The organism is Fuscovulum blasticum DSM 2131, from assembly GCF_003034965.1.
Taxonomy (GTDB): domain Bacteria; phylum Pseudomonadota; class Alphaproteobacteria; order Rhodobacterales; family Rhodobacteraceae; genus Pseudogemmobacter; species Pseudogemmobacter blasticus.
In genome coordinates this window covers 1-110,600 of record NZ_PZKE01000001.1, presented here as the reverse complement: position 1 = coordinate 110,600, position 110,600 = coordinate 1, and the positions used below count along the sequence as shown (strand labels likewise).

Annotated in this window: 113 protein-coding genes, 1 tRNA gene and 1 other RNA gene (1 of these 115 running past the window's edge); 77 read left to right on the top strand and 38 right to left on the bottom strand. The window is 66.2% G+C overall.

All coding sequences use genetic code 11. The features are described from left to right. Both C5F44_RS00570 and C5F44_RS00565 read left to right on the top strand, forming a co-directional pair. Positions 1-978: the 3' portion of an aminotransferase class I/II-fold pyridoxal phosphate-dependent enzyme gene (locus C5F44_RS00570; RefSeq protein WP_107671555.1), read on the top strand. It extends 201 nt beyond the left edge of the window; 978 of the gene's 1,179 nt are visible here — the last part of the coding sequence; its start codon lies beyond the left edge, outside the window; the stop codon is at positions 976-978. A gap of 13 nt (positions 979-991) precedes the next feature. Next, positions 992-4,186, top strand: coding sequence for a DNA translocase FtsK (locus C5F44_RS00565; RefSeq protein ID WP_107671554.1), 3,195 nt, complete (start codon positions 992-994; stop codon positions 4,184-4,186). 39 nt (positions 4,187-4,225) lie between these two features. Here C5F44_RS00565 and C5F44_RS00560 read toward each other — a convergent pair whose 3' ends face one another. The 3 genes from C5F44_RS00560 to C5F44_RS00550 form a co-directional block, all read right to left on the bottom strand. After that, positions 4,226-4,594 carry a hypothetical protein gene (locus C5F44_RS00560; protein WP_107671553.1) on the bottom strand — a complete coding sequence of 123 codons (369 nt, stop codon included), beginning with the start codon at positions 4,592-4,594 and terminating at the stop codon, positions 4,226-4,228. A gap of 121 nt (positions 4,595-4,715) precedes the next feature. Next, positions 4,716-6,104, bottom strand: a complete 1,389-nt coding sequence (locus C5F44_RS00555; protein WP_107671552.1) for a sulfotransferase family 2 domain-containing protein — start codon at positions 6,102-6,104, stop codon at positions 4,716-4,718. A 73-nt stretch (positions 6,105-6,177) separates the two neighbouring features. Further along, on the bottom strand, positions 6,178-7,029 hold the full coding sequence (locus tag C5F44_RS00550) for a sulfotransferase domain-containing protein (RefSeq protein ID WP_181318133.1): 852 nt from the start codon (positions 7,027-7,029) through the stop codon (positions 6,178-6,180). Positions 7,030-7,345: 316 nt separating this feature from the next. On the opposite strand from C5F44_RS00550, the gene ffs reads away from it, so the two are divergent. From ffs to C5F44_RS00510, 8 genes are all read left to right on the top strand, one after another. Next, positions 7,346-7,442, top strand: an RNA gene (ffs, locus tag C5F44_RS00545) — signal recognition particle sRNA small type. 132 nt (positions 7,443-7,574) lie between these two features. After that, positions 7,575-8,597 carry a ribosome small subunit-dependent GTPase A gene (gene rsgA / locus C5F44_RS00540; protein WP_107671550.1) on the top strand — a complete coding sequence of 341 codons (1,023 nt, stop codon included), beginning with the start codon at positions 7,575-7,577 and terminating at the stop codon, positions 8,595-8,597. Between the two features lie 82 nt (positions 8,598-8,679). Further along, positions 8,680-10,446, top strand: a complete 1,767-nt coding sequence (locus tag C5F44_RS00535; RefSeq protein WP_107671549.1) for a DNA polymerase III subunit gamma/tau — start codon at positions 8,680-8,682, stop codon at positions 10,444-10,446. Further along, positions 10,443-10,916: a GNAT family N-acetyltransferase gene (locus tag C5F44_RS00530; RefSeq protein ID WP_107671548.1), complete on the top strand. Its 474-nt coding sequence runs from the start codon at positions 10,443-10,445 to the stop codon at positions 10,914-10,916. Before C5F44_RS00535 ends, C5F44_RS00530 begins: the two co-directional genes overlap by 4 nt. 64 nt (positions 10,917-10,980) lie before the next feature. Beyond that, positions 10,981-11,325: a YbaB/EbfC family nucleoid-associated protein gene (locus C5F44_RS00525; RefSeq protein ID WP_107671547.1), complete on the top strand. Its 345-nt coding sequence runs from the start codon at positions 10,981-10,983 to the stop codon at positions 11,323-11,325. Between the two features lie 7 nt (positions 11,326-11,332). Beyond that, positions 11,333-11,929, top strand: a complete 597-nt coding sequence (recR, locus tag C5F44_RS00520; RefSeq protein ID WP_107671546.1) for a recombination mediator RecR — start codon at positions 11,333-11,335, stop codon at positions 11,927-11,929. An 86-nt stretch (positions 11,930-12,015) separates the two neighbouring features. Beyond that, on the top strand, positions 12,016-12,948 hold the full coding sequence (accD, locus tag C5F44_RS00515) for an acetyl-CoA carboxylase, carboxyltransferase subunit beta (RefSeq protein ID WP_107671545.1): 933 nt from the start codon (positions 12,016-12,018) through the stop codon (positions 12,946-12,948). After that, entirely contained in the window at positions 12,945-14,222 is a 1,278-nt protein-coding gene (locus tag C5F44_RS00510; RefSeq protein ID WP_107671544.1) for a bifunctional folylpolyglutamate synthase/dihydrofolate synthase, read from the top strand. The genes accD and C5F44_RS00510 overlap by 4 nt, the downstream gene beginning before the upstream one ends. Before the next feature lie 577 nt (positions 14,223-14,799). Here C5F44_RS00510 and C5F44_RS00505 read toward each other — a convergent pair. Both C5F44_RS00505 and C5F44_RS00500 read right to left on the bottom strand, forming a co-directional pair. Next, positions 14,800-17,529 (bottom strand): methyltransferase domain-containing protein, encoded by a 2,730-nt coding sequence (locus tag C5F44_RS00505; protein ID WP_107671543.1) that lies wholly within the window; start codon positions 17,527-17,529, stop codon positions 14,800-14,802. A gap of 163 nt (positions 17,530-17,692) precedes the next feature. After that, entirely contained in the window at positions 17,693-19,582 is a 1,890-nt protein-coding gene (locus tag C5F44_RS00500; RefSeq protein ID WP_107671542.1) for a tetratricopeptide repeat protein, read from the bottom strand. Between the two features lie 356 nt (positions 19,583-19,938). Between C5F44_RS00500 and leuC the strand changes: the two genes are divergently transcribed. From leuC to C5F44_RS00445, 11 genes are all read left to right on the top strand, one after another. After that, complete coding sequence (leuC, locus tag C5F44_RS00495; protein ID WP_107671541.1) at positions 19,939-21,357, top strand: 3-isopropylmalate dehydratase large subunit; 1,419 nt, start codon at positions 19,939-19,941, stop codon at positions 21,355-21,357. 17 nt (positions 21,358-21,374) lie between these two features. Continuing rightward, positions 21,375-21,890: an HdeD family acid-resistance protein gene (locus C5F44_RS00490; protein WP_107671540.1), complete on the top strand. Its 516-nt coding sequence runs from the start codon at positions 21,375-21,377 to the stop codon at positions 21,888-21,890. Between the two features lie 13 nt (positions 21,891-21,903). Then, positions 21,904-22,509: a 3-isopropylmalate dehydratase small subunit gene (leuD, locus tag C5F44_RS00485; RefSeq protein WP_107671539.1), complete on the top strand. Its 606-nt coding sequence runs from the start codon at positions 21,904-21,906 to the stop codon at positions 22,507-22,509. Between the two features lie 416 nt (positions 22,510-22,925). After that, positions 22,926-23,744, top strand: coding sequence for a hypothetical protein (locus C5F44_RS00480; protein ID WP_107671538.1), 819 nt, complete (start codon positions 22,926-22,928; stop codon positions 23,742-23,744). Continuing rightward, positions 23,627-24,793, top strand: a complete 1,167-nt coding sequence (locus C5F44_RS00475) for an endonuclease/exonuclease/phosphatase family protein (RefSeq protein ID WP_107671537.1) — start codon at positions 23,627-23,629, stop codon at positions 24,791-24,793. Before C5F44_RS00480 ends, C5F44_RS00475 begins: the two co-directional genes overlap by 118 nt. A gap of 184 nt (positions 24,794-24,977) precedes the next feature. Next, positions 24,978-26,084, top strand: coding sequence for a 3-isopropylmalate dehydrogenase (gene leuB, locus C5F44_RS00470; RefSeq protein ID WP_107671536.1), 1,107 nt, complete (start codon positions 24,978-24,980; stop codon positions 26,082-26,084). Positions 26,085-26,199: 115 nt separating this feature from the next. Next, positions 26,200-27,156 carry a DMT family transporter gene (locus tag C5F44_RS00465; protein WP_107671535.1) on the top strand — a complete coding sequence of 319 codons (957 nt, stop codon included), beginning with the start codon at positions 26,200-26,202 and terminating at the stop codon, positions 27,154-27,156. A gap of 81 nt (positions 27,157-27,237) precedes the next feature. Further along, the gene (locus C5F44_RS00460; protein WP_107671534.1) at positions 27,238-27,870 is read left to right on the top strand and encodes a DUF1956 domain-containing protein; all 633 of its coding nucleotides are present in this window, start codon (positions 27,238-27,240) and stop codon (positions 27,868-27,870) included. Next, a complete protein-coding gene (locus C5F44_RS00455) occupies positions 27,863-28,804 on the top strand; it encodes an HlyD family secretion protein (protein ID WP_107671533.1) in 942 nt (313 codons plus the stop codon). The genes C5F44_RS00460 and C5F44_RS00455 overlap by 8 nt, the downstream gene beginning before the upstream one ends. Beyond that, positions 28,801-29,709, top strand: coding sequence for an ABC transporter ATP-binding protein (locus C5F44_RS00450; protein WP_107671532.1), 909 nt, complete (start codon positions 28,801-28,803; stop codon positions 29,707-29,709). The genes C5F44_RS00455 and C5F44_RS00450 overlap by 4 nt, the downstream gene beginning before the upstream one ends. Further along, on the top strand, positions 29,706-30,824 hold the full coding sequence (locus C5F44_RS00445; protein WP_107671531.1) for an ABC transporter permease: 1,119 nt from the start codon (positions 29,706-29,708) through the stop codon (positions 30,822-30,824). Before C5F44_RS00450 ends, C5F44_RS00445 begins: the two co-directional genes overlap by 4 nt. A gap of 6 nt (positions 30,825-30,830) precedes the next feature. Here C5F44_RS00445 and C5F44_RS00440 read toward each other — a convergent pair whose 3' ends face one another. The 7 genes from C5F44_RS00440 to mbfA form a co-directional block, all read right to left on the bottom strand. Continuing rightward, positions 30,831-31,745: an ornithine cyclodeaminase family protein gene (locus C5F44_RS00440; protein WP_107671530.1), complete on the bottom strand. Its 915-nt coding sequence runs from the start codon at positions 31,743-31,745 to the stop codon at positions 30,831-30,833. After that, positions 31,742-32,359 (bottom strand): HAD family hydrolase, encoded by a 618-nt coding sequence (locus tag C5F44_RS00435; protein WP_107671529.1) that lies wholly within the window; start codon positions 32,357-32,359, stop codon positions 31,742-31,744. The genes C5F44_RS00440 and C5F44_RS00435 overlap by 4 nt, the downstream gene beginning before the upstream one ends. Beyond that, positions 32,356-33,300, bottom strand: coding sequence for a DMT family transporter (locus C5F44_RS00430; RefSeq protein ID WP_107671528.1), 945 nt, complete (start codon positions 33,298-33,300; stop codon positions 32,356-32,358). Before C5F44_RS00430 ends, C5F44_RS00435 begins: the two co-directional genes overlap by 4 nt. A gap of 9 nt (positions 33,301-33,309) precedes the next feature. After that, positions 33,310-33,789 carry a YaiI/YqxD family protein gene (locus tag C5F44_RS00425; protein WP_107671527.1) on the bottom strand — a complete coding sequence of 160 codons (480 nt, stop codon included), beginning with the start codon at positions 33,787-33,789 and terminating at the stop codon, positions 33,310-33,312. 81 nt (positions 33,790-33,870) lie between these two features. Continuing rightward, positions 33,871-34,701, bottom strand: coding sequence for an S-formylglutathione hydrolase (gene fghA / locus C5F44_RS00420; protein ID WP_107671526.1), 831 nt, complete (start codon positions 34,699-34,701; stop codon positions 33,871-33,873). Then, complete coding sequence (locus C5F44_RS00415) at positions 34,698-35,627, bottom strand: AEC family transporter (protein WP_107671525.1); 930 nt, start codon at positions 35,625-35,627, stop codon at positions 34,698-34,700. Before C5F44_RS00415 ends, fghA begins: the two co-directional genes overlap by 4 nt. A gap of 98 nt (positions 35,628-35,725) precedes the next feature. Next, entirely contained in the window at positions 35,726-36,703 is a 978-nt protein-coding gene (gene mbfA, locus C5F44_RS00410; protein WP_107671524.1) for an iron exporter MbfA, read from the bottom strand. 149 nt (positions 36,704-36,852) lie between these two features. Between mbfA and C5F44_RS17885 the strand changes: the two genes are divergently transcribed. The 4 genes from C5F44_RS17885 to rlmH all read left to right on the top strand — a co-directional run bounded on the left by C5F44_RS17885 (position 36,853) and on the right by rlmH (position 38,750). Further along, a complete protein-coding gene (locus tag C5F44_RS17885) occupies positions 36,853-37,029 on the top strand; it encodes a hypothetical protein (RefSeq protein ID WP_181318132.1) in 177 nt (58 codons plus the stop codon). Between the two features lie 56 nt (positions 37,030-37,085). After that, complete coding sequence (locus C5F44_RS00405) at positions 37,086-37,703, top strand: TetR/AcrR family transcriptional regulator (protein WP_107671523.1); 618 nt, start codon at positions 37,086-37,088, stop codon at positions 37,701-37,703. Positions 37,704-37,944: 241 nt separating this feature from the next. After that, complete coding sequence (gene rsfS / locus C5F44_RS00400; RefSeq protein ID WP_107671818.1) at positions 37,945-38,280, top strand: ribosome silencing factor; 336 nt, start codon at positions 37,945-37,947, stop codon at positions 38,278-38,280. Next, positions 38,280-38,750: a 23S rRNA (pseudouridine(1915)-N(3))-methyltransferase RlmH gene (gene rlmH / locus C5F44_RS00395; protein WP_107671522.1), complete on the top strand. Its 471-nt coding sequence runs from the start codon at positions 38,280-38,282 to the stop codon at positions 38,748-38,750. The genes rsfS and rlmH overlap by 1 nt, the downstream gene beginning before the upstream one ends. On the opposite strand, the gene C5F44_RS00390 is transcribed toward rlmH, so the two are convergent. Continuing rightward, positions 38,751-39,422 carry a class II aldolase/adducin family protein gene (locus C5F44_RS00390; RefSeq protein ID WP_107671521.1) on the bottom strand — a complete coding sequence of 224 codons (672 nt, stop codon included), beginning with the start codon at positions 39,420-39,422 and terminating at the stop codon, positions 38,751-38,753. Between the two features lie 170 nt (positions 39,423-39,592). On the opposite strand from C5F44_RS00390, the gene C5F44_RS00385 reads away from it, so the two are divergent. Beyond that, the gene (locus C5F44_RS00385; protein ID WP_107671520.1) at positions 39,593-40,192 is read left to right on the top strand and encodes a LolA family protein; all 600 of its coding nucleotides are present in this window, start codon (positions 39,593-39,595) and stop codon (positions 40,190-40,192) included. A 15-nt stretch (positions 40,193-40,207) separates the two neighbouring features. Here the strand turns inward: C5F44_RS00385 and C5F44_RS00380 are convergent, their stop codons facing one another. After that, a complete protein-coding gene (locus C5F44_RS00380; RefSeq protein ID WP_107671519.1) occupies positions 40,208-40,792 on the bottom strand; it encodes a transglycosylase SLT domain-containing protein in 585 nt (194 codons plus the stop codon). Between the two features lie 240 nt (positions 40,793-41,032). Between C5F44_RS00380 and hspQ the strand changes: the two genes are divergently transcribed. The 6 genes from hspQ (at position 41,033) to C5F44_RS18280 (ending at position 45,228) form a co-directional block, all read left to right on the top strand. Continuing rightward, on the top strand, positions 41,033-41,359 hold the full coding sequence (hspQ, locus tag C5F44_RS00375; RefSeq protein ID WP_107671817.1) for a heat shock protein HspQ: 327 nt from the start codon (positions 41,033-41,035) through the stop codon (positions 41,357-41,359). A gap of 71 nt (positions 41,360-41,430) precedes the next feature. Continuing rightward, entirely contained in the window at positions 41,431-41,766 is a 336-nt protein-coding gene (locus C5F44_RS00370) for an STAS domain-containing protein (protein ID WP_107671518.1), read from the top strand. Positions 41,767-41,785: 19 nt separating this feature from the next. Further along, positions 41,786-42,205 (top strand): ATP-binding protein, encoded by a 420-nt coding sequence (locus C5F44_RS00365; RefSeq protein ID WP_107671517.1) that lies wholly within the window; start codon positions 41,786-41,788, stop codon positions 42,203-42,205. 228 nt (positions 42,206-42,433) lie between these two features. Continuing rightward, positions 42,434-44,005 (top strand): gamma-glutamyltransferase family protein, encoded by a 1,572-nt coding sequence (locus C5F44_RS00360; RefSeq protein ID WP_107671516.1) that lies wholly within the window; start codon positions 42,434-42,436, stop codon positions 44,003-44,005. After that, a complete protein-coding gene (locus C5F44_RS00355; protein ID WP_107671515.1) occupies positions 44,006-44,458 on the top strand; it encodes a GAF domain-containing protein in 453 nt (150 codons plus the stop codon). Further along, complete coding sequence (locus C5F44_RS18280; RefSeq protein ID WP_328588424.1) at positions 44,458-45,228, top strand: GFA family protein; 771 nt, start codon at positions 44,458-44,460, stop codon at positions 45,226-45,228. The genes C5F44_RS00355 and C5F44_RS18280 overlap by 1 nt, the downstream gene beginning before the upstream one ends. On the opposite strand, the gene C5F44_RS00340 is transcribed toward C5F44_RS18280, so the two are convergent. From C5F44_RS00340 to C5F44_RS00330, 3 genes are all read right to left on the bottom strand, one after another. Then, positions 45,225-46,427, bottom strand: coding sequence for a winged helix-turn-helix domain-containing protein (locus C5F44_RS00340; RefSeq protein ID WP_107671514.1), 1,203 nt, complete (start codon positions 46,425-46,427; stop codon positions 45,225-45,227). The two genes, C5F44_RS18280 and C5F44_RS00340, sit on opposite strands and share 4 nt — an antisense overlap. A 106-nt stretch (positions 46,428-46,533) precedes the next feature. Next, positions 46,534-47,718 carry a dual-specificity RNA methyltransferase RlmN gene (gene rlmN, locus C5F44_RS00335; RefSeq protein ID WP_107671815.1) on the bottom strand — a complete coding sequence of 395 codons (1,185 nt, stop codon included), beginning with the start codon at positions 47,716-47,718 and terminating at the stop codon, positions 46,534-46,536. A 125-nt stretch (positions 47,719-47,843) separates the two neighbouring features. Continuing rightward, positions 47,844-48,368, bottom strand: coding sequence for an invasion associated locus B family protein (locus C5F44_RS00330; RefSeq protein ID WP_107671513.1), 525 nt, complete (start codon positions 48,366-48,368; stop codon positions 47,844-47,846). 174 nt (positions 48,369-48,542) lie between these two features. Between C5F44_RS00330 and C5F44_RS00325 the strand changes: the two genes are divergently transcribed. Beyond that, entirely contained in the window at positions 48,543-49,547 is a 1,005-nt protein-coding gene (locus tag C5F44_RS00325; protein WP_107671512.1) for an asparaginase, read from the top strand. A gap of 56 nt (positions 49,548-49,603) precedes the next feature. Then, positions 49,604-49,951, top strand: a complete 348-nt coding sequence (locus tag C5F44_RS00320; protein ID WP_107671511.1) for a DUF2794 domain-containing protein — start codon at positions 49,604-49,606, stop codon at positions 49,949-49,951. Between the two features lie 4 nt (positions 49,952-49,955). Here the strand turns inward: C5F44_RS00320 and C5F44_RS00315 are convergent, their stop codons facing one another. From C5F44_RS00315 to C5F44_RS00305, 3 genes are all read right to left on the bottom strand, one after another. Then, a complete protein-coding gene (locus tag C5F44_RS00315; RefSeq protein WP_107671510.1) occupies positions 49,956-50,771 on the bottom strand; it encodes a C40 family peptidase in 816 nt (271 codons plus the stop codon). A gap of 3 nt (positions 50,772-50,774) precedes the next feature. Beyond that, positions 50,775-52,163 (bottom strand): leucyl aminopeptidase family protein, encoded by a 1,389-nt coding sequence (locus tag C5F44_RS00310; RefSeq protein ID WP_107671509.1) that lies wholly within the window; start codon positions 52,161-52,163, stop codon positions 50,775-50,777. A gap of 62 nt (positions 52,164-52,225) precedes the next feature. Beyond that, the gene (locus C5F44_RS00305; RefSeq protein ID WP_107671508.1) at positions 52,226-52,606 is read right to left on the bottom strand and encodes a hypothetical protein; all 381 of its coding nucleotides are present in this window, start codon (positions 52,604-52,606) and stop codon (positions 52,226-52,228) included. A gap of 175 nt (positions 52,607-52,781) precedes the next feature. On the opposite strand from C5F44_RS00305, the gene C5F44_RS00300 reads away from it, so the two are divergent. Continuing rightward, positions 52,782-53,429, top strand: coding sequence for a carbonic anhydrase (locus C5F44_RS00300; RefSeq protein ID WP_107671507.1), 648 nt, complete (start codon positions 52,782-52,784; stop codon positions 53,427-53,429). A gap of 70 nt (positions 53,430-53,499) precedes the next feature. On the opposite strand, the gene C5F44_RS00295 is transcribed toward C5F44_RS00300, so the two are convergent. The 8 genes from C5F44_RS00295 to C5F44_RS00260 form a co-directional block, all read right to left on the bottom strand. Next, a complete protein-coding gene (locus tag C5F44_RS00295; protein WP_107671814.1) occupies positions 53,500-53,814 on the bottom strand; it encodes a hypothetical protein in 315 nt (104 codons plus the stop codon). A gap of 140 nt (positions 53,815-53,954) precedes the next feature. Next, on the bottom strand, positions 53,955-54,419 hold the full coding sequence (locus tag C5F44_RS00290; protein ID WP_107671506.1) for a PTS sugar transporter subunit IIA: 465 nt from the start codon (positions 54,417-54,419) through the stop codon (positions 53,955-53,957). Between the two features lie 38 nt (positions 54,420-54,457). Beyond that, positions 54,458-55,033, bottom strand: a complete 576-nt coding sequence (gene hpf, locus C5F44_RS00285) for a ribosome hibernation-promoting factor, HPF/YfiA family (RefSeq protein WP_107671505.1) — start codon at positions 55,031-55,033, stop codon at positions 54,458-54,460. 210 nt (positions 55,034-55,243) lie between these two features. Continuing rightward, positions 55,244-56,014, bottom strand: a complete 771-nt coding sequence (lptB, locus tag C5F44_RS00280) for an LPS export ABC transporter ATP-binding protein (RefSeq protein WP_107671504.1) — start codon at positions 56,012-56,014, stop codon at positions 55,244-55,246. Continuing rightward, the gene (locus C5F44_RS00275) at positions 56,014-56,508 is read right to left on the bottom strand and encodes an LptA/OstA family protein (RefSeq protein WP_107671503.1); all 495 of its coding nucleotides are present in this window, start codon (positions 56,506-56,508) and stop codon (positions 56,014-56,016) included. The genes lptB and C5F44_RS00275 overlap by 1 nt, the downstream gene beginning before the upstream one ends. Before the next feature lie 20 nt (positions 56,509-56,528). Continuing rightward, the gene (locus C5F44_RS00270; protein WP_107671502.1) at positions 56,529-57,131 is read right to left on the bottom strand and encodes an LPS export ABC transporter periplasmic protein LptC; all 603 of its coding nucleotides are present in this window, start codon (positions 57,129-57,131) and stop codon (positions 56,529-56,531) included. Between the two features lie 6 nt (positions 57,132-57,137). Then, complete coding sequence (locus C5F44_RS00265; protein WP_107671813.1) at positions 57,138-58,097, bottom strand: KpsF/GutQ family sugar-phosphate isomerase; 960 nt, start codon at positions 58,095-58,097, stop codon at positions 57,138-57,140. Next, complete coding sequence (locus C5F44_RS00260) at positions 58,078-58,692, bottom strand: ribonuclease D (protein WP_107671501.1); 615 nt, start codon at positions 58,690-58,692, stop codon at positions 58,078-58,080. Before C5F44_RS00260 ends, C5F44_RS00265 begins: the two co-directional genes overlap by 20 nt. A gap of 155 nt (positions 58,693-58,847) precedes the next feature. Here C5F44_RS00260 and C5F44_RS00255 point away from each other — a divergent pair, with 155 nt between their 5' ends. The 7 genes from C5F44_RS00255 (at position 58,848) to C5F44_RS00225 (ending at position 67,589) form a co-directional block, all read left to right on the top strand. Continuing rightward, positions 58,848-61,394, top strand: coding sequence for a glycosyltransferase (locus C5F44_RS00255; RefSeq protein WP_181318130.1), 2,547 nt, complete (start codon positions 58,848-58,850; stop codon positions 61,392-61,394). Positions 61,395-61,475: 81 nt separating this feature from the next. Next, positions 61,476-61,958, top strand: coding sequence for a formate dehydrogenase subunit gamma (locus C5F44_RS00250; RefSeq protein WP_107671499.1), 483 nt, complete (start codon positions 61,476-61,478; stop codon positions 61,956-61,958). Further along, positions 61,955-63,475: a formate dehydrogenase beta subunit gene (locus tag C5F44_RS00245; RefSeq protein WP_107671498.1), complete on the top strand. Its 1,521-nt coding sequence runs from the start codon at positions 61,955-61,957 to the stop codon at positions 63,473-63,475. Before C5F44_RS00250 ends, C5F44_RS00245 begins: the two co-directional genes overlap by 4 nt. Then, positions 63,472-63,678: a DUF4287 domain-containing protein gene (locus C5F44_RS00240; protein WP_107671497.1), complete on the top strand. Its 207-nt coding sequence runs from the start codon at positions 63,472-63,474 to the stop codon at positions 63,676-63,678. The genes C5F44_RS00245 and C5F44_RS00240 overlap by 4 nt, the downstream gene beginning before the upstream one ends. Positions 63,679-63,683: 5 nt before the next feature. Beyond that, positions 63,684-66,572 carry a formate dehydrogenase subunit alpha gene (gene fdhF, locus C5F44_RS00235; protein WP_107671496.1) on the top strand — a complete coding sequence of 963 codons (2,889 nt, stop codon included), beginning with the start codon at positions 63,684-63,686 and terminating at the stop codon, positions 66,570-66,572. Continuing rightward, positions 66,572-67,375, top strand: a complete 804-nt coding sequence (gene fdhD, locus C5F44_RS00230) for a formate dehydrogenase accessory sulfurtransferase FdhD (RefSeq protein WP_107671495.1) — start codon at positions 66,572-66,574, stop codon at positions 67,373-67,375. The genes fdhF and fdhD overlap by 1 nt, the downstream gene beginning before the upstream one ends. Then, positions 67,365-67,589: a formate dehydrogenase subunit delta gene (locus tag C5F44_RS00225; protein WP_107671494.1), complete on the top strand. Its 225-nt coding sequence runs from the start codon at positions 67,365-67,367 to the stop codon at positions 67,587-67,589. The genes fdhD and C5F44_RS00225 overlap by 11 nt, the downstream gene beginning before the upstream one ends. A gap of 75 nt (positions 67,590-67,664) precedes the next feature. Here C5F44_RS00225 and C5F44_RS00220 read toward each other — a convergent pair. Continuing rightward, positions 67,665-67,749: transfer RNA gene (locus C5F44_RS00220), tRNA-Leu, on the bottom strand. Positions 67,750-67,902: 153 nt separating this feature from the next. Here C5F44_RS00220 and C5F44_RS00215 point away from each other — a divergent pair. From C5F44_RS00215 to C5F44_RS17880, 12 genes are all read left to right on the top strand, one after another. Beyond that, on the top strand, positions 67,903-68,889 hold the full coding sequence (locus tag C5F44_RS00215) for a complex I NDUFA9 subunit family protein (protein WP_107671812.1): 987 nt from the start codon (positions 67,903-67,905) through the stop codon (positions 68,887-68,889). 15 nt (positions 68,890-68,904) lie between these two features. Continuing rightward, the gene (locus C5F44_RS00210; RefSeq protein WP_235822468.1) at positions 68,905-69,708 is read left to right on the top strand and encodes an undecaprenyl-diphosphate phosphatase; all 804 of its coding nucleotides are present in this window, start codon (positions 68,905-68,907) and stop codon (positions 69,706-69,708) included. Positions 69,709-69,903: 195 nt separating this feature from the next. After that, positions 69,904-71,340 carry an NAD(P)-dependent oxidoreductase gene (locus tag C5F44_RS00205; protein WP_107671493.1) on the top strand — a complete coding sequence of 479 codons (1,437 nt, stop codon included), beginning with the start codon at positions 69,904-69,906 and terminating at the stop codon, positions 71,338-71,340. Between the two features lie 67 nt (positions 71,341-71,407). Further along, positions 71,408-72,106, top strand: a complete 699-nt coding sequence (locus tag C5F44_RS00200; RefSeq protein WP_107671492.1) for a hypothetical protein — start codon at positions 71,408-71,410, stop codon at positions 72,104-72,106. Beyond that, positions 72,103-72,813, top strand: coding sequence for a hypothetical protein (locus C5F44_RS00195; protein WP_107671491.1), 711 nt, complete (start codon positions 72,103-72,105; stop codon positions 72,811-72,813). Before C5F44_RS00200 ends, C5F44_RS00195 begins: the two co-directional genes overlap by 4 nt. Then, entirely contained in the window at positions 72,803-73,243 is a 441-nt protein-coding gene (locus C5F44_RS00190; protein ID WP_107671490.1) for a GFA family protein, read from the top strand. Before C5F44_RS00195 ends, C5F44_RS00190 begins: the two co-directional genes overlap by 11 nt. A gap of 3 nt (positions 73,244-73,246) precedes the next feature. After that, positions 73,247-77,785, top strand: coding sequence for a glutamate synthase large subunit (gene gltB / locus C5F44_RS00185; protein WP_107671489.1), 4,539 nt, complete (start codon positions 73,247-73,249; stop codon positions 77,783-77,785). Positions 77,786-77,936: 151 nt separating this feature from the next. Then, on the top strand, positions 77,937-78,476 hold the full coding sequence (locus C5F44_RS00180) for a DUF1269 domain-containing protein (protein ID WP_107671488.1): 540 nt from the start codon (positions 77,937-77,939) through the stop codon (positions 78,474-78,476). 81 nt (positions 78,477-78,557) lie between these two features. Further along, a complete protein-coding gene (mtgA, locus tag C5F44_RS00175) occupies positions 78,558-79,307 on the top strand; it encodes a monofunctional biosynthetic peptidoglycan transglycosylase (RefSeq protein ID WP_107671487.1) in 750 nt (249 codons plus the stop codon). Between the two features lie 68 nt (positions 79,308-79,375). Beyond that, positions 79,376-80,041 carry an FtsZ-binding protein FzlA gene (gene fzlA, locus C5F44_RS00170; RefSeq protein WP_107671486.1) on the top strand — a complete coding sequence of 222 codons (666 nt, stop codon included), beginning with the start codon at positions 79,376-79,378 and terminating at the stop codon, positions 80,039-80,041. Between the two features lie 48 nt (positions 80,042-80,089). After that, entirely contained in the window at positions 80,090-81,160 is a 1,071-nt protein-coding gene (gene queG / locus C5F44_RS00165) for a tRNA epoxyqueuosine(34) reductase QueG (RefSeq protein ID WP_107671485.1), read from the top strand. Positions 81,161-81,191: 31 nt separating this feature from the next. Next, entirely contained in the window at positions 81,192-81,359 is a 168-nt protein-coding gene (locus tag C5F44_RS17880) for a hypothetical protein (protein WP_164681950.1), read from the top strand. A gap of 21 nt (positions 81,360-81,380) precedes the next feature. On the opposite strand, the gene C5F44_RS00160 is transcribed toward C5F44_RS17880, so the two are convergent. Next, complete coding sequence (locus C5F44_RS00160; RefSeq protein ID WP_107671484.1) at positions 81,381-81,812, bottom strand: MarR family winged helix-turn-helix transcriptional regulator; 432 nt, start codon at positions 81,810-81,812, stop codon at positions 81,381-81,383. 107 nt (positions 81,813-81,919) lie between these two features. On the opposite strand from C5F44_RS00160, the gene C5F44_RS00155 reads away from it, so the two are divergent. Continuing rightward, positions 81,920-82,348 carry an organic hydroperoxide resistance protein gene (locus C5F44_RS00155; RefSeq protein ID WP_107671483.1) on the top strand — a complete coding sequence of 143 codons (429 nt, stop codon included), beginning with the start codon at positions 81,920-81,922 and terminating at the stop codon, positions 82,346-82,348. 84 nt (positions 82,349-82,432) lie between these two features. Here the strand turns inward: C5F44_RS00155 and C5F44_RS00150 are convergent, their stop codons facing one another. Beyond that, positions 82,433-83,299: a branched-chain amino acid aminotransferase gene (locus C5F44_RS00150; RefSeq protein WP_107671482.1), complete on the bottom strand. Its 867-nt coding sequence runs from the start codon at positions 83,297-83,299 to the stop codon at positions 82,433-82,435. Positions 83,300-83,441: 142 nt separating this feature from the next. Here C5F44_RS00150 and C5F44_RS00145 point away from each other — a divergent pair, with 142 nt between their 5' ends. The 7 genes from C5F44_RS00145 to C5F44_RS00115 are packed head-to-tail and all read left to right on the top strand — an operon-like array spanning position 83,442 to position 89,613. Beyond that, positions 83,442-83,936 (top strand): MarR family winged helix-turn-helix transcriptional regulator, encoded by a 495-nt coding sequence (locus tag C5F44_RS00145; protein ID WP_107671481.1) that lies wholly within the window; start codon positions 83,442-83,444, stop codon positions 83,934-83,936. A gap of 13 nt (positions 83,937-83,949) precedes the next feature. Continuing rightward, entirely contained in the window at positions 83,950-84,648 is a 699-nt protein-coding gene (locus C5F44_RS00140; RefSeq protein WP_107671480.1) for a response regulator, read from the top strand. 20 nt (positions 84,649-84,668) lie between these two features. Then, entirely contained in the window at positions 84,669-85,601 is a 933-nt protein-coding gene (locus C5F44_RS00135; RefSeq protein ID WP_235822467.1) for a histone deacetylase family protein, read from the top strand. Further along, a complete protein-coding gene (locus tag C5F44_RS00130) occupies positions 85,598-85,837 on the top strand; it encodes an exodeoxyribonuclease VII small subunit (protein WP_107671478.1) in 240 nt (79 codons plus the stop codon). The genes C5F44_RS00135 and C5F44_RS00130 overlap by 4 nt, the downstream gene beginning before the upstream one ends. Further along, positions 85,834-86,703, top strand: a complete 870-nt coding sequence (locus C5F44_RS00125; RefSeq protein ID WP_107671477.1) for a polyprenyl synthetase family protein — start codon at positions 85,834-85,836, stop codon at positions 86,701-86,703. Before C5F44_RS00130 ends, C5F44_RS00125 begins: the two co-directional genes overlap by 4 nt. Before the next feature lie 32 nt (positions 86,704-86,735). Continuing rightward, on the top strand, positions 86,736-88,649 hold the full coding sequence (gene dxs / locus C5F44_RS00120; protein ID WP_107671476.1) for a 1-deoxy-D-xylulose-5-phosphate synthase: 1,914 nt from the start codon (positions 86,736-86,738) through the stop codon (positions 88,647-88,649). Positions 88,650-88,686: 37 nt separating this feature from the next. Further along, entirely contained in the window at positions 88,687-89,613 is a 927-nt protein-coding gene (locus C5F44_RS00115; RefSeq protein ID WP_181318129.1) for a restriction endonuclease, read from the top strand. A gap of 24 nt (positions 89,614-89,637) precedes the next feature. Here C5F44_RS00115 and lpxK read toward each other — a convergent pair whose 3' ends face one another. From lpxK to C5F44_RS00100, 3 genes are read right to left on the bottom strand one after another with little or no spacing between them, the layout of a single operon-like run. After that, complete coding sequence (lpxK, locus tag C5F44_RS00110) at positions 89,638-90,630, bottom strand: tetraacyldisaccharide 4'-kinase (RefSeq protein WP_107671474.1); 993 nt, start codon at positions 90,628-90,630, stop codon at positions 89,638-89,640. Further along, positions 90,630-91,820, bottom strand: coding sequence for a 3-deoxy-D-manno-octulosonic acid transferase (locus C5F44_RS00105; RefSeq protein ID WP_107671473.1), 1,191 nt, complete (start codon positions 91,818-91,820; stop codon positions 90,630-90,632). The genes lpxK and C5F44_RS00105 overlap by 1 nt, the downstream gene beginning before the upstream one ends. A 5-nt stretch (positions 91,821-91,825) precedes the next feature. Continuing rightward, positions 91,826-92,068, bottom strand: coding sequence for a DUF4170 domain-containing protein (locus C5F44_RS00100; RefSeq protein ID WP_107671472.1), 243 nt, complete (start codon positions 92,066-92,068; stop codon positions 91,826-91,828). A 201-nt stretch (positions 92,069-92,269) separates the two neighbouring features. Here C5F44_RS00100 and C5F44_RS00095 point away from each other — a divergent pair, with 201 nt between their 5' ends. From C5F44_RS00095 to C5F44_RS00065, 7 genes are all read left to right on the top strand, one after another. After that, positions 92,270-93,325, top strand: coding sequence for a PstS family phosphate ABC transporter substrate-binding protein (locus C5F44_RS00095; protein WP_107671471.1), 1,056 nt, complete (start codon positions 92,270-92,272; stop codon positions 93,323-93,325). Between the two features lie 66 nt (positions 93,326-93,391). Continuing rightward, positions 93,392-94,852, top strand: coding sequence for a phosphate ABC transporter permease subunit PstC (gene pstC / locus C5F44_RS00090; protein ID WP_107671470.1), 1,461 nt, complete (start codon positions 93,392-93,394; stop codon positions 94,850-94,852). After that, complete coding sequence (gene pstA, locus C5F44_RS00085) at positions 94,849-96,201, top strand: phosphate ABC transporter permease PstA (RefSeq protein WP_107671469.1); 1,353 nt, start codon at positions 94,849-94,851, stop codon at positions 96,199-96,201. Before pstC ends, pstA begins: the two co-directional genes overlap by 4 nt. A gap of 28 nt (positions 96,202-96,229) precedes the next feature. Further along, entirely contained in the window at positions 96,230-96,937 is a 708-nt protein-coding gene (gene phoU / locus C5F44_RS00080) for a phosphate signaling complex protein PhoU (RefSeq protein WP_107671468.1), read from the top strand. A gap of 74 nt (positions 96,938-97,011) precedes the next feature. Next, on the top strand, positions 97,012-97,893 hold the full coding sequence (locus tag C5F44_RS00075) for an SPFH domain-containing protein (RefSeq protein WP_107671467.1): 882 nt from the start codon (positions 97,012-97,014) through the stop codon (positions 97,891-97,893). Position 97,894: 1 nt separating this feature from the next. Next, on the top strand, positions 97,895-98,182 hold the full coding sequence (locus tag C5F44_RS00070; RefSeq protein ID WP_107671466.1) for an NfeD family protein: 288 nt from the start codon (positions 97,895-97,897) through the stop codon (positions 98,180-98,182). Further along, positions 98,169-98,612: an NUDIX hydrolase gene (locus C5F44_RS00065; protein ID WP_107671465.1), complete on the top strand. Its 444-nt coding sequence runs from the start codon at positions 98,169-98,171 to the stop codon at positions 98,610-98,612. Before C5F44_RS00070 ends, C5F44_RS00065 begins: the two co-directional genes overlap by 14 nt. On the opposite strand, the gene pyrF is transcribed toward C5F44_RS00065, so the two are convergent. Continuing rightward, positions 98,609-99,301, bottom strand: a complete 693-nt coding sequence (pyrF, locus tag C5F44_RS00060) for an orotidine-5'-phosphate decarboxylase (RefSeq protein WP_107671464.1) — start codon at positions 99,299-99,301, stop codon at positions 98,609-98,611. The two genes, C5F44_RS00065 and pyrF, sit on opposite strands and share 4 nt — an antisense overlap. An 81-nt stretch (positions 99,302-99,382) precedes the next feature. Between pyrF and C5F44_RS00055 the strand changes: the two genes are divergently transcribed. Next, positions 99,383-100,264 carry an ROK family protein gene (locus tag C5F44_RS00055; RefSeq protein ID WP_107671810.1) on the top strand — a complete coding sequence of 294 codons (882 nt, stop codon included), beginning with the start codon at positions 99,383-99,385 and terminating at the stop codon, positions 100,262-100,264. Further along, entirely contained in the window at positions 100,252-100,962 is a 711-nt protein-coding gene (locus C5F44_RS00050; RefSeq protein ID WP_107671463.1) for a copper homeostasis protein CutC, read from the top strand. Before C5F44_RS00055 ends, C5F44_RS00050 begins: the two co-directional genes overlap by 13 nt. A 9-nt stretch (positions 100,963-100,971) precedes the next feature. On the opposite strand, the gene C5F44_RS00045 is transcribed toward C5F44_RS00050, so the two are convergent. After that, positions 100,972-101,433, bottom strand: coding sequence for a hypothetical protein (locus C5F44_RS00045; RefSeq protein WP_107671462.1), 462 nt, complete (start codon positions 101,431-101,433; stop codon positions 100,972-100,974). Between the two features lie 283 nt (positions 101,434-101,716). Here C5F44_RS00045 and clpB point away from each other — a divergent pair, with 283 nt between their 5' ends. Beyond that, complete coding sequence (clpB, locus tag C5F44_RS00040; protein WP_107671461.1) at positions 101,717-104,332, top strand: ATP-dependent chaperone ClpB; 2,616 nt, start codon at positions 101,717-101,719, stop codon at positions 104,330-104,332. A 31-nt stretch (positions 104,333-104,363) separates the two neighbouring features. Here the strand turns inward: clpB and C5F44_RS00035 are convergent, their stop codons facing one another. Beyond that, on the bottom strand, positions 104,364-105,023 hold the full coding sequence (locus C5F44_RS00035; RefSeq protein WP_107671460.1) for a hypothetical protein: 660 nt from the start codon (positions 105,021-105,023) through the stop codon (positions 104,364-104,366). A gap of 158 nt (positions 105,024-105,181) precedes the next feature. On the opposite strand from C5F44_RS00035, the gene C5F44_RS00030 reads away from it, so the two are divergent. Genes C5F44_RS00030 through C5F44_RS00020 form a run of 3 tightly spaced genes read left to right on the top strand, consistent with a single transcriptional unit; the run spans position 105,182 to position 107,893 of the window. Beyond that, entirely contained in the window at positions 105,182-107,098 is a 1,917-nt protein-coding gene (locus C5F44_RS00030) for an AI-2E family transporter (RefSeq protein WP_181318128.1), read from the top strand. Then, positions 107,098-107,478 carry a glycine zipper domain-containing protein gene (locus C5F44_RS00025; RefSeq protein ID WP_146161881.1) on the top strand — a complete coding sequence of 127 codons (381 nt, stop codon included), beginning with the start codon at positions 107,098-107,100 and terminating at the stop codon, positions 107,476-107,478. Before C5F44_RS00030 ends, C5F44_RS00025 begins: the two co-directional genes overlap by 1 nt. A gap of 4 nt (positions 107,479-107,482) precedes the next feature. Continuing rightward, a complete protein-coding gene (locus C5F44_RS00020) occupies positions 107,483-107,893 on the top strand; it encodes a phage holin family protein (RefSeq protein WP_107671457.1) in 411 nt (136 codons plus the stop codon). A 125-nt stretch (positions 107,894-108,018) separates the two neighbouring features. Here the strand turns inward: C5F44_RS00020 and C5F44_RS00015 are convergent, their stop codons facing one another. After that, positions 108,019-108,498, bottom strand: coding sequence for a fasciclin domain-containing protein (locus tag C5F44_RS00015; RefSeq protein WP_107671456.1), 480 nt, complete (start codon positions 108,496-108,498; stop codon positions 108,019-108,021). A gap of 263 nt (positions 108,499-108,761) precedes the next feature. Here C5F44_RS00015 and msrP point away from each other — a divergent pair, with 263 nt between their 5' ends. Both msrP and C5F44_RS00005 read left to right on the top strand, forming a co-directional pair. After that, complete coding sequence (msrP, locus tag C5F44_RS00010; protein ID WP_107671455.1) at positions 108,762-109,673, top strand: protein-methionine-sulfoxide reductase catalytic subunit MsrP; 912 nt, start codon at positions 108,762-108,764, stop codon at positions 109,671-109,673. Further along, positions 109,673-110,290, top strand: coding sequence for a protein-methionine-sulfoxide reductase heme-binding subunit MsrQ (locus tag C5F44_RS00005; protein ID WP_107671454.1), 618 nt, complete (start codon positions 109,673-109,675; stop codon positions 110,288-110,290). Before msrP ends, C5F44_RS00005 begins: the two co-directional genes overlap by 1 nt. Positions 110,291-110,600: the final 310 nt, after the last annotated feature.

Sequence of the window (110,600 nt, the reverse complement as noted above, 5' to 3'; positions counted from 1 at the left end):
CCCGATCTGCTGGCCGCCATTTCCGGCTGGATCGCCCGCCGTTATGGCGTGCAGGTTGCGGAAAACCGGCTGATGGTGCTGAACGGCACCCGCGAAGGGCTGTTCAATGCCGCGCTGGCGCTGTGCCCGGAACAAAAGGCCGGTGGGCGCCCCGTGGTGCTGATGCCGAACCCGTTCTATCAGGTCTATGCCGTGGCCGCGCTGGCCGTGGGGGCCGAGCCGGTCTATGTGCCCGCGACCGCCGCAACGGGATTCCTGCCCGATTACGGCAGCCTGCCCGCGTCTGTGCTGGACCGTGTGGCCATCGCCTATATCTGTTCGCCGGCCAACCCGCAGGGTTCGGTGGCAAGTGCCGATTATCTGGCCGACCTGCTGGCGCTGGCCGAGAAGCACGATTTCCGCGTTTTCGCCGACGAGTGTTATTCCGAGATCTGGCGCGATGCGCCGCCGCCCGGCCTGCTGGCCGTGGCGCAGGCGCAGGGCGCGGACCCCGAGCGCGTGGCGGTGTTCCATTCGCTGTCGAAGCGGTCAAACCTGCCGGGGCTGCGGTCGGGCTTTGTGGCGGCGGGCGCCGAAAGCATGGTTCGTCTTCGCCAGTTGCGCGCCTTTGCCGGTGCGCCGCTGCCCCTGCCGCTGCAAAAGGTGGCCGAGGCCTGCTGGCAGGATGAGGCGCATGTCTCCGCCAGCCGCGCGCTGTATCAGGACAAGTTCCGCGATGCCGCCAAGGTTTTCGCCGGCCATCAGGGCATCACGCTGCCCGAGGGCGGCTTCTTCCTGTGGCTTCCGGTGGAAGATGGCGAACAGGCCGCACTGAAATTGTGGCGCGAGACAGGGGTCCGGGTTCTGCCCGGCGCCTATCTTTCGCGCGATGTCGGGGGAAAGAACCCCGGTAGCGAGTATATCCGGGTCGCGCTTGTGGCCCCAAGGGAAGAAACGCAGCGCGGGCTGATCCAGCTTCGCGACTGCTTGTACGATTGAAGGGCAGGGCAGCATGGCATCCTATCAGGTAAGGCAGCGCGATCCGCTTCTGGACCAGAACACCCAGGCGATGCTTGAACGCCGCGGGCGCGAGCTGATTGGCGTCGCGCTGATCCTGGTTGCGGTGCTGTTCGTGGCCATCCTTGGCACCTATTCGCCCGAAGATCCGGGTTGGATGGTGGCTACCGAGGAACCCGCCCGCAACATGCTGGGGCGCTTCGGGGCGGCCATCGCTTCGACCATGGTCATCCTGATCGGGCGCGGGGCCTGGGCCATTCCGCTGATCCTGCTGGCCTGGGGCCTGCGCTTCATCCTGCACCGGGGCGGGGAGCGGGCGCTGGCGCGGATCGTCTTTGCGGTGATCGCCGTCGCGCTGGCATCGACCTATGCGGCCACGCTGGCCGCGCCGTCCACCTGGGCCCATGCCTTCGGCCTGGGCGGGCTGTTCGGGGATACGGTTGCCGGTTCGCTGGTTGGCATCATTCCCGGCTCGGCCGGCTTTTCGCTCAAGGTGCTGTCGGTTCTGTCCTTCTTCGCGCTGATCGCGATGATGCTTTACGTCACCGGCTTTGACCGGGCCGAATTGCAGGGCATTGTCCGCGGGCTGATGCTGGGGTCGATCAATGCCTATTCCATGGCCGTGGTGCTGGCCAATCGCGGTGCCGCCGGGGCCCTGGACAGCGCGCGTGACCTTGCCGAACGGCGCCGCGCCCGTGCTGCCGATGCCGCCTATGCCCGGGCGGAAGCCGCCGCCTATGCCCGCTCCGAGCCTGCCTCTTATGCCCCTGCCGAACCGCTGTCGGCGGGGCTGGCCCGCCCGGCCGTTGTTCGGCGTGCGCCGCCGCCGGTTCTGGCAGAAGACAACGCCTATGCCCCCGAGCCGCTGTCGGCTGCCCCGGCATGGAACGCGCCGTCAACCCTGCGGGCAGAGCCGCGCCGCTTTGAAGCCCCGCCCGAACTGCCCAAGGAAAAGCTGGGGTTCCTGGCCCGTATGCGCCGTGTGGTTGACCCCGAGCCGGAGCTGATTGAACACACCCCGCCCGAACAGGCCTATGAAGCCGGCCTGCCGGCGGAAGACCGTATCAAGGCCCGCATCTCGGACGTGATCCGGTCGCGGGCGCGGCTGGTGCCGGGGTCGACCGCGGCCATGGCCGGCATGACGCCGGTGCAGGCCGCCGTTGCCGCCCGCCGGGCAGAGCCGCCGGTCATGCGCCCGCGCGGCCCGGTGCCGCTGGTGGCGGATACCCGCCCCCACACCCTGCCGCCCGAGCCGCGGCCCGAAGTGCGGACTGAACTGCGGAGCGAGCCCCGGTTTGAACCCCGCGTCGAGTTGCGCCCCGATGTGCGTCCTGACGTGCGTGTCTCTGCGCCGAAGATCGAACCCTATGCCGATCATCTTCCGGCGGAGACGCTGGCAGCGATGGCGCCCATGCAAGCCGCTCCGATGGCCGCCCCGATGGCGGCACCCGCCCCGGTGGCCTATGACCCGACGCCCGAGATTGATGAGGATTGGCACCCCGAGGATGACATCGGGTTTGATCCCGAACCGGCCCCGGTCTCTTTCACCTCGACCCGCGCGCCCGGCTTTGTTGCCGACCGCCGTGCCGTCGTTCAGGCCCCGGCCAAGCCGGTGCAACCCTCGTCCCGTGCTTTGGCCGAGGCGCAGCCCCGGCTGCGGTTCGAGGAACCCCCGCAGGTGGCCTATGAACTGCCGCCGCTGTCGCTGCTGGCCTCGGCCCTGTCTGTTGCCCGCAACCAGTTGTCCGACGAGGCGCTGGAAGAAAACGCCCGCATGTTGGAAAGCGTGCTGGATGACTATGGCGTCAAGGGTGAGATCGTCAGCGTCCGCCCCGGCCCCGTTGTCACCATGTATGAACTTGAACCGGCGCCGGGCCTGAAGGCCAGCCGCGTGATTGGTCTGGCCGATGACATTGCGCGCAGCATGTCTGCGCTGTCGGCGCGCGTGTCCACCGTGCCGGGGCGCAGCGTGATCGGGATCGAACTGCCGAATGCACATCGCGAGAAGGTCTTCCTGAAAGAGCTTCTCTCGGCCCGCGAGTTTGGCGATTCCAACATGCGGTTGCCGCTGGCCCTGGGCAAGGACATCGGCGGCGACCCGATCATCGCCAACCTGGCCAAGATGCCCCACCTTCTGATCGCCGGGACCACGGGTTCGGGCAAGTCGGTGGCGATCAACACGATGATCCTGTCGCTGCTTTACAAGCTGACGCCCGAGGAATGCCGGCTGATCATGATCGACCCGAAGATGCTGGAACTGTCGGTCTATGACGGCATCCCGCACCTTCTGTCGCCCGTTGTGACCGACCCGAAGAAGGCGGTCGTCGCCCTGAAATGGGTGGTGGGCGAGATGGAGGAGCGTTACCGCAAGATGTCCAAGATGGGCGTGCGGAACATCGAGGGCTACAACGGCCGCGTGCGCGAGGCGCTGGCCAAGGGCGAGATGTTCAAGCGCACCATCCAGACCGGGTTCGACGACGAAACCGGCGATCCGGTGTTCGAGACCGAGGAATTCGCCCCGGTGGCGATCCCCTATATCGTGGTGATCGTGGACGAAATGGCCGACCTGATGATGGTCGCCGGCAAGGAAATCGAAGCCTGCATCCAGCGGCTGGCGCAGATGGCGCGGGCCAGCGGCATTCACCTGATCATGGCGACGCAGCGGCCTTCGGTGGACGTGATCACCGGCACGATCAAGGCCAACTTCCCGACGCGGATTTCCTTCCAGGTGACCAGCAAGATCGACAGCCGCACCATCCTGGGTGAACAGGGGGCCGAACAGCTTCTGGGGCAGGGCGACATGCTTTACATGGGCAATGGCGCGCGGATCACCCGTATTCACGGCCCCTTCGTCTCGGACGAAGAGGTTGAGGAAATCGTCAACCACCTCAAGAGCTTCGGCCCGCCGACCTATATGTCGGGCGTGGTCGAGGGCCCCGAGGATGACAAGGCGGATGACATCGACATGGTGTTGGGCCTGTCGTCCGGCGACGGTGGCGATGATGCGCTTTATGATCAGGCGGTGGCCATCGTGGCCAAGGACCGCAAGTGTTCCACGTCCTACATCCAGCGCAAGCTGGGCATCGGCTACAACAAGGCCGCGCGTCTGGTGGAGCAGATGGAGGAAGAGGGCGTCGTGACCTCGGCCAACCACGTTGGCAAGCGCGAGATCCTGATACCGGAATCCTAAGGCGGGAACTGCGTTCGGGCGAACTTCGCCCGGCGCCTGTCAAAGATCGCCGTCCGATGCCTGCGGCGCGTCGTCGGCGAATTCGGGGAAACCGTGGTTGGCGATGGACTCGGTTCCGTCAACAATTGCGACCAGCAGCTCAGCCTGACGCAAGGCGGCTGCAAGCGCCATGTCGAATCGCAACCCTTGCGCGGCGCCGGCCTGCAGCCGGCTGGCCTTGGCATCGTCGGACAGCCGCGACCACCGATCATCGGCTTCAAGCAGGGACAGCAGCAGGGGGGTCAAATCCCGTATGCGGCCTTCCAGCGTTTCCGGCAGCCCAACACCGGCACCAAAATTCAACGTTACCGTGCGATCGCGCACTTCGACTGTCACATCCGACGGACTGTTCACAAACACCTCACGCACCCTCACACGCTGGACACGGGGCCCGCCGGGGTGGCAGCCGGGCCGAAATCCTGCATGGCAACCTTCCAACAAGTCCAAGGTCCACGCATCAAAAATCTGACGCTCTACACGGGCATCCGCATCACGGGGCACGCTGCCCAAGCAGTTTGGCAATCTCCCGGATCATATCTTCGGACGCGGCTGTCGGGGCGGGCTTGTCTTGACGTTCGATCATCCGGCGCCAGACGGTGTTGAACTCCAGCAATTTGGCAACGATCTCGGCCACGAAAGGCGCGGCAATCCCGCCGGTATCCAGCGTTCGTGCACATCGGGCCAGAAGATTGTCGATCATGTCACCATTGCTGACCCAGAAGGTGATCATGCCATCGAAAAGCGGCCCCCCCCGTCCGAACTGGATCTCGGGTTTGCCTGGAAGGTTCGGCTGGAACAGTCGCCGTTCGGACTCTGCAAGTTTGACGGTATTGGCCAGCAGCGACCCGGCCATTGCCGTGGCCCGCACTTCGGCATCGTCTGACACGTCCATGAACGTATCGCAGACCGAGGTCAGCCAGCGAATGTTCAGCTCGCCCGCAAGGGCCGCTCCGTGTTCGGTCACGATCCGGTGAAAGATCTTCCGGGCGGCAGCATCGTCCATGTCGCGCCGCAGAACGACGATCACGCAGGCCAGCAGATGGGCCAGCCGTGGGCGGCCATGAAACTCGGGCTCAAGCTGGTTGAAATGTTCGGTCAGATCACGGGCACGTCCGGCCCAGGTCTTGCCGGGTCCGGCGGTCACCGTCTCGGCCAGGAATCGGGACAGGTCTGCATTCGGATCGGGCAGCCGGTCGCGCGCGGCCACGGTCTTTCCCTTCAGGTGAAACCGCAGGGTTGGCCAAGGGTCTTCGGAGACGGGTTCCGTCGCTTCGGGCACGGTGTCGGTCGGGAAGGCATAGCCCAGTTGTTCGAAATCGCGCTGGTAATTGTGGGCGATCCGTTCCAGATCCCGCGGTGTCAGGTCGCTTTGCCGCAGCTTCCTGTCCTCGCCGCGGCTGGCCCCGACATGTGGAAGCTGGATCGACATCCCAAGCTCATCGCAGAACTTCCTGAACTCCTCGTCCAGATTTTCAAACCGCAACAGCGTGTCGGCGTGCTGAATACAGTTGAACGGGTGGGTCTGCGGAAGGAGATGGTGCTTGAGGTTGGCAAGTTCGTTGCTGACGCGACGGTCAAACGGGATCGCAGGATCCTCAAGCACATCCAGCGCCTGTTCGGCAGTAAGGTCGGGCAGTTGCCCCGTAGCGTAATAGCCTTCAATATCGGTACGCCCGAAGCGGAACATGTTGATGGTCGACAGGAACCGCGACACCGGATTGCGTGTCACCGCAAGGCTTCGAACCTTCGGCCAGTCATGCGGGATATACCCGCCGGCCCAGTCCTGCCGGTTCCTGAGCGCCGCGCGGATCGAGGTGCCCCCGGTCTTGTGGATATGAATGAAGATAAGATCGGGCTGTCGATACAGGAAATTTGTCATGGCAACCTTCGCTTGGGACAAAGGGTGCACAAGCGGTGCCCCTTGTCTTGCTGAATGGATCGAGTAACCGGCATTATCCTTGCCCGCCCCTACTGGCCGGCGCGGACGTGGCGTGAACGAAGTCTGCGCTGAACCGTGTCTTCAGGAAGGCAACCTGATCGGCCAGCATGTCTGCCAACGTGTCACGAATGTGCTGCGGCACCTCAACCGTCGGTCCGCGATAGATCTTTTCCTCGGATCGCGGATAGTCGGCTGCGGGCAGCCCGCAGAAGGATTCGACACGCCGCAGGAACCCGATAGGGTCTGTCGCGATCATGCCATAGGGCAGGAAAAGAAAGTTCTCCTGCGGGAACACGCTTTCCCATCGCGGAATATGGCTGAGGTAATTGCCCCGATCCCGAAGATCGGGGTGGTCAAGGAATTCGGCCCAATCCTCGGGGGCTTCGGGCACTCTCTTGCGGCGGCCCATATACATTCGCATCTGTGACAGCGCGCGGTCCACCGGATCGCGGATGATGTAGATCATCTTCAGATCAGGACCAAGCACGTCGCGGACGAACTCCACACCTTCCGGCGGAAGCGAGGAATACTCTGGGGTGATGTCAATGCCGACCCGGGATTTGGGGCAGGGCTTGAAGACCTGCCGATACCATCTGCGCGTCAGGAGCGGCGGTTCGGAAATCGTTTCCAGATACGCCAGCATGTCGGTGTCTTCGGCCAGTGCGGCGTTTTCCCGGGCAATGCGCAGGCCCCGCTTCACATGGCCACCCGTCCAGCGGCGGTGATCCGGGATGAACTTGTGATCGAAGAAATGCAGTTCCTTGAACGGCGGCAGCCAGGCGCCCGGATTGGACTTCAGGTTTTCGTGCAGCCACGATGTCCCGGCCTTTTGCGCGCCAATACCCAGGACATTCGGTAAAACCATGATACTCGCCAACATACGGAAACAGCCCCGAATGTGAGGCTCCGCCTAATATGCGATGGATCAAAGACGGTGCAAGAGATATTGACCGCCCGCATATTGCCGTGACCGCGCGGAATTCAGGTCGCAGGAATCTGGAAAACCGTCTGGCACAAGTGTCGACATGTTCCGAATTCACCGTGTAACCTGTTGAAATCACGCCCTGCGATCAGTGTCTTGTCCGGCCCATGTTCCAAAGGCCCGGCGGGTGCGCCCCGATCCGGCCAACAGCCCCCGACCGTTCTTGCGAATCCCGCTTGGTCCGCCTATATCAGCGGGCGAGAGGTTGGCGCGGGCGAGCGCCTCGCCAACCCGGTCAGGTCCGGAAGGAAGCAGCCGTAACGAGACCCGCTTGGGTCGCTGTCCAGCCTCTCACCTTGGTTCACTCTGGCTGAAAAGGGGATGTGTATGCCGATTGCCGTCACCCTCGGGGCTGCGCCCCGCGCCTGATCGCGTGTGCCTGCCGCTGGCGGCCCACGCTAACTGCGTGATTGCCAGAGGACAGAACCTTGTCTTTCCATTCTCTTGCCGGCCTTGGATGGTCGGCCCGTTTTGCCCGTCAACTGACGGGGGATGAAACTCCGGCGCGCATCAGCGCCATCCACCGTGACCGGATCGAGGCATTCTCGCCCCAAGGTCCGCTGACCCTGCGCTGCGCCGACACGGGCCTGTTGGCCGTGGGCGATTGGGTCGTACATGACGGCGCCCGCGTCACCCGCTGCCTGGACCGCGCCACCGCGGTACACCGCCGCGCCGCAGGCCAGCCTGCGCGCGACCAGTTGATTGCGGCCAATGTCGATACGCTGGCCATCGTCACCAGTTGCAATGCCGATTTCAACGCCGCACGGCTTGAGCGGTATCTGGCCGTGGCGCTGGCTGCGGGGGCGCTGCCGCTGGTGGTGCTGACCAAGGCCGATCTGGTGCCTGATGCCGAAAGCTGGCGTCGGCAGGCGGAACGCCTGTCGCCGCTGCTGACCGCGCTGGCGGTGGATGCCACCGATCCCGAGGATGTGGCCCGTCTGGCACCCTGGTGCCGTGACGGGCAGACGCTGGCGCTGGTGGGGTCCAGCGGTGTGGGCAAGACCACGCTGCAGAACGCCCTGACCGGCGATGCGGCGGCGACGCAAGGCATCCGTGAAGATGATGCGAAAGGGCGGCACACCACCACCGCCCGCGCGCTGCGGCCCACCCGCTTTGGCGGCTGGCTGATCGACACGCCCGGTATGCGCGAACTGGGGCTGGCGGGTGCGGCCGAAGGCATTGACACGCTGTTCGAGGACGTGGCCGATCTGGCCGCCCGCTGCCGCTTTGCCGATTGCCGACACGAGGCCGAGCCGGGCTGCGCGGTGCAGGCGGCCCTTGCCGAGGGCAGGCTGGACCCGGGCCGGCTGGCCCGCTGGGAAAAGCTGAAGCGCGAGGATCGCCACAACAGCGAATCCCTGCATCAGGCGCATGACCGGCAGCGGCGCACCGACCGGCTGTATGACCAAGGTCGGGCGCGGTCGGCGGCCAAGCGTCGGGGGTGGGACTGACAAGACCGGGCGAAGGTCTGCCTTGGCGGTGGACCTTCGCCCCCCCGCGCCCTAGTCTGGCGCCCGAGTCACGAGAGGCCCCATGACCGAAGCCGCAGACACCGCCCAAGGGCAAGCCTATCAGGTTCTGGCCCGCAAATACCGGCCCGAGACCTTTGCCGATCTGGTTGGCCAGGAGGCGATGGTGCGCACCCTGAAGAATGCCTTCGCGGCCGACCGGATCGCGCAGGCCTTCATCATGACGGGCATCCGGGGCACGGGCAAAACCACAACGGCGCGGATCATTGCCAAGGGGCTGAACTGCATTGGCCCTGATGGCAAGGGTGGCCCCACCACCGAACCCTGCGGCCAGTGCGAACCCTGCCGCGCAATTGCCGAAGGCCGGCACGTCGATGTGATGGAGATGGACGCCGCCAGCCGCACCGGCGTGGGCGACATCCGCGAGATCATTGACAGTGTGCACTACCGGGCCGCCAGCGCCCGCTACAAGATCTATATCATCGACGAAGTTCACATGCTGTCGACCAGCGCCTTCAACGCGCTGCTGAAGACGCTTGAGGAACCCCCCGCACATGTGAAGTTCATCTTCGCCACCACCGAAATCCGCAAGGTGCCGGTGACGGTGCTGTCGCGCTGCCAGCGGTTCGACCTGCGCCGGATCGAGCCCGAGGTGATGATCGCGCTGCTGCGCCGGATTGCCGGGGCCGAAGGCGCACAGATCAGCGACGAGGCGCTGGCGCTGATCACCCGCGCTGCCGAAGGGTCTGCCCGTGATGCGACCAGCCTGCTGGACCAGGCGATCAGCCATGGCGCGGGCGAAACCACGGCCGAACAGGTGCGCGCCATGCTGGGTCTGGCCGACCGGGGCCGCACGCTGGACCTGTTCGATCTGGTGATGAAGGGCGATGCGGCCGCGGCGCTGTCGGAACTGTCGGGGCAATATGCCGCCGGGGCCGACCCGATGGTCGTGCTGCGCGATCTGGCCGAGATCACCCACTGGATCAGCGTGATCAAGATCACCCCGGAAGCGGCAGATGATCCGACGGTGCCGCCCGACGAACGGTCGCGCGGGCTGGACATGGCATCGCGCCTGCCGATGCGGGCCCTGAGCCGGATGTGGCAGATGCTGCTGAAGGCGATCGAAGAGGTGGGACTGGCCCCGAATGCCATGATGGCCGCCGAAATGGCGGTGATCCGGCTGACGCATGTGGCCGACCTACCCGATCCCGAGACGCTGGTGAAGAGACTGACCGACGGCCCGCGCCCGCCTTCGGGCGGGGCGCCCGCGGGCGGCGGAGGAGGGGGTGGCGGCACCGTCCATGCGCCGATGATGCGGGCGCCCATGGCGCCGGCCCGCGGGCCGACCATGACCGCAGCCGCGCCGGCGCTGGCGGTCGGGCAGGGGGTGGTTTGCGCCACGTTCGAGGCCGTGGTCGACCTGATCCGCGAAAAGCGCGACATGACCCTGCTGGTCGAGGTTGAGGATGGCGTGCGGCTGGTGCGTTATTCCCCCGGCCGGATCGAGTTTGAACCGGCCCCGGGCGCCCGCCCCGACCTTGCCGCGCGGCTGAGCCAGCGGTTGCAAGCCTGGACCGGCAGCCGCTGGGGCGTGTCGGTGGTGGCGTCGGGCGGGGCGCCGACGCTGGCCGAACAGCGTGACCGAGACCGGATCGCGGCCCGCGCCGAGGCGATGGAAAATCCGCTGGTGCAGGCGGTTCTGGCCGCATTCCCCGAGGCAAAGATCACCGAGATCCGCACGCCCGAGGCGCTGGCCGCCCGCGCCGCCGAAGAGGCGCTTCCCGAAGCCGAGCCCGACGTGGACGACGACTGGGACCCGTTCGAGGAATGACCGCCGTGGCAATCCGCCGCGCCGGCCCGGACGATGCGGCGGCAGTGGCCGTGCTGAACGCCCATGTGCAGGGCTGGCACGCCGCGCACTACCCTGAAGCGTTCTTTCCGCAACCCGATCCGGCGGCGCTGACGGCGCATTTCGCAGGCCGGCTGGCAGAACCGGGCGTGACCTGCCTGCTGGCCGGTGATCCGGCTGCCGGCTATGCGCTGTGTTCGCTGCAAGAGCGCGGTCTTTCGGTGTTTTCCCCGCCGGTTCGGCGGCTGATGATCGAGCATGTCGCCGTTGCGCCGCAGGCCCGGCGGCGGGGCATCGGCGCGGCGCTGCTAACTGAAGCGCGGGCTTTGGCGCGTGGGCTTGGGGCCGATGAAATCCTGCTTGACACCTGGGAGGGCAACCATGCGGCACATGCCTTCTTTGAAGCGCAAGGCTTTGCCCTTCGCCGGATGCTTTACCGCGCAACGCCCTGAGCCGCGCTTGCGCGCGCGGGCGCGGAACCGTATCTCAGGAGAAACCCCAGGCTGGAGGAAGCACATGTTCAAGGGTCTTGGCGCATTGGGCGATATGGCGGGCATGATGAAAAAGGCCCAGGAAATGCAGACCCGCATGGCCGAGTTGCAGGATGCCATGGCCCGCACCGTGGTGCTGGGCGAAGCGGGTGGCGGTCTGGTCAAGGCACGTGTCACCGCCAAGGGCGAAGTGACCGGGCTGGACATCGACCCGTCGATCCTGCTCGCCTCGGAAAAGGAAGTGGTCGAAGACCTGATCGTTGCGGCGATCAAGGATGGTCAGGCCCGTGGCGCGGCGAAGAACGCCGAGGAAATGCGCAAGATGACCGAAAGCCTGGGTCTGCCGACCGACATGAAACTGCCGTTCTGAGACCGGCATGGCAGACGACGCCGGGATCGAGGGTCTGATCGAACTGATGGCCCGGCTGCCGGGTCTTGGCCCCCGGTCTGCCCGGCGGGCGGTGCTGATGCTGCTGAAGAAACGGGGGCAGTTGATGGCCCCCCTGGCGCAGGCCATGGCGCAGGTGGCGCTGACCGCGAAAGATTGCCACATCTGCGGCAATATCGGCACCGCGGACCTGTGCCCGATCTGCGCCGACCCGGCCCGCGCCAATGGCGAGGTTTGCGTGGTGGAGGACGTGGCCGACCTCTGGGCGCTGGAGCGGGCAGGCGTGTTCCGCGGGCGCTATCACGTTCTGGGCGGCCTTCTGTCGGCGCTGGATGCCGTAGGCCCCGAGGAACTGGGAATTCCCCGGCTGGCCCGCCGCGTGACGGATGAGGGCCTGCGTGAAGTGATTCTGGCGCTGAATGCCACCGTCGATGGCCAGACGACCGCGCATTACATTGCCGATGCGCTGGCCCCGACCGGGGTGCAGCTTTCCTCGCTGGCGCAGGGTGTGCCGGTGGGCGGCGAGCTGGATTATCTGGATGACGGCACCCTGGGCGCGGCGCTGCGCGCCCGTCGGCGGGTCTGACACCACCCGCCGGGCTGCGGATTGCAATCGCCGCCCCCTCGGCTTATTTCCTTGGCACCTGCGCGACCGACCCCGGAAGGACCGGCATGAACTGGATCACGAACTACGTCCGCCCGAAGATCAATTCGCTCTTCTCGCGGCGCGAAGTGCCCGAGAACCTTTGGACCAAGTGCCCCGAATGTGGAACCATGCTGTTCCATCGGGAACTGGCGGCCAATCTCAACGTCTGTTCGGCCTGTGACCACCACATGACGATGGGCGCGCGCGAACGCATGATGTCGCTGTTCGACGGCGGCATCTTCTCGGAAATCAAGGTGCCGGACCCGGTGGTCGATCCGCTGGGGTTCCGGGACCAGAAGAAATACTCGGACCGGATGAAGGCCGCGCAAAAGGCCAGCGGCGCCAAGGATGCCATGCTGGTGGCCGAGGGCGAGATCGCCCGCACCCCGGTGGTGGCCGCCGTGCAGGATTTCAGCTTCATGGCCGGGTCGATGGGCATGTATGTCGGCAATGCCATCATTGCCGCCGCCGAACATGCCGTGAAGACGAAGAAGCCACTGGTGCTGTTTTCGGCCAGCGGTGGCGCGCGGATGCAGGAAGGCATGTTGTCGCTGATGCAGATGCCCCGCACCACGGTGGCGGTGCAACTGCTGAAAGAGGCGGGTCTGCCCTATATCATGGTGCTGACCCATCCGACGACGGGCGGGGTCACGGCCAGCTATGCCATGCTGGGCGACATCCAGATTGCCGAACCGAATGCGCAGATCGGCTTTGCCGGGGCGCGGGTGATCGAACAGACTATCCGCGAAAAGCTGCCCGAAGGGTTCCAGCGCGCCGAATACCTGCTGGATCACGGAATGCTGGACCGGGTGGTTCACCGCAAGAACCTGCGGGAAGAGCTGGCGACGATGATCCGAATGCTGATGTCGCTGCCGCCGCCGATCAAGGGCGATCTGGCCCCACCGCCCCCGCCGCCCGAACCCGAAGTCCTTCCCACCCCGGCGGAGAGCGAAGGGTGACACTGCCGCAGGGCTCGGACGCCATTCTTGAACGGTTGATGACCCTGCATCCCAAGGTCATCGACCTGACGCTGGACCGGGTGCATCGCCTGCTGGCGGCGCTGGATCACCCCGAACGTCGCTTGCCCCCGGTGATTCACATCGCGGGCACCAATGGCAAGGGCAGCACGCAGGCGATGATCCGCGCCGGGCTTGAGGCCGGCGGCGACCGTGTTCACGCCTATACCTCGCCACATCTGGCGCGGTTCCACGAACGCATCCGGCTGGCGGGCGAACTGATCAGCGAACCCTCGCTGACGGCGCTGCTGGATGAATGTGCTGCCGCCAATGGCGGCGAAGGCATCACCTTCTTCGAGATCACCACCTGTGCGGCGTTCCTGGCCTTTGCCCGGACGCCGGCGGAATGGACCCTGCTTGAGGTGGGGCTTGGCGGGCGGCTGGATGCGACGAATGTGGTCGACAAACCGGCGCTGACCATCATCACGCCGGTGTCGATCGACCATCAGCAGTATCTGGGTGAAACCCTGCCCGAGATTGCCGGCGAAAAGGCTGGCATCCTGAAACGCGGCGTGCCCTGTGTGGTGGGCCCGCAGACGCCCGAGGGGCTGGCCGTGATCGAGGCCAGGGCCGCCCGTCTGGGTGTGCCGCTGTTCGCGTATGGCCAGCACTGGCAGGCGTGGGAAGAACGCGGTCGCCTGATCTATCAGGATGAGAACGGCCTGCTTGACCTGCCGCTGCCCAATCTGCCCGGGCCGCACCAGATTCAGAACGCCGGCGCGGCGGTGGCCGCGCTGCGGTTGCTTGGCCGGGATGAGACCGCCTGCGAAGCCGCCGTCAGCCGCGCCGTCTGGCCCGCCCGGATGCAGCGCCTGCGCCGGGGGCCGCTGGTCGATCTGGCGCCGCAGGTGGAACTGTGGCTGGACGGCGGGCACAACCCCGCCGGAGGAGTGGCCGTCGCCGCCACCCTGGCCCGGATGCCTGCACGCCCGACCTGGCTGATCTGCGGGATGCTGAACACCAAGGACGTGCGGGGCTACATGCGCCCGCTGTCGCCGCATGTCACCCGGCTTTACGCCGTGTCGATTCCGGGCGAGGCGAACACGCTGCCGGCCGATACCACCCGCGACGCCGCCCGCGACGCGGGCATGGCCGCCGAAGCCGCCCCCTCGGTTGCGGCGGCGCTGGCGGCCATTGCGGCAGAGCAGCCCGACGCCCGCGTCCTGATCTGCGGCTCGCTGTATCTGGCCGGGCAGGTGCTCAAGGAAAACGGCTGATCCGAATGTCATCGCCCGATCTGGCGCGGTTTCGCGGCATCGGGTGCCCACAACGCCGGGGCATCTGGGGCCATTTGCTTGCAGGGCCGCCCCGACACCGGGCCTTTGCTGATTTTGCAGGGTGAATCGGCACATTTGGGCGTCGGAATACCCGGGCAAGAAGCAGCATTTCGTGACTCGCCATCGGCATGGCCCGCTTCTCAGCGGCATTTGGTGACACCAAAGGCGCTGCATGGATGTTTCCATGAAATTTCGGTCGACGGATGGCCTGTCGTTGGTGACCCTGTTCCCATGCCGAACCAATCGTTGGCGCGGCCCGTAGTGTGAATCGTTGGTCTGTAATGGGTTATGGTAGTTGGTGAGCATCGGCACGCCCCGCACCCGGGGGGCTTGCTCTTCTTGTCCCGCACAAGACGGTTCGACCGAAAACGTCAGATCGTACAGGGCGCGGGCAGGACATGGCGCCAGGCTTCTGTGCAAGGCACTGTTCAACCTTGCCGGGCCTGGGCCGTGGCAACCTGCCGGATCAGCATCTGCACGGCGGTCTGCCAGGCCGCGCCGAACACCGGCTGATTTGTCAGTCGGAGGTCTCGGCCGCCTTCTGGCGTGCCCAGAAGGCCGCGCGCTTTTCTTCCAGCCGCTTGACGCTGTCGTGGATCATCGAGGCGACCTGAGAGTTGTTCACCGGCCACAGCGTTGATGTCAAACTCTCGTCATGGCCGGCCAGGGGCGGCATCACCGTCAAGGTGCGCGGGCTGCGGCGTTCAAGCCAGCGGTCGATGGTGTGAACGGCGGTGTCATGGCCTTCGAATTCGAAATTGGCAAGCATCTGCAAGCCGTGACGGCTGTAGATGCCAAAGACCATGCCGATCACGCTGTCCAGTTCGATGAATTCTTCGCCCGCAGCGGTGCTGACGCCGGTCACTTGCGCATCGGAATGAAGGTCTGTCAGCAGCCCTGAAAAGATGTCCCAGTCGTTCCGGGTATCAAGATGGGTCTCAATCGCGGTCAGTCGCTGATCGGCACCGGGATCAAAGATCGCGTCATCTTCGTAAATGGTCAGATGACGCAGGTCTTGTGCCAGGGCTTGCGTTGCAAGGAACTTGTAGCTGGCTGCACAGCCTTGCCACCCAAGCAATTGCCGCAACCCGTGGAAGGGCACCGCACCGGGCAGGCGGCCACGACGGGCGGCGTCATAGCGTTGCACCTGTTCGGGAAGGGCAAGGATCATCCGGTCAGACGGCAGCACCATGTCACGGCAGGCGGCCTGCAACTCTGCAAGCGACAGAACACCAATTCCGTGAAGCGCCCGCAGGACATGGAAGGACATTCCGTCAAACCCGTCATCCTGCGGTAGGTCAACCGGGCCTTGCCATGACGCAAGCGCCGCCTCGACCCGCTGCACAAAGGTTTCAACCTCATTTCGGGGAACGAAGTCGACGGTTTCGCCATAGGAGGTGTGATCCGTCTGGTCGATCGCATCTTCTGAAACGACATGTGCGCCATGGCTTAGCGCCTCACCGATGCGGGTGGTTTCCAGAAGCGCATTTTCGTAGAAATGAACGTTCACGACAATCTTGGTGCGGTCCAGCAGGCTGCGCAAAGCCGGACCGAATGTGTCGGATTCGACCCGCAGGTTGACCCGCTTGGCCAGCGCGTTGATGTACTGGCCCCGGCGATCAGACCCGATCGCCCCATAAAACAAGACATCAATGTCTCGCTCCGTCCTTGGCTGTCCTTCGCGGCGCAGCGGGCGGATTGGCATGTAGTAAATCTGCTTTGACGGGATACCGCGCTTGATCAGGGCGTCGATGTTGTCGCGTGAGTAATCCAGAATGGCCAGACTGTTCTGAAGGCGGGCCAGATAGCTTTCGTCCACCCAACGCGAGGCGCGAACCTGTTCGACCTGCACCGCGATCAGCTTGTCCGGAGGTGGCAGGGTGGCGAACATCTGCGGCGCCACCACGATATAAAGGTCGTGGTCAAAAGCGGCAGGCATTTCGGTTGAGCGGGTCACGGTCAGCCGCGTGTTGCGCAAGGCCGCAGCAAGACCTTCGCCGATGAACTCGGTGTGCGGGGTGGTAACGACATGCACTGTCCGGGTTGCTGCAAGATCGCCGCTGGCGATACGGCTGCCCAGGAACTGAACATAGTCCAGCCCGGTGCTGCCTTTGCCCGAATGGGCCATGAAGGGCGCATACCAGCGTGCGAACGGGGGGCGGATGGTCCCGTTCTTCTTGAACAGCACACGGCGCAGCGCGGGCCGCGGCGTGCCCGATTTGTCTTTCAGCAGCAACTTGCGCGCCCAGCCACGCGGCTTGCCGCTGCGGTGGAACACCATCCTGCGCAGGATCGTGCTGCCATACCATTCGCGCCACAGCGTGTTGACGGTTTCCTGCAGATCATTCGTCCGCTGGTTCTGAGCGGCCAGATCTGCCTGCAGGCGCAACACCTCTTGCGAGGACTGCTCGGCACGTCGCGCCTGTTCTGCCCGGTCCGCCTCTACGCGCAGCAGTTCCTGCACGGCGTCCTCGGCGCGCCGGGTCTGCTCGGTCGCTTCGCGGCGGCCATTCTCTGTGCGTTCGATAATGGCCTCGCTGCGATAGACGGTATCTTCCAGCAGACCGCCCCGCGCCAGTGCGGCCCAAGACGGATCGTCCGACGCCACGGCAACCTTGAACATCGGCGCATGGAGGCCGGAGACCGGCTTGGTCTGGTCGATCCCCCATGACTGCAACGCGCCCGGGCTGCCTTCCGGGAGCAGGGCCGAGCCGTAAACGATACGCTGGCCAAACATCGCCACATGGGCGAACCGCCCCCGCAGCAAGGCATCGAACTCGTCGGCATAAAGTTCCTTGACGTGAAACTCATTCCGGAAGCCGCGCTCGTCGCTGTAGACGCGCTTGTCGGGGCTTGAGATGATCAGCACCCCGCCCGGGCGCATCACCCGGAGGATTTCGTTCATCATGCCATCGTGGTTGTCGTGATGCTCGATCGTCTCGAAGCTGACCACCACATCGACCGAAGCGTCGGGCAAGGGGATGTTCGAACAAGATCCGACCAGATATTGCAGATTGTCATGCGAATATCGCGCGACTGCGTGGCTGACGGCTTGGCGGTCTATATCTACCCCCCAGACCTTTTCGGCATGTTCGGCGATCATTGCCGAGCCGAACCCTTCACCGCAGGCGATGTCAAGAACCCTGCGGCCGCTGACGAAGTCCAGGCAGAACCTGTAGCGGTGCTCATGCTCAAGAGCGATGCTGCCGCCGATACCAGGGACATAGCGTTCACCCGTAAACTTCATGTTCGTCACCACTTAAAATCGTCCCGGCCAAGGCCACTTGGTATCAGTCTGCGTCAGGCGCCTGAAATTGTCACGAGGGGCTCACGGCGGTCGCTTGCGCCTTGATGACCGCGATCTGCCGCCAGATCATACGCTTTGCGAAAAGACCCCTCCGCGCAGAACCCTATTGAAGATCCGGCTTTCTAGTGCGGACATATTCAAGGGCCGCCAGCAACTCATCGTTGTTGGGTGTTACATCCACCGCGCGCGCTGCATAGCGCTCTGCCTCGGCCCATTTGCCAACCTGGGTCAGCATTTTTGCGTAGCGCGCCTGAAGTGGCGGGCGCTGATCCCGTGGCGTTCTTGCGGCGGCTTCGCGCGCGAAGGGCAGGGCTGCCTCAATATCACCTTGGGCGACAAGAACCTTGGACATCAACTGGTTCAGCACGCGATGGGAGGGCGTCTTGGCAAGACCTTCCTTCAGAACGCGCATGGCGTCCTCTTGCCGACGTTCGGCGATCAGATGCCGCGCCATGCCTGCGGAAAAGCCGGGATCGGCCGGGTAGTTTTCCAATGCCCTTGTCAGCAAGGCGCCAACACGGGCCTGGTCGTGCCGACGCTGCGCCTGTGCAACCGCATGTTCGAAGTAACGCCGGGCGGTGGCCCCCATCGAACCCAGCTTTTCTTCCAGTGCGCGGGTGTCTTCCGGCGTTCCGAAACGGTTTTCAATCTGGAGAAGCTGAACCAGACCGCCTTCGACATCGCTATGAGCCAAAACGGCCCGGATGTTGGCCAAAGCCTCGGCCGCCTGCGGGTTCCGGGCATCATACCCAAAGTTCGATGGCCAATCATTCGGCGCCTTGACGAACAACAGCGCGTCCGGCGTCCGCTCGATGGTATGAATCTGGGTCGCAAGCTCATCAATGGCAACATCGGGGAAATGCACCCGCATCTCGCGATGATCGACCTCGATAAACCGCTGTTGGGCAAATTGCATGACCGGGCTGTCAGCCGCCAGATCGCGGGCAGGGTCTGTTGCCGTGACCACCAGCACACCGCCATCCGTGCGCAAGGCCCCGATCAGGGAACGAAGGGTATCCTCACCGACCTTGGCGCCACCCGCCGAACGGCTGCTTTTCTTGCTTCGCTTCGGGGTGTCCAGTTCGGCGACGATCAGATCAAGCCCCGCCAGCGGGCCTTGCCCCCATTCGGCAGACCAGTCCGGCTGGATGATTTCAACATCGCGCCCGGCGAAGGCCGCGGGCAGTTTGGCCCCGCCGACCAGCGCCACCTTGACGGGGCGATCACCGATCCCTTCGCCGGCCCGCAGCAAGTGGGGGCTGGCGTCCAGGTTGCGCCTGGCGCCCGAAGCCGGGGACTTGTGAATGACGATCATGTTGTGAAACCGCTCGATCGAAGCGACGTCATCGAAAATCCCGTCGCGGTCGCCGCTGAGCTGGGTCATCGCCTGGGCAAAAAGCCCGACGCTGTTCGGCTGGGTCAGTTCCAGCGATCCGCCGAAGCGCGGGAAGAAGGAGGTTTGCACGTCTTCGATCAGATAGATGCCGCCAGGAACCAGGCCGGGGAACAGCAGACGGAACGTCTCGACCACATGTTCGTTTCGATGGCTGCCGTCATCAAGGATTACATCGAAAGGCCCCCGCGCCGCCTCGACGCTGGCCAGAAACTCGGCGTCGACCTGGCTGCCCTGCACGATATGGACGCGCGGCCCAAGGGGCAGAGTCTTCTTCTGGATGTCCAGTCCCGTCACCTGCGCCATAGGAAAGAAGTCCCGCCAGACGGCCAGGGATTCGCCCCCGCGATCTTCATCGCTGTAGCCGCCAACCCCGATTTCCAGCAGGCGCAGCGGCCGGTCGCGAAGATGCTTCAGCACCCGAAAGTAGTTGGGCGTGTAGTCATGATAGCCATATTTGTCTGTGCCGTTGATGATGGCCGCAGTTGTCAGGGGGTCTATCCCACGGGCTTGGGCCGTCATTTCAGAGGCAGACTTGCCAGCAACGGAAGTGTCGGACACCTGGCTGAACCTTTCGACGAAATTGAACACCTGAGCCATATTCTATAGCCCCGCATCTTGGATACAGGAACCTGCATCCGTGTGCCGCCTCATAGTGGGTTGCGTTGCGTCACGGTGCCGTGATCGTGATTGTCCGCCCGAACGGACCGGGAAACCACAAGCCCGACACCGGGGCAGGGGGATGACTCCCAGCTTGATCGCCAAGAGAATAAGGCGTATCTCCCCGGCTCATGATGCGCTTTTTCGACATGGCTGACCGCGCGCGCCTGCCTTGGCGCTTTGCCCGTGAAACCCGGTCGATCTCGGCCCGGCTTTCCTGACGGTGCCGCCGCCCGCGCGGGCGGCCTGCTTCCGCGCACAGCATTCCCAAGCCTTTCAAGCCAAGGATTCCGGCCATGTCCGCTCCCCGCACGCTTTACGACAAGATCTGGGACGACCACGTCGTCCACACGTCCGAAGACGGCACCTGCATTCTCTATATCGACCGCCATCTGGTGCATGAAGTCACCAGCCCGCAGGCCTTTGAAGGGCTGCGGATGACCGGGCGCAAGGTCCGCGCGCCGGAAAAGACCATCGCCGTGCCGGACCACAATGTCCCCACCACGCTGGACCGCGCCAATGCCGCGACCATGACCGAGGACAGCCGCATCCAGGTTGAGGCGCTGGACAAGAACGCCAAGGATTTCGGGATCAACTACTATCCGGTGTCGGACGTTCGTCAGGGCATCGTCCATATCGTTGGCCCCGAACAGGGCTGGACGCTGCCGGGCATGACCGTGGTCTGCGGTGACAGCCATACGGCCACCCATGGCGCCTTTGGCAGCCTGGCGCATGGCATCGGCACGTCCGAGGTTGAACACGTTCTGGCCACGCAGACGCTGATCCAGAAGAAATCGAAGAACATGAAGGTGGAAATCACCGGCAGCCTGCGCCCCGGCGTTACCGCCAAGGACATCACCCTGTCAGTCATCGGTGAAACCGGCACCGCCGGGGGCACCGGCTATGTCATCGAGTATTGCGGGCAGGCGATCCGCGAACTGTCGATGGAAGGCCGGATGACCGTCTGCAACATGGCCATCGAAGGCGGCGCCCGCGCCGGCCTGATCGCGCCGGACGAAAAGACCTTCGCCTATGTGATGGGCCGCCCCCACGCACCGAAAGGTGCCAAGTGGGAGGCCGCGCTGGCCTATTGGAAGACGCTTTACACCGATGAAGGCGCGCATTTCGACAAGGTTGTCACCATCAGGGGCGAAGACATCGCCCCGGTCGTCACCTGGGGCACCAGCCCCGAAGACGTGCTGCCGATCACCGGCACCGTGCCTTCGCCGTCGGACTTCAGCGGTGGCAAGGTTGAAGCCGTGCAGCGCAGCCTTGATTACATGGGTCTGACGGCCGGTCAGAAACTGACCGACATCAAGATCGACACCGTCTTCATCGGCTCTTGCACCAATGGCCGGATCGAAGACCTGCGTGCCGCCGCCGCCATCCTGAAGGGCAAGAAGATCGCGGTGAAACGCGCCATGGTCGTTCCCGGTTCGGGCCTTGTCCGGGCGCAGGCGGAAGAGGAAGGTCTGGCCCAGATTTTCATCGACGCCGGCTTTGAATGGCGTCTGGCGGGTTGCTCGATGTGCCTTGCCATGAACCCTGACCAGTTGGCGCCCGGCGAACGCTGCGCCGCGACCAGCAACCGCAACTTCGAGGGCCGTCAGGGCCGCGGCGGGCGCACGCACCTGCTGTCGCCCGCCATGGCGGCGGCGGCGGCAATCACCGGGCATCTGACGGATGTGCGCGAGTTGATGGGCGAAAACGCCTGAACAAAGGAACGCAGACCATGAAACCCTCGACCCTCCTCCTGCTTCTGGGCGCGTTCTTTGCGCTTGGTGGTCTGGCCGCCCTGGCCAACCCCTTTGCGGCCTCGCTGACCGTTGCCACGCTGGTGGGGGCCGTGTTCCTGATCGGCGGCGTGTTGCAGCTTTGGATCGCCTTCAGTGATCCGACCCTGCCGCACCGCCTGTGGAACGGGGTGGTCGGGGCTTTGGGGCTGCTTGCCGGCGTCTTCCTGCTGGCGAATCCGCTGCAGGGCGTGCTGTCGCTGACCCTGCTGCTGGCGGTCCTGTTCCTGCTGACGGGCGCCGCCCGGATCATCGGTGCCTTCACCCTGCGCGGCAGCCAGTTCTTCTGGCTGCTGCTTCTGTCAGGGGCGGCCTCGGCCCTGCTGGGCGCGCTGATCCTGATCTGGTTTCCCGAAGCGGCCAGCAGCCTGCTGGGCCTGCTTCTGGGCTTCGAACTCATTGCCGAGGGTGCCGCGCTGATCGTGCTGGGCATCGCGGCCCGCAATCGTTCCTGAGGAGGGAACACCCATGGAAAAGTTCACCACGCTGACCGGCATCGCGGCGCCCATGCCGCTGGTCAATATCGACACCGACATGATCATCCCCAAGCAGTTCCTGAAGACCATCAAGCGGTCGGGCCTTGGGGTGAACCTGTTCGACGAGATGCGCTATACGCAGGACGGCAAGGAAATCCCGGATTTCGTGCTGAACAAGCCGCAATACCGCAAGTCGCAGATCATCGTCGCGGGCGACAACTTCGGCTGCGGTTCGTCGCGCGAACATGCACCCTGGGCGCTGCTTGATTTCGGCATCCGCTGCGTGATCTCGACCAGCTTTGCCGACATTTTCTACAACAACTGCTTCAAGAACGGCATCCTGCCGGTGGTTCTGCCGCCCGCCGCTGTCGAGACGCTGATGAAAGACGCCGAGAAGGGTGAGAACGCCCGGATCACCGTCGATCTGGAGGCGCAGACCGTTACTTCGTCCGATGGCCAGTCCTTTGCCTTCGAGGTGGATGCCTTCAAGAAGCACTGCCTGCTGAACGGGCTGGATGACATTGGCCTGACCATGGAAAAGGCCGCCGCGATCGACACGTTCGAGGCCCGCGCCGCCACCGCCCGCCCCTGGATCTGACGAATCTGCCGCCAGCCCCGTGCGAATGGCGGGGCTGGCGGTAGCCCGGGAAACCGGCCTTTGGCCAAGGCGCCCGATTCCCGTCTGGTGGGCAATTCGCCTGCCATCCCGCCGGGAACCCGGGATGTTCCGCAGATGCGACGGGTTCTCGTCTTGCGCCTGAAAATCCTTCACACACAACATATTGCGCGCGCCAGCTCTCTTGCTGCGTGTTTGATGCAATCCTGCTACACCCGTCTTTCCGAAATTCCGAAAACCTTGTCCGTTTCTCGCGGAACAGTTGCGGCGTCCCCCGGAACGCGCCACAAATCGGACATAATTGCGGCTTGCGGCCCGCGGTTGCGCGGGCGCACAGCGAACTGAAAGCGCGGTTTCCTTTGGCAATGGCCGGATTACAGCGAACGGCAGTTTCCCGGATGACAGGCGCCCTTGCCCGCGCCTTTCTGGTGATGGTTCTTGTCGCCACGCCCTCGGTCATCCTGCCGGGCGTTGGTGCCGACACCAAGCAGATGGTGGCGCTGGTCGCATTGTTCGGCGCGGCGCTGACCTTTGCGGAATACAACGCCACCTATCCCAGCCTTGTCGAGTTTCGTGACGCCCCGCCGTTCAACCGCGTGCGGTATGCGATGCTGCTGGTGATCGTGTTTTCGCTGTCCGCTATCCTGGCCGCCAGCGAATCGTCCTCGCCCTTCACCCGGCTGTTCGAAGCCATCGGAATCCTTGTCGGCCACGCGATGGACATTCCCTATTCGCCGGTGCGTCTGGCCACACTGATGATGGCCGACAGCGCCTCGCCCATGCAGGTTCTCATGGTGCGCACTGCCGCCGGCACCGCCTATGTGCTGTCGCTGCTGTCGCTGGCCTTTTTCGTGATCATTCTCAAGCTGAAGGGCTGGCCCTATACGCATCAGGCCTTCAACGTCTGGATCAACCTTCCGACATTCGAGCCAACCGCCGGCGGCGATATTGTTGACCGGCTTGAAAGGGACGCCCGCATCAACCTGACCCTGGGCTTCCTGCTGCCGTTCCTGATTCCGGCGCTGGTTCGTGTTGCCTCGTCGGGGTTCGAACCGCTGACGTTCACCTCTCCGCAAACGCTGGTCTGGACAATGGCAGCATGGGCCTTTCTTCCCGCAAGCCTTCTGATGCGCGGCATTGCCATGGCGCGGGTCGCGCGCATGATCCGCAGCAAGCGCGACGCCAAGCTGGCCTCGGCACCGCTGGCCGCAGCCTGATTGCCGCCGCCGCGCTGCTTCTGTCGGCGCTGTCCTGCGCGGCTGAAACCCTGCGCATCGCCACATGGAATGTTGAACTTGACCGGGCCGGTCCCGGCCTTCTGGCCGAGGAGCTGCTCAAGGGGCGCGATCCGCAGGCCGAGGCGGTGCTGCGTGTGCTGGCCGCGCTGGATGCCGATGTCATTCTGCTGACCTCGGTCGATTATGACCGCAACCTTGCGGCGCTGTCGCTGATGGCAGACCGGCTGGCCACGCTTGGCGCACCCTACCCGCACCGCTTTGCCCTGCGGCCCAACACCGGATGGCAGACCGGTATCGACCTTGATGGCGATGGCCGCGCCGGCGGGCCGGGCGATGCGCAGGGCTGGGGGCAATTCTCGGGCCAGGGCGGTATGGCCATCCTGTCGCGCCTGCCAATTGAAGCCGAATCCGTTCGCGATTTTTCGGCCTTCCTCTGGGCCGACCTGCCCGGCGCCCTGTTGCCCGATGGCATGGGAGAGGAGACCCGCCGTCTGCAACGCCTGTCCTCGACCGGGCATTGGGATGTGCCGCTGCGGCTGGCGTCTGGCGGGCGGCTGCGACTTCTGGCCTTTCACGCCACCCCGCCGGTCTTTGACGGGCCGGAAGATCGCAACGGGCGGCGAAACCACGATGAGGCCGCCTTCTGGCTGCACCTGCTGAACGGCGATCTGCCGTTTCCTCCGCCCGCCGCGCCCTTCGTCCTGCTGGGCGACAGCAACCTTGACCCTGCTGATGGCGATGGTCGTCCGCAGGCGATCCGCGCCCTGCTGGCCCATCCGGCCCTGCAAGATCCGCAGCCAAAGGGCCGATCAGGCCATGCCGATCCGGGCCATTCGGGCGACCCGGTTCTGGATACCGCCGTGTTCCCGCAGACCGGCGGTCTGCGCGTTGATCTGGTGCTGCCCTCGGCCGGGGTGACGGTCACAGCCGCGGGTGTGCTCTGGCCGCCAGAGGACGACCCGCTGATGCCGGACCTTCTGGCGGCATCCCGTCATTTCCCGGTCTGGGTCGAGATTGCGGTGCCCTGACCTGCCCGCGCCATGTTGGGCAGGATCTGCGGATCGAAAGCAATACCTTGAAAATGCGTGTATTTTGCATGTCTCGCAGTGAGGCACCCCCTTTTGGCCCTCCCACCGCCCCGCTTGACCCCGCGCGCCCCTTCAGCTAGCCCCGCCGCAACCCCTTTTCATTCTGTTGCGGAGCGCCCGAACCATGGCCAATCCCTCGATCCTGATCCTTGCCGGCGACGGCATCGGCCCTGAAGTCATGGCCGAGGTGAAGAAGATCATCGGCTGGATGGGTGACAAGCGGGGCATCCGCTTCGACGTGTCGGAAGATCTGGTTGGCGGCTGCGCCTATGATGCCCACGGCACCCCGCTGACCGATGCCACCATGGCCAAGGCGCAGGCGGCGGATGCGGTTCTGCTGGGCGCGGTTGGCGGCCCGAAATACGACAAGCTCGACTTCTCGGTGAAGCCGGAACGCGGCCTGCTGCGCCTGCGCAAGGAGATGGACCTTTATTCCAACCTTCGCCCGGCCCAATGCTTTGACGCGCTGGCCGATTTCTCCAGCCTCAAGCGCGATGTGGTGGCCGGTCTTGACATCGTCATCGTCCGCGAACTGACCAGCGGCGTTTACTTCGGCGAACCCCGCGGCATCTTCAAGGAAGGCAATGAGCGCGTGGGGATCAACACCCAGCGGTACACCGAAAGCGAGATCGCCCGTGTCGCCCGTTCGGCCTTTGAACTGGCCCGCAAGCGCAGCAACAAGGTCTGCTCGATGGAGAAGGCCAATGTGATGGAATCGGGCATCCTGTGGCGCGACGTGGTGCAGGAAATCCACGACCGCGAATATCCCGATGTCGAGCTGTCGCATATGTATGCCGACAACGGCGCGATGCAGCTTGTCCGCTGGCCCAAGCAGTTCGACGTGATCGTGACCGACAACCTGTTCGGTGACGTGCTGTCGGATTGCGCCGCGATGCTGACCGGCAGCCTGGGTATGCTGCCCTCTGCCAGCCTGGGGGCGCCCATGGCGAACGGCCGCCCGAAGGCGCTGTATGAACCCGTCCATGGCAGCGCGCCCGACATTGCCGGGCAGGGCAAGGCCAACCCGATTGCCTGTATCCTCAGCTTTGCCATGGCGCTGCGCTACAGCTTCGACCTGGGTCAGGAAGCGACCCGCGTCGAGAAGGCAGTCGAGAAGGTGCTGGCAGACGGCGTTCGCACCGCCGATCTGATGGGCCCGGAAGGGGGCACCCCGGTCTCGACCACGCAGATGGGCGATGCCGTTCTTGCGGCGCTGGACGCCAGCCTCTGAAAACCGGCGGGGTGCCGCAGGGCGCCCTTTCCCAACCTTGCGAGGCAAGGCGAAACCGGGCATGACTTGGTGGCGCTAACAGAACGCGCCCCGACCTGCCCACCGGATCAGCACCATGTCACCCACCTTGCGCGGCGCGTTGTTGTCGCTTGCGGCCTTCGGCATCTATGCCACGCATGACGTGGTGGTGAAGACGCTGGGGCATCATTACTCCTCGTTCCAGATCATCTTCTTTTCGGGGCTGCTGAGCTTTCCCTTCGTCACCGTCCTGCTGATGTCGGACAAGCGCGATGTGAACCTTGTGCCGCGCCATCCGTGGCTGTCGCTGTTGCGGTCGGTGCTGGCGGTGGTGACCGGGGGCATGGGGTTCTATGCCTTTTCCGTGCTGCCGATGGCGCAATGCTACGCGATGCTGTTCGCCACCCCGCTGCTGATCACGCTGCTGTCGATCCCGTTTCTGGGCGAAAAGGTCGGCGTGCGCCGCGCGCTTGCGGTGATTGTCGGGCTGATCGGCGTGCTGATCGTGCTGCGGCCCGGATCGGTGCCGTTTTCCTGGGGGCACCTTTCGGGGTTGGGGGCCGCCCTTTCGGGGGCGCTGGCCTCGGTCATCGTGCGCAAGATCGGCAAGAATGAACGGTCCATCGTGCTGATGATGTATCCAATGCTGATGTCGGTGGGGGTCATGGCGCTGACCATGCCCTTCGTCTATCGCCCGATGCCGTTCGAGCATCTGGCGCTGACCGGGGTGATCTCGGTCTTTGGCATGTGCGGTGCGGCGCTGGTGATTGCGGCCTATCGGGCGGCGCCGGCCGTGGTGGTGGCGCCGATGCAGTATTCCCAGATCATCTGGGCGGCGCTTTACGGCTGGCTGTTCTTTGACGAAACCATCGACGGATGGACCGCCGTTGGCAGCGCGGTGATCATCCTGTCGGGCATCTATATCGTTCTGCGTGAGGGAACGCCTTCGGTCAGCCAGAACCGGCCGGTGCTGGAAAACCGTTCGCGGCTGGATACCGGCACCATTCCCCGCATTTCGCTCTGGCTGCGCCGCTTCGGGCCGAAGGAAGGCTGACGCAGCCCGAAACGCGGCATCAGGCCGCTGGACAGATACGGGTTTTCATGTATCAATCGTTTGATTGAATCATGAGTCGCCATGACCCGGCACCCAACCCGCACCGCCCTGATCGCCGCCGCGCTGCACCATTTCGGGCGCGAGGGGTATGAGGGCACCTCGACCCGGACCCTGGCCGCTGCTGCCGGCACCAACATTTCGTCGATCGCCTATCACTTCGGCGGCAAGGAAGGGCTGCGGCTGGCCTGCGCCGATACGGTGGCCGAGCGGATCGGGCGGGTCATCCGCCCGCTGCCGGGCAACCCGGCAGACCTGACGCGCACCACCGCGCGGGCCGTGCTGCGGCGGTTGCTGACGCGCATCGTTTCCTTCCTGATCGCCCGGTCGGAGGCCCAGGATACCGTGGCCTTCCTGCTGCGCGAACTGGCGCAGCCTGACAGCCCGGTGCTGGACCGCATCTATACGACGCTGGTTGAACCCCGGCACCGAGCGCTGTGCGCGCTGTGGGCGGCGGCAACCGGGCAACCGGCCGACTCGGTCGATGTGCGGCTGGCGGTGTTCTCGATGGTCGGACAGGCGGCCTATTTCCGGCTGGCCGCCCCGATTGTGCAGCGGCGGATGGGATGGGCGGGCTATTCGCACCCGGCAACCGCCGCCATCGCGCGGCGGCTGCTGGCCAATCTTGATGCGATGCTGGAGGCCACGGATGGCTGATTTCCTGTGTTCGCTGGGGTTTCTGTCGGCCTTCTTCACCACCTGCGCGGCCCCGTCGCCCCTGGCCACCGGCTATGTCGAGGGCGATTATGTGCAGGCGGCCCCGCTGGTGGTGGTGCGCGTGGAAAGCCTGACCGTGGCGCGCGGCGACCGGATCGAGGCCACGCAGGTGCTGGCCCGGGTTGAAGATCAGGACGCGCGCATCGCCGTGGCCTCGGCCAAAGCGGCGCTGGACAAGGCGGAAAGCGATCTGGCGAACCTGCTGGAAGGCAGCCGCGCGCCCGAGATTGCGGCGGTCGAGGCGGCACTGGCCTCGGCCCGGGCCAATGCCGACCGCAGCGCGAAAGAGGCCGAGCGGCAGGAACAACTGCTGCGGCAGAAGGTTTCCTCACAAGCGCAACTGGATGTCGCACGCGCTGCTGCCGACATGGCAGCCGCTGCCGTCGCCGAGGCCGAGGCGCAGCTTGAGGTGGCCCGCCTGCCCGCCCGACCGCATCTGATTGACGCGGCGGCGGCGGCGGTCGAGGTGGCCCGCACCACCAAGGCGCTGGCCGATTGGCAACTGGCGCAGCGCAGCCTGACCGCCGTCGCGCCTGGCGTGGTGACCGACATCCTGCGCCGCCCCGGCGAGGTGGCCGGACCTTCGGCGCCGGTGCTGAGCTATCTGCCCGACGGGGCGATCAAGCTGCGGCTTTATGTGCCCGAGCCCGATCTGGCGCGGGTCGCGGTTGGCACCCGGCTGGATGTCACCTGTGACGGCTGCGTCGCCACCACCGCGACCGTGACCTATGTCGCGGATCAGGCCGAGTTCACCCCGCCGGTGATCTATTCCAACGATGCCCGGCAGAAACTGGTCTATCAGGTCGAGGCGCGGCCCGATCCGGGCGCACCGCTGAAGCCCGGCCAGATCGTCGAGGTGCAGATCGCGCCATGACCGCCCCCCTTGTCATTGACGTGCAGGGCCTGACCAAGACCTTCGGCAAGCGCAAGGTGGTGGACACTGTCAGCCTGCGTGTGGCCGAGGGCGAGATTTCGGGATTTCTTGGCCCCAACGGTTCGGGCAAGACGACCTGCATCCGCATGATTTGCGGGCTGCTGACGCCCGATGCCGGCAGCGGCACGGTGCTGGGGCTGGACGTGCGGCGCGACCAGCGCGAAATCCGTCGGCAGGTCGGCTATATGACGCAGCGGTTCAGTTTCTACGAAGACCTGTCGATCGAGCAGAACCTGCAGTTCGTGGCGGGTCTTTATCAGTTGCCGAAGCAGGCGGTGCGCGACACGCTGGAAGACCTGGGCCTGACCTCGCGCCGCGCCCAGCTTGCGGGCAGCCTGTCGGGTGGATGGAAGCAGCGGCTGGCGCTGGCGGCCTGCATCATGCACCGGCCAAGGCTGCTGTTGCTGGACGAACCCACGGCGGGGGTGGACCCGAAGGCGCGGCGCCAGTTCTGGGATGAGATCCACGCCCGCGCGGCGACCGGGATCACGGTGCTGGTCTCGACCCATTACATGGATGAGGCCGAGCGTTGCCACCGGATCAGCTATATCGCCTATGGCCGCATGGTCACCACCGGAACGGTGCCGCAGGTGATTGCCGGATCGGGGCTGGTGACGATGACCGTTGACACCGACCAGCCCGGTGCGCTGGCCGCCCGGTTGCGGCAGGCGCCGGGGGTGGAACAGGTGGAACCCTTCGGCACGGCGCTGCATGTGACAGGCACCGATGCGGCGGCGCTGGAGGCGGCGATCCGGGCCGAAGGCGCGGTGCCGCGCAAGGCCGAGACCAGTCTGGAAGACGTGTTCATCCGCCTGATGGGCCAAAGCGCGGACAACATGAAATGATCGCCTCGCTGGCCCGCATCCTTGCCATTCTGCGCAAGGAATTCATCCAGATGCGCCGCGACCGCGTGACCTTCGCCATGATGCTGGTGGTGCCGGTGATGCAGCTTCTGCTGTTCGGCTATGCCATCAACACCGATCCGAAGCACTTGCCCGCCGCGCTGGTGGCGCCGACGCAGGACAGGTTCACCCGGGCCATGACGGCGGCGCTGGAAAACACCGGCTATTACGATTTTACCCATCCCGACGCCACCGCCGCGCAGGCCGAACGGCTGATCGCCACCGGCAAGGTGGCCTTCGTGGTGACGGTGCCTTCGGATTTCGGGGCGCGGCTGCTGCGCGGGGATCGCCCGCAGATCCTGATCGAGGCGGACGCCACCGATCCCGCCGCCGCCTCGGGCGCGATTTCCACATTGGGCACGGTGTCGGCGCAGGCGCTGACGCGGGAACTGGGGGTGACGGTTACACCCGCATCGGGCCCCGAAATCGTGGTGCACCGCCGCTATAACCCCGAGGGGCTGACGCAATACAACGTGGTGCCGGGCCTGCTGGGCATCATCCTGCAGATGACCATGGTGATGATGACATCCATGGCCCTGACCCGCGAGATTGAGCGCGGGACGATGGAAAACCTGCTGTCGATGCCCGTCCATGCGGCCGAGATCATGGTGGGCAAGATCACCCCGTTCATCGGCGTTGGCGCGGTGCAGATGCTGGTGATTCTGGGTGCGGCAGCGGTGCTGTTCGACGTGCCCTTCGTCGGGTCGGTCGGGTTACTGCTGTCGGGGGTGTTGCTCTTCGTGCTGGCGCTGGTGTTGCTGGGCTATCTGATTTCCTCGGTCGCGCGGACGCAGATGCAGGCGATGCAGCTTTCGATCTTTGTCTTCCTGCCGTCGATCCTGCTGTCGGGCTTCATGTTCCCGTTCAGGGGTATGCCCGGATGGGCACAGACGCTGGGGGAAATCCTGCCGGTCACCCATCTGCTGCGGCTGGTGCGGGGCGTCATGCTGAAGGGCGCCACCCCGGTGGATGTGGCCGGGCAGTTCGGCGCGCTGGCCATCATCGTGGTGCTGCTGGCCAGCGTGGCGGTGTTCCGCTTCCGCAAGACGCTGGACTGACCCGGCTCAGCGGGCCTGCCAACTGCGCAGGATGTAATCGGCGGTCATCAGGTCCAGATGCGCGCCGCCGCCGTTCTTGGCGATGGTGATCTCATCCTCCGACTGGCGGGCAAAACGCCCCGAGGGCAGGTCGTAGAAATCGGCAAGGATGCTGTCTTCGCGGATCGCGCCGGATTTCAGCGGCGCCATGATTTCCCCGATATGGTGAACGGTGGTGGCCCGGGCATCCACGAACAGCCGCGCCCGCGCCATGGCGGTATCGTCCACCTCGCGCATGTCGGGGCGGTAGGCGCCGATCAGGTCAAGATGCTGGCCGGGGCGCAGCCAGTCACCGCGCAGCAGCGGTTCGGTTGACATGGTGCAGGTGCAGATGATGTCTGCCCAGGGCACGTCCTGCTCAAGACTGGTCGAAACGGTCAGGCCAAGCGGTTCGGCCATCTCGGCGGCGGTGGCGGCCTTGCGTGACCAGACGCGGAATTCGGCTTCGGGGAACAGGCTGGAATAGGCCTGCACCATGGATCGCGCCACGGTGCCCGCGCCGACCAGCAGGATCTTGCGGCTGTCCTTCCGCGCCAGTTTGGATGCGGAAAGCAGGCTGTCGCCGGCGGTTTTCCATTTGGTGACAAGGTGGAAATCGACCAGCGCCGTCAACGCGCCGGTTGTATCGTCATACAGCGTGACCGCGCCATTGATCGTGGGTTTGCCAAGCGCGGCATTGCCGGGGACGACCGTCGCCACCTTCACCAGCGCGCCGATGCCATTGATCCAGGTGGCACGGTCCAGCAGCGTATCGGCGCCGCGATACACGAACAGATCCTTGATGTCGGGTTGTGCCAGACGGTGGCCCGCCTCGAACGCCCGCAGCAGGCCCTGCCAGGACAGCAGGCTTTCGCAATCGAACGGGACAATCTCGATGGTCATGGCGCGGCCTCCTGCGCGGTCAGCAATCCTTCGGCCACCAGCCGCGCGGCCCAGCCTTCGGGGCCGTCGAACAGGTGGGTGCGCCAGCCCCGGGCGGCGGCGGCGGCAATGTTTTCGGCCCGGTCGTCGGTGAACAGAAGCTGCCCGGGCGGCAGGCCGCTGTCGGCCTCGACCGCGGCATAGATCGCCGGGTCGGGCTTCATCACCCCCATCCGGCCCGAAACCCAGGCCCGGTCGAATTCATCCAGAAACGGATAGGCGGCGCGGGCCAGTTCGAAGGTTTCCGCACCGAAGTTGGTCAGGGCAAAGACCGGCACGCCCCGTTTCCGCAAGGCGCGTAGCAGCGAAACCGACTGCGGAATGACGGGCTGCAGCGTTTCAATCCAGTCATCGCGCCACCAGCCGATTTCGCGCCGCCATTGCGGGTGGTTTTCGGCCAGCGCGTCCAGTGTGGCCACGAAGGGGGCGCCGGCGTCCATCGCGACATTGGCCGCATGGATCGGCACTTCGGCAAAGAAGCGGCGGCGCGCGTCGTGGCCGATGCGGGCGTCATACATCGCTTCGGGATCCCAGCCCAGCAGGACATTCCCGATATCGAACACAACCGCCGTCATTCCGCCCCCTGCCGCCGCGCCGTTTCGCGCCACATCACATAAAGCCCGGCCCCGCAGATAAGGGCAATCCCCAGCCAGCTTGTGGCATCGGGCCAGGTGCCGAACATCACCACGCCCCAGAAAATGGCCATGGGCATACCCATGTATTCGAAGGGCGCCACAAGCCCGACCTCGCTGGTGCGATAGGCCTGGGTCACCATCAGCCCACCGATGGCGACCGACAGCCCGGTGGCAATGAAATAGGGCCAGTCCGCGGCCGGAGGCCAGATCCAGGGCCGGAACAGGAACGACCAGAGCGTGCCTTCGCCGGCCAGATGCCCGTCACCGAACCATAGGCCCATGGTTGCCGACGCGATGATGAACCCAAGCTGGGTATAGAACGACAGCGCCATCGCGCTTTCGGTGCCGCCCACCCGGCGGGTGATCAGGTTGCCGCTGGCGTAAAGCAGGGCGGACACGAAGACCAGCAGCGCCGCCGGCTGGATCACCCCGCTGCCGGGGCGCAGCATGACCACCACGCCGACCAGCCCCACCACCACGGCCGCCCAACGGCGGGGCCCGACCTTTTCATTCAGGAAGACCACCGACAGGGCGGTGATTGCCAGCGGGCTGACATAGGCCACGGCGGCCGCGTCGGCGATCGGCAGGGAGGCCAGCCCGGTGAAATAGGTCAGGTTCGAGGCCAGGATGATCGAGACGCGCAGCAGATGCGCCTTCCAGCGCCGGGTGCGCAACTGGCCGAAGCCCGTGCCGGTAACGGCAATCAGCCCCATCAGGAAGGCCATCCCGACCAGCGCCCGGATCAGGATCACCTGATGCAGCGCATAGTCACCGGACAGGAACTTGATCGACATGTCGTTGATCGAGAAGATCACCGTTCCGCCGACCACCAGAAGAATTCCGGTCAGGGCCGCCGGGGCAGGGGGGGCTGTGCGTTGCATGACGCCAGATCACCCCGGCGTGCGGCCGGAATCTGTTCCACCCGCGACACGCGCGCGCCGCAACACGCGGTCCAGCACATCCAGGAAGCGCGACCTGTCGCGCGCCGAGAAGGACCGCCCGCCGCCCTGCCGGAACGGATCGGCGCTGCGCAGGTCGGCCATCAGATCGCGCGTGGCCAGCACGCTGCCGATGTTCGCTGTGGTCAGCTCGTCGCCATCCGGCTTGACCACCGACGCGCCCGAGGCAATGACCCGTGCCGCCAGCGGAATGTCGGAGGTCACCACCACGTCACCGTGCGCGGCATGGTCGGCGATCCAGCGGTCGGCTTCATCCAGCCCGGCAGCCACATAGACGCTTTCCACCAGCGGGTTGGCCGAAGGCCGGATACCCCCGTTCGAGACCAGCACCATCCGCACCCCCAGCCTGGTGGCCACCCGCTCGGCCTCGGCCTTCACGGGGCAGGCGTCGGCGTCGATGTAAAGCGTCATGGTCCCGCCCCCGGCCACGCATGGCGGGAGCAATGTTCTTCGAAGAACATTGCAAATTCCTTCGAAGGAATTTGGCCGCGCTCAGCCACGCAGCGCCTGCGCGTGGAAATCGACATGGTCTTCCATGAAGGTCGAGACAAAGAAATAGCTGTGGTCGTAGCCCTTCTGCATACGGACGATGCCGCCCTGCCGGCGTTCGGTCATTGCGGCGGCCAGCGCCTCGGGGCGCAGCAGATCAAGGAACTGGTCCGAGGTGCCCTGATCAATCAGCATCGGCCCGTCAAAGCCGAAGCGCCGCATCAGATGGGTGGAATCATGCCCTGCCCACAGCGTTTCATCGCTGCCGAGATAGGCGGTGAACTGCTTGCGGCCCCAGTCGCTGCGGGTGGGTTCGCAGATCGGCGCAAAGGCCGAGACGCTGGCGAAGCGGCCCGGAAAGCTCATCGCGATGGTCAGGGCGCCGTGGCCGCCCATGGAATGGCCGGTGATGGCCTGTGCGCCCTCTTCCAGCGGAAAGGCGTTGAACAGCAGGCGGGGCAGTTCCTCGGTCACATAATCCCACATCTGGAAGTTCAGCGCCCAGGGGTCTTGCGTGGCGTTGACGTAGAACCCCGCGCCTTGCCCCAGATCAAAGGCGCTGTCATTCGCCACGCCTTCGCCGCGCGGGCTGGTATCCGGGAAGACAAGGGCAATGCCCTGTTCGGCCGCCCAGCGTTGCGCGCCGGATTTGACCATGGCGTTTTCATGGGTGCAGGTCAGGCCCGACAGATACCACAGCACCGGCACGGCGCCATTTTCGGCTTCGGCGGGCAGGAACAGGCCGAAGGTCATGTCGGTGCCCGTGGCCGCGGACGGGTGGGTATAGACCCCTTGAACGCCGCCGAAGCAGCGATTTTCGGAAATGGTTTTCATGATACCTCCACAAGGGAAATGACGGCGCTGACCGTCAGGATCGACAGCACGGTCGAGACAAGGATCGCGGTTGAAACGCGCTGCGGCGCCACGTTGTAATGCTGTGCCAGGATGAAGACGTTGCCTGCCACCGGCAAGGCGGCGGCGGCAATCATCACGCCTGCGGCGAAGGGATCGACCGCAAAGATCCACAGCGCGGCAACGGCAACGAAGGCGGGGTGAAGCACCAGCTTGGCAAAGGACAGCCAGGCCGCCACGCCAAGCCGCTCACCCCCGCGGCCCACCAGCGAGGCGCCGATGGCGAACAGCGCGCAAGGCGTGGCGGCAGCGCCGAGCAGCGTCATGAATTCCTGCACCGGCGGCCAGAGCTGGCGGCCCGTGGCGCCCCAGATCAGGCCAAGCGCGATCGAGACGATCATCGGGTTCTTCAGCAGCCCCACCGCCAGAATGCGGACCGTTGCCAGCGATACCCGCCCCGAGCGCAGGCCGGTGATTGCCATGGTCAGGATGGAGGAAAACACCACCATGTCCACCGTCAGCACCAGAAGCACCGGCGCCGCGGCCGCCGGCCCAAGAAGGGCCGCCAGCATGGGAATCCCAAGGAACCCGGTGTTGCCGGTCACCCCGGTATGCGCCTCGAACACGGCTTCTTCGGCCCGCACGCCGCGGATCAGGGTCACGGCGAACAGGATCAGCCACAAAAGCCCCGTCGCCCCCAGATAGGCCAGCACGAAGGGCAGGCTGAAGATCTCGGTCAGCGACAGATTGGCGGCAAAGCCGAACAGCATGGCCGACAGCGCGAAGTAGAAGACGAAGCGCGTCAGATAGGCCGTGGCTTCGGCATTGAAGAACCCCCGCCGCGCGGCGGCATAGCCAAGGCCGATCACGGCAAAGAACGGCAGGGTCTTGAGAAGGATGGCCAGCATGGTGCCCAACTGTCACGGCACGGCCAAAAGGGCAAGGCAGCGCGCCTTTCGCGCCGCCCTTCCCGGGCCGGATGGTCAGGCTTTGTGCAGCCCCCGGTTCACCCGCCGCCGATCAGCACACCGGCGGCAAAGACCAGTGCGCCGCCCAGAACCACCTGCAGCGCGGCCCGCAGGAAGGGTGTCTCCATGAAGCGGTTCTGAATCCAGGCAATCGCCCAAAGTTCGACGAAGACCACGATCATGGCGATGGTCGTCGCCGTCCAGAATTCGGGAATGAGATAGGGCAGGGCATGGCCCAGGCCCCCGATCGCCGTCATCACCCCCGAAGCAAGGCCGCGTTTCAGCGGACTGCCGCGCCCCGACAGCACGCCGTCGTCATGCGCCGCTTCGGTGAACCCCATCGAGATGCCGGCACCGACGCTGGCCGCCGCGCCGACCAGGAAGGTTGTCCAGGTGTTCTGCGTGGCGAAGGCCGTGGCGAAGATCGGCGCCAGCGTTGAAACCGATCCGTCCATCAGCCCGGCCAGCCCTGGCTGCACCCAGGTCAGGATGAACTGCCGCCGGGCATCGGCATCTTCGGTGTTCTTCTCATCGCCCCCCAGATGCTGCGCCTCCAATGTGCCGGCAATCGTCTCATGCCCCGCCTCGGCGGCGGCCAGATCGCCCAAGAGCTTGCGGGTGCCGGCATCGGCGGTGCGCTGCGCCGCGCGGGTATAGAATTCGGATGCCTGCCGTTCCATCGCCCGGGCTTCGCCCCGGATCGTTTCCAGCGACAGGTTGGTCGCCAGCCAGACCGGCTTGCGGGCATAGAAGCCGGCAACATGTTCCCGCCGGATCAGCGGGATCACGGCGCCGAAGCGCGACTGGTGCAGATCAATCAGCTGCTGTCGGTGGCCGTCTTCTTCCGCCGCCATATCGTCAAACACGGCGGCCGAGGCCGGATAGGCGGCGCGCAGGTGTTCGGCATAGCCGCGGTAGATGCGGGCGTCGTCCTCTTCCGAGGAAATCGCCAGCGCTAGCACCTCTTGCTCGGTCAGGTCCGAGAACCGGCGGCGAGAGGACAGGGCAGACAGCATGACACAGCTCCAATCTGGAATGATTCTAAATATGCCGCCGCCGATCTTTCGGCAAGCGAAACAAACTGAACTGATCGGTTCATAATCGAATTGACAAAACTAAACCGTTTAGTTCATATAGGTTCATCAACACCCGATGGAGTTTCCCGATGACCCGCTTCGCCGCCTTTCTTGCCCTGCTGATGATGGCCGCCGCCCCGGTTGCGGCGCAGGGCATGGACACGATCATGCCGCGTCTGACCTGGCCTGATGACAGCATCACCGCTTCGACAAAATCCTGCGTGACCACGGCACAGGACGCGACCGCCTGCCCCGCCCAGAAGTGACCGGCTGCCTTGTCGCGGCCCTGACAGGCGGTCTATGGTCCCCGAAAGGGGATCACATGGCCGAGACGGAAATCCGCAAGGGGCGCAAGTTTGACCAGGTGCTTGAAGGCGCCCGGCGCGTCTTTGTCCGGGACGGATACGACGGCGCCTCGGTCGATGACATCGCGCGCGAGGCGGGCGTGTCCAAGGCCACGCTCTATTCCTACTTCCCCGACAAGAACGTCCTGTTTCGCGAAATCTGCGCGACCGAATGTCGGCGCCAGACCGAGGCGGCCGAAGCCGAAATCGACATGTCTGCCCCGGTCGAAGATCTGCTGTTGTTCGCCGGGCGGCGCATCGTCGGCTTTTTCCTTTCGGACCTTGGCCGCGCCTCCTTTCGCCTGGTCGCGTCCGAGGGCGGGCGTTTCCCCGATCTGGCCCGCGACTTCTGGCAGAACGGGCCGGGGCTGGCCCAGGACCGGCTGGCGCATCACCTGCGCCGTCTGGCCGATGCCGGGCGCCTTTCCATCGACAACGCCGATCTGGCCGCCGAACAGTTCACCTATCTGAGCAAGGCCCATATCAGCGACCGTCTGCTGTTCGGCATGGAAGACAGCATTACCGCCGAAAGCGTCGAAGCCTCCCTGCGGGGGGCGGTCAGGATGTTCATGGCATGCTACGGCGTGCCCCGCTAAGGCGCCGCTTTCCCCGGGCATCGGTGCCTGCGGGCGGGCCATCCGGCCAGCCTTTGCCAAACAAGCGGCTTGCAGTTGAGATTGCAGGGAGGCGGTGCTACTTTGGAGCCAAGGCCCGGCGCGGGGTATGCGCGCATTTCCGGAGGACGAACACCTGTCTCACTCTGATCCCTCGACCGGGTTGCCGGTCGGACCGCGGGCCGACCGCAAGCGGTTGCCCGAAACCTTTACCCCCGAACAGATGCTTGAGGCTGTCCTTGCCTCGGTCGATAACGACAAGGCCGAGGACATTGTACAGATTGATCTGCGCGGCCGGTCGGACGTGGCTGATTACATGGTGATCTGCTCGGGCCGGTCGTCGCGGCAAGTGGCTGCGATCAGCGAAAAGCTGGCTGACCGGCTCAAGCAGACGTTCGGGGTCAGCGCGAAGATGGAAGGGAAAGAGACCGGCGATTGGGTGTTGATCGACACCGGCGACGTGATCGTCCATGTCTTCCGCCCCGAAGTGCGTGACTTCTACCAGCTTGAAAAGATGTGGCTGCCCGCCGGGCAGGTGGTCGGGGCGCGCACGCTTTGATGCGGCTGCACCTGTGTGCGGTGGGGCGGCTGCGCGCCGGCCCCGAGCGCGCGCTGGTGGATGATTACCTTGACCGTCTGGGCAAGACCGGCCGCCCCCTGGGGCTGGGGCCGCCCGAAGAGCATGAGGTTGAGGACAAGCGCGGCGGCGGCATGGTGGCCGAGGGCCAGTTGCTGGCCCGCGCCGTGCCGGCCGGGGCCGCTATTTGCGTGCTGGATGAACGCGGCCGGCAGATGACCTCGCCCGAGTTTGCCGAAGTCCTGGCGGGCTGGCGTGATGCCGGGCGGCAGGACGCGGCCTTTGTCATTGGGGGTGCGGATGGCATCGACCCTGCCCTGCGGTCGCGGGCGGATCTGGCGATCAGCTTCGGGCGGATGGTCTGGCCGCATATGCTGGTGCGAGTGATGCTGGCCGAACAACTGTATCGCGCGGCAACGATTCTGGCCGGGTCACCCTATCACCGGGTCTGATCACGCCGGCTTGGTGCTGTCACCTTCGGGCGCAAGGCCATAGCTCATCCGCTGCATCTGCGCGATCACCCGTTCCATTTCCTCGTCCGACAGGACAGGCGGTTCGCCCAAGGCGCAGGCGGCGATGTACATCTGCGCCAACGCCTCCACCTCGACGGCCATCGACAGCGCGGCGTCCAGCGTCTTGCCAAGTGCGATCTGGCCATGCTGGCCCAGAAGGCAGGCCTTCCGGTCATGCAGGGCCGCAATCGCGGCATCCGACAGGGCCTGAGAGCCAAAGGTGGCATAGCGGGCACAGCGCAGGGTGTTCCCCCCCATGACCGCCACCATGTAATGAAAGGCCGGAATATTGCGGCGATGGCAGGCGACGGCGGTCGCATGTACCGAATGGCAATGCAGCACCACATCGACATCGGGCCGCGCCTTCAGGATGTCGCGGTGAAAGCGCCATTCCGAACTGGGCCGGCGGCCAAGATAGGTGCCGTCCCAGGCCATTTCCACAATGTCTTCGGGTTTCATGTTGTCATAGGGCATCGACGATGGCGTGATCAGCAGCCCCGCGCCATGGCGGACCGAAAGGTTGCCGGACGTGCCCTGATTCAACCCGGTTGCGTTCATCTTGCGGCAGGTGTCGATCATGCGGCTGCGAAGAGCGCGTTCGTCATCGGTCATGTGGTTGATCTTTCGGGATGGCTGCTGAAATGAAGATTCTTGCCCACCCTATTCCCGGCGCCGGTGTTTTGTCGCTGCGGCATGGCGGCCCTTCACGGCTGCGGCACATTCCCGCGAGTGTCCGGGGCAGGGATATTCCGCCGGCCCCGCCGATACCTTATATAGGAGGTATGAACCGCCGTACCGCGATCCTCGCCCCGCTTGCCCTGCTGGCCCTTGGCCAGCCCGCCTTGGCCGACAAGCTGCCCTTGGGCACGTTGTCAAAATACCTGAACAGCCTGACCACGGTTGAGGCTGACTTCACACAAGTGAACGCGGACGGGTCGGTTTCGACCGGCAAGATCTATATCAAGCGCCCGGGCCGGGTGCGGTTTGAATATGCGCCGCCGGACAAGTCGCTGGTGCTGGCCAGTTCCGGCAGCGTGGCCATCTTCGACGGCAAATCGAACCAGGCGCCCGAACAATACCCGCTGAAGCGGACGCCGCTGAACCTGATTCTGGACAGCAACATTGATCTGGCGCGGGCCAAGATGGTGGTCGGCCACCGGGCCGACGGCACCTCGACCCGGGTCAAGGCACAAGACCCCGAGCACCCCGAATACGGCACCATCGAACTGGTGTTCACCGCCGATCCGGTGGAACTGCGCCAATGGGTGATCACCGACGATCTTGGCAAAGAGACCACGGTGATCCTGGGCACGATGAAGAAGGGCGGCGATCTTGGCAGCGCCCTGTTCTCGATCCCGCGCGAGGTTGAACGCCGCGGCTAGGCCGCGGCGTCAGGCTCAGCGGCTGCAGCCCGCCAGTTGCTGGCTGTACATGGTCGCGCGTGATCCAACCTTGGCGGCAACCTGAACAAGCCACGGCTTGCCCAGATGGCTTTGGCTGGCATAGCCGCTGCGGCCTTCGTGATAGGCCAGATACTGGGCTTCGGCGTTGTCCAGCGGGATGCCCAGCTTGCGGGTGGTCTCGGAGAAATACCAACCCATGAAATCGGTCGCGTCGTCGATCCGGTCGCGCTTGGCGCCGCGGCCGCCCGCGGTCTTCTGGTATTCTTCCCAGGTGCCGTTCAGTGCCTGGCTGTAGCCATAGGCCGTGCTTTGCCGCCCCATCGGAATCACCCCAAGGGCAAAGCGGTGCGGCGTGCGGGCGTTGCCGATGAACTTCGATTCCTGATGGATCACCGCCATCTGCACGGCAACCGGCACGCCCCAGCGGCGTTCGGTGGCCTTCATGGCCCGAAGATACTGCGGACGTTCGCGGATGATCGCACATGCGTCATCCAACTGGCGCGGCGCCGCATACTCTCTACCGCCTCCACAAGAGGCCAGCAACAGCAGCAGAAGCGCCGCACGGAGAAACCTGCTCATTTGCCCCTCGTGCGGTTTTGTTCTTTCTTTTGTCCAAGTCTAACGCAAAGACGCGCCGGAGAAAACCTTTCATACCTTGCGTTTGCGATCAGATATGCGCGAGCAAGGCGCCGTTTCATGGGGCGAACGATGCTTGCGCGGTCACAGACTGTTTCCGGCACAACCGGGTGCTGAACAGGTGATCCGGTGGACATTACGGCCGCCCAAGCCTATTTATCGGGCATGGAGGGCCCCATCGGGATGCAGACCACACATGCAAAATATCACATCGGGCAGGTGCTCCGTCATCGGAAGCATCCGTTTCGTGGTGTCGTTTTCGATGTGGACGCGATGTTCTCGAACACCGATGAATGGTATGAGAACATCCCCGAAGACAGCCGCCCGTCCAAGGACCAGCCCTTCTATCACCTGCTGGCCGAGAACGAGCAAAGCTATTACGTCGCCTATGTGTCGGAACAGAACCTTGTGCCCGACGAGACCGGCGAACCGATCGACCATCCCGATGTGCCTGACCTGTTCGGCGATTTCGAGGATGGCCGCTATCCGCTGACCTTCAACCTGAACTGAAGCAGGCCCGCGCTTACGGCTTGCTAACGCTTCGGTCCTAGCCTTGCCCCGTTGCAACAAGGGGCAAGGACATGCAGCTTGAATCCACCATGCAGGGCACGACCCTGGTTATTCGCGCACTGGACGACAGGATTGATGCCGCCGCCGCCATCCAGTTCAAGGAACGGATGCGCGACCTGACGGCGGTGCCGTCGGCGCGGGTGATCCTGGATCTTGCCAGGGTGCATTTCCTCGATTCGTCGGGGCTGGGGGCTGTGGTCGCGGTCATGAAACTGCTGGCGCCGGATCGTCCGCTGGAACTGGCGGGGCTGACGCCCACAGTGGAAAAGGTGTTCCGGCTGACCCGGATGGATACGATCTTCACCATTCATCGCGGACTTGAGGCTGGCCTTCGGCAGGCCGGCTGACGGATGGGCGCAGTTCACGATGGCCGAGACGGCGATTGAACTGACCAGCGGCGCGAAATCGGTGCGCGAGGGGTTGCGTCGCGCGCTGCGAGGCCCGCCGTTTGACCGGCTGGCGATGGTTGACCGCAGCAATGCCGAAATCGTGCTGGCCGAGGTGCTGAACAACATCGCCGAACACGCCTATGCCGGCCGGCCCGGCCCGATCCGGCTTTGGGTGGCGCGCGAACCCGGCCGGCTGTGTCTGCGGGTTGAAGATGAGGGACGGCCGATGCCGGGCCATCGCCTGCCGCCAGACCGCCTGCCGGCGCCGGGCGAACTTGCCGAAGGCGGTTTCGGCTGGCACCTGATTCGCGCGCTTGCTTCTGACCTGCGTTATGACCGCTGCGGTTCACTGAACCGGCTGTGCTTTCACCTTCGCACGGAACAGTCTGCCGGCTGAGCCGGGATCGTCAACAGCGCAAGGGAAATGCCACAATCCCGCCGGAATCCGCGCCAAAAAGCGCCCGCGCCGTTTGGCACACGCGACCCGTAGCTGCTTGTTAGCTTCACCCCGGCGTCGGAGTAACAGCCCCCACCCAACTTCGGCGCCGGGGTTCGCAGCCTTCCCCAGACTTCAGCTTGGCAGACTGCAGCCGCCCGCATAGGCTCCTTCCAAACAGGAGCCTTCATGCGCGATTTTCATCTTCCCGGCCGTTCGGCCGTTTTGGCGACCAATGCCATGGCCGCCACGTCGCACCCGCTGGCCAGCCTGACCGCCCTTGAAACCCTGAAAGCCGGCGGCAGCGCGGCGGATGCGGCCATTGCCGCCGCCATGGTGCTGAACGTGGCCGAGCCGCAGATGTGCGGGCTGGGGGGCGATTGCTTTGTTCTGGTCAAGCCCGCCGGAACTGAAGAGGTGCAGGCGCTGAACGGTTCGGGGCGCGCGCCGGCCGGCCTGTCGGCCGAGACGCTGCGGCGGGCCGGCCATGCGAAGATGCCCATCCATGGTATTGAGGCCGTCACCCTGCCCGGCGCGGTGGATGCGTTTTGCCAACTGCATCAGGCGCATGGTCGCCTGCCGCTGGATCAGGTGCTGGCCCCCGCCATCCGCTATGCGGATGAGGGCATCCCCGTGGCGGCCCGCACCGCCTATGACTGGGCCGAGGATGCCCCGGTGCTGCAAGGCGACGCGATCCGCTTCTACACGCTGAACGGCGCCGCGCTGCAGCCCGGCCAGGTGTTCCGCGCCCCCGGACAGGCCGAAGTGCTGCGCCGCATCGCCCGCCAGGGCCGCGACGGTTTCTATACCGGCGAGGTGGCCGAGGACATGATCACCTCGCTGCGCGCCCTTGGCGGCAGCCATACCGCTGATGAACTTGCCGCCACCCAGGCCACCTGGGGCGCCCCCATCGGCGGCAGCTATGGCGATGTCGAATTGTTGGAGCACCCGCCGAACGGGCAGGGCGCTACGGCAATCCTGCTTCTGAACATCCTGTCGCGGTTCGACCTGAAATCGCTGCCCCCGATGGGCCACCTGCGCGCCCATCTTGAGGCCGAGGCGGCCAAACTGGCCTATGACGCGCGCAACCGCTTCATCGCCGATCCGGCGCCGCGGCTGGACCATATGCTTGCGCCGGAAACCGCCGCACGCCTGGCCGCGCTGATCGACCCTGACCGCGCCATGCCCGACCCTGCCCCGGTGACCGAGGCGATCCACAAGGATACCGTCTATCTGACCGTGGTTGACCGTGACCGCATGGCGGTGTCGCTGATCTATTCCATCTTCTGGGGCTTCGGCTCGGGCCTTGCCTCGGCCCGGTTCGGCATCAATTTCCAGAACCGCGGCGCGGGGTTCAGCCTGACACCCGGCCACCCGAATGAGGCCGGCGGCGGCAAGCGGCCGATGCACACCATCATTCCGGCCATGCTGCGGCGCGGGGGCCGTGTCGTCATGCCGTTTGGCGTGATGGGCGGGCAGTATCAGCCGGCCGGCCATGCGCGGCTGGTGTCGAACCTTGTCGATTACGGGATGGAGCTTCAGGCCGCCATCGACGCGCCGCGCAGCTTTGCCGGACCGAAAGGCTTTGAGGTGGAGCGCGGCTATTCCGCCGAAACCCGTGCCGCGCTGGCGCGGATGGGCCATGCGGTGACGATTCCGGGCACGCCCTTGGGCGGCGCACAGGCAATCCTGATCGGAGAGGACGGGCTGCTGACCGGCGGGTCTGATGCGCGCAAGGACGGCTGCGCTTTGGGGTATTGAATGGATTACGAAACTGCCACGAAGGAAATTCTCGCGCTCACCCACGGGGAAACCGATGCGGTGGCGCTGATGGCCACGCTGGCCTGCGAGATTCACGCCCGCCATCCGTTCAGCGACTGGACGGGGTTCTACCGGGTCGTTGCGCCCGAACTGATGAAGATCGGGCCCTATCAGGGTGGGCATGGCTGTCTGGTCATCCCGTTCTCGCGCGGGGTCTGCGGCGCCTGTGCCCGCAGCGGACAGGTGCAGAACGTGCCGGATGTCGACGCCTTCCCCGATCACATCGCCTGTTCCTCGACCACCCGGTCCGAACTGGTGCTGCCGGTCTGGAACGGCGCGGGGCGGCTTCTGGGGGTGCTGGATCTGGACAGCAACACCCCCGCCGCCTTTACCAAGGCCGATGAAGACTGGCTGGTGCCGCTGCTGGCCACGGTGTTCCGGGATGCGGCGTGATGCAGGGGGCCTGCCTTTGCGGCGCCGTCGCCTTTGAGGTGGACCCGCCCTTGCGCGATGTGGTTGATTGCCATTGCCGGCAATGCCGCAAGCAATCGGGGCATTTCTGGGCCGCAACCTCGGTTCCGCACGATCGCTTTCGCCTGACGCGTGATGACGGTCTGGTCTGGTATCGCGCCAGCCCCGCCGCGCAACGCGGCTTCTGCCGGCATTGCGGATCGTTCCTGTTCTGGCAGCCGGAAGGCGAGGATCGCCTGTCCTTTGCCGCCGGCGCGCTGGACGGGGAAACCGGGCTGGCCACCGCGGACAGCATCTTTCATGCCGGCGCGGGCGACTATTACACCCCCGCCGGTGGCCCGCCGCCCCGTCTGACCACCACCCCTGCTGTCCTGCAGGGCGCCTGCCTGTGCGGCGCAAACCGCTTTTCCCTGCCCGGCCCGATGGGCGAAGTCACCGCCTGCCACTGCCGCCAGTGCCGCAAGACCTCGGGGCATTACGCGGCCAGTTTTGACGCCAGCGAACCTGATCTGCATTGGCAGGCCCGGCATCTGGCTGAATATGTCACCCCGGGTGGCGGGCGGCGCGGCTTTTGCCCCGGTTGCGGCACATCGCTGTTTTTCCGCGCGGCCGATGGCAGCTTCTCGGTTGAGGCGGGCTGTATCGAGGCGCCGACCGGCGGGCGGTTGGCCGGCCATATCTTCGTGGCTGACAAGGGCGATTACTACGCGCTGACCGACGGGCTGCCACAATGGCCCGGCGCGGGCGATTAGGCCGCCGCCCTTTCCCAGCCCGGCAGATATTCGACCCGATCACAGCCGGCAAAGCGCGCCAGTCGGTCCAGCTCTGCCTCAAGCCGCGCGCGGCGGCCGGTGCCCAGCCGGACGCCAGGTTCGGGCCAGAAGCCACGCACCTTCAGCGTGGCCGTGTCGCGGAACGCCTTGGCATCCAGCCGGCCGACCAGCCGGTCGCCCTCCAGCAGCGGAAAGACGTAATAGCCGTATTGCCGTTCCGGTTCGGGCACGAACACCTCGATCCGGTAGAAGAAGCCGAACAGGAACTCGGCCCGCTTGCGGTCGCGCAGCGCCGGGTCGAAGGGCGACAGAACCCGCAGCCGGGTGGGTGGGGCCGGCGGCACGATGTTCAGCGTTTCGGGCCGTGTCACCACCTTGCGGCGGGTGCCGGTCCAGCCTTCGACCTCGGCCTCGATCACCGTGCCGCGGGCCAGGGCCTCGCGTGTCCAGGCCTTGGCCTCGTCGGGGCCAACCAGCGCCCAATAGGCCGCCAATTCGCCGCTGGTGGCAAAACCCAGCCGGTCCAGCGCGCTGGAACAGGCCCAGTCCAGTGTTTCCCCGGGCGCGGGGTCGGCCCGTCGCGCCGCTTCGGGGATGACGCGTTCGGTCAGGTCATACACCTTCTTGAACCCGTCGCGGTGGCAAACGGCCAGATCGCCCACTCGCCACAGGTATTCCAGCGCCGCCTTTGACGGGTGCCAGTCCCACCAGCCGCCCTTGCCGCGCTCTTCCCCTTCGCCCACGTCGCCGCTGCTGACCGGGCCACCGTCAGCCACCCGCTTCAGCACCTCGTCGAACTTGTGGTGGAACCCGTCGCGCTGCCAGCCGGTCCAGCGGTCAACCAGCCGCTGCCGGTCGCGGTTGAAGCGGTGCTTCCAATGCCCATAGACCGAAATCGGCAGCACGCTGGCATCATGGGTCCAGTGTTCCCACAGCGCGCGGTCGCGCTCGACCAGCCGCTTCAGCGCGGCCGGCTGATAGCTTTGCCGGCGTGACCACAGGATCATGTGATGCGCCCGTTCGACGGTGTTGATGCTGTCCACCTGCACGAAGCCGATACGGTCGATCAGCCCGGCCAGCGCCGCCCCCTTTGCCGCGCCCACGGGGGCTTCGGCCAGGGCATGGCGGTCCAGGAACAGGCGGCGGGCGGTGGTGTTCGGGATCAGCGGCAGAGTCATGCGCGCAGGCTAGCAGCCCCGGCGGTCCCACGCCAGAAAAGAAAACAAAGCATGAACTTCATCTTGGCCCAAATACCCGATGCACCGCTTGCCAAGCGCGGTGGCGTCAGGCCGGAAGCCCCGCCTCGGCCGCCACTTCGCGCGCCGGTTTCCGCGCCCGTTCGGTGGCTGATTTCAACTGGCCGCAGGCGGCCATGATGTCTTCGCCGCGCGGCGTGCGGATGGGGCTGGCATAGCCCGCCTTGTAGATGATGTCGGCGAAGGCCTCAATCCGCCCCCAGTCCGACCGTTGGTAGGGGCTGCCGGGCCATTCGTTGAACGGGATCAGGTTGATCTTGGCCGGGATGCCGGCAATCAGCTTGACCAGACGGCGCGCGTCGGCGTCGCTGTCGTTCACGCCTTTCAGCATGACATATTCAAAGGTGATCCGTTCGCTGTTCGACAGGCGCGGATAGTCGCGCAGGGTGTCCAGCAGGGTCTTGATGTTCCAGCGCTTGTTGATTGGCACCAGTTGGTCGCGCACCTCGTCAGTGGTGGCATGGAAGCTGATCGCAAGCTGGCAGCCGATTTCCTCGGCGCAACGGGCAATTTCCGGCACCACGCCGCTGGTCGACAGGGTGATGCGGCGGCGGCCAAGGGCAATCCCCTCGTCATCGCGGACCACGCCCATGGCATCACGCACCGCGTCGAAATTGTACAGCGGCTCACCCATGCCCATCAGCACGATGTTCGAGATCAGGCGTTCACCCGTGCTGCCTTCGCCCGGTTCCGGCCATTCGCCCAGATCATCGCGCGCCACCATGACCTGGCCGACGATTTCGCCCGCGGTCAGGTTGCGCACCAGTTTCTGCGTGCCGGTGTGGCAGAAGGAACAGGTCAGCGTGCAGCCGACCTGGCTGCTGATGCACAGGGTGCCGCGGCCTTCCTCGGGGATATAGACGGTTTCCACCTCATGCCCGCCGGCGATGCGCAGCAGGTATTTGCGGGTGCCGTCGGCGCTGATCTGGCGCGTCACGATCTGCGGCAGCGCGATCTCGAACCGCTCGGCCAGAAGGGCGCGATAGTCCTTGGCCAGGTTGGTCATCGCGGTGAAATCGCGGACACCCCAGTAATAGACCCATTGCCAGATCTGGCCCACGCGCATCTTCGCCTGCTTTTCCGGCGTGCCAGCGGCGATCAGCGCCTCGCGCAGTTGCGGGCGCGTCAGGCCGACGATGTTGGTCCGCCCGGTGTCGGGCAGCTTGCGCGGCAGGGTCAGCACGTCTTGCGTGATCGGGGCGGTCATGGGCAGATCTTTCGGTTCGGGCCTTGTCACAGGCGATCTGGCGGATGGCGGGGATATAGATGATTCCCCCGAAAAACGAAAGCGCCCCGGAAGCCGGGGCGCAAATCTACAGGCCGGTCGCAGGCTGCGGCTTACTTGCAGCGCTTCTCGGCATCGGCCATGGCGGCGGTAAAGCCGCGCAGGCTGAAGGTGTCCTTGGTCTGGGTGCCCTTGCCCGACCGGGCGCTGACCACCGCGCTACCGCCCGCCTTGAGCGCCTTGAGCAGCGCCGCATCATCCGCCGCGCTGCCCGGCCAGGCCCATTCACCATCGCTGAACAGGTCAAAGCTGTTGCCACCGTCGATGGTGACCTTCACGGTCGAGCCGCTGGCGAAGGGGTAGCCGCCGGTAAAGCTGATCTCGCCGGGTTTGCCGGGGCGGAAGGTCACGAACAGCAGGATGTCGCCGCGGCGCACCGAGACCGGCTTGCCATCGCGGCTGTTGACCGTTTCCTTCGGCTTGGACACGCCCCAGCATTCCTTGGGGCTTTCCTCGACAAAAACGTTCCAATCGGTCAGCGTCGCCACCCGATTTGTTGATTCCTGAGCGGCAACCACGCCAGTGGCGGCCAAGGTGAACGCGGCTGCGCAGAGCACGCGGCGAAGGGCGGAAGTCATGTCTGACGCAGCCTCCAAGCTGTCTTTTGCCTCTTTGCCCCTGCGCTGCCCGGCCTTTGGCCTTGTTCGTGCTGGCAGAGGCGTCCTGAACCCGATACTCCAGCTTTACTGAAAAAGGCCATTGGGCGAAAGCCCCATGGGCAGAAAATCGCACATCTGTGACGGAGAGGCGGCATGACAAGGGTGGATCAGGGCGCGGTTCCCATGGCCGAGGTGTGGCGTGGCGGGCTTCTGGAAAGCACGCATCTGGGCCATGCCGTGATTTGCGATGCCCGTGGCATTGTCCAGGCCTGGGGCAATCCGGCGGCGGTGGTGTTTCCGCGGTCATCCTGCAAGATGATCCAGGCGCTGCCTTTGGTGGAAAGCGGGGCCGCCGCTGCGGTGGGTCTGACCGATGCGCATCTGGCGCTGTCCTGCGCCAGCCACCAGGGCGCGCATCTGCATGTGGAAATGGCCGGGCGCTGGCTGGCCGATCTTGGCATGACCGAGGCCGATCTGCGCTGCGGCGCGCATGAACCCGCCGACCGCGAGGAACGTGACCGCCTGATCCGCGCCGGAGACGCCCCTTGTCAGTTGCACAACAACTGTTCCGGCAAACATTCCGGCTTCCTGACGGCGACCCGCCATCTGAAGGCCGGGCCGGAATATGTGGAGATTGACCACCCGCTGCAAAAGGCGATCCGCGCCGCGACCGAGGAGGTGACCGGCGAAACCATCTCGGGCTGGGGGATCGACGGCTGTTCCGCCCCGAACTTCGCGATGAGCCTTGAAGGGCTGGCCCGGTCGATGGCGGCCTTTGCCACGGCGCGCGAAGGCCATGGTGTGCGCGAAAGCGCGATGCACCGGCTGGCCCATGCCATGGCGCGCTATCCCGAGCTGGTGGCCGGCGAAGGCCGCGCCTGCACCGAACTGATGCGGGCCATGGGCGGCAAGGTGGCCATCAAGACCGGGGCCGAGGCCGTGTTCGTGGCGATCCTGCCGGAACAGGGCCTTGGCATCGCGCTGAAGGTGCTGGACGGCAATTCCCGCGCGTCCGAGGCGGCCATCGCCGCGCTGCTGGTCAAGCTGGGCGTGCTGGACGCCGCCCATCCCGACGCGCAAAAACGGCTGAACCCGATCCAGAAGAACTGGCGCGGGCTGGTCACGGGCGAACTCCGCGTCGCGCCGGGGTTCGTGTAACGGCAAGGTGACGCCGCGCGCTTGATTTGAAGGGGAAGGTCGGGCAGGCTGATCCCATGAACATGGAAGCGCCCGTTCCCTTTCCGTCGGGTGGCCATCTGCCCGAGCAGGTGGCCTTTGACCGGCGGGAGCTTTCGCTGATCCTTCGCCTTTACGGCCGGATGGTGGCCGCCGGCGAATGGCGGGATTACGGCATTTCCCACGGGGCCGAGGCGGCGGTGTTCGCCGTATTCCGCCGCACCGCCGAAACCCCGCTTTACCGGATTGAAAAGCGGCCAAAGCTGCGGGCCAAGCAGGGCATCTATGCCGTGGTCAGCGAAGGCGGCCATATCCTGCGCCGCGGGCACGAGCTTGAGGCTGTTCTCAAGGTGCTGGAGCGCAAGCTGATCCGTCCGGTGGACTGAAGCCTCAGGGCCGACGCCGGGCGATGACGGGCAGCCCTTCGCGTGCCTTGATCCGGGTGATGGCCGTCTGCAGATCCTCTTGGATTACGCGCATCGTATGGGCGGTGGCATGAAGGATCGTGTCGGGCGCCGCCAGCAGCGCGACATGCCCTTTCCAGAAGATCAGGTCGCCGCGCCGGAACGGTTCATCTTCGGGAACTTCGGTGCCAAGGCTGCGTTGCATGTCGCTGTCGCCGGGGCAGGGGCGGCCGGCGGCGTGGAGCGACAGTTGCACCAGCCCCGAACAATCGACCCCGGACACCGAATTGCCGGCCCAGAGATAGGGCGCGTGCAGCAGGGTTTCGGCCACCGCCACCGGATCGGCGGCGAAACTGCCCTCGGGTGCCAGATGGCTGGAGTCGATGAAGCCGGCGGGGGTTTCGGCCCATTTGCCGCTGACCGACAGCACCTGAACGCGGGCGTTCAGGTAAAGCGGCATGACGGGCGGCGCCTTCAGGTTCTGCGCGGGGTAAAGATGGGTGGCCGGGCTGCTGACCCGGTGGGTGACGGGGCCGTCCGGCCCAAGCGCCGCTTCGGGCAACCAGCCGCAATAGTCATCTTTCGCGGCCTGCACGAAGGCATGTCCGTCACGCCGGTCGATCACCGTCACCGCATCGCCATGGATCAGCGTGCGGTCGACGATGCCGCCGGGGTTGGCCAGCAGCGGGGCCAGCGCAGGCGCAATCCGGGCCGGTTCGCCTTCGGTAAAGCTGGCCTCGACCTGGCCTTGCAGCACGGTCAGGGCCTTGCGGCCAGAAAACGGGGTCAGGCGGCGATCCATGGGTCAGATTCCCAGCATCTGCGGCAGCGCGTTCAGGATGGCCCGCGCCCCCTGTCCGACGCCCCCTTTCGGGCGGGCCGGTGCCTCGGTCGGGCTGTGGCCGTAGATGTCGAAATGCATGTAGCGCGGATGGTCGGCAAAGCGGCGCAGGAACAGCGCGGCGGTGATGCTGCCCGCAAAGCCGAAGCCCGGCGCGTTGTCCAGATCGGCGATGCCCGGTTCGATGACGCTTTCATAGGCGTCATGGAACGGCAGCCGCCAGACCGGATCGAACCCCGCCTTCGCGCCCGCTTCCAGCGCGACGGCCATGGCATCATCCTGTGCCCAGTAGGGGGCAAGGTCCGGGCCCACGGCAATGCGCGCGGCGCCGGTCAGCGTGGCCATGCTGATCAGCGCATCGGTTTCCTCTTCGGCGGCATAGGCCAGCGCATCGCCCAGGATCAGCCGCCCCTCGGCATCGGTATCGTTGACCTCGACGGTCAGGCCCTTGCGGCTGGTCAGGATGTCCTTGGGTTTTTGCGCATTGCCCGAGATGACATTTTCCACCGCCGGGATCAGCACCCGCAGCCGCAGGGGCAGGTTCAGCGCCATGATCATCTGCGCCAGACCCAGCACGGTGGCGGCGCCGCCCATGTCCTTTTTCATCAGGCTCATGCCGTTCGAGGGCTTGATGTTCAGCCCGCCGGTATCAAAGCAGACGCCCTTGCCCACCAGCGTCAGCCGTGGCCCGGTGCTGCCCCAGCGCAGGTCCAGCAGCCGCGGTTCGCGCGGGCTGGCGCGGCCGACGGCATGGATCATCGGGAAGTTCTGCGCCAGCAGATCGTCGCCCCGGATCGCCTGGGTTGTTGCGCCGAAGCGGGCGGCCAGATCCAGCACCGCCTGTTCCAGCTCGGCTGGCCCCATGTCCTGGGCCGGGGTGTTGATCAGGTCGCGCGTCAGGAATTCACCTGCCGCCATCGCCTCGATCCGGGCGGTGTCCAGCCCGGCAGGCGCCTTCAGGCGGGGTAGCGCGGGCGCCGCCGCGCCGGGGCGATAACGGTCGAAACGATAGCCCGACAACAGCCAGGCCAGCGCCGCCTCTGCCGTCTGGTCCTGCGTCAGGGTCCCCTCAAGGTGCCAGTCGCCGCCCGGCAGGCCGGCCACGGCCTTGGCAAGGCCAAAGCGTTGCCGTGCGCGGGCCTTGTCCGTGCCCAGCCCCGCAACTGCCCCGGCCAGTTTGCCATCGGCGCCCGGCAGAAGCCGCAGTTCACCCAAGGCAGCCTGAAAGCCGGTCGCGGTCAGCCATCCGGCATGGGCCGCGCCTGGCCCCGACAGGAACGCCTCAAGCCCGTCAGGCGAAACAACGTGAAAGGGCAGCGTGGCAGAATCGGCAGGGGCAAAGGCGGGGGGCATGGTCCGGTCCGGTTGGGGTGTTTCCGCCCCGACCCTAACGCTGGCCACGCCGCCTGCAAGCCCTAGACCGACAGATCGGCAAAGCCGTGGTCGGCCGCCAGCGACCGTTCCGCCACCCGCAACAGCCGCGCCCAGACCGCTGCGAAGGCCGTCGAATCGCCACGGTCCAGACAGGCCCGCGCATCGGCGGCCACATTGCACAGGCTGACCATGCCCAGGTTTTCAGCCATGCCCTGCACCCGCCTGAGGTGGCGGCCCAGATCGGCCAGTTGATGACCCTTCACCTGCGCGGCGACGCCCGCCATGGCCGCCGCCAGTTCCGCCAGCGCGCGGGCGACGATCTGGTCTGCCGCCGCGGCACCAAGGTTGCGGTAGATCACCGCGATTGTCTCACCATCCTGGCGCACCCGTTCGCGCGGGCGCAACTGCGTGACCCTGCCCATCCCGATACCCCCGCCCCTCAAAGCCCGTCATTTCACACCCGTCCGCCAGTTTCGCAGGCCATGCTTACCCGTTCGTTGCGACCAGATGCCTGATCACGCATTTTGCCCCTCGCATTTTCCGCAAATGCGCCCTACCTCAAGGCCGCCCCTGTTGAGGCCCGCAAGGAGGACGCCCATGATCCACGCCCGCCCGCTGCCCGCCTATCTGATCCAGCGTTTCCACGGCTGGAAGGCAACGACCTACCAGCAGAACCGCGCCTGGTATCGCCGCCTGGCCGAAAGCGGCCAGCACCCGCGCGCGATGGTGATTTCCTGTTGTGACTCGCGTGTCCACGTCACCTCGATCTTCGGGGCCGACGAGGGCGAGTTCTTCATCCACCGCAACGTCGCCAATCTGGTGCCGCCCTATAACCCCGATGGCGAATATCACGGCACCTCGGCCGCAGTGGAATATGCCGTCACCTCGCTTGGGGTCGCGCATGTCGTCGTGCTCGGGCACTCGAACTGTGGCGGCGTGAAGGGGTGTCACGACATGTGCAGGGGCCATGCCCCGGCGCTGGAGGAAAAGACCAGCTTTGTCGGCCGCTGGATGGACATCCTTCGCCCCGGCTTCGAGAAGGTTGCGCATCTGTCCGATGACACGATCCTGCGCGCGCTGGAAAAGCAGGCCGTCCTGACCAGCCTGGAAAACCTGATGACCTTCCCCTTCGTGGCCGAGGCGGTTCAGGCCGAGCGGCTGACCCTGCACGGACTTTGGACCGATACCGGCGAAGGGGATCTGGAACAGTTCGATCCCGAACGTCAGGCGTTCATGCCGGTCTGAGCCACGCCGTCAGGCGCGCGGCCTCTGCCGCGATGAAATCGGCGGATGCCGCCCGTGACACAGGGCGGCGTCAGCTCCGCAAGGGGCCGTGTTCGGCATTTGCCCGGGCCGAGACTTCCTGCAAGCCATGCACCAGGAAAACCCCCATAACTCCGTGATAGACGATGGTCGCGCCCAGCAGGTGCAGCAGATAGATCCAGCCCGCCGAATAGGCCGCGACCACGATCACCACCAGCGAGGCCAGGGCAGAAATAGCCAGCGCGGCCAGCATGGCCCTGCCGTTCGGGCCCATGCGCCGCGCCACGATCGCCCGCCGCTCCAGCTCGGCCGCGCCCAGCAACAGCACCAGCGACAGCGCAAAGGAGCAGGCGAGGAACTGGAACATGTCGGGCATCCTTCTTGGCGACGAGGGAAGGGTGAATGGATTCTGCCGCCGGTTGACTACCGCCGCCATCCCGTACTGGCAATGAGACGGATTGACCGGACACCCGCCTGCTGCACCAGCCGGATTTCGGGGCGGCTGGTTCAGGCCGCCTGTGGCGCGCGGGCTTCGGTCAGGATGGCGTGCAGCTTGGCCGGGTCGGTGTTGGCCCGCAGCTTGGACACCACGCCCTGATCGCGCATGGTCCGGCTGACCAGCGCCAGCGCCTTCAGATGGTCTACCCCCGAATCTTTGGGGGCCAGCAGCCCGAACACCAGATCGACCGGCTGGCGGTCCACGCTGTCATAATCCAGCGGGCGTTCCAGACGAATGAAGATGCCGGCGATGCGGGTCAGGTCTTCCAGGCGGGCATGGGGCAGGGCAATGCCATGCCCCACGCCGGTTGGTCCCAGGGTTTCGCGTTCCTGCAGCCCGTCCACAACAAGCGCGGACTGCATGCCATAGGCCTGCGCCGCGATTTCACCCAGCTCCTGAAAGAGCCGCTTCTTTGACGTGAACTGCCCCACAACACGGACAGCATTGGGGACGAGAAGGCTGGAAAGTTCCATGCGGGAATTCGGTCCTGTCGCCGTTGGGGCCTGTTGGCCTATCTGCTGTTGCGCGGGTCGATCCAGCCGATGTTGCCGTCTTCACGGCGGTACACGACGTTCACGCCCCCATGACCTTCGTTGCGGAAGACCAGAAGTTTCTGCCCTGCCAGTTCCAGTTGCATCACGGCCTCGCCAACGGTGATCGAAGGGATCTTCGTCTCCATCTCGGCGATGACCACGGGGGCAAGCGTATCCGGCTCTGCGTCCTCGGTCTCCTCGGATGCGGCGAGGATATACTGGGACGCTCCGCCGAATTCAACCGGGCCCTTGCGATCGACATGGTGGTTGCGGATTCGCCGCTTGTAGCGGCGCAACTGCTTGTCCATCCGTTCGCGGCAGGCTTCGAACGCGGCATAGATTTCGGTCGCCGTGCCCTTGGCCTGCGCCGTCAGCCCGGTGGACAGGCGGATCACGGTTTCGCAGACGTATTCATGCGCGGATCTTGAAAAGACGACCACACATTCGGTCGGACGCTGGGCATACTTCTCGATCACCTCGCCCAGCTCGGCTTTCACATGGGTCTGAAGAGCCTCGCCAATGTCGATCTGTTTTCCACTGATCTGATAACGCATGCTCTCTCCTTTTCATGCATGGTCGCGCAGGCCAGCCTTCATGTGGCTGCGCGGGTCTTCTGATGCGGACGGTGATGGCGCCGGTTTGACCGCACGGGGGCGGGGCCGGTGATCAGCCGCGTCCATGGGGAAGCAGGGGGCGATCTTGGCGCTCATCTCCTCCATTTGGTGACAGGTAGGGCGGCCTGTCAACAGGCACAGATGACGCGATCAGATGATGCGGAAGTTCTCGCCAAGATAGACCCGGCGCACCGTCTCGTCGCGGACGACCTCATCCGTCGTTCCCGACATCAGAACCTTGCCGTCATGCAGGATATAGGCGCGGTCCACGATCTCAAGCGTCTCGCGGACGTTGTGGTCGGTGATCAGCACCCCGATGCCGCGCCCCTTGAGATCATGCACCAGATGGCGGATTTCGCCCACGGCGATGGGGTCAACCCCGGCGAAGGGTTCGTCCAGCAGCAGATACTTTGGGTCGGCTGCCAGACAGCGGGCGATTTCCACCCGGCGCCGTTCCCCGCCCGACAGGGCCAGCGCGGGCGCCTGCCGCAGATGGGTGATCGAGAATTCCGACAGCAGTTCTTCCAGCCGTTCGCGCCGCTTGTGGTGGTCGGGCTCGGCAATCTCCAGCACGGCCAGGATGTTGTTTTCCACCGACAGGCCACGGAAGATCGAAACTTCCTGCGGCAGATAGCCGATGCCCATCCTGGCGCGGCGATACATCGGCAGGGCGGTCACATCCTTGCCGTCGATCAGCACCTGTCCGCCATCCGGCGTGACCAGCCCCGCAATGGCGTAAAAGCAGGTCGTCTTGCCCGAGCCGTTGGGGCCTAGCAGCGCCACCACTTCGCCGCGGCGCAGATCCATAGACACATCCCGGATCACCGGGCGTTTCTTGTAGGATTTGCGCAAGGCGCGGATCTGCAGCCCTTGCGATCCTTCCGTGACGGTCAGTTCCGGGCGGGCGGTCGAGGCGGCCATCAGTTGCCGCTCGGCACGAAGGTGGTGGAAACGCGGCCCTCCATCACCCCGGTGCCGTCCTTGAGGTGGATGGTCAGCTTCTTGCCCGACAGCACGGTCGGCCCCTGGGTCAGCAGCACATCGCCGGTCATCACGATGGTGCCGGCATCAATGGTGTAAACCGCCTCGCGGGATTCGGCCGCGTCGGCCAGGTTGGAAATCGTGACGCCGCCGGTCGCGTGCAGGCGCGAGATCTGGTTGCCGCCGGGGGTGTATTCCACCCGCACTTCGGCGGCGTTCATGTGCATTTCCCCCTGCACGACCACAACATTCCCGGCAAAGACCGCGCTGCCGTCGCCGTTGTTCACCGACAGCTTGTCGGCCTGAACCTCAACCGGAAGGCTGGGGTCTTGCGACAGGCCGCCAAAGGCAACCTTGGCCTCCTGGGCCATGGCCACAGAGACGTTGGCGCCAAGAACGGCAGCAAGGAACAAGGTGCGAAGGGCGCCAATCATGATGAGCCTGTCATGCAGCTTCAGCCGCCGGGTTGATATAGCAGCTTAACGCGGCCGCTGAAAACCAGAAGATAGGGATTTCCGGCATCGGGTGACTGCGAAAGGGTGAAGGAATCGGCGGTAATCCTGCCGGGGGGGCCTTCGGCAGCCACCGCGGTGCTGCTTTCGGCACCCGTCCGGTCAAGCCGGGCGATCATTTCATCCGTGGTGACGGTATAGCCCGTCGAGGTGGTGATGGTGACGCCGCCAGCCATGGTCAGCCGTCCGGCCACCGTATCCAGCGCAGCGGTTGCTGCGGCAATGTCGGCATGGCCGCCGCCGGGCATGTCCAGCCGGGCCTGCACGCCCTTGGCCTGCGCGGAATCGTCCTCGCCCGCGGGGCGGGCGGTTTCGGCCGTCAGCGTCAGCGCCGAACCGTCCGATGTCAGCCCGGCGTAGGATGGGGTCGTCATCCGCGGGTCGCGCGCCAGATCCTCGACATCCACATTGGCATAGGGAATGGCGGCTTCTGGGTCGATCCGGTCGGCGATCAGAAACAGCGTCGACAGGATCACCAGCGCCGCCAGCGGCAGGGCCAGCTTCAGCCAGCCAACCAGGCGCGAATGGGTGTCGCCGCGGGTCATGCGCGATCAGGCCACGCCTGCGCGCAGGCAATCGTGGATGTGTAGAACGCCGGTCACCCGGGTGTCGTCGGTGGTGACCAGAAGGCAGGTGATCTTCTTTTCGTTCATCAGCGCCAGCGCCTCGACTGCAAGGGCGTCGGGGGCGATGGTGCGCGGCGCGCGCGTCATCACCTGCCCGGCGGTCAGCGACAGAAGCCCGTCCATGTGGCGGCGCAGGTCTCCGTCGGTGACGATGCCCAGAAGATGGCCCTTCGGATCAGTTACGCCAACCACGCCAAAGCCGGCGCGGGTGATCGTCAGCAAGGCTTCGCTCATCGGGGTGGTTTCGCCGACCAGCGGTGCGTTGTCGTGCATCAGGTCGCGCACATGCAGCAGCCGGGCCCCCAGCTTGCCGCCGGGGTGAAAGATGCGGAACTGGTCGGGTGAAAAGGCGCGGTGTTCCATCAGCGCAATGGCGATGGCGTCGCCAAGCGCCAGCGTCATGGTGGTCGAGGTGGTGGGAACGATGCCGCTGTCGCAGGCCTCGGGGGCCGGGGGCAGCAGGATGGCCACATCCGCCTCGCGCAGCAGGGTGCTGCCTTCGCGCCCGGCAACGCCGATCAGCGGAATGGAAAAGCGGCGGGAATGGGCAACGATGTCGGCCAGCTCCGGCGTCTCGCCCGAGTTGGACAGCACCAGCAGCACGTCATTCTGCGTGACCATGCCCAGATCGCCGTGGCTGGCTTCGGCCGGGTGAACAAACTGCGCCGGCGTGCCGGTGCTGGCCAGCGTGGCCGTGATCTTGCGCGCGATATGCCCCGATTTGCCCATGCCCGACACCACCACGCGGCCGGTCGTACGCAGGATCAGCGATACCGCTTCGGTGAAGCTGGGCCCCAGCGTCTCGGCCAGCATGGTCAGCGCCTCGGCCTCGCGCCGGATGACGCGGCGGCCGATGGCCAGATGGTCAGTGGTGGAAGATGTCATGGTCATCATCCCAGCCCAGAAGATCCAGCTCGGCCCGCGTCGGCAGGAAGGCAAAGCAGGCCTGCGCCATCTCCAGCCGGCCTTCGCGGACCAGCCTTTCCTCAAGTGCGGCTTTCAGCGCGTGCAGATACAGCACGTCTGACGCGGCATATTCCTTCTGCGCCTCGGTCAGCACCGCAGCGCCCCAGTCCGAGGTCTGCTGCTGTTTCGAGACATCGACGCCGACCAGATCGGCCAGCAGGTATTTCAGGCCATGCCGGTCGGTGAAGGTGCGCACCATCTTGGCGGCGACCTTGGTGCACCAGACCGGCGCCGTGGTTACGCCGAAGGCGCGTTTCAGCGCGGCAATGTCGAAGCGGCCGAAGTGAAACAGCTTCAGCGTGGCCGGATCGGTCAGCAGCCGTTCCAGATTGGGCGCGCGGGTCTGGCCCCGGGCGATCTGCACCAGATGCGCATCGCCGTTGCCGTCCGACAATTGCACGACGCAAAGCCGGTCGCGGCGCGGGTCAAGGCCCATCGTCTCGGTGTCGATGGCAACGACGGGGCCAAGGGTCAGGCCGTCGGGCAGGTCGTTCTGGTGCAGGTGAATGGCCAAGGCAGGTTCCCGGTTCGGGGTTGCGGCAGATGCCGGCTGGCTTAGCGGCCCGCCCCCCTGCGGTCAACCTGCGGCTTCCCGGCTTGCCGGAAAGCGGCGGGGTGATAGGCTGCAACCGGCCGGAATTTCTCCGGCGCCCTGCGTATTGGCCCCAGATGTTTCAGACCGAGATCTTTCGTTTCCCCCGCCGTGGCGAAGCCCGTCGCATTGCGGTGTTTTCCTATCGCTATGATGCGCATCTGGTGCCCGGCCTGATCGAGAACATCCGCCCGGCCGTGCATGGCTATGTTGCCTGGGATGATCGCGGTGCCGCTGCCGCCCTGTCTGACGAACCGATGCGCCGGAACCGGCTGATCCTTGAGGCGCAGAAGCTGGGGGCGGCGTGGCTTCTGGCCTGCGACCCGGACGAACGGTTCGAGGATCGCCTTGCCCGCCGCCTGCCCGAGATGGCGGCCGAAGGCGAGGGCACGCTGTGGACCGTGGCCATGCGCGAGATGTTCGATGCCACCCATTACCGGACAGATGGCATCTGGGGCGCCAAGGCGGTGATGCGGTTTTTCCCCGTCTCGGCCGTGGGCGAGGATCTGACGGTGCCCCTGCACGCGGCCTGGGTGACCGATGCCGAAAGGTTCCGTACCGCCGCGTCGGGCCTGAACGTCTATCACATGCGGATGGCTTCGCCGGTGCGGCGCCGGTTGCGCCGCGCGCTTTATGCCGCCGCTGACCCGGACCGGCAGTATCAGCGGCCGGGATATGACTATCTGGATGACGAACGCGGTATGCGGCTGGAGCCCATTCCCGAGGGGCGCGGCTATTCCCCGCCCTTTGTCGAGGATTGCGGGCTTTGGGCGCCCGATCCCGGCCGGATCGGGCAGGTCATGCCAGACCCGCCTGCGGTGCGCTTGCATTTCGCCAAACGCTCGATCGAACGCGGGGGCCATGCGGCGGCCTTTCATGCGTTGCAGGATCTGTGCCGGGCGGCGCCCGAAGATGCCGATCTGGCCCATGCCTGCGCCCGCCGCGCGCTGGTCGCCGGCGATCCACAAGCTGCGTTGGAGCTGACCTTGCCGCTGGTGCGGGGCGGCAAGGCCGACCTGCACGCCCATCTGCTGCACGCCTTGGCCGCCGCCCGTTGCGGGCGCGCGGATCTGGCAGAGGCAAGCCTTGCCGTGTTGGCCGGCGGTCTGGCCGGATCGCCCGTGCTGGATTGGCTGGCCACGGCCTGCCGCCGCGCCACCGTAGATTTCGCCGCGCCAGATGCCCTGTGGCGACGGTGGGTTTCGGACCGTGCCCGCCTGTCCGAAGGGGCCGGTCTGGCGCGGGGCGCGCGGATGAGCGTGATCGTTCTGGGCTATCAGGCCCAGCCCGGCCTGGCGGCGGCCGTGCGGTCGCTGCTGGATCAGGACGAGGCGGCGGAAATCGTGGTCGTCAACTCGGGCGACGGAGATGCGGCGGCGGTTCTTGGGCCGCTGGCCGCTGCCGTGCGGCTGATCCAGGTGGAGGCGCCGCTTTATGTGGGGGCCGCGCGCAACATCGGCGTCGATGCCTCGCGTGCGGAATACGTTGCCTTTCTGGCGGGCGATTGCACGGCCGCGCCGGGGTGGGTCTCGGGGCGGATGCGGAGGCATCTGGCCGGGGCGCTGTCAGTTTCAACCCCGGTTCTGCCGGCCGAGACGGACAGTCTGGCCGGGATCGCGGCGCATTACCTGCACTACTGGGGCCGTCACCCGGAAACGCCCGATGTGCAGCGGATGCACTTTGGCCGATCCTTCGCCCGTTGGCTGCTGGAAGAGGCGGGCGCCTTCCCGCCCGGATTGCGCGTGAACGAAGATGGCGTGCTGAACCACCGGGCCGATCACATTGGCCTGCCGGTCTGGGCGCCCGAGGTGCTGACCGCGCACCGCGATCCGGCGATGCTGGGCGACCTGCTGGCGGATGAACGCGCGCGCGGGATGCGCCGTGCAGACCACCCGCCGTTTCGCGGCTGGGTCGGGTCCGACAAGGCCGAGGCGGAGTTTTCGGCGCGGATCGCAACGGCCTGCGGTCATGCGCAATCGGCGGCGGCGCGATGGTGCGGGTTGTCGCCGCGCCGTCTGGCTGCGGTGCAGGCGATGCAGTGGCTGGCCACGCAGGCGGGGGCCGCCGGTGCCATTGACGCGCTGGAGCGGCTTTATGAGGCCGATCTTGCCGCCGCCCGGGCCGAGGCGTTGCGCCCGTTCAGTCCCGCCGCCGCGCTGACCGAGGCGCTGGCGGCGGTGACGGCCGATCCGCAGGACTGGCGCAAGGCGTATCTTACCGGCCTGCTGACGGCCGAGGCGGAGCACGACGACCCCGCGCCGCATTTCCGCGCCGCGATGGCGCTGAACCCTGCCACCTCTGGCCCGGTGGCCGAACTTGTCCGCCTGCACCGGGCCCATGGCAACGATGCGGCGGCCCTGGCCGAAGCCGAGGCCGCGCTGTTGCGGGCGCCGGGGGCCGCGGCCTTGTGGGCGCTGGCGGGTGCGGCGGCGGAACAGGCCGGCAAGCCTGATCGGGCCCTGGCCTGGCGGCGGGGGGCGCTGGCGCTGGCCCCCGATGACCCCAAGGCGCATCTGGCCCTGGCAAGGCTGCACCGCCAGGGCGGGAACGATGCTCTGGCCAGCCTGCGCGAAGACATGGCAGCGGATTTGCAAGCGCGCGCGCCTGTCGAGTTTGATAGCTGAAATCTATCAAATGACGGATATTCAGGTTTGATCTCCTATCAAGGCGCTTCTAGACCGGACGCAAGGAAGAGGAGGAGCCAGATGCCCGTCGCCGACGTGCTTGAGCCACATGCCCGCCAGACGCTGGATGACATCCTGCGTGCCCATGCCGCGGATGAGGGGCCGCTTCTGCCCATCCTGCACGACATTCAGGCCGCCTTCGGCCATGTGCCGCAGGCCGTGGTGCCGGTGATCGTCGAGGCGCTGAACCTGGGCAAGGCCGAGGTGCATGGCGTGATTTCCTTCTACCATGATTTCCGCGCGGAACCGGCCGGGCGGTCGGTGGTCAAGCTGTGCCGGGCCGAGGCGTGTCAGGCCATGGGCGGCGACCATCTGGCCCACCATGCCGAGCGCAAGCTGGGCGTCGGGTTCCATGAAACCCGGGCCGACGGCAAGGTGACGCTGGAGCCGGTCTATTGTCTGGGCCTGTGCGCCTGTGCCCCGGCGGCCATGGTCAATGGCCGGCTGGTGGGCCGGCTGGATGAGGCGGCGGTGGACCGTATCGCGACCGAGGTGCTGGCATGAAGGTCTATGTCCCCGCCGATGCCGCCGCGCGCGCGCTTGGGTCTGATGATGTGGCCGCCGCCGTGCAGGCCGAGGCCACCCGCCGCGGGCTGGACCTGACGCTGGTTCGCAACGGCAGCCGCGGCATGGTCTGGCTGGAACCGCTGGTCGAGGTGGAGCGCGATGGGGTGCGGCTGGCCTATGGCCCCGCAACCGCCGCCGATGTGGCCGCCATTCTGGACGGCACCTCGGCCAAGGCGCTGGGGCCGACGGACGATCTGCCCTGGATGAAAAAGCAGACGCGGCTGACCTTTGCCCGCGTCGGCCTGATTGATCCGCTGGACATGGCGCATTACCGGGCCGAGGGCGGGCTGGTCGGGCTGGAACGCGCGCTGGCGCTGCCGCCGACCGAAATCGTGCAGGCTGTCATCGACTCGGGCTTGCGTGGCCGGGGCGGGGCGGGGTTCCCCACCGGCATCAAGTGGAAAACGGTGGCCGAGGCGAAGGCCGATCAGAAATACATTGTCTGCAACGCCGACGAAGGCGACAGCGGCACCTTTGCCGACCGTATGCTGATGGAGGGCGACCCCTTCCACCTGATCGAAGGCATGATCATCGCCGGCATCGCCGTGGGGGCGACGCGCGGCTATGTCTATATCCGCAGCGAATACCCCGACGCGATCCGGGTGATGCGCGCCGCGGTCGGGATCGGCCGCAAGGCGGGGCTGCTGGGGCCGTCGGTCCTTGGGTCGGCCTATGCCTTCGACATGGAAATCCGGGTTGGCGCCGGGGCCTATGTCTGTGGCGAGGAAACCAGCCTGCTGAACAGCCTTGAGGGCAAGCGCGGCGTGGTGCGCGCCAAGCCGCCGCTGCCGGCGCTGGAAGGGTTCCTGGGCAAGCCGACGGTGGTGAACAACGTCATCTCGCTGGCCACGGTGCCGGTGATCTTTGAAAAGGGTGCCGCCTTCTACCGCGACTTCGGGCTGGGCCGGTCGCGCGGGACGATTCCGCTGCAGATCGCCGGCAACGTGCGCCATGGCGGGCTGTTCGAGGTGGCCTTCGGCATGGGTCTGGGCGAGATCGTCAACGACATCGGCGGCGGCACCGCCAGCGGCCGCCCGGTCAAGGCGGTGCAGGTGGGGGGGCCGCTCGGGGCCTATTTCCCGTCGTCGCTGTTCGACACGCCGACCTGCTATGAAAGTTTTGCCAGCGCCGAAGGACTGATCGGCCATGCCGGCATCGTGGTGTTCGACGACACCGCCGACATGCTGAAACAGGCCCGGTTCGCGATGGAGTTCTGCGCCATCGAAAGCTGCGGCAAATGCACCCCCTGCCGGATTGGCGCGGTGCGCGGTGTGGAAACCATCGACCGCATCGCGCGGGGCGATACCGCCGCCATCCCGCTGCTGACCGATCTGTGCAACACGATGAAGGCCGGGTCGCTGTGCGCGCTTGGCGGCTTTACCCCCTATCCGGTGATGTCGGCGCTGACGCATTTTCCTGACGACTTCGCCCGCGCGAAAGAGGCCGCCGAATGACCGAAAAGGTGAAAGGGCCCGCCTCCTATTTCCCGTCGATCGAGGCGAAATATGGCCAGCCGATGCAGCACTGGTTCACCCAGATCGCGCCGCTGCTGGACCAGCCGCACATGAAGATCGTGGCGTTTCTGAAAGATGAACATGGCATGGGGCATGGCCACGCGAATGCGGTGGTTGCCCATGCGCTGGCTGCAAAAGGGTGAATGACATGAAAGACTTCAAGGACTTCATCATCCCCGACCGCGATTTCGGCACCCCTGCCGCGAAGGCCAGGCAGATGGTCACGCTGACAATCGACGGCTTTGACGTGACGGTGCCCGAGGGCACCAGCATCATGCGCGCCGCCGCCGAGGCGGGGATTCCCGTGCCGAAGCTGTGCGCCACCGACAGCGTGGATGCCTTCGGGTCGTGCCGGCTGTGCCTGGTCGAGATCGAGGGGCGCAACGGCACCCCGGCAAGCTGCACCACGCTGGTGGCGCCGGGTCTGAAGGTTCACACCCAGACGCCCAGACTGAAAGACCTGCGCCGCGGGGTGATTGAGCTGTACATCAGCGACCACCCGCTGGATTGCCTGACCTGCGCTGCCAATGGCGATTGCGAATTGCAGGACATGGCTGGCGCCGTGGGTCTGCGCGACGTGCGGTATGAAGCGGTGGAAACCCATTTCCGCCCGCGCAACACCGGCGGCGAGGCCAATCCGCAATGGCTGCCGAAGGATGAGTCGAACCCCTATTTCACCTATGATCCGGCCAAGTGCATCGTGTGCAGCCGCTGCGTGCGGGCCTGCGAGGAAGTGCAGGGCACCTTTGCGCTGACCATCACCGGCCGGGGTTGGGACAGCCGGGTTCATGCCGGGGCGGCGGGCGACAGTTTCCTGACCTCGGACTGCGTGTCCTGCGGGGCCTGCGTGCAGGCTTGCCCGACGGGCACCTTGCAGGAAAAGTCGATGATCGAGATCGGGACGCCGGACCGGGCGGTCATCACCACCTGCGCCTATTGCGGCGTTGGTTGCAGCTTCAAGGCCGAGATGCGCGGCGATGAGCTGGTGCGGATGGTGCCCTACAAGCATGGCAAGGCCAACCGGGGCCATTCCTGCGTGAAGGGTCGTTTCGCCTATGGCTATGCCAGCCACAAGGACCGCATCCTGAACCCGATGATCCGCGACAGCATCAGCGAACCGTGGCGGGAAGTGTCCTGGGATGAGGCGCTGAGCTTCGCCGCGACGCGTATGCGCAACATACAGCAAACGTATGGCAAGAATGCTGTCGGCGTCATCACCTCAAGCCGCTGCACCAACGAGGAGACCTTCCTGGTGCAGAAGCTGACCCGCGCGGTGTTCGGCAACAACAACACCGACACCTGCGCCCGCGTCTGCCATTCGCCCACCGGCTATGGCCTGGGCCAGACCTTCGGCACCAGCGCCGGGACGCAGGATTTCGATTCGGTCGAACAGACCGATGTCGTCATGGTGATCGGGGCCAACCCGACCGATGGCCACCCCGTCTTTGCCAGCCGGCTGAAGAAGCGGCTGCGCAAGGGGGCGAAGCTGATCGTGGTCGATCCGCGGCGGATCGACCTGGTGAAATCGGCCCATATCAAGGCGGCGCATCACCTGCAGTTGCGGCCCGGCACCAATGTCGCCGTGGTCACCGCGCTGGCGCATGTGATCGTGACCGAGGGGCTGATGAACGAAGAGTTCATCCGCACCCGCTGCGACTGGGACGAGTTCCAGGATTATGCCGAGTTCGTCAGCCGGCCGCAGCATTCGCCCGAGGCGACCGAGATGCTGACCGGCGTTCCGTCGGAAGAGCTGCGCCGCGCGGCGCGGCTGTATGCCACTGGCGGCAATGGCGCGATCTATTACGGGCTGGGCGTGACCGAGCACAGCCAGGGGTCGACCACCGTGATCGGCATCGCCAACCTGGCCATGCTGACCGGCAACGTCGGGCGGCCCGGCGTGGGGGTGAACCCGCTGCGCGGACAGAACAACGTGCAGGGATCTTGCGACATGGGGTCGTTCCCGCATGAACTGCCGGGCTACCGCCATGTGAAGAACGCCGATGTGCGCGACCTGTTCGAGCGCGCCTGGGGCACGACCATCGACTCAGAACCCGGGCTGCGGATTCCCAACATGCTGGATGCGGCGGTCGAGGGCACCTTCAAGGGCCTGTACTGCCAGGGTGAGGACATCCTGCAATCCGACCCCGACACCAAGCATGTCGCGGCGGGCCTTGCGGCGATGGATTGCGTGATCGTCCACGACCTGTTCCTGAACGAGACCGCGAACTATGCGCATGTCTTTTTGCCCGGATCGACCTTCCTGGAAAAGGACGGCACCTTCACCAATGCTGAACGCCGCATCAACCGCGTGCGCAAGGTGATGGCGCCGCGCAACGGCTATGCCGACTGGGAGATCACCCAGATGCTGGCCAATGCGCTGGGCGCGGGCTGGGGCTATACCCATCCCAGCCAGATCATGGACGAGATCGCGATGCTGACGCCCAGCTTCGCCGGCGTGTCCTATGACGTGCTGGAGGAGAAGGGTTCGGTCCAGTGGCCCTGCAACGAGAAGGTGCCGGACGGCACACCGCTGATGCATATCGACGGCTTCGTGCGCGGCAAGGGGCGGTTCATCAACACCGAATATGTGGCGACGGATGAAAAGACCGGCCCGCGGTTCCCGCTGTTGCTGACCACCGGGCGCATCCTTTCGCAATACAATGTCGGCGCGCAGACGCGGCGCACGTCGAATGTGGTCTGGCATGACGAGGATGTGCTGGAGATTCACCCGCATGATGCCGAGGTGCGCGGCGTGAACGAAGGGCAGTTCGTGCGGCTGGCCAGCCGGTCTGGCGAAACCACGCTGCGGGCCAAGATCACCGACCGGGTGTCGCCCGGCGTGGTTTATACCACCTTCCACCACCCCGACACGCAGGCCAATGTCATCACCACCGATTTTTCGGACTGGGCGACCAACTGCCCGGAATACAAGGTGACGGCGGTGCAGGTCAGCCCGTCGAACGGGCCTTCGGAATGGCAGGAAGACTATGCCGCGCAGGCGGCGCTGTCGCGGCGCATCCTGCCGGCGGCCGAGTGATGGACGCCGCCCGCCGCCGTGCGCATCTGAGCTTTGGCCCCGACGGCGTGTCGCGGGCCGACCGGATGCTGCCCGAGGAAACGGCGGTGGCGCTGTCGTTCAACGGCAGCACGCAGGCGGTGATGATGGCGACGCCCGCCGATCTGGTGGATTTCGCCTATGGCTTTGCCCTGACCGAAGGCATCGCCCGCCCCGATGAGGTGGAAACGGTCGAGGCGTTGGAAACCCCGCGTGGCATCGACCTGCAGGTCTGGGTGGCCCCGGCGGCGGCCGAGCGGCTGGCGCAGCGGCGGCGCACGATGGCGGGGCCGGTGGGCTGCGGGCTGTGCGGGATTGACTCGATCGACGAGGCGCTGCGTCCGGTGGCGCGGGTCGCGCCTTCGGGGTTTCGCATGACGCCCGCGCAGGTGCATCAGGCGGCCGAGGGGCTGCGGGCCGGGCAGGCGCTGCATGACCTGACGCGCGCCGCCCATTGCGCCGCGCTGTGGCAGCCTGAGGGCATTGCCCTGCTGCGCGAGGATGTGGGCCGGCACAACGCGCTGGACAAGCTGATCGGGGCGGCGGTCCGGGGCGGGGCGTCGGGCGACTGTGCCCTTGTGCTGACCTGCCGCGTTTCGGTGGACATGGTGCAGAAGGCGGCGGCCTTTGGCGCGCCGGTGCTGATCGCGCTGTCGGCCCCCACCGCCCATGCCGCCGATCTGGCCGAAGAGGCCGGCATCACCCTGATCGCCGGGGTGCGGCCCGGCCGATTCGACGTTTATTCCCATTCCGACCGACTGACAGAGGTGACCCATGCCCGCTGACAAGCTGATCTACATGGCAAACCAGATTGCCCGCTTCTTCGAATCGATGCCGCATGAACAGGCGGTGAAGGGCGTGGCCGCCCATATCAACGATTTCTGGGAACCGCGGATGCGGCGGCAACTGTTCCAGGTGCTGGATACCGGCGGTCTGGGCCTGCGCCCGGTGGTGATTGACGCGGCAAAGGACATCCGCCGCCCCGCCGACGCGGCCTGACCGCGCCGCCCGGCCGGACGCAACCCCGGAAATGACAAAGACCGCGCTGTGTTGCGCGGCCTTGCCTGAATTGGATGGTGCCCAGAAGAGGACTCGAACCTCCACGCCTTGCGGCGCTGGTACCTGAAACCAGTGCGTCTACCAATTCCGCCATCTGGGCACTGAGGGGCGATGTAAAGGCGGTGCGCGGGACTGTCAACACGGCGCAAGCGGGGAAAACACAAATTTCCTGACGGGCTTTTGCCTTGCTGGGCTGCGCCGGCGCCGTTATTGATCCGGGCAGTGTTCGATGCCCGTGCGGGAGGCTTTCACGATGAACAAACTGGTCACCATCTACGGCGGTTCGGGGTTTGTCGGCCGCTATATCGCCCGCCGCATGGCGCGGGAGGGGTGGCGCGTGCGGGTCGCGGTGCGCCGTCCGAACGAGGCGCTGTTCGTCAAGACCTATGGCCTGCCCGGCCAGGTGGAGCCGGTGTTCTGCAACATCCGCGACGATGACAGCGTGCGCGCGGCCATGCAGGGCGCGGATGCGGCGGTGAACTGCGTTGGCACCTTCGACCTGCGGGGCAACAACAGCTTTCACATGATCCATGTCCGCGCGGCGGGCCGGATTGCCCGGATCGCGGCCGAGCAGGGCGTGCAGAACCTGGTGCATCTGTCGGCCATCGGGGCCGATGCGAATTCGCCGTCGCGCTATGGCCAGTCCAAGGCCGAGGGCGAGGCGGCGGTGCTTGAGGCATTCCCCGGCGCGGTGATCCTGCGGCCTTCGGTGATTTTCGGGGCGGAGGACAAGTTCTTCAACCGTTTTGCCGAGATGTCGCGCACCTGGGCCTTCGTGCCGGTGGTGCGGTCGGAAACCAAGTTCCAGCCGGTCTATGTGGATGACGTGGCGCAGGCGGCGGTGAAGGGCGTGCTGGGGCAGGCCGCGCCGGGCGTGTATGAGCTGGGCGGGCCGGACGTGGCCACCTTCCGCAAGCTGCTGAAGAAGATGCAGGCGGTGATCCAGCGCTGGCGCCCGGTGGTGAACATGCCGACCTTCGTCATGGCCCCCGTTGCAACGCTGTTCGACGTGATCGAGTTCGTGACGGCGGGCATCCTGCGCAACGGGCTGCTGACGCGCGATCAACTGGCCAGCCTTGGCGTGCCGAACGTGGTGTCGGACAAGGCGCGGACGCTGGCCGATCTGGGCATCACGCCGACGGCGATGGATGCGGTGCTGCCGGAATACCTGTGGCGCTATCGCCCCTCGGGGCAATATGCGGCGATCAAGGCTTCGGCCAAGAACCTGCGCAAGGTCTGAAACCGATAAGGCAGGATGCCCGTGACCTATCTGAACGACATCCTGCTGGGCGTGATCGAAGGGATCACCGAGTTTCTGCCGATTTCCAGCACGGGCCATCTGCTGCTGGCCCAGCACTGGCTGGGCGCGCGGTCGGATACCTATAACATCGTGATCCAGGCCGGCGCGATTCTGGCGGTGACGCTGATCTACTGGCAGCGCATCACCGGGCTTTTGCTGAACTGGCGCCGGCCCGAGAACCGCGACTATCTGATCAAGCTGGGGCTGGCCTTCGGCATCACCGCCGTTCTGGGGCTGCTGGCCAAGAAGCTGGGGTTTGAACTGCCCACCACCATTCAGCCCGTTGCCTGGGCGCTGGTGCTGGGCGGGATCTGGATGATTGCGGCCGAGTATTTCGCCGCCCGCAAGCCGGATTGCACCACCATCACCCTGCGCGTGGCCATTGCCGTCGGCATTGCGCAGGTCGTGGCGGGGGTGTTCCCCGGTCTGTCACGCTCGGGCACCACGATCTTTGTCGCCATGCTGCTGGGCACGTCGAACCGCGCCGCCGCGACCGAGTTTGCCTTTCTGGTGGGCATCCCCACCATGTATGCGGCCAGCGCCTATGAGGTTGCCAAGCAGTTGCAGGCGGGGGCGGCCAGCGAGGACTGGACGGCGCTTGGCGTTGCCTTCATCGCGTCAACCATCACCGCCTTCGTGTCGGTCAAATGGCTGCTGACCTATATCCGCACCCATGATTTCAGGATCTTTGCCTACTATCGCATCGCCTTTGGCGGGCTTTTGCTGGTGCTGGCCGGGGCCGGCCTGATTGCCGCCTGAGGGCGAATCACAGGGCTTTTGCGGGGTGTGCGGGCAGATAGGTAGCACTTGCTGACCTAAAATCTTGCAAAAACTGCTCTGAGCGTTGGCCAAAGCGTAAAAAACCCAAAGATAGGTAAACTATACTGACTTTTATTTCGATTTGGCTGGCTGTAGGAAAACACGCCCGGAGTGCTTGCAAGGGAATGCCCAGCCATGGCCACGCAGAAGATGCTGAAATTCGTGACCGTCGGGAAGGAGACGCCCGAAAAGCGCGACGCCGCCCAGCGCAGCCAGGATTTCGATGAGATCTACCGCGAGTTCGCCGCCCAGAAGGCCGCCGAACAGGCCAGCCGGTGCAGCCAGTGCGGCGTGCCCTATTGCCAGGCGCATTGCCCGCTGCACAACAACATTCCCGACTGGCTGCGCCTGACCGCCGAGGGCCGGTTGCAGGAAGCCTATGAGATCAGCCAGGCGACCAACACCTTCCCCGAGATCTGCGGCCGCATCTGCCCGCAGGACCGGCTGTGCGAAGGCAATTGCGTGATCGAGCAATCGGGCCACGGCACGGTGACGATCGGCGCGGTCGAGAAATACATCACCGATACCGCCTGGGAAAACGGCTGGGTCAAGCCGATCCTGCCGGCGATGGAACGCCCCGAAAGCGTGGGCATCATCGGGGCCGGGCCGGGGGGCCTTGCCGCCGCCGACGTGCTGCGCCGCGCGGGGGTGCAGGTCACGGTCTATGACCGCTATGACCGCGCGGGCGGGCTGCTGACCTATGGGATTCCGGGGTTCAAGCTGGAAAAGCCGGTGGTGATGCAGCGGGTGGAGCAGTTGCGCGCGGCGGGGGTGAATTTCATCCTGAACTGCAACGTGGGCACCGACCTGACCTTCGACGCCATCCGCGGCCAGCATGACGCGGTGCTGATCGCGACGGGCGTGTACAAGGCGCGCGACATCGAGGCGCCGGGGTCCGGGGCGCGCGGCATCGTCAAGGCGCTGGATTACCTGACGGCATCGAACCGCAAGAGCTTTGGCGACGAGGTGGCCGAGTATGATTCGGGCGCGCTGAACGCCAGCGGCAAGCGGGTGGTTGTGGTTGGCGGCGGCGACACGGCGATGGACTGCGTGCGCACCGCCATCCGGCAGGGCGCGCAATCGGTGAAGTGCCTGTATCGCCGCGACCGGGCGAACATGCCCGGCAGCCAGCGCGAAGTGCAGAACGCCGAGGAAGAGGGCGTGGAATTCGTCTGGCTGACCGCGCCGCGCGGCTTCACCGGCGGCACCGAGGTGGAGGGCGTCATCGTGCAGAAGATGCGCCTTGGCGCGCCCGATGCCAGCGGCCGCCAGTCGCCCGAGGTGATCGAGGGCGCCGATTATGTGGAGCCGGCCGATCTGGTGGTGCAGGCGCTGGGCTTCGAGCCGGAAGACCTGCCGGGCCTGTGGGGCGTGCCCGAGCTGGCCGTGACCCGCTGGGGCACCATCAAGGCCGATTTCCGCAGCCACGCGACCAGCCTGCCCGGCGTCTATGCCGTGGGCGACATCGTGCGCGGTGCCAGCCTTGTGGTCTGGGCGATCCGCGACGGGCGCGAGGCGGCCGAGGCGATGCTGGCCTATCTGGCGCAAACCGCCAGCGTGGCCGCGGAATAGGCGCCTTGCCCGCACCTTTCGGGCGGGCAGGGCCATGTGACGACAGACCCCGACCGGGAGCGATGCAATGAAGACGACCCTTGCCCTTGCCCTGATCGCCGGCGCCGCGCTTCCGGCAAAGGCAGAGAACCTGTTCCAGCGGCCGGCCGGCTGCGTTCTTGTGGCGACCGTTCAGGACGATCATTGTGCGGCGCTGAACTATTTTCGGTGCGCGGGCACCGACCCTGTCGTCTTCAGGATGGAAGCCTCCTACGGGGGCGGCAAGGGCGAGGTTCACACCTTTGACGCCAACCATGGCGGGATTGAAATCCTTACGCCGCCGGGTGGGGGCGAATTCAGGCTGAGGGCAACGGGTGACCACCCCCGCGTTGCCGTGGAACGTGGGACCGCGCGCAAGACCGAACAGGCCACCATTTCCAGAGATGGCAAGAGCCAGCAGGCGACGATGGTCATGGTCTATACCTACAGCGGCGAAACGCGGAAGCTTGCGGGCGAGGTGTTCCACCGTTTGACCTATGACAGCACGCTGACCTTTCCCCAATCGGGATCGGAGTTGCACACCTCGGGCAGCGTGCTGTTCAACGACCGGCTGGACCTGCTCGTGAATGAGCTCGAGGTGTCGGACGGGCAGGGCGGGGCGGGCAGGCAGATCAAGCTGAAGTCGCTGGCGCTTGATGGGCAGAAGGGATTTGGCGCGACAAAGCCCAGATTCGGTTGCCATGCTTCGGGCGAACTTGCTGTGCCGCGTCGGGAGGACCACGCATGAAACGTCTTGCCGTTCTTGTTGCCCTACTGCCCGCCCCGGCCCTTGCCGGCACCTGGACCGCGCCCGAGGGGTGCGAGGTGTTCATGACCGTGCAGTCCAAGGGGTGCCGGGTGTCGAACTACTATACCTGCACGCAAGACGCGGCGGGGGATCAGTGGCGGGCGGATTTCGATCAGGAAGGGCTGTTCTTCCGGTCGCGCATCAATGCGGAAGGCGAATGGATCGAAAGCCTTGAGCAGAACCCGCCTGTGCGCCAGACGCTGGACCCCGGCGCGGAAGACCCGGCATCGTTCAGCGAATTGCTGGCCTCGGGCGTGGATACCTATGCCTTCAGCCTGAGCCGCGATGACGGCGGCCATTCCAACGTGATCGGGCTGGACCGGCTGACCGGGCGGACCCGGGTGATCGACGGGCAGACGCTGGAAGAGACCGAGTTCGACTATTCCGAGACCGATGATTTCGGCACGGTGCTGCGCCGGGCGCGCGGCAATGAATACATCAGCCGCGACAAGCGCCTGTTCTTCGCCGGCCCCGGCGAAACCGATCTGGGCGATGGCCAGTGGCTGCCCATTGACGGCAGCCCGGTGGATTTCGCCTTTCCGGGCGACAAGGGCTTTGCCAGCACGCAGCCGATCTATGACTGCGATGCGCTGACGGCCGATGCCGGGCTGCCGCAATCGGTGTGGAGGGCGGGCTATGGCGGATAAGCGCAGCGGCCGGTGCCTGTGCGGCGCGGTCCGGGTGACGGTGACCGACCCGGAACCGCATCTGAACGCCTGCCATTGCAGCATGTGCCGGCGCTGGACGGGGCTGGCCTTCGTCACGCTGGACGTGCCCGAGGGGCAGATCGAGATCGAGGGCGCCGAGGCGGTGAAGGCCTTCACCTCGTCCGACTGGGCGCAGCGGTGCTTTTGCGGCATCTGCGGCAGCACGCTTTGGTATCGGCTGACCGCCCCCGGTGCGCCGACCGATTACTACATGGCGGCGGGCCTGCTGGACGATCTGTCCGGCCTGACGCTGGCCAATGAAATCTACATCGACTGCAAGCCGGAGGCATTCGCCTTTGCCGGCCCCACCCGCCAGATCACGGAAGCCGAGTTTCTTGCGATGCTTCCCCCGCCAGCCGCGAAGGAGTGAGCCATGACGACCTATGATGACGCCTGGGTTCGGGCCGAGGAAGGAAAGCGCGCCTGGCTGGATGCGAACGGTCTTTACAAGGCCGAGGACGAACATTCGTCCTGCGGGGTGGGGCTGGTGGTCTCGATCAGCGGCAAGCCGTCGCGCAAGGTGGTGGAGAACGGGATCAACGCGCTGAAGGCGGTGTGGCACCGGGGCGCGGTGGACGCCGACGGCAAGACGGGCGATGGCGCGGGCATCCATGTGCAGATCCCGGTCAAGTTTTTCTACGACGTGGTGCGCCGCACCGGGCACGAGCCGGACACGAAGAAGCTGATCGCCGTGGGCCAGGTCTTCCTGCCGCGCACCGATTTCGGCGCGCAGGAACGCTGCCGGACCATCGTGGAAACCGAAGTGCTGCGGATGGGCCATTACATCTATGGCTGGCGGCATGTGCCGGTGGACATTTCGGTGCTGGGCGACAAGGCCAATGCGACGCGGCCCGAGATCGAGCAGATCCTGATCCGCTGCGAGAAGGACATCGACCAGGAACAGTTCGAGCGCGAGCTCTACATCATCCGCCGCCGGATCGAGAAGGCCGCAACGGCGGCGGGCATCCAGGGGATGTATCTGTGCAGCCTGTCGTGCCGCAGCATCATCTACAAGGGCATGATGCTGGCCGAGCAGGTTTCGACCTTCTACCCGGATCTTGAGGACGAACGGTTCGAGTCCGCCTTCGCGATCTATCACCAGCGCTACAGCACCAACACCTTCCCGCAGTGGTGGCTGGCGCAGCCGTTCCGGATGCTGGCCCACAATGGCGAGATCAACACGCTGAAGGGCAACGTCAACTGGATGAAGAGCCATGAGATCCGCATGGCCAGCAGCGCCTTTGGCGATGCGGCCGAGGACATCAAGCCGATCATCCCCAGCGGCACGTCGGACAGCGGCGCGCTGGACGCGGTGTTCGAGGTTCTGGTGCGGTCGGGGCGGTCGGCGCCGATGGCCAAGACCATGCTGGTGCCGGAAGCCTGGTCGAAGGCCACCACCAACATGCCCAAGGCCTGGGCCGACATGTATTCCTACTGCAACAGCGTGATCGAGCCCTGGGATGGCCCGGCCGCGCTGGCCATGACCGATGGCCGCTGGGTCTGCGGGGGCTTGGACCGCAACGGGTTGCGCCCGATGCGCTATGTCGTGACCGGCGACGGGATGCTGATCGCCGGGTCGGAAGCGGGCATGGTGCCGGTGGATGAAACCACGGTGCGCGAAAAGGGCGCGCTGGGGCCGGGGCAGATGATCGCGGTCGATATGACCGACGGCAAGCTGTACCACGACACCGAGATCAAGGACCGGCTGGCCAGCCGGCAGCCCTATGGCGAATGGGTGGGCAAGATCGTCGATCTGAACGCCGATCTGGTGCATGTGCCGGAAAAGGCGCTGTTCACCGGGGCCGAGCTGCGCAAGCGCCAGATCGCCGCCGGCTATACGGTGGAAGAGCTGGAAACGATCCTTGCGCCGATGGCCGAGGACGGCAAGGAAACCGTCGCCTCGATGGGGGATGACACGCCGCCGGCGGTGCTGTCCAAGGTCTATCGCCCGCTGTCGCATTATTTCCGGCAGAACTTCAGCCAGGTGACGAACCCGCCCATCGACAGCCTTCGCGAAGGCCGGGTGATGAGCCTGAAGACGCGGTTCGGCAACCTGCGCAACGTGCTGGACGAGCGCAACAGCCAGACCGAGATTCTGGTGCTGGAAAGCCCGTTCATTGCCAATGCCGAGTTCGAGGTGCTGGTGCAGCGCTTTGGCGACCAGGTGGCCTATATCGACTGCACCTTCCCGGTGGCCGAGGGCCATGACGACCTGCGTCAGGCGCTGGAGCGTATCCGCGCCGAGGCCGAGGATGCCGTGCGCAGCGGCGCGGGGCAGCTTGTGCTGACCGATGAACATCAGGGCCCCGAGAAGGTGGGGATGCCGATGATCCTGGCCACCAGCGCGGTTCATTCCTGGCTGACGCGCAAGGGGCTGCGGACCTTCTGTTCGATCAACGTGCGGTCGGCGGAATGTATCGACCCGCATTATTTCGCGGTGCTGATCGGCAGCGGCGCGACCACGGTCAACGCCTATCTGGCGCAGGATTCGATTGCCGACCGCATTGCGCGCGGTCTGCTGGAGGGCAGCCTGGAAGACGCGATGCGCCGCTACCGCGAGGCGGTGGATGCGGGTCTGCTGAAGATCATGTCCAAGATGGGGATCTCGGTCATCTCGTCCTATCGGGGCGGCCTGAACTTTGAAGCCGTGGGCCTGAGCCGGGCCATGGTGGCGGAATATTTCCCCGGAATGCAAAGCCGGATTTCCGGCATCGGCCTGCATGGCGTGGAGCAGAAGCTGGAAGAGGTTCATGCCAAGGGCTGGCGCGGCGGGCAGGATGTTCTGCCCATCGGCGGGTTCTACAAGGCGCGGCGGTCGGGCGAAAAGCACGCCTGGGAAGCGCAGACCATGCACCTGTTGCAGGCGGCCTGCGACAAGGCCAGCTTCGACATGTGGAAGCAGTTCACCGCCGCGATGCGGGCGAACCCGCCGATCCACCTGCGCGACCTGCTGGACATCAAGGCGCTGGGCAAGCCAGTGCCGATCGAGGAGGTGGAGAGCATCACCTCGATCCGCAAGCGGTTTGTCACGCCGGGGATGAGCCTGGGCGCCCTGAGCCCCGAGGCGCACAAGACGCTGAACGTGGCGATGAACCGGATCGGCGCCAAGAGCGACAGCGGCGAGGGCGGCGAAGACCCGGCGCATTTCCTGCCCGAGCCGAACGGCGACAACCCCAGCGCCAAGATCAAGCAGGTGGCCAGCGGGCGGTTCGGCGTGACCGCCGAATACCTGAACGCCTGCGAGGAGCTGGAAATCAAGGTGGCCCAGGGCGCCAAGCCCGGCGAGGGTGGGCAGTTGCCCGGCATGAAGGTGACGGCGCTGATCGCGCGGCTGCGGCACAGCACGCCGGGCGTGACGCTGATCAGCCCGCCGCCGCACCATGACATCTATTCGATCGAAGACCTGGCGCAACTGATCTACGACCTGAAGCAGATCAACCCGCGCGCCAAGGTGACGGTCAAGCTGGTGTCGGCCAGCGGGGTGGGCACCATCGCGGCGGGCGTGGCCAAGGCCAAGGCGGATGTGATCCTGATTTCGGGGCACAACGGCGGCACGGGGGCCAGCCCGGCGACCAGCATCAAATATGCCGGCCTGCCCTGGGAAATGGGGCTGACCGAGGCGCATCAGGTGCTGGCGATGAACAACCTGCGCGAGCGGGTGACGCTGCGCACCGACGGGGGCCTGCGCACCGGGCGCGACATCGTGATGGCGGCGATGATGGGGGCCGAGGAATACGGCATCGGCACCGCCGCGCTGATCGCCATGGGCTGCATCATGGTGCGTCAGTGCCAGTCGAACACCTGCCCGGTGGGCGTCTGCACCCAGAACGAGGCGCTGCGCGCCAAGTTCAGCGGCAGCGCCGACAAGGTGGTGAACCTGATCACCTTCTATGCGCAGGAAGTGCGGGAAATCCTGGCGCAGATCGGCGCGCGGTCGATGGACGAGATCATCGGCCGGGCCGACCTGCTGACGCAGGTCAGCCGGGGCCATGCCGATCTGGATGACCTTGACCTGAACCCGCTGCTGATCAGCGTGGATGGCACCAACCGGATCACCTATGACCGTTCGAAGCCGCGCAATGCGGTGCCCGACACGCTGGATGCCGAGATCATCAAGGACGGTCATCGCTTCTTTGAAGACGGCGAGAAGATGCAGCTTTCCTATGCGGTGCGGAACACCCACCGCACCATCGGAACGCGGGCGTCCAGCCACATTGTCAAGAAGTTCGGCATGAAGAACAGCCTTCAGCCCGACCATCTGACGGTGAAGCTGACCGGGTCTTGCGGGCAGTCTCTGGGCGCCTTTGGCGTGCGGGGGCTGAAGATCGAGGTGATGGGCGATGCCAACGACTATGTTGGCAAGGGCCTGTCGGGCGCCACGATCACGGTGCGGCCGCTGATGTCTTCGCCGCTGAAGGCCGAGGAGAACACCATCATCGGCAATACGGTGCTGTATGGCGCGACCGACGGCTTCCTGTTCGCGGCGGGCCGGGCGGGCGAACGCTTCGCGGTGCGCAATTCGGGCGCGACGGTGGTGGTGGAAGGCTGCGGGTCGAACGGTTGCGAATACATGACCGGCGGGGTGGCGGTGATTCTGGGCCGGATCGGCGCCAACTTCGGTGCCGGCATGACCGGGGGCATGGCCTATGTCTACGACCCGAAGGGCGTGGCCGAGGATTTCGTCAACCTGGAAAGCCTGGTTACCTGCGGCATCGGCCACCCGCATTGGGAGGCGCAACTGAAGGGCCTGATCGAGCGGCACGCCGAGGAAACCGGGTCGAAGCTGGCGCAGCGCATCCTGGCCGAGTGGGAGAGCGAGAAGCGCAACTTCCTTCAGGTCTGCCCGAAGGAGATGGTGCCGCTGCTGTCGCACCCGTTGTCGGACGAGCCGGTCAAGGTGCCGGCGGAATAACCCGAGCGGAACACCAGGACAGGGCCCCTTCGGGGGCCCTTTTCCATGGCGGCCCGGCCACGCAGGCGTGAGGTGCCTTTTCGCCCCGGACAGGGTTACACTTGGTCGCGAAGCGGGCCGGGGGGCCTGCGAACAGCGGAAGGATGCGAACATGTCGGATCTGGTGATTGTCGCCTTTCAGGACGAGGCCACGGCCTTCGAGGCGCGGGCCGAACTGGTGCGCCTGCAGAAGGAATATCTGATCGAGATGGAGGATGCGGTTGTCGTCACCCGCAACGAGGCGGGCGAGGTCAAGCTGCACCAGGCGGTGAACCTGACGGCGGCGGGGGCGGTCAGCGGCGGCATGTTCGGAATGCTGATCGGCCTGCTGTTCCTGAACCCCATCCTGGGGGCTGCGGCGGGCGCCGGTGCCGGTGCCCTGTCGGGCGCGCTGAGCGATGCGGGGATCGACGACACCTTCCTGAAGGATATTGGCCAGTCGCTGGACAAGGGCCAGTCGGCGGTGGCGGTGCTGATCCGCAAGATGACGGCGGACAAGCTGCTGGCGCGGATGGACAAGTTCCGGGCCAAGGGCCGGGTGATCCAGACATCGCTGAGCGGCGAGGCCGAGGCGAAGCTGCGCGAGGTGCTGGAGCGGACCCACCCGATGGGCACGGCCGAGCCGCAACTGGGCGGCAATACGCGCGCCTGACCGCCGGCCCGGCCGGGCGCGCGGCTTTGGCGCGGCCCGGCAGGCTTGACCCCGGCGCGGGCTTGGGGCCTATGCTGCCCCATGGCCGAGACGACCGCCGAGAAAAAGCCCCGCCGCAAGACGGCGAAAAAGGCGGAGCCCCCGCCAGAGGCGACACCGCCGCGCTGGCGGCAGGCGCTGGTTTGGGCCGGGCGCATTGCCGGCGGGGTGTTCGCCTTTTACACGCTGCTGATCGTGCTGTTCGCCTTCCTGCCGCCGCCGATCAACCTGTACCAGATGGGCGAACGCTTCCGTCTGGGCGGGATCGAGAAGGACTGGGTAAGCTGGGACGAGATCGCGCCGGTGATGGCGCGGTCGGCCGTGGCGGCGGAGGATGCGAATTTCTGCCTGCACTGGGGCTTTGACATGACGGCGATCCGGCTGGCCATTGAAGAGGGCAGCAACCGCGGCGCCTCGACCATCAGCCAGCAGGTGACGAAGAACGTGTTTCTCTGGCAGGGGCGCAATTATTTCCGCAAGGCGCTGGAGGCGGCGCTGACCCCGGCGGTGGAGCTGGTCTGGACCAAGCGGCGCATCCTGCTGGTCTATCTGAACGTGGCCGAGTTCGACGAGGGTGTGTTCGGCGTGCAGGCGGCGGCGCAGCATTACTTTGGCGTCGATGCCAAGGATCTGTCGGCCTTGCAGGCGGCCCGGCTGGCGGCGGTGCTGCCCGATCCGAAAGGGCGCGATGCGGCCAAGCCTTCGGCCTTTGTCAAGAAACGGACGCGGGCCATCATCTCGGGCGCCGAGACGATTGCCGCCGACGGAAGATCCGCCTGTTTCGAGGGCTAGACCCGCGCGGGGATTGAAACGACCCCGCCCGCGCGGCTAGGAAGGGGCAACACCCGGGAAACCTTCGCATGAACCGTCTTTATCACGTTCCGCTTTCGCCATTCTGCCGCAAGGTGCGCCTGACGCTGGCCGAAAAGCGGATCGAGGTGGAATTGGTCGAGGAACGCTACTGGGAACCCTCGCCCGATTTCCTGCGCCGCAACCCGGCCGGCAAGGTGCCGGTGCTGCGGCTGGAGAACCGGACGCTGAGCGAAAGCCAGGCGATCTGCGAATATCTTGAGGAAACGGTGCCCAGCCCGCCGCTGATGCCACGCGACCCCGATTCGCGGTTCGAGGTGCGGCGGCTGTGCGCCTGGTTCGACGACAAGTTCCATTCCGAAGTGACCTCGAAGCTGCTGTACGAGCGGGTGAACAAGAAGCTGACGGGGCAGGGCTACCCGGATTCGAAGAACGTCAAGACCGGGGCGAACCGTATCAAGTATCATCTGGATTATCTGGCCTGGCTGCTGGACCAGCGGCGTTGGCTGGCGGGCAACGAGATGACGCTGGCCGATTTTACCGCGGCGGCGCATCTGTCCTGTCTGGACTATATCAGCGATGTGGACTGGAACCGTTCGGCGGTGGTCAAGGACTGGTATGCCAAGATCAAGTCGCGCCCCAGTTTCCGGCCCTTGCTGGCCGATCAGGTGCCGGGCTTTCCGCCGCCGGCGCATTATGCCGATCTGGATTTCTGATCCCCGGCCCCGGGGCGCTGCCCCGGACCCCGGGGTATTTGCGCCAAGATGAAGCGGCGGTTGCACGATCAGGCGCTGGCCGAAGGGTTTTCGGCCATGGGCATCTGCCGGCCCGATGCCATTCCGCAGGCGGCGGGGCAGTTGCGCGCCTTTCTGGCGCAGGGGCGGCATGGCCAGATGCAGTGGATGGCCGAACGCGAGGGTTGGCGCGGCAACCCGGCGGCGCTGTGGCCCGAGGCGCGGTCTGTCATCATGCTGGCCGAACTGTACACGCCCGAGGGCGACCCGCTGGCGGGGCACGGGCAGGCCGGGCGGGGCGTGGTCAGCGCCTATGCGCAGGGCAAGGATTACCATGATCTGGTCAAGCGGCGGCTGAAGCGGCTGGGGCGCTGGCTGATCGACCAGGCGGCGAGGCAGGGGACGGCCTGCGAGATCAAGGTGTTTGTGGACACCGCGCCGGTGATGGAAAAGCCGCTGGCGCAGGCGGCGGGGCTGGGCTGGCAGGGCAAGCATACCAACCTGTTGTCGCGTGATCTGGGCAACTGGTTCTTTCTGGGCGCGATCTTCACCACGCTGGAGCTGGAGCCGGATGCGCCCGAGATCAGCCATTGCGGCAGTTGCACGGGCTGTCTGGACGCCTGCCCGACGGCGGCCTTTCCGGCGCCCTATCAACTGGATGCGCGGCGCTGCATTTCCTATCTGACGATCGAACATGACGGGCCGGTTGCGCCCGAGCTGCGGGCGCTGATGGGCAACCGGGTCTATGGCTGCGACGATTGTCTGGCCGCCTGCCCGTGGAACAAGTTTGCCCGGGCCGCGCGCGAGATCGGCTATGCGCCGCGGGTGGGCCTGCCGGAACTGGCCGATCTGGCGGGGCTGGACGATGCAGCCTTTCGCGCGCGGTTTGCCGGAAGCCCGGTCAAGCGGATCGGGCGCAACCGGATGGTGCGCAACGCGCTTTATGCCATTGGCAATTCGGGCGAGGCGGCGCTGGCGCCGGTGGCGGCGGGCCTGACGGGCGACGCCGACCCCACGGTGGCCGAGGCCGCGCGCTGGGCGCTGGGCCAACTGTCGCAACCGCAGGATGCACGGGTGGGGTTTGCCGGCGAATCATGCTAGGGTGGCCTGCAGCAGCATGAGGAGACAGACCATGTCGAAACATCTGGCAGATCATCAGAAGGCCCCGACCAGCGGGCGGGTGAAGCATTTCCTGCGGCTGGCGCGGTCGGCCCGGGAAACCTGGCACCAGCCGCGCAAGGCGGCCGGAGCGGCCCGTCTGGCGCAGTTCCTGCGGATCGAGCGCGGCCGGACGGCCTGAGCGCGGACCCGGCGGGGACTGTCAGCCCCTGGCTGGTTTCAGCCGGTCGCGCAGGGCTGAGAGGATGTCGCGCAGATCGGTGATTTCGGCCAGATCGAGGCCGGTCTTTTCGCCAAAGGCGCGCGGCACCCCGGCGGCGCGTTCGGCCAGTGCCCGGCCTTCGTCTGTCAGCGACAGGCGCACCTGACGTTCGTCACGGTCATCGCGGCGGCGGGACAGCCAGCCCGCCGCCTCCATCCGCTTCAGCAGCGGGGTCAGCGTGTTGGATTCCAGCCGCAGGTCGGCGCCCAACTCGCTGACCGTCTGGTCGCCACGGGCGGCAAGGGCGCTGAGCGCGAGATATTGCGGATAGGTCAGGCCCAGCGGTTCCAGCAGGGGCGCATAGGCGGCGTGCATGGCATGGGCCGCGGAATGCAGCGCAAAGCAAAGCATGTCGGGTGGGGCGAGGGCCATGCAGGTATTTTATATCGCGCGCGATGCAAGCGCAAGCGATTGACAGCGATGCGATTCGGGGGTAATTAGATCGCACACGATTAAATCGAACACGACAGGAGAAGCCGATGACCGTGGATGCAAAATACTGGACCGAGGCCAAGGCCACCGGCGGCGGGCGCAACGGCCTGACCACGCTGGTCAACGGGCAACTGACCATGACGCTGGCCAGCCCCAAGGAGCTGGGCGGTTCGGGCCTGGGCCACAACCCGGAAGAGCTGTTCGCGCTGGGCTATTCCGCTTGCTACCTGGGTGCGATGCGCTTTGCGGCTTCGTCGGAAAAGCTGGGCACGGTGCCGGACGATGCCACGGTGAATGCCCATGTCGGCATTGGCCCGCGCTCGGACGGCGGCTTTGGCCTGAAGGTGCGGCTGGTGGTCAGCCTGCCGGGGCTTGACCGCGCGGTGGCGGAAAAGATCGTCGAACGCGGCCATTTCATCTGCCCCTATTCCAACGCGACCAAGGGCAATATCGAGGTTGTGACCGAACTGGCCTGATCCTGACGGCGCGCAACGCGCCGTGGGGAAAGCAAACGCCCGGGCCTTTCGGTCCGGGCGTTTCTGTTCAGGGGCTGGCGGGGATCAGGCCCGGACCAGTTTTTCGTATTCGGTCGCCACGCGGCGGGTCAGGTCGCCGACTTCGAAGGTCCAGGTGCCGATCTGGCCCACGGGGGTGACTTCGGCGGCGGTGCCGGTCAGCCAGCACTGTTCGAAGCCTTCCAGTTCATGCGCCTCGATTTGGCGTTCGTGAACCTTGACCTGCATGTCGCGCAACATGCCGATCACGGTTTGCCGGGTGATGCCGTTCAGGATGCAGTCGGGCGCGGGGGTGTGCACTTCGCCGTTCTTCACGAAGAAGATGTTGGCGCCGGTGGCCTCGGCCACATAGCCGCGATAGTCGAACATCATCGCGTCGCTGCAGCCCTTGGCCATGGCGGCGTGCTTGGACATGGTGCAGATCATGTACAGGCCCGAGGCCTTGGCCTCGCACGGGATGGTTTCGGGGCTGGGACGTTTCCATTTCGAGATGTCGAGCTTGGCGCCCTTGAACTTGGCGTCGCCGTAATAGGCGCCCCAGGTCCAGCAGGCGATGGCCAGCCGCACCGGGTTGCCCAGGGACGCGACGCCCATCTCTTCGCCCGCTCCGCGCCAGGCCAGCGCGCGGACATAGGCATCGGTCAGGCCGTTGGCCTGCAGCACCTGTTCCTTGGCGGCGTCGATCTGCGCGGCGGTCCACGGGATGGGCATGTCAAGAAGCTGGCCCGATTTCAGCAGCCGTTCGGAATGTTCGGTCGATTTGAAGATGCGGCCGTTGTAGCAGCGTTCGCCTTCGAAGACGGCGCTGGCATAATGCAGGGCATGGGTCAGGATATGGACGTTCGCGGTCCGCCACTCAACCAGCTTGCCGTCCATCCAGATGAATCCGTCGCGATCGTCATATGATGCCATGATAGGCCCCCTTGTTTTCGAATCTTGCGCGATATTGGTCCACATCGGACATAAAATTGCGTCAAGGCGGCGAATCGCTAGCTTTTATGACTTGGAATGTCAACAAGGCTGACGTAAATTCGATCCGACACGGGAGGATGGCATGGCCGAGGCACCGGGCGGGGAGAACCTGCTTTACCTGACGGACGAACAGTTGCGCAAAGGCATCGAGGCGATGTTCTTTGCCTATCGCGGCTTTACCGCCGACCCGGACCGGATTCTGGAAACGATGGACTATGGCCGCGCGCATCACAGGGCGGTGCATTTCATTCACCGCAGCCCGGGCACCACGGTTTCCAACCTGCTGGCGATCCTGGGGGTGACGAAGCAAAGCCTGAACCGGGTGCTGCGCACGCTGATCGACGAGGGGCAGGTGCGGGTGGAGAAGGGCAAGGTCGATGCGCGCGAGCGGCACCTGTACCTGACCGCCAAGGGCGCCGAGCTGGAACGGTCGCTGTCCGACGCGCAGCGGGCGCGGATGCGGGCGGCCTATCGCGCGGCGGGGCCGCAGGCGGTGCAGGGTTTCCGGCAGGTGCTTGAGGCGATGATGGACCCGGAAATGCGGGTGCAATATAGCCGGTTGAAGGATGGCACCTGAAGGAGGGCCGGGCATGACAGAGGCGCTGGCGCATCTGCTGGTTGTCGATGACGACGAACGCATCCGGGGGCTGTTGCAGAAGTTCCTGTTGCGCAACGGCTATCTGGTGACGGCGGCGCGTGACGCGGCGCAGGCGCGCAAGCTGCTGGCGGGGCTGGAGTTCGATCTGATCGTGCTGGACGTGATGATGCCGGGCGACGACGGCATCACCCTGACACGCGAATTGCGCCGCCGGATGCAGACGCCCATCCTGCTGCTGACGGCGCGGGGCGAGGCGGCGAACCGGATCGAGGGGTTCGAGGCGGGGGCGGATGACTATCTGGTCAAGCCGTTCGAGCCGAAGGAGCTGTTGCTGCGGGTGGGCGCGATCCTGCGGCGGGTGCCGCAGGTGCGGGCGGCGGACCCGGCGCCCAAGGTGCTGCATCTGGGGGCGGTGCGCTATGACATGGACCGGGGCGAGCTGTGGCGCGGCACCGATCCGGTGCGGCTGACGGCGACCGAGGCGGCGCTGATGCGGCTGTTCGCCGCCATGCCGGGCGCCGCGATCAGCCGCGAGCGGCTGGTGGCCGACCTGGGCCGCGAGGATGCGGCGCAAGAGCGGGCGGTGGATGTGCAGATCACCCGGCTGCGGCGCAAGATCGAGGATGATCCGAAGGCGCCGCGCTATCTGCAGACGGTGCGCGGCGAAGGCTATATGCTGGCGCCGGACTGAGCGGGCAGGCGCCGGGGTATTTGCGCCAACTGGAAGGAGCGGGCGTGCTGGTCTTTACCCATGCCGATTGTGACGGCCATGTCACGCCGCCGGGCCACCCCGAGCGGGTGGAGCGGCTGCGCGCGGTTGAGGCCGGGCTGGAGGGGCTGGCGGTTGAACGGCGGGACTGTCCGCCGGGGAACGAGGCCGAGGTGCTGCGCTGCCACCCGGCGGGGTATCTGGCGCGGGTGAAGCTGGCGGTGCCGGCGGACGGCTGGGCGCAGCTTGACGGCGACACCTTCCTTGCGCCGGGGTCGCACCGGGCGGCAATGCGGGCGGTGGGCGGCATCTGCGCGGCGGTGGATGCGGTGGTGGCGGGCGAGGCGGGGGCGGCCTTTGTCGCGGCGCGGCCGCCGGGCCACCATGCCGAAACCGCGCAGGCGATGGGGTTCTGCCTGTATGGCACGGTGGCGATCGGGGCGAAGCGCGCGCTGGACCATCACGGGCTGGCCCGGGTGGCGGTGGTGGATTTCGACGTGCATCACGGCAATGGCACGCAGGATTTGCTGTGGGACGAGGCGCGCTGCCTGTTTGCCAGCAGCCACCAGCGGCCGCTGTTCCCCGGCACCGGCGCCCCCGAGGAGCGCGGCGCGCATGGCCAGGTGCTGAACCTGCCGCTGCGCGCGGGCAGCGACGGGGCGGCGATGCGGGCGGCATATGAGCGGGTGATCCTGCCGGCGCTGGCCGACTGGCGGCCCGATCTGGTGCTTGTCAGCGCCGGGTTCGATGCCCATGCCGCCGATCCGCTGGCCGGGCTGGCGTGGCAGGCCGAGGATTTTCGCTGGCTCGCGGCAGGGTTGTGGGAAGCGGCGGGGGGACGCATGGTATCTGCGTTGGAAGGCGGCTATGATCTGGATGCGCTTGCGGCCTCGGTCGCGGCCTATGTGGGCGAAATGACAAGGCTTTCAGCATGAGTGACAAACCCGTATCGGAAATGAGCTTCGAAGAGGCGATGGCGGCGCTGGAAGGCGTGGTGTCGCAGCTTGAACGGGGCGAGGTGGCGCTGGAGCAATCCATCGCGCTGTATGAACGCGGGGCGGCGCTGAAGGCGCATTGCGGCGCCAAGCTGGCTGAGGCGGAAGCCAAGGTCGAGATGATCCGCAGCGCGGAAGGCAAGGTCACGGGCACGGTGCCCGCGGAGGGGCTGTGAGTTTCACCGCGCAACTGACGGCCGATGCCGCCCGGATCGAGGCGCATCTGAATTCGGTTCTGGCGGGCAAGCCCGACCAGCCGGTGGTGCAGGCGATGCGCTATGCGGTGCAGGGCGGCAAGCGGCTGCGCGGGTTCCTTGTGCTGGAATCGGCGCGGATGCTGGGCCTGCCCGAGGCGCAGGCGCTGCCGGCGGCGGCGGCGGTGGAATGTCTGCACGCCTACAGTCTTGTGCATGACGACATGCCCTGCATGGACAATGACGACCTGCGCCGCGGCCTGCCCACGGTGCATGTGAAATGGGACGAGGCGACGGCGGTTCTGGCGGGCGATGCCCTGCAGACGCTGGCGTTCGAACTGCTGTGCGACCCGGTGGCCGGCCCGGCCGAGGTGCGGATCGGGCTGGTGCAGGCGCTGGCGCAGGCCAGCGGGGCCGAAGGCATGGTGCTGGGGCAGGCGCTGGACATTGCCGCCGAAACCGCCGGCCGCCCGCTGACGCTGGACGAGATCACCGCCTTGCAGGCAGGCAAGACCGGCGCGCTGATCCGGTTTTCCGCCGAGGCGGGGGCGATTCTGGCGCAGGCCGACCGGGCGCCGTTGCGGACCTATGCCACGGCGCTGGGCCTGGCCTTCCAGATTGCCGACGACATTCTGGACGTGACCGGCGATGCCACCACCGCCGGCAAGCGCGTGGGCAAGGACCAGGCGGCGGGCAAGGCAACCTTTGTCTCGCTGCTGGGGCTGGACGGCGCGCGGGCCAAGGCGGCGGACCTTGTGTCGCAGGCGGCGGCGGCGCTGTCGCCCTATGGTGCGGCGGCGGCGAAGCTGATAGCCGCAGCCGAATTCACCATCCACCGCCGGAACTGACCGCCCGAACCGCAGCCACGAAGGAGGCCCGCTTGGCCGACCGTCCCGCCACCCCGATCCTTGACCGCGTGCAGTCGCCTTCCGACATGAAGGCGCTGAGCGACCGCGAGCTTGCGCAACTGGCCCAGGAGGTGCGGGCCGAGACGATTTCGGCGGTGTCGGTCACCGGCGGGCATCTGGGCGCAGGTCTGGGCGTGGTGGAACTGACGGTGGCGATTCATGCCGTGTTCGACACGCCGCGTGACAAGCTGGTCTGGGACGTGGGGCATCAGTGCTATCCGCACAAGATTCTGACCGGGCGGCGCGACCGGATTCGCACCCTGCGGACCGAGGGCGGGCTGTCGGGCTTCACCAAGCGCAGCGAAAGCCCCTATGACCCGTTCGGGGCGGGCCATTCCTCGACCTCGATTTCCGCCGCGCTGGGCTTTGCGCTGGCGGCGGATCTGGGCGGCGATCCGGGCGATGCCATCGCGGTGATCGGCGATGGCAGCATGAGCGCGGGCATGGCCTTCGAGGCGATGAACAATGCCGGCCATCTGAAGAAGCGGATGTTCGTCATCCTGAACGACAACGAGATGTCGATCGCCCCGCCGGTGGGGGCGCTGTCGTCCTATCTGAGCCGGCTTTATGCCGAGGCCCCGGTGCAGGATCTGCGGCAGGTGGCCAAGGGGTTCGTGTCGCTGTTGCCGCCGCCCCTGCAGGAAGGGGCACGGCGGGCGCGGGAAATGCTGAAAGGCATGGCCGTGGGCGGCACGCTGTTTGAAGAACTGGGGTTCAATTACATTGGCCCGATCGACGGGCATGATCTGGACCAGCTTCTGCCGGTGTTGCGCATGGTCAAGGCGCGGGCGACGGGGCCGACGCTGATTCATGTGCTGACGAAAAAGGGCAAGGGCTATGCCCCGGCCGAGACGGCGCCCGACCGTGGCCATGCCCGGGGCAAGTTCGACGTGGTGACGGGCGAACAGAAGAAGGCCCCGTCGAACGCGCCGGCCTATACCCGCGTTTTCGCGGAAAGCCTGATCGCCGAGGCCGAGCGGGATGAGAAGATCGTGGCCGTGACCGCCGCGATGCCCGATGGCACCGGGCTGGACCTGTTCGCCGGCCGGTTCCCGCGCCGCTGTTTCGATGTGGGCATCGCCGAACAACATGCGGTGACGTTCAGCGCCGGTCTGGCGGCGGGCGGGATGAAGCCGTTTTGCGCGATCTATTCCACCTTCCTGCAGCGCGGTTATGACCAGGTGGTGCATGACGTGGCGATCCAGCGCCTGCCGGTGCGCTTCGCCATTGACCGGGCGGGGCTGGTAGGGGCCGATGGGGCCACACATGCCGGGGCCTTCGACGTGGCCTTCCTGGCCAATCTGCCGGGCATCGTGGTGATGGCCGCCGCCGACGAGGCCGAGCTGAAGCATATGGTTGCCACCGCCGTGGCACATGACGCGGGCCCCATCGCCTTCCGCTATCCGCGGGGTGAGGGGATGGGGGTCGAGATGCCGGCGCGCGGCGTGCCGCTGGAAATCGGCCGCGGCCGGGTGCTGCGCGAAGGGGCGCGCGTGGCGATCCTGTCCTTCGGTACCCGGCTGGCCGAGGTGTTGAAGGCCGCCGAATCGCTGGCCGCGCGGGGGCTGGCGCCCACGGTGGCCGACGCCCGCTTTGCCAAGCCGCTGGACCGGGAACTGATCCTGCAACTGGTGCGCCACCATGAGGCGCTGATCTGCGTGGAAGAGGGCGCCATCGGCGGCTTCGGCAGCCATGTGGCGCAACTGCTGGCGGAAGAGGGCGTGTTCGACCGCGGCTTCCGGTTCCGCAGCATGGTGCTGCCCGACACGTTCATCGACCACGCCAGCCCCGAAGCGATGTATCGCGCCGCCGGCATGGACGCGGCCCAGATCGAGGCCAGGGTCTTGCAGGTGCTGGGCATCGAGGTGATCGGGCTGCGGGCGTAATCAGAGGAAGGCAGGGCTTGCGATGACGATTCCCTCAATGGGAGCTTTTCTGTTGCCCTGCCTGCGGTTGTTGGCAAAGGACGCACGCAATGCGCGCGACTGTCTGCCCTTGCTGCGGCAGGAGTTCGGTCTGAACGAAGACGAAATGGCCGAGGTCTTGAAAAGCGGCACGCGTACGCGTGTCTTTGACCGCGCGGATTGGGCTATTTTCCATCTGATGAAGGCCGGCCTTGTCGAACGCACATCCCGCGGAGTCTATATTGTATCGGACGCAGGGCAGGTGTGGCTTGCCTCTGGTCTGCCGCTGGACTGGCGAACCATCAGGGCGATCCCTGCGCATCAGCAAGCCATGGCAGAGGCCGCGAGCCGCAACACCGCGATTGCGGGGGCAGAGAATGCCTTGCCGGGAGCGGTGGGGCCGGAGCTTTCAGAAGAGCCGCCCGAGGATCTGATTGAGCGATCATTTCGAGCCATTGAGGCCGCGCTGGCTGAGGATCTGCTTCAGCGTCTTTATGGGCTGAGTCCGGTCAGGTTCGAGAAGCTGATCCTCCAACTGCTGGCGGCCATGGGCTATGGCGCAGGCAGTTTCGGTAGCCAGCACATGACGCCAGCCAGCGGCGACGGTGGAATCGACGGGATCATTCATGAGGACGCGCTGGGGCTGGATGCGGTTTACATACAGGCCAAGCGCTATGCGCCTGACAGCAAGGTTGGTCGGCCAGCCATTCAGCAGTTCATCGGCAGTCTGACCGGCGAAGGGGCGACAAAGGGGGTCTTCGTCACCACGTCAGCCTTTAGTACCGAAGCGCGGGCCTATCTGGGCAAAGTGCAACATCGCGTGGTGTTGATCGACGGTTCCCAGTTGGCGCGTCTGATGATCAGGCACGGTGTCGGTGTTCGGGACAGGTTGACCTATGTGATCCGCAGCGTGGACGAAGATTACTTCTCTGACCCAGAAGGCTGATTGCGGCGGGCCAGTCTGATGCCGCTAGAGGCCCAGTCGGGCCAGCAGCGTGTCAAGCGGGGTCCAGTCGTCCAGCTCCAGCCGGACGACCAGAGTCAGCACCTTGGGGCGGAAGCTGGCGGGAAGGCGGGTGGCGTCCTTCTCGGTTGTCACCAGTTGTGCGCCAAGGCTGGCTGCGTCGGACTCCAGCCGCGACAGCAGGGCGGGGGACAGCGGCTGATGGTCGTCAAAGGGTTCGGCCCGCACGACAACGGCCCCCAGCCCGCGCAGGGTAGCGAAGAACTTTTCCGGGTGGCCGATGCCGGCAAAGGCCAGCACCCGCTCGCCCTGCCAGTCCATTCCCATTTGCAGCGGCGCCAGATGGCCGGTCAGGTGCGGCAGGGCGCCAAGGACCGCCCCCCAGGTGGTGCGAAATGCGGCTTGCGCGGCGGGGGCACCGATGGACAGCACGGCCGAAGCGCGGGCAAGGCCGGTGGCGACGGGTTCGCGCAAGGGGCCGGCGGGCAGGCACAGGCCGTTGCCGAACCCGTGTTCGGCATCGACCACGATCAGCGACAGATCCTTGACGACAGAGGGGTTCTGGAACCCGTCATCCAGCAGGATCACCCCGGCGCCGGCCGATTCGGCGGCGCGGACGCCGGCGGCGCGGTCCTTGGCCACCCAGACCGGCGCGAAGGCGGACAGGAGCAGGGGTTCATCCCCGACTTCGGCGGCGCTGTGGCGGCGGTCGTCCACCCGCACGGGGCCGGGCAGGCTGCCGCCATGGCCGCGGCTGACGATGTGGACGGCGTGGCCGCGCGCCAGGAGGCGCTGGGTCAGCGCCAGGGTGGTGGGTGTCTTGCCGGTGCCGCCCGCGTTCAGGTTGCCGATGCAGATCACCGGCACGGCGGCGCGGTGGCCCGGGGCGCGCAGCCGGCGCGCGGTGGCGGCGGCATAGATCCGGCCCAGCGGCGCCAGCAGGCGGGCGGCCAGCGCGGGCCGGTCGGGGGACGTGGTCCAGAAGCCCGGCGCGCGCATCAGCCCCTGCCTTCCAGTTCGCGGCGGATGCGGGCCAGCACCGCCTCGGTCACCTCGACCCCTTCGGAGACCACGGTCCAGGCGGCCTGCGCCAGCCGGGCGGCGCGGTCGGGGGAAAGCAGGTCGCCCAGCGCCTCGGCCAGATCGCCGGGGGAGGCGACGGCGCGCGCGGCCCGTGCCGCGCCCAGCCGGCCCAGCGCGCTGCCATGCGCGCCGGGGCGGGGGCCGTGCAGGATGGCCGACCCCAGCGACGCCGGTTCCATCGGATTGCGGATTGCGCCGGGGCCGGCCAGGCTGCCGCCCAGAAAGGTGATCGGCGCCAGCCGATACCATAGGCCAAGTTCGGACGGGTGATCGACGACATAGATCTCGGTTTCGGGTTCCGGCTCCTGCTCGGCGCTGCGCAGGGCGACCGACCAGCCGTCCCCCTCAAGCCGCTGGGCCAGCGATTCGGCGGCTTCGGGGCGTTCGGGCATCACGATCAGCAACAGCCGGTGCGCCAGCCCCATCGCGGTGCGATGGGCGGTGATGATGCTGTCCACCTCATCCTCGGGCAGGACGGCGGCCAGCCAGCGCGGGCGCGAGGCCAGCATCTGCGCCAGCGCCTGACGCTCTGCCTCAAGGCAGGGCAGCACGGCCGAGCGTTCCTCCATCCGCCCCGCATAGGTGACGGCCGAGGGCAGGGCCCCGGCGCGGCGGAAGGCCTGGGCCGAGGCCGGGTCCAGCGCGAAGATCTGCGAGAACAGGCCCAGCGTGCTGCGCAACAGGCCCGGATACCAGCCGTCCCGGTCGCGCAGCAGGCGGGGCAGGCGGGCGTCGGCCATCAGCAGGGTCAGACCGCGGTCGGCGGCGGTGTGCAGCAGCACGGGGCGCAGTTCGCCATCGGACCACAGCGCGACATCGGGGCGCCAGTGGTCCAGGAAGGCGCGGGCATCGGCGGGCGTATCCGGCGGGGCGGGCTGCAGAATCACCCCCGAATCGGCGGGGCCAGACTCGGACACGCCGGTCAGCAGGACGGTCAGCCCCTCTTCATCGGTCAACCGCCGGGCCAGTTCCAGCAGCCCCGCCGTGCTGCCGCCGGCATGAAGCCAGACCAGCCGCCCCGGCGGGCGGGCGGGCCGGTCGGTTTCAGCGGCCGGGTCGCGGCGTTGCGCCAGCGTATAGAGCCGAAGCCCGATCGACCCGGCCATCCGGTTCAGCCGAGTTCTTCGGTGGAGGACGCCGCCTGCTCTTCGTCGCGCAGGCGGTGAATATGGGCGATGAAATAGCGCATGTGGGCATTGTCCACGGTGCGCTGCGCTTCGGCCTTCCAGGCGGAATGGGCGCTGGCGTAATCGGGATACATGCCGACGATATGAATCTGCGAGACATCCTTGAAGGTGGTCTTGTCGGGGCTGACGAGTTCGCCGCCGAAGACGAGGTGCAGGCGCTGGGTCATTGAAGTCCTTCCGGTCGCAGGGGATTGCGCGCGCAACCTAGCGGCAAGGCCGGGCGGGGGGAAGGTGTCGGCGTGCGGGCGCCGCAGCGGGCGGTGTCATGCAGCTTTTACAAAAGCGCAATACAGCCGTCACCGAACGGGCCTAGCCCGCTGGTCGAGGCCCGACTGCCTGGCCCGTCCTGACCCTGAGGAGCGAATCCCATGACCCCGATCAAGCTGACCGTCTCGGCGCTGGCCGTTCTGGCCGCCACCACCTCGCTGGCCGCCGCGCGTGACCAGATCCAGATCACCGGCTCGTCCACCGTGCTGCCCTATGCCACCATCGTTGCCGAAGCCTTCGGCGAGAACTTCGATTTCCCGACCCCGGTCGTGGAAGGCGGCGGGTCGGGCGCCGGCCGCAAGAAGCTGTGCGAAGGCGTGGGCGAGAACACCGTGGACATCGCCAATTCGTCCAGCCGGATCAGCCAGTCGGACATCGACCTGTGCAAGAAGAACGGTGTCGAGGAGATCCTGGAAGTCCGCATCGGCTATGACGGGATCGTCTTCGCCTCGGACGTGAAGGGCGCCGATTTCGCGCTGACCCCGGCCGATGTCTATCTGGCGCTGGGCGGCAAGGTGGCCAAGGATGGCGCGCTGGTCGACAACACCAGCACCAAATGGACGGAAGTGAACGCCGCGCTGCCTGACCAGAACATCCTGATGTTCATTCCGGGCACCAAGCACGGCACCCGCGAAGTCTTTGACACCAAGGTGATCGAAGCGGGCTGCAAGGACACCGGCGCCTATGATCTGTTCCTGGCCAAGGCCGAAGGCGCGGATGAAAAGGAAAAGAAGGCGGCTGCCGCCAAGGCCTGCAACGAGCTGCGCAAGGACGGCAAGTCGGTTGACATCGACGGCGACTATACCGAGACGCTGGCCCGTCTGGATGCCGACAAGAACGCCGTGGGCGTGTTCGGTCTGGCCTTCTACCAGAACAACACCGACAAGCTGAAGGTTGCCACCGTGAACGGCGTGGTGCCCTCGGTCGAGACGATCTCGAAGGGCGAATACCCGGTGTCGCGCCCGCTCTACTTCTACGTCAAGAAGGCGCATATCGGCGTGATCCCCGGCCTGAAGGAATACATCGAGTTCTTCGTGTCGGACGACATGGCCGGCCCGGAAGGCCCGCTGGCCGACTACGGCCTGGTGTCCGACCCCGAGCTGAAGGCCACCCAGGATGCCGTGGCGGCCGAAACGCCGATGGGCGCGCTGGAATAATCTGATCCGATCCCGGCGGGGGCCAGTCCGGCCCCCGCCGTTTTCCCTCTTACGCGCTGGCGCCCCATGACCGCGTTCTTTCTTCTTGTGACGATCCTGATCCTTGCGCTTGTCGGATACATTCTTGGCCGGGTGCGCGCGATGGCGCGGGCCGGCGGCGACGCGCGGGGTCTTCATTCGCTGCCCAATTACTATGGCTGGCACGCCGCGCTGATGACGATGCTGCCGGCGCTGGCCGTGCTGATCCTGTGGCTGATCGTTCAGCCCGTCGTGATCGAGCGGAAGGTCGGCACGCTGCTGCCGCCGGCCGCGCTGGAAACCGATACCGCCTTCACGCTGGCGATGGATGACGTGCGCCGGGTGGCCAAGGGGCTGGACCTGGCGGTTGCCAATGGCGTGATGACCGACAGCGACGCCAGCATGATCCGCACCGAATTCACCGATGTGCGCGAGCGTCTGGCCCAGGTTGGCGTGGCGCTGGGGTCGAATGTCAGCAAGGAAACCCTGGCGGCGGCGCAAAGCTACCGCAAGCTGACCGCGCTGGGCGCCGTGGGCCGCACCATTGCCGTGCTGGCCGTGGCGCTGGCGGGGCTGGCCTGGGCGCTGGCGGTGACGGGGCCGAAATTCCGCGCCCGCAACCGGGTGGAAGCCATCATCATGGGTGCGCTGGTCATCGCTTCATCCATCGCGATTCTGACGACCGTGGGCATCATCTGGTCGATGCTGTCGGAAAGCCTGGCCTTCTTCCGCCAGTATCCGTTCACCGAGTTCTTCTTCGGCCTGACCTGGAGCCCGAACTTCAAGGGCGGGTCGGAACTGGGCTTCGTGCCGCTGCTGTGGGGCACGCTGTATATCTCGCTGGTGTCGATGATTGTGGCGGTGCCGCTGGGCCTGTTCACCGCGATCTATCTGGCGGAATACGCCAGCCCGGCGGTGCGGGCGGTGGTCAAGCCCGCGATCGAGGTGATTGCCGGTATTCCCACCGTGGTTTTCGGCCTGTTCGCGCTGATGACGGTGGGGCCGCTGCTGCGCGACTGGATTGCCGCGCCGATGGGGCTGGGCAATTCCGGGTCTTCGGTGATGACCGCCGGTCTGGTGATCGGCATCCTGAACATTCCCTTCGTGTCGTCGCTGGCCGATGACATCCTGAACGCGGTGCCGCAGGCGCTGCGGGACGGGTCTTACGGTCTGGGCGCCACCAAGTCGGAAACCGTGAAGCAGGTGGTTCTGCCGGCGGCGCTGCCGGGCATCATGGGGGCCGTGCTGATGGCCGCCAGCCGTGCCATCGGCGAAACCATGGTGGTGGCCATGGGCGCGGGCGCGGCGGCCAAGCTGAGCCTGAACCCGTTCGAGGCGATGACCACGATGACCGTCAAGATCGTCGGCCAGTTGACCGGCGACACCGACTTTGCCTCGCCTGAAACGCTGGTGGCCTTTGCGCTGGGCCTGACGCTGTTCGTGCTGACGCTGGGGCTGAACGTCGTGGCGCTGCAGGTCGTGCGCAAATACAAGGAGCAGTACGAATGACCTCGGCGCCCATGACCGGCAAACCGGCCCCCGTCCGCAGCGGTTCGATCCTGGCGCCCACGCCGCACATGCTGCGGCGCCGGCGGTCCGAGACGCGGTTCCGGCTGTATGGCATTGTTGCCATCGTGATCAGCCTGTCGATCCTGGCGGTGATGCTGGTCACCATCTTCGGCAACGGCTATGGCGCCTTCCGGCAGGCCAAGCTGACCTTCCCGGTCACGCTGGATGCGCAGGTGCTGGACCCCAAGGGCAACCGGCAGCGCGAGGAAATGGTCAAGGTCACCACGGTGGGCTATGCCAAGGTGCTGACCCAATCGTTCCGGGCCGAATTGACGGCGCGCGGCATCGACACCGCCGATCTGTCGGACAAGGACATTGCCGCGCTGGTGTCGAAGGATGCGCCGGGCGTGCTGCGCGCGCAGGTGCTGGCCGATACGTCGCTGGTGGGGCAGACCATCCCGATGTCGGTTCTGGCCGGCGGGCGGATCGACGGCTTTCTCAAGGGCCGGGTGACGATGGAAAGCGCCCGGCTGGACAGCAACATCAACCCCGAGCAGTTGCAGTTCGCCGAGCGGCTGCAGCAGGCGGGGATTCTGGGCCTGCACTGGAACGTGGCCTTCCTGACCAACCCCGACGCCTCGGACCAGCGGCCCGAGGCGGCCGGGCTGGGGGTGGCGATCCTGGGGTCGCTGTACATGATGATCCTGGTCGCCGTGATGTGCGTGCCGGTGGGCGTGGCGGCCTCGATCTATCTTGAGGAATTCGCGCCCAAGAACCGCTGGACCGACCTGATCGAGGTGAACGTGGCCAACCTGGCCGCCGTGCCGTCGATCGTGTTCGGCATCCTGGGGCTGGCGGTGTTCATCAACTTTGCCGGGCTGCCGCAATCCTCCAGCCTGGTGGGGGCGCTGGTGATTTCGCTGCGCACGCTGCCGACCGTGATCATTGCCACCCGGGCGTCAATCCGGGCCGTGCCGCCCAGCATCCGCGATGCGGCGCTGGGGGTGGGGGCATCGCGTATGCAGACGGTGTTCCATCATGTGCTGCCGCTGGCGATGCCGGGCATCCTGACCGGCACCATCCTGGGGCTGGCGGTGGCGCTGGGCGATACCGCGCCGCTGCTGCTGATCGGGATGGTGGCCTTTGTGGACAACTATCCCGGAACGCCGGTGGACGGGTTCCTTGACCCGGCGACCGCGCTGCCGGTGCAGGTGTATTCCTGGGCCACCCGGTCCGACCCGGCCTTCATCGAACGGTCGAACGGCGCGATCATCGTGCTTCTCGGCTTCCTTCTGGTGATGAACGTCGCCGCCATCATCCTGCGCCGCCGCTTCGAACGGCGCTGGTAACCGCACAACCCACCCTGGGAGGGGTCTGATGACACGCGACGGGCATATCATGGCGGCCTTCGACCGCGATCTGGAAGGGCTGCTGGCGCTGCTGGTGCGGATGGGCGGGCTGGTGGAAACCGCGCTGACCGATTCGGTTGCCGCGCTTGAGGCGCAGGATGCGCCGCGCGCCGAACAGGTGATCGCGGACGACCGCGCCATCGATTCGCTGGAAGAGCAGATCAACACCGAAGCCGCGCGGATCATCGCGCTGCGCACCCCGACGGCGGGGGATCTGCGCATGGTGCTGGCGGTGATGCGCACCGCCAATTCGCTGGAGCGGGTGGGCGACTATGCCAAGAACGTGGCCAAGCGCACCCGCGTTCTGGCCGGCACCCGCCGGATTGAAGGCACCGCCGGCACCATCCGCCGGATGACGGCCGTTGTGACGGCGATGATCTCGGATGCGCTGACCGCGCTGACCCGGCGCGATGCGGCGCTGGCGCGCAAGGTCCGGCAAAGCGACATCGACGTGGACCAGATCTACAACACGCTGTTCCGGGCGCTGGTGACGCATATGCTGGAAGACCCGGCCAATATCTCGGCGGCGATGCACCTGCATTTCATCGCCAAGAACATCGAGCGCGCGGGCGACCACGCGACCGGCATTGCCGAACAGGCGATCTATCTGGCAACCGGCCAGATGCCATCGGATGACCGGCCCAAGGACAGCGGGCTGGACGACGACGGGGCGTGATTTCCTGCCCTTGCGAGGGGGGCCGCAAATCGCCACAGTGTCCATGAGACATGGATATTTGAAGGAGTGATTGCGTGAACCCTCAGGACTTTCTCGGCTGGAATGCGATCTTCTGGGCGATCGCGCTGTTCATCATCCTGTGCATCTTCCTTGGCGTGCGCATCGTGCCGCAAAGCGAAAAGCATGTGGTCGAACGCTTTGGCCGGCTGAAATCGGTGCTGGGGCCGGGCATCAACTTCATCGTGCCCTTCCTGGACCGGGTGGCGCACAAGGTTTCGGTGCTGGAACGCCAGTTGCCGAACGCCAGCCAGGACGCGATCACCGCCGATAACGTGCTGGTCAAGGTGGAAACCAGCGTGTTCTACCGCGTGACCGAGCCGGAAAAGACCGTGTATCGCATCCGCGACATCGACGGCGCCATTGCCACCACGGTGGCCGGCATCGTCCGGTCGGAAATCGGCAAGCTGGAACTGGATCAGGTGCAGTCGAACCGGGCGCAGTTGATTGAACGGGTGCGCGAACAGGTGGCCGCCATGGTTGACGACTGGGGGGTCGAGGTGACGCGGGCCGAGATTCTGGACGTGAACCTGGACGAAGCCACCCGGTCTGCCATGTTGCAGCAGTTGAACGCCGAACGCGCCCGCCGCGCCCAGGTGACCGAGGCCGAGGGCAAGAAGCGTGCGGTTGAACTGCAGGCCGATGCCGAACTTTATGCCGCCGAACAGCAGGCCAAGGCCAAGCGCGTGACAGCGGATGCCGAAGCCTATGCGACCGGCGTGATCGCCGAGACGATCAAGGAAAGCGGACTTGAGGCGGCGCAGTATCAGGTGGCGCTGAAGCAGGTTGAGGCCTTGCAGGCGGTGGCCACCGGGCAGGGCAAGCAGACCATCCTGATCCCGGCCTCGGCGCTGGAAGCCTTTGGCGATGCGTTCAAGATGCTGAAAGGGAAGCTCTGACATGCCCGACCAGATCTGGAGCGTGTGGTGGGCCTGGATCGTGCTGGGCTTTGGCCTGGGCGTGCTGGAGGTGCTGGCGCCGGGGTTCATCTTCCTGGGCTTTGCCGTTGGTGCGGTGCTGACCGGCGTGCTGGTGGGCATCGGGGTGCTGGGGCACAGCCTGCCCTTCCTGATGCTGGTCTTCGCGCTGTTGTCGCTGGCGGCCTGGCTGGTGACCCGCCGGCTGGCGGGCACCCGTCAGGGGCAGGTCAAGGTCTGGGACCGCGACATCAACGATGACCACCCCTGAGGGGGGGTATCCCGGCTTTACCGGCGCCAAGGCCGCGCTGTTCTGCGGCCCGGCGGTGCTGGCGCTGCACCGTGATGACAGGCCCGGCCTGCCGTGGCGCGGGATGTGGGATCTGCCCGGCGGCGGGCGCGAGGGCGATGAGGGGCCGGAAGCCTGCCTGTTGCGCGAACTGGCCGAGGAATTCGGCCTGACGCTGCCCGCAAGCCGGCTGGAACGGCGCTGGCTGTTGCCCGGCATGGCGGACCCGACGAAAACCGCGGTGTTCTTCGCCGGGCGCATCATAGCCGATGAGGTGGCCGCGGTGCGCTTTGGCAAGGAAGGGCAGGGCTGGGCGCTGATGCCGGTGGCCGAGTTCCTGACCCGGCCCGACGCGGTGCCCTTTCTGCAAGACAGGCTGCGCTTTGCGCTGGCTGCCGGCTTTGGCGGTTAGCGGCGCGGCAGGCTGGCGATGATCGCCCGCGCCGCCGCCGCCGGATCGGCGGCCTGCCAGACCGGGCGGCCCACCACGATATGATCGGCGCCATCGCCAATGGCCTGCGCCGGGGTGGCGATGCGCTTCTGGTCGCCGGTGGCCGCGTCTTCGGGGCGCACGCCGGGGGTGACGATCAGCTTGCCCGCCGCTTCGGGCAGGGCGCGGATCATCGCCGCCTCTTGCGGGCTGGCGATCACGCCATCGGCGCCCGCCGCCAGCGCCCGCGCGGCGCGTTCCAGCGTGATGTCGTGAATATCGCCGGGGCGGATCAGGTTGGCATCCAGATCGGCCCGGTCCAGCGAGGTGAGGACGGTCACGGCCAGGATCTTCAGCCCCGCGCCGCGCCGGCCTTCTGCGGCGGCGCGCACCACCTGCGGGTCGCCGTGGACGGTCAGGAAATCCAGGTCATACTGCGCAAGGCCGCGCACCGCCGCCTCGATCGTGGCGCCGATGTCGAAGAGCTTGAGATCAAGGAACACGCGCTTGCCGCGTTCGCCCTTCAGCTCATTCGCAAGGGCAAAGCCGCCGCCGGTCAGCATACCCAGCCCGATCTTGTAGAAATCGACCGCATCGCCCAGCCGGTCGGCCAGCGCCAGCCCCTGCACCACGTTCGGCACATCCAGTGCCACGATCAGCCGGTCATCCATCGGGGGCCCCTCTGTTGCGGTTCGGCGCGGTTTGACGGCGCGGGGATGGCCTGTCAAGACTGGCCGGAAACGGGGGCGCGCATGATCCTTTCCTTTGACATCGGCGGCAGCCGCATCCGGGCCGGGCTGTGGGACGGGCAGGCGATGGAGCGGCTGGGCGAGGCCGAGACGCCGGCCGGGGATCTTGATGCCTTTGTCCGCGTGATTGGCGGGTTCGTGGGCGACCGCCGCCCGCGCGGGCTGGCGCTTTCGGTGCCCGGCGTGGTGGACCCCGAGACGGGGGCCGGCAAGGTGGCCAATATTCCCTGCATCGACGGGCTGACGCTGGGCCCCGCGCTGACGGAACGGCTGGCGCTGCCAGTTCTGGTGCTGAACGATGCCGATTGCTTTGCGCTGGCCGAGGCGCGGCTGGGCGCGGCGCGCGGGCATCGCAATGTGTTCGGCATCATCCTGGGCACCGGCGTTGGCGGCGGGCTGGTGATCGACGGGCGGCTGGTCACGGGGGCGGGGGGCTATGCCGGGGAATGGGGGCATGGCCCGGTGATCCATGCGCCCCATGCGCTGCCGTGTGGCTGCGGTCAGGTGGGGTGCCTGGACACCATTGGCGGGGCACGCGGCATGGAACGGCTGCACCACGCCCGCAGCGGGGGCGAGGCGCTGCACACGCGCGACATCGTGGCCCGCTGGCGCGCGGGCGAGCCGGGGGCGACGGCAACGCTGGAGCTGTGGCGCGATCTGGTGGCGGGGCCGCTGGCCATGGTGGTGAACACGGTCGGCGCGACGCTGGTGCCGGCGGGGGGCGGGTTGTCGAACGACCATGCACTGATCGGCTGGCTGGATCAGGCGGTGCGCGACTGCGTGCTGCGGCGCCCGCCGGGGCCGCTGGTGGTGCCCGCCACCTGCGGGCCGGATGCGGGGATTCTGGGGGCGGCGCAGGCAGGGGAACTGGCATGGCCCGCGTGACGGTTGAAATCTGCGTCGATGGTGCCGAAGGGCTGGCCGCGGCGGTGGCGGGCGGGGCCGACCGGGTTGAACTGTGTTCGGCGCTGCCGCTGGGCGGGCTGACACCTTCGGCAGGGCTGATGTGCCTGGCGGGGCGGTCAGGGGTGCCGGCGATGGCGCTGATCCGGCCCCGGCCCGGCGATTTCGTCTTTACCCCGTCCGAGGCGGCGGTGATGGAGGCGGATATCACCGCCGCCCGCGCCGCCGGGATGGCCGGGGTGGTGCTGGGCGCGCAATTGCCCGACGGGCGGCTGGATCAGGCGCTGCTGGCCCGGCTGGTGAAGGCGGCCGAGGGGCTGGACCTGACGCTGCACCGCTGCTTCGATCTGGTGCCCGACCGGGCCGAGGCGCTGGAAACCGCGGTGGAGCTGGGGTTCCGGCGCATCCTGACCTCGGGCGGGGCGGTGCGGGCCGATCAGGCGCTGCCCGAGATTGCTGCGCGGATCGCGCAGGCGGCGGGGCGCATTTCCATCATGCCGGGGTCGGGCATCGGGCCGGAGAATGCCGCCCGCTTCGTGGCGATCGGCGCGCGGGAACTGCATGGATCTTGCAGCCTGCCGGGGCAAGGCGGCAACCCGCGCCTTGCCGCGCTTGGCTTTGCCGTGGGGCTGCGCACCGACGCCGACCGCGTGCGCGCCTTCTGCGCGGCGGTGCGCTGAGGCGGCGGCCTAGCGCGCCCGGCGGCCGCTTCTGGCGGGCGGTGCGTCATCAGGCGTTGTGTTGTCGAACCCGTCTTCCGGCGCATCGGGGGCAAAGGCGGGGGGCACCGCCAGGAACGGTGCCAGCCAGCGCGTATCGCCCCAGACCGAGATCAGGATTTCCGGCATTCCCGCGCCGGCCAGATGTTCGGGGGTCAGTTGCACGACGCGCAACCGCAGGGTGGCGCCGTCCAGCAGGGCGGGCGTCAGCACCTGACCGGCCACGGGGCCGACATGGCCCAGATAGCCCTGCCGCCAGAGCGGGATCAGGCCCAGGAACCGTTGGCGCACCCGCGCGAAGATGCCGACATGCCCGTCCGGCAGAAGCTGGGCCTCGCACGGATCGCCCATCGACAGGCCCGAACGGCCGATGTGCAGCGCGATACCTTCCACCGGCACGACGGGCAGGATCGGTTCCAGTACATCCCGCATGGCGTTTCTCCTGCACGTTGTTCGCGACCACCTGACCGCAGCCCCCCACCGGCGCAAGCCCGGTGCCGCGGGGGCCGGCGAAACCCGCCCAAACCGCGCCCGGGCATCGGCGGAAAAAGGTCGGCCGGGGGATGCCCGCGGAAAGCCGCCGGAAAATTTGCGCCGCCCGGCCCGTGCCGCTTGAAGGCGCCGGAAACCGCCCCCATCTGAGGGACAAGGCCAGTGGTGGGCGTGCCTTTTCAGGGCGTCTTCCCGGCGGTGCTTGATGAAAAGGAGAGAACGGATGAACCTTGAAAAGTTCACCGAAAGGTCGCGCGGTTTCCTTCAGGCTGCGCAAACCATCGCAATGCGGGAAAGCCACCAGCGTGTGCTGCCCGACCATCTGCTGAAGGCGCTTATGGATGATGATCAGGGGCTTGCCGCCAACCTGATCCGCAAGGCGGGCGGTTCGCCCGAACTGGTGATTGCCGCGGTCAATGCCTCGCTTGCCAAGCTGCCCAAGGTTTCGGGCGGTGACGGCCAGACCTATATCGACCCCAGCCTTGTCCGCGTGCTGGACGAGGCCGAGACGGTGGCGAAAAAGGCCGGCGACAGCTTTGTTCCGGTGGAACGGATGCTGACCGCGATGGCGCTGGTGAACACCCGCGCCAAGGATGCGCTGACGGCGGGCTCTGTCACCGCGCAGGGGCTGAACACCGCGATCAACGAGGTGCGCAAGGGCCGCACGGCAGATTCCGCTTCCAGCGAAGACACGATGGAAGCGCTGAAGAAATACGCCCGCGACCTGACCGAAGCGGCGCGCGAGGGCAAGATCGACCCGATCATTGGGCGCGATGATGAAATCCGCCGTGCCATGCAGGTGCTGTCGCGGCGCACCAAGAACAACCCGGTGCTGATCGGGGAACCCGGCGTGGGGAAAACCGCCATCGCTGAGGGCCTGGCGCTGCGCATCGTCAACGGCGACGTGCCCGAATCCTTGCGCAACAAGAAGCTGATGGCGCTGGACATGGGGTCGCTGATCGCGGGGGCCAAGTATCGCGGCGAGTTCGAGGAGCGGCTGAAAGCCATTCTCAAGGAGATCGAGGCCGCTTCGGGCGAGATCATCCTGTTCATCGACGAGATGCACACGCTTGTGGGCGCCGGCAAATCGGAAGGCGCGATGGATGCGGCCAACCTGATCAAGCCCGCGCTGGCGCGGGGCGAGCTGCATTGCATCGGCGCCACCACGCTGGATGAATACCGCAAGCATGTGGAAAAGGACGCGGCGCTGGCGCGGCGCTTCCAGCCGGTGTTCGTGTCGGAACCCACGGTGGAAGACACCATCAGCATCCTGCGCGGCATCAAGGAAAAGTATGAACTGCACCACGGGGTGAAGATCGCCGACGCCGCGCTGGTGGCGGCGGCCACGCTGTCGCACCGCTATATCACCGACCGTTTCCTGCCCGACAAGGCCATCGACCTGGTGGACGAAGCGGCCAGCCGGCTGCGGATGGAGGTGGATTCCAAGCCCGAGGAGCTGGACGCGCTGGATCGTCAGATCCTGCAATTCCAGATCGAATCCGAGGCGCTGAAGAAGGAAGACGACATCGCCAGCAAGGACCGGCTGGAAAAGCTGGAACGCGAACTGGCCGACCTGCAACAGAAGTCGTCGGAAATGACGGCCAAGTGGCAGGCCGAGCGTGACAGTCTGGAAGCGGCGCGGTCGATCAAGGAACAGCTTGATACGGCGCGGGCCGAACTGGAATCGGCCAAGCGCGAGGGCAACTTCGCCAAGGCGGGCGAATTGCAGTATGGCCGTATTCCGGCGCTGGAAAAGCAGTTGTCCGAAGCCGAAGCCCGCGAGGGCGAGGCGCTGGTGTCCGAATCCGTCCGCCCCGAGCAGATTGCCGAGGTGGTGGAACGCTGGACCGGGATTCCCACCACCAAGATGCTGGAGGGGGAAAAGGAAAAGCTGCTGAAGATGGAAGAGGAACTGGGCAAGCGCGTCATCGGCCAGAAGGCCGCGGTCGAGGCCGTGTCCAAGGCGGTGCGCCGTGCGCGGGCCGGACTGTCGGACGAGAACCGTCCGCTGGGCAGCTTCCTGTTCCTGGGGCCGACCGGCGTGGGCAAGACCGAGCTGACCAAGGCGCTGGCCGAGTATCTGTTTGACGATGACAACGCGATGGTCCGCATCGACATGTCCGAGTTCATGGAGAAGCACTCGGTCAGCCGGCTGATCGGCGCGCCGCCCGGCTATGTGGGCTATGACGAAGGCGGTGTGCTGACCGAAGCCGTACGTCGCCGCCCCTATCAGGTGGTGCTGTTCGACGAGGTGGAGAAGGCCCACCCCGATGTGTTCAACGTGCTGTTGCAGGTGCTGGACGATGGCCGGCTGACCGATGGTCAGGGCCGCACGGTGGACTTCAAGCAGACGCTGATCATCCTGACCTCGAACCTGGGCGCGCGGGCGCTGTCGGAACTGCCGGATGGCGCCGATGCCACCGCCGCCAAGGCCGATGTGATGGAGGCCGTGCGGGCCCACTTCCGCCCGGAATTCCTGAACCGTCTGGATGAGCAGATCATCTTTGACCGGCTGAACCGGGCCGACATGACCGGCATCGTGGACATCCAGCTTCACCGGCTGGAACAGCGGCTGGCGGCGCGGAAGATCACGCTGGAACTGGATGCGGCGGCGCGGCAGTGGCTGGCCGACGAAGGCTATGACCCGGTGTTCGGCGCGCGGCCGCTGAAGCGGGTGATCCAGCGCCAGTTGCAAGACCCGCTGGCCGAAATGCTGTTGGCCGGCGATGTGCTGGACGGAACCACGCTGCATGTCACCGCCGGGCCGGCGGGGCTGATCGTGGGCGACCGGGTGATCGCGTCAAACCGCGAACGGCCGCAGCCCGCCGTGGTGCACTGAAACCGGAAGGGGGCCGAAAGGCCCCCTTTTGCTATGTCGGATCGGAATCGCCGCTGCGGCCCCCGGCAAGGCCAAGGCCCATTCCCATACCGCCACCACCGCCACTTCCGCCCCCACCGGCGCGGTCGCGGCCCGCTTCGGCCTTGCCGGTGCTGCGACCGCCGCCGGATTGCGGGCGTGTGGGGCCTTGCAGCGGAATGGCAACCGTGTCGGGGATCGCGTCAAGATCCAGCGCCAGCCGGATATAGTTGCGTAGCGCGATCACCAGCTCTGCCGTCTGGATCGGGCGCCCGGCCGCCATGTCGGCGGCGGCCTGCGCGGCCAGACGGACCTGATCTTCCGTGCCCAGAAGAAGAATGTCGGACAGGGCCGCTTCAACCGCATCGCGGATGCGCCGGGGCCGGTCTGAGGGCGGGGTGCCGGCCGGGGCTTCGCCCTCGGCCTGCGCGGCCAGTTCGCGCAGATGCGCCGGGCTGACCGTCAGTTCCCCGGTGAACGATCCGCCCAGCGTGCGATAGGCGGAGATCAGGGTTTTCAGCCGTTCGTTGATCTGTCGGTTCATCCGCTGCTGGCGCTGCTGGATCGTCAGCATCATCAGCACCCGGATGCCCACGGCAAACAGCGCGAACATCAGCATCCCGAGGACTGTCGTGGCGATGCCCTGCCAGGAACTGAAATCGAAGGACCGCATGTCTGGTTTGCCCCCGTTGCACCGGCCCGCACTGCCGGGACCGAAGGGCAAGAATGGCCCGGACGGCGGGGCGATGTCCACCGATGCCGCTGCGGCTTGCCAAAGCCGCCGCTGGCCCGCACAGTCGCCCGGCATATCGCGTGTCTGAAGGGGGCAAGATGTCGGAGCCTGCCATCCCTGCCGCCGAGGTGGACGGCGCGCCGCGCCGGATCACGCTGCCGCGTCTGGCCACCATCGTGGCGGTCGCGGCGGTGCTGTATCTGGCGCAGGATATCTTCCTGCCGCTGGCCATTGCGGTGCTGATCACCTTTGCGCTGTCGCCGCTGGTGGCCGCGCTGCGGCGCCGGGGTGTGCCGCAGCTTGCGGCGGTGCTGGCCACCGTCTTTGTCGCCTTCGCGCTGATCGCGCTGTTGTCGCTGGTGATGATCGGGCAGCTTGGCGAGCTGGCGCGCAACCTGCCCACCTTTCAGGCCAATATCATTGCCAAGGTCGAGACGCTGAAAGAGGCGGGCGGCGGGGGCGGCCTTGCCGGGCGGCTGTCCGAGATGATTGCGGCGGTCAATGCCGAGATCGGGTCGGCGCTGCCCGGGGGCGGCGATGCGACGGGCCGGCCGATGCAGGTTGAGGTGGTTGAGCGCAGCAATGTCTTGCAGATGTTGCAGGATCTGGTGGTGCCGCTGGTCAGCCCCATCGCCACGACCGGGCTTGTCGTGGTGGTGGTGATCTTCATGCTGCTGGAGCGGGAACAGCTTCGCGAACGCTTCATCCGCATTGTCGGGGCGCATGACATTCACCGCACCACGCAGGTGCTGCAAGAAGCCGGGTCGCGGGTGGCCACCTATCTGCTGGTGCAGCTTCTGGTGAATGCGATCTATGCCATTCCGATTGGCATCGGGCTTTGGCTGATCGGGATTCCCAATGCGGTGCTGTGGGGGCTGCTGACGCTGGTCCTGCGCTTTGTGCCCTATATCGGGTCGGTGCTGTCGGCGGCCTTTCCGCTGTTCCTGGCCTTTGCCGTATCGCCCGACTGGTCGGCCGTGCTGTGGACGGCGGCGCTGTTCGCCACGGTCGAGCTTGTCACCTCGAATGTGGTCGAGCCGTGGCTTTACGGATCGCGCACGGGCCTTAGCCCGCTGGCCATCATCCTAGCGGCGATTGTCTGGACGTTTCTCTGGGGACCGCTGGGGCTGGTGCTGTCCACGCCGCTGACGGTGTGCCTGGTGGTTCTGGGCCGCCACATCCCGCAGTTCGAGCTGTTCGACATTCTGCTGGGCGATGAGCCTGTGCTTTACCCGCATGTGCGGCTGTATCAGCGCCTGCTGGTGGGCGATGCGGTCGAGACCACCTTTCAGGCAGGAGCCGACCTGGAGGACATGGCGCTGGCCGACTATTACCAGTCAGTCGCGATTCCGGCGCTGTTGCAGGCGCAGGATGACCGGGACCGGGGCGTTCTGACCGCAGAGCAGGAGGCCCGGCTTGCCGATGCGGCGCAGAGGCTTGTCGCCAATCTGGAAACCATGGCCGAGGAAGAACGGCTTGCCCCGCCCGAAGAGGGGGATGAACCGGCCCCGGGCGGCGGGTTCCGCGTGGCCTGTATCGGCGGGCGCTGGCCCAGCGATGATGTCACGGCGGCGATGCTGGCGCAGGCGATGACGGTCGAGGGCGCCGAGGCGCAGGCCCATGGCTATGAGACGCTGACACCGGCGCGCATGGCCTCGCTTGACCTTGAACACCAGGATTGTCTGGTCCTGTGCTTTCTTGATCCGACGCCGACCCGTGCCTCACTGCTGCATATCCGGCGGCTCAAGCGGGCGGCGCCGCATCTGCGCGTGGGCGTGGTGATCTGGCAGATGCCGCCCGAGGTGCTGAGCCTGGCCGCAGGCCCGCGCCTGCCGCAGCCGGTGGGGCAGGAAAAGGCCAAGGAAGCCGAAGAGATTGGCGCCGATTTCGTCTGCACCACGATTGACGCCGCGCTTGAGGCTGCCTTTATCAAGGCAGAGCCGCGCAAGCTGGCCCAGTCTGCCCGTCCGCTGGCCCGCGCGGCCAGCCGCAGGCGGAAAAAGGCCGCTGACTGATGTCACGCCGTAAGGAGGCACATGCCATGGCACGAAATCCGAAAGCCGCGAAACCGACCGAGGCCGATCTGCAAAAGGCGCTGGAGGCGCTGGACCCGGGTCTGGCCGAGGTGCTGCGCGGCCAGTTCGACGATCTTCGCGACGAGATCACCAGAATGTCCGAGACGCTGGCGGTCATGGGCCGTTCGGGCGCGGCCGCCGCCCGCGCCGGTGTGGCGGGCGCGCAGGAGGCGGCCGAGGAAAAGCTGACCGAGGCACGCGAACGGCTGGCCGGCGTGCAGGGCGAGGTTGAGGCATTCACCCGCAACGAGCCGGTCAAGGCGCTGGGGATCGCGGCCGGGATCGGGCTGTTCCTCGGCCTTCTTCTGTCGCGGAGATAGGCGGATGAACGGCAGCCTTGCCCTGATGGCCGCGCTGGCGCGTCTGGCCCTGCGCGATACGCGGCGGCGCATCGGGCAAAGCATCGCGCTTCTGGTGCTGGCAACGCTGTTCTTCGGGCTGGCGCTGGCAAGCCTTGTGGTGGCGCTGGGCATCTGGCTGGCGCAGGTGACAACGCCGCTGGCCGCCGCGCTGATCATTGCCGCCGGGGCCATGGTGATGGGGCTGGTGTTCCTGGGTGTCTACAGCCTGACGGCGCGCCGGGCGAACCCCGCGCTGGCCGAGATGCGGCGCGAGGCGGCCAAGCTGGCCGATTTCGCCCGGTCCGAGGTTGGCGCCACCTCGCCGCTGACCGCGCTTGCCAGTGCCGGGGTGGCGGGTCTGGTGCTGGGGTTGCTGCTGTTCCGCCGGCGCTGACTGCCCTTTCGGGGGCAGCCAGACCGGGCAGGGATACTGCAATCAATCATTAACCGTCCTGAACCCCCCGCCCCGGTCGCAAGGGCCAAGGCCCCTGCGACCGTTTCAGGTGCCGTCGCGGGGGCTCAGCCCTCGGGCGGCAGGATCACCGCGTCGATCACATGGATCACGCCGTTCGACGCCGCCACATCCGGCCCCGAAATCATGGCCCCGTTCACCTTGGGCCCACCATCCAGCGTGATGGTGACTTCCTTGCCGTTCACGGTGGCGGCCTTCATCCCTTCGGTCAGGTCGGTGGACATCACCTTCCCCGGAACGACGTGATAGGTCAGGATCGACACCAGCTTGTCCTTGTTCTCGGGCTTGAGCAGGTCTTCCACCGTGCCGGCAGGCAGCGCGGCAAAGGCGGCGTCGGTCGGCGCGAACACGGTGAAGGGGCCTTCGCCCTTGAGCGTGTCAACCAGCCCCGCCGCCTGCACGGCGGCAACCAGCGTGGTGAAGCTGCCGGCTGCAACGGCGGTATCGACAATATCCTTGTCCTGGGCAGCGGCGGGAAGGGCAAAGGCGGTGGCGGCGGTCAGGGCCAGAAAGGTTCTGCGGATCATGGTCTCTCTCCTGTGGATCATGGTCTCTGCCGTTTTAGGCCCCCATTCTACCGCTGCGCGGACCGTCCGGATCACGGTCACCCTCGCGTGACCGGGCCTTGCCGCAGGGCCCCGGCGCGCTAAGCCGCGGCCCGCCGCGATGGCCAGTCAATCTATGGTGAAACGGCTTGAGCGGGCGTGATGACGCAATCGCTGAATTCCTGCCGTAGTGTTTGCGGCAGAGCTTGATAATCTGTCCCTGTTTGAACGGAAGGCCTGTTGCGATGCGCTGGAAACCCGATCTTTCCTGGTCTGCCGTCACCCCGCGTGCGGACTGGCTGAACCGCCGCCAGATCATGGCCGGTCTGGCCACCCTGACCGCGACCCCGGCGCTGGCCCGGATCGAGGCGGCGAAAAGCCCGCTGTCCACCGACGCGGCGCCGAACAGCCTTGAGGACATCACCTCGTACAACAACTTCTATGAATTCGGTTTCGGCAAGTCCGATCCGGCCGCCTATGCGGGGTCGCTGACCACCGACCCCTGGTCGATCACCATCGACGGTCTGGTGGACCGGCCCGGCAGCTATGACCTGGCCGATGTGATGAAGGACCAGCCGCTTGAGGAACGCATCTACCGCCTGCGCTGCGTGGAAGCCTGGAGCATGGTCGTTCCCTGGATCGGTTTTGAACTTGCCGGGCTGCTGAACCGGGTCGGCGTTCAGTCCGGCGCGAAATATGTGGCCTTCGAAACCCTGCTGCGCCCGGACGAGATGCCGGGCCAGCGCAGCGCCTCGATGCCCTGGCCCTATCGCGAAGGGCTGCGGCTGGATGAGGCCGTGCATCCGCTGACGATTCTGGCGACGGGTCTTTACGGCGACCCGATGCCGAAACAGAACGGCGCCCCGATCCGGCTGGTGGTGCCGTGGAAATACGGCTTCAAGTCGATCAAGAGCATTGTCCGCATCAGCCTGGTGGCCGAGATGCCCCGCACCACCTGGAATGAGCTTCAGCCGCAGGAATACGGCTTCTATGCCAATGTGAACCCCGAGGTGGACCATCCGCGCTGGAGCCAGGCAAGCGAACGCCGCATCGGCGCGGGCCTGTTCGGCGGGCGCGTGGATACGCTGATGTTCAACGGCTATGCCGAACAGGTTGCCGGGCTTTATGCCGGCATGGACCTGCGGACGAACTATTGATGCGGCCGACGCTTGACCGGCTGAACGGCCTGCTGCGCCGGCTGCCGACCTGGCCGGTCTGGCTGCTGGGGGCGGTGCCGCTGGCGATTCTGGTGGCGCGCACCCTGGCCGGCGATCTGGGCCCCGATCCGGTGAAGGCGCTGGAGCATGAGCTGGGCCTTTGGGGCCTGCGCTTCCTGATCGCCTCGCTGGCGGTGACGCCGCTGGTCTGGGCGGGGCTGCGGCTGCTGAAGTTCCGCCGCGCGCTGGGGGTGACCGGTTTCGCCTATGTCGCCCTGCATTTTCTGGTCTGGCTGGCGCTGGACATGGGCCTGCGCTGGCCGCAGATCGCCGGCGATCTGGTGAAGCGGCCTTATATCCTGGTCGGGTTCACGGCCTTTGTGCTGCTGATTCCGCTGGCGCTGACCTCGACCAATGCCGCGATCCGCCGGCTTGGCCCGCTGCGCTGGCGCCGGCTGCACCGGCTGGCCTGGCCGGCGATTCTGCTGGGGGCGCTGCATTTCGTGATGATCGGCAAGGTCTGGACCTGGGATTCGCTGGCCTATCTGGCCTTGACGCTGGGGCTTCTGGCGCTGCGGCTGCTGCCTGGCCGGGGGGCGCAGGGCAAAAGCGCCTGACTCGCACCCGTAACGGCGGCTGGCGGCGCAACTTTCTTGCCGAAATCCCGGCCCCGGGATGCCCATCCTGTCGCCAACCCCCGGATTTCGCCTGATTTTCGCTTTGTGACAGAAAAAAGTACCCATCGTGCTTTTTTCCTCTTGCAGGTCCGGCGCACCATCCGTAAATACCGCCTCACCGAAGCGGAACGGCGACGGTGACGGAAGGAAGCGGCGGCGAAAGCCAAGGTGAAGCCCCGGAAAATCTGAAGACAAGGCGCGAAGGGATACGCCAAGGAATTGGCGGATCGCACGTTTTTTGTCTGAAGAT

Bases quoted from the DNA above. Each gene is read 5' to 3' on its own strand.
- lpxK (WP_107671474.1), bottom strand. From the start codon at position 90,630: ATGCGCGCGCCGGGCTTCTGGACCACGTCCCCCGACCGGCCCGCGCTG.
- C5F44_RS00550 (WP_181318133.1), bottom strand. From the start codon at position 7,029: ATGGTTTTACCGAATGTCCTGGGTATTGGCGCGCAAAAGGCCGGGACA.
- leuC (WP_107671541.1), top strand. From the start codon at position 19,939: ATGTCCGCTCCCCGCACGCTTTACGACAAGATCTGGGACGACCACGTC.
- C5F44_RS00005 (WP_107671454.1), top strand. From the start codon at position 109,673: ATGCGGCCGACGCTTGACCGGCTGAACGGCCTGCTGCGCCGGCTGCCG.
- C5F44_RS00380 (WP_107671519.1), bottom strand. From the start codon at position 40,792: ATGAGCAGGTTTCTCCGTGCGGCGCTTCTGCTGCTGTTGCTGGCCTCT.
- C5F44_RS00535 (WP_107671549.1), top strand. From the start codon at position 8,680: ATGACCGAAGCCGCAGACACCGCCCAAGGGCAAGCCTATCAGGTTCTG.
- C5F44_RS00440 (WP_107671530.1), bottom strand. From the start codon at position 31,745: ATGACCATCGAGATTGTCCCGTTCGATTGCGAAAGCCTGCTGTCCTGG.
- C5F44_RS00385 (WP_107671520.1), top strand. From the start codon at position 39,593: ATGAACCGCCGTACCGCGATCCTCGCCCCGCTTGCCCTGCTGGCCCTT.
- C5F44_RS00115 (WP_181318129.1), top strand. From the start codon at position 88,687: ATGGGAGCTTTTCTGTTGCCCTGCCTGCGGTTGTTGGCAAAGGACGCA.
- C5F44_RS00310 (WP_107671509.1), bottom strand. From the start codon at position 52,163: ATGCCCCCCGCCTTTGCCCCTGCCGATTCTGCCACGCTGCCCTTTCAC.
- mbfA (WP_107671524.1), bottom strand. From the start codon at position 36,703: ATGCTGTCTGCCCTGTCCTCTCGCCGCCGGTTCTCGGACCTGACCGAG.
- C5F44_RS00100 (WP_107671472.1), bottom strand. From the start codon at position 92,068: ATGACCCAGCGCCTGCACCTCGTCTTCGGCGGCGAACTCGTCAGCCCC.
- C5F44_RS00565 (WP_107671554.1), top strand. From the start codon at position 992: ATGGCATCCTATCAGGTAAGGCAGCGCGATCCGCTTCTGGACCAGAAC.
- msrP (WP_107671455.1), top strand. From the start codon at position 108,762: ATGCGCTGGAAACCCGATCTTTCCTGGTCTGCCGTCACCCCGCGTGCG.
- C5F44_RS00295 (WP_107671814.1), bottom strand. From the start codon at position 53,814: ATGTTCCAGTTCCTCGCCTGCTCCTTTGCGCTGTCGCTGGTGCTGTTG.
- C5F44_RS00445 (WP_107671531.1), top strand. From the start codon at position 29,706: ATGATCGCCTCGCTGGCCCGCATCCTTGCCATTCTGCGCAAGGAATTC.
- C5F44_RS00225 (WP_107671494.1), top strand. From the start codon at position 67,365: ATGCCCGCTGACAAGCTGATCTACATGGCAAACCAGATTGCCCGCTTC.
- C5F44_RS00050 (WP_107671463.1), top strand. From the start codon at position 100,252: ATGGCCCGCGTGACGGTTGAAATCTGCGTCGATGGTGCCGAAGGGCTG.
- C5F44_RS00030 (WP_181318128.1), top strand. From the start codon at position 105,182: ATGTCGGAGCCTGCCATCCCTGCCGCCGAGGTGGACGGCGCGCCGCGC.
- leuD (WP_107671539.1), top strand. From the start codon at position 21,904: ATGGAAAAGTTCACCACGCTGACCGGCATCGCGGCGCCCATGCCGCTG.
- mtgA (WP_107671487.1), top strand. From the start codon at position 78,558: ATGGCCGAGACGACCGCCGAGAAAAAGCCCCGCCGCAAGACGGCGAAA.
- C5F44_RS00095 (WP_107671471.1), top strand. From the start codon at position 92,270: ATGACCCCGATCAAGCTGACCGTCTCGGCGCTGGCCGTTCTGGCCGCC.
- C5F44_RS00020 (WP_107671457.1), top strand. From the start codon at position 107,483: ATGAACGGCAGCCTTGCCCTGATGGCCGCGCTGGCGCGTCTGGCCCTG.
- pstC (WP_107671470.1), top strand. From the start codon at position 93,392: ATGACCGCGTTCTTTCTTCTTGTGACGATCCTGATCCTTGCGCTTGTC.
- C5F44_RS00160 (WP_107671484.1), bottom strand. From the start codon at position 81,812: ATGGCCCTCGCCCCACCCGACATGCTTTGCTTTGCGCTGCATTCCGCG.
- C5F44_RS00290 (WP_107671506.1), bottom strand. From the start codon at position 54,419: ATGGAACTTTCCAGCCTTCTCGTCCCCAATGCTGTCCGTGTTGTGGGG.
- C5F44_RS18280 (WP_328588424.1), top strand. From the start codon at position 44,458: ATGCAGGGGGCCTGCCTTTGCGGCGCCGTCGCCTTTGAGGTGGACCCG.
- C5F44_RS00195 (WP_107671491.1), top strand. From the start codon at position 72,103: ATGAAACGTCTTGCCGTTCTTGTTGCCCTACTGCCCGCCCCGGCCCTT.
- C5F44_RS00070 (WP_107671466.1), top strand. From the start codon at position 97,895: ATGCCCGACCAGATCTGGAGCGTGTGGTGGGCCTGGATCGTGCTGGGC.
- lptB (WP_107671504.1), bottom strand. From the start codon at position 56,014: ATGGCCGCCTCGACCGCCCGCCCGGAACTGACCGTCACGGAAGGATCG.
- C5F44_RS17885 (WP_181318132.1), top strand. From the start codon at position 36,853: ATGACCCGCTTCGCCGCCTTTCTTGCCCTGCTGATGATGGCCGCCGCC.
- C5F44_RS00325 (WP_107671512.1), top strand. From the start codon at position 48,543: ATGACAAGGGTGGATCAGGGCGCGGTTCCCATGGCCGAGGTGTGGCGT.
- rlmH (WP_107671522.1), top strand. From the start codon at position 38,280: ATGCGGCTGCACCTGTGTGCGGTGGGGCGGCTGCGCGCCGGCCCCGAG.
- C5F44_RS00205 (WP_107671493.1), top strand. From the start codon at position 69,904: ATGGCCACGCAGAAGATGCTGAAATTCGTGACCGTCGGGAAGGAGACG.
- C5F44_RS00320 (WP_107671511.1), top strand. From the start codon at position 49,604: ATGAACATGGAAGCGCCCGTTCCCTTTCCGTCGGGTGGCCATCTGCCC.
- C5F44_RS00200 (WP_107671492.1), top strand. From the start codon at position 71,408: ATGAAGACGACCCTTGCCCTTGCCCTGATCGCCGGCGCCGCGCTTCCG.
- leuB (WP_107671536.1), top strand. From the start codon at position 24,978: ATGGCCAATCCCTCGATCCTGATCCTTGCCGGCGACGGCATCGGCCCT.
- C5F44_RS00240 (WP_107671497.1), top strand. From the start codon at position 63,472: ATGACCGAAAAGGTGAAAGGGCCCGCCTCCTATTTCCCGTCGATCGAG.
- C5F44_RS00405 (WP_107671523.1), top strand. From the start codon at position 37,086: ATGGCCGAGACGGAAATCCGCAAGGGGCGCAAGTTTGACCAGGTGCTT.
- recR (WP_107671546.1), top strand. From the start codon at position 11,333: ATGGCAGACGACGCCGGGATCGAGGGTCTGATCGAACTGATGGCCCGG.
- C5F44_RS00370 (WP_107671518.1), top strand. From the start codon at position 41,431: ATGCAGCTTGAATCCACCATGCAGGGCACGACCCTGGTTATTCGCGCA.
- accD (WP_107671545.1), top strand. From the start codon at position 12,016: ATGAACTGGATCACGAACTACGTCCGCCCGAAGATCAATTCGCTCTTC.
- C5F44_RS00360 (WP_107671516.1), top strand. From the start codon at position 42,434: ATGCGCGATTTTCATCTTCCCGGCCGTTCGGCCGTTTTGGCGACCAAT.
- C5F44_RS17880 (WP_164681950.1), top strand. From the start codon at position 81,192: ATGTCGAAACATCTGGCAGATCATCAGAAGGCCCCGACCAGCGGGCGG.
- C5F44_RS00215 (WP_107671812.1), top strand. From the start codon at position 67,903: ATGAACAAACTGGTCACCATCTACGGCGGTTCGGGGTTTGTCGGCCGC.
- clpB (WP_107671461.1), top strand. From the start codon at position 101,717: ATGAACCTTGAAAAGTTCACCGAAAGGTCGCGCGGTTTCCTTCAGGCT.
- pstA (WP_107671469.1), top strand. From the start codon at position 94,849: ATGACCTCGGCGCCCATGACCGGCAAACCGGCCCCCGTCCGCAGCGGT.
- fdhD (WP_107671495.1), top strand. From the start codon at position 66,572: ATGGACGCCGCCCGCCGCCGTGCGCATCTGAGCTTTGGCCCCGACGGC.
- C5F44_RS00265 (WP_107671813.1), bottom strand. From the start codon at position 58,097: ATGACATCTTCCACCACTGACCATCTGGCCATCGGCCGCCGCGTCATC.
- C5F44_RS00300 (WP_107671507.1), top strand. From the start codon at position 52,782: ATGATCCACGCCCGCCCGCTGCCCGCCTATCTGATCCAGCGTTTCCAC.
- C5F44_RS00045 (WP_107671462.1), bottom strand. From the start codon at position 101,433: ATGCGGGATGTACTGGAACCGATCCTGCCCGTCGTGCCGGTGGAAGGT.
- C5F44_RS00530 (WP_107671548.1), top strand. From the start codon at position 10,443: ATGACCGCCGTGGCAATCCGCCGCGCCGGCCCGGACGATGCGGCGGCA.
- fzlA (WP_107671486.1), top strand. From the start codon at position 79,376: ATGAACCGTCTTTATCACGTTCCGCTTTCGCCATTCTGCCGCAAGGTG.
- C5F44_RS00460 (WP_107671534.1), top strand. From the start codon at position 27,238: ATGACCCGGCACCCAACCCGCACCGCCCTGATCGCCGCCGCGCTGCAC.
- C5F44_RS00430 (WP_107671528.1), bottom strand. From the start codon at position 33,300: ATGCAACGCACAGCCCCCCCTGCCCCGGCGGCCCTGACCGGAATTCTT.
- C5F44_RS00130 (WP_107671478.1), top strand. From the start codon at position 85,598: ATGAGTGACAAACCCGTATCGGAAATGAGCTTCGAAGAGGCGATGGCG.
- C5F44_RS00155 (WP_107671483.1), top strand. From the start codon at position 81,920: ATGACCGTGGATGCAAAATACTGGACCGAGGCCAAGGCCACCGGCGGC.
- C5F44_RS00140 (WP_107671480.1), top strand. From the start codon at position 83,950: ATGACAGAGGCGCTGGCGCATCTGCTGGTTGTCGATGACGACGAACGC.
- queG (WP_107671485.1), top strand. From the start codon at position 80,090: ATGAAGCGGCGGTTGCACGATCAGGCGCTGGCCGAAGGGTTTTCGGCC.
- phoU (WP_107671468.1), top strand. From the start codon at position 96,230: ATGACACGCGACGGGCATATCATGGCGGCCTTCGACCGCGATCTGGAA.
- C5F44_RS00025 (WP_146161881.1), top strand. From the start codon at position 107,098: ATGTCACGCCGTAAGGAGGCACATGCCATGGCACGAAATCCGAAAGCC.
- C5F44_RS00525 (WP_107671547.1), top strand. From the start codon at position 10,981: ATGTTCAAGGGTCTTGGCGCATTGGGCGATATGGCGGGCATGATGAAA.
- C5F44_RS00480 (WP_107671538.1), top strand. From the start codon at position 22,926: ATGACAGGCGCCCTTGCCCGCGCCTTTCTGGTGATGGTTCTTGTCGCC.
- C5F44_RS00500 (WP_107671542.1), bottom strand. From the start codon at position 19,582: ATGGCTCAGGTGTTCAATTTCGTCGAAAGGTTCAGCCAGGTGTCCGAC.
- C5F44_RS00475 (WP_107671537.1), top strand. From the start codon at position 23,627: ATGGGCCTTTCTTCCCGCAAGCCTTCTGATGCGCGGCATTGCCATGGC.
- C5F44_RS00340 (WP_107671514.1), bottom strand. From the start codon at position 46,427: ATGACTCTGCCGCTGATCCCGAACACCACCGCCCGCCGCCTGTTCCTG.
- C5F44_RS00245 (WP_107671498.1), top strand. From the start codon at position 61,955: ATGAAGGTCTATGTCCCCGCCGATGCCGCCGCGCGCGCGCTTGGGTCT.
- fghA (WP_107671526.1), bottom strand. From the start codon at position 34,701: ATGAAAACCATTTCCGAAAATCGCTGCTTCGGCGGCGTTCAAGGGGTC.
- C5F44_RS00105 (WP_107671473.1), bottom strand. From the start codon at position 91,820: ATGGCCGGGTCGATCGGGCTTCGGCTCTATACGCTGGCGCAACGCCGC.
- rsfS (WP_107671818.1), top strand. From the start codon at position 37,945: ATGCTTGAGGCTGTCCTTGCCTCGGTCGATAACGACAAGGCCGAGGAC.
- C5F44_RS00330 (WP_107671513.1), bottom strand. From the start codon at position 48,368: ATGACTTCCGCCCTTCGCCGCGTGCTCTGCGCAGCCGCGTTCACCTTG.
- C5F44_RS00145 (WP_107671481.1), top strand. From the start codon at position 83,442: ATGGCCGAGGCACCGGGCGGGGAGAACCTGCTTTACCTGACGGACGAA.
- C5F44_RS00035 (WP_107671460.1), bottom strand. From the start codon at position 105,023: ATGCGGTCCTTCGATTTCAGTTCCTGGCAGGGCATCGCCACGACAGTC.
- C5F44_RS00015 (WP_107671456.1), bottom strand. From the start codon at position 108,498: ATGATCCGCAGAACCTTTCTGGCCCTGACCGCCGCCACCGCCTTTGCC.
- C5F44_RS00210 (WP_235822468.1), top strand. From the start codon at position 68,905: ATGCCCGTGACCTATCTGAACGACATCCTGCTGGGCGTGATCGAAGGG.
- C5F44_RS00555 (WP_107671552.1), bottom strand. From the start codon at position 6,104: ATGACAAATTTCCTGTATCGACAGCCCGATCTTATCTTCATTCATATC.
- C5F44_RS00250 (WP_107671499.1), top strand. From the start codon at position 61,476: ATGCCCGTCGCCGACGTGCTTGAGCCACATGCCCGCCAGACGCTGGAT.
- C5F44_RS00275 (WP_107671503.1), bottom strand. From the start codon at position 56,508: ATGATTGGCGCCCTTCGCACCTTGTTCCTTGCTGCCGTTCTTGGCGCC.
- C5F44_RS00190 (WP_107671490.1), top strand. From the start codon at position 72,803: ATGGCGGATAAGCGCAGCGGCCGGTGCCTGTGCGGCGCGGTCCGGGTG.
- C5F44_RS00055 (WP_107671810.1), top strand. From the start codon at position 99,383: ATGATCCTTTCCTTTGACATCGGCGGCAGCCGCATCCGGGCCGGGCTG.
- fdhF (WP_107671496.1), top strand. From the start codon at position 63,684: ATGAAAGACTTCAAGGACTTCATCATCCCCGACCGCGATTTCGGCACC.
- C5F44_RS00455 (WP_107671533.1), top strand. From the start codon at position 27,863: ATGGCTGATTTCCTGTGTTCGCTGGGGTTTCTGTCGGCCTTCTTCACC.
- C5F44_RS00315 (WP_107671510.1), bottom strand. From the start codon at position 50,771: ATGGATCGCCGCCTGACCCCGTTTTCTGGCCGCAAGGCCCTGACCGTG.
- C5F44_RS00270 (WP_107671502.1), bottom strand. From the start codon at position 57,131: ATGACCCGCGGCGACACCCATTCGCGCCTGGTTGGCTGGCTGAAGCTG.
- hspQ (WP_107671817.1), top strand. From the start codon at position 41,033: ATGCAGACCACACATGCAAAATATCACATCGGGCAGGTGCTCCGTCAT.
- C5F44_RS00425 (WP_107671527.1), bottom strand. From the start codon at position 33,789: ATGACGCTTTACATCGACGCCGACGCCTGCCCCGTGAAGGCCGAGGCC.
- C5F44_RS00490 (WP_107671540.1), top strand. From the start codon at position 21,375: ATGAAACCCTCGACCCTCCTCCTGCTTCTGGGCGCGTTCTTTGCGCTT.
- C5F44_RS00150 (WP_107671482.1), bottom strand. From the start codon at position 83,299: ATGGCATCATATGACGATCGCGACGGATTCATCTGGATGGACGGCAAG.
- C5F44_RS00465 (WP_107671535.1), top strand. From the start codon at position 26,200: ATGTCACCCACCTTGCGCGGCGCGTTGTTGTCGCTTGCGGCCTTCGGC.
- hpf (WP_107671505.1), bottom strand. From the start codon at position 55,033: ATGCGTTATCAGATCAGTGGAAAACAGATCGACATTGGCGAGGCTCTT.
- pyrF (WP_107671464.1), bottom strand. From the start codon at position 99,301: ATGGATGACCGGCTGATCGTGGCACTGGATGTGCCGAACGTGGTGCAG.
- gltB (WP_107671489.1), top strand. From the start codon at position 73,247: ATGACGACCTATGATGACGCCTGGGTTCGGGCCGAGGAAGGAAAGCGC.
- C5F44_RS00305 (WP_107671508.1), bottom strand. From the start codon at position 52,606: ATGGGCAGGGTCACGCAGTTGCGCCCGCGCGAACGGGTGCGCCAGGAT.
- C5F44_RS00390 (WP_107671521.1), bottom strand. From the start codon at position 39,422: ATGACCGATGACGAACGCGCTCTTCGCAGCCGCATGATCGACACCTGC.
- C5F44_RS00450 (WP_107671532.1), top strand. From the start codon at position 28,801: ATGACCGCCCCCCTTGTCATTGACGTGCAGGGCCTGACCAAGACCTTC.
- C5F44_RS00255 (WP_181318130.1), top strand. From the start codon at position 58,848: ATGTTTCAGACCGAGATCTTTCGTTTCCCCCGCCGTGGCGAAGCCCGT.
- C5F44_RS00435 (WP_107671529.1), bottom strand. From the start codon at position 32,359: ATGACGGCGGTTGTGTTCGATATCGGGAATGTCCTGCTGGGCTGGGAT.
- C5F44_RS00505 (WP_107671543.1), bottom strand. From the start codon at position 17,529: ATGAAGTTTACGGGTGAACGCTATGTCCCTGGTATCGGCGGCAGCATC.
- C5F44_RS00065 (WP_107671465.1), top strand. From the start codon at position 98,169: ATGACCACCCCTGAGGGGGGGTATCCCGGCTTTACCGGCGCCAAGGCC.
- C5F44_RS00355 (WP_107671515.1), top strand. From the start codon at position 44,006: ATGGATTACGAAACTGCCACGAAGGAAATTCTCGCGCTCACCCACGGG.
- C5F44_RS00180 (WP_107671488.1), top strand. From the start codon at position 77,937: ATGTCGGATCTGGTGATTGTCGCCTTTCAGGACGAGGCCACGGCCTTC.
- C5F44_RS00415 (WP_107671525.1), bottom strand. From the start codon at position 35,627: ATGCTGGCCATCCTTCTCAAGACCCTGCCGTTCTTTGCCGTGATCGGC.
- C5F44_RS00365 (WP_107671517.1), top strand. From the start codon at position 41,786: ATGGCCGAGACGGCGATTGAACTGACCAGCGGCGCGAAATCGGTGCGC.